The 114,642-nt window shown below is 65.8% G+C and carries 106 protein-coding genes, 1 tRNA gene and 1 riboswitch (1 of these 108 only partly in view); of the genes, 42 read left to right on the top strand and 65 right to left on the bottom strand.

The annotated features are described in order from the left end of the window. Together AC5RUM_RS05380 and rsmI are read right to left on the bottom strand one after the other, a co-directional pair. Positions 1–667: the beginning of an NAD-dependent succinate-semialdehyde dehydrogenase gene (locus tag AC5RUM_RS05380; protein WP_494033983.1), read on the bottom strand. Its footprint begins 833 nt before the window's first position; 667 of the gene's 1,500 nt are visible here — the first part of the coding sequence; it begins with the start codon at positions 665–667; its stop codon lies off the left edge, out of view. A 187-nt stretch (positions 668–854) separates the two neighbouring features. After that, on the bottom strand, positions 855–1,712 hold the full coding sequence (rsmI, locus tag AC5RUM_RS05375; protein WP_494034209.1) for a 16S rRNA (cytidine(1402)-2'-O)-methyltransferase: 858 nt from the start codon (positions 1,710–1,712) through the stop codon (positions 855–857). Between the two features lie 164 nt (positions 1,713–1,876). On the opposite strand from rsmI, the gene AC5RUM_RS05370 reads away from it, so the two are divergent. Next, a complete protein-coding gene (locus AC5RUM_RS05370) occupies positions 1,877–3,583 on the top strand; it encodes a dolichyl-phosphate-mannose--protein mannosyltransferase (protein ID WP_494033982.1) in 1,707 nt (568 codons plus the stop codon). Between the two features lie 72 nt (positions 3,584–3,655). Here the strand turns inward: AC5RUM_RS05370 and AC5RUM_RS05365 are convergent, their stop codons facing one another. The 5 genes from AC5RUM_RS05365 to AC5RUM_RS05345 all read right to left on the bottom strand — a co-directional run bounded on the left by AC5RUM_RS05365 (position 3,656) and on the right by AC5RUM_RS05345 (position 8,815). Further along, positions 3,656–4,894, bottom strand: coding sequence for a TIGR01906 family membrane protein (locus AC5RUM_RS05365; RefSeq protein WP_494033981.1), 1,239 nt, complete (start codon positions 4,892–4,894; stop codon positions 3,656–3,658). Positions 4,895–5,092: 198 nt separating this feature from the next. Next, positions 5,093–6,325 (bottom strand): L,D-transpeptidase, encoded by a 1,233-nt coding sequence (locus tag AC5RUM_RS05360; protein ID WP_494033980.1) that lies wholly within the window; start codon positions 6,323–6,325, stop codon positions 5,093–5,095. Positions 6,326–6,528: 203 nt separating this feature from the next. Continuing rightward, positions 6,529–8,016, bottom strand: coding sequence for an adenosylhomocysteinase (ahcY, locus tag AC5RUM_RS05355; protein WP_494033979.1), 1,488 nt, complete (start codon positions 8,014–8,016; stop codon positions 6,529–6,531). A 51-nt stretch (positions 8,017–8,067) separates the two neighbouring features. Continuing rightward, positions 8,068–8,349: a Trm112 family protein gene (locus tag AC5RUM_RS05350; RefSeq protein WP_494033978.1), complete on the bottom strand. Its 282-nt coding sequence runs from the start codon at positions 8,347–8,349 to the stop codon at positions 8,068–8,070. Between the two features lie 76 nt (positions 8,350–8,425). Then, on the bottom strand, positions 8,426–8,815 hold the full coding sequence (locus AC5RUM_RS05345; RefSeq protein WP_400578096.1) for a DUF3499 domain-containing protein: 390 nt from the start codon (positions 8,813–8,815) through the stop codon (positions 8,426–8,428). A 120-nt stretch (positions 8,816–8,935) separates the two neighbouring features. On the opposite strand from AC5RUM_RS05345, the gene AC5RUM_RS05340 reads away from it, so the two are divergent. Next, complete coding sequence (locus AC5RUM_RS05340) at positions 8,936–9,448, top strand: metallopeptidase family protein (RefSeq protein WP_494033977.1); 513 nt, start codon at positions 8,936–8,938, stop codon at positions 9,446–9,448. Between the two features lie 19 nt (positions 9,449–9,467). Here AC5RUM_RS05340 and AC5RUM_RS05335 read toward each other — a convergent pair whose 3' ends face one another. Genes AC5RUM_RS05335 through AC5RUM_RS05325 form a run of 3 tightly spaced genes read right to left on the bottom strand, consistent with a single transcriptional unit; the run spans position 9,468 to position 15,134 of the window. Beyond that, entirely contained in the window at positions 9,468–11,204 is a 1,737-nt protein-coding gene (locus AC5RUM_RS05335) for a DUF5719 family protein (RefSeq protein ID WP_494033976.1), read from the bottom strand. Continuing rightward, complete coding sequence (locus AC5RUM_RS05330) at positions 11,197–14,559, bottom strand: glycosyltransferase family 2 protein (RefSeq protein ID WP_494033975.1); 3,363 nt, start codon at positions 14,557–14,559, stop codon at positions 11,197–11,199. The genes AC5RUM_RS05335 and AC5RUM_RS05330 overlap by 8 nt, the downstream gene beginning before the upstream one ends. A 29-nt stretch (positions 14,560–14,588) precedes the next feature. After that, positions 14,589–15,134 (bottom strand): WhiB family transcriptional regulator, encoded by a 546-nt coding sequence (locus AC5RUM_RS05325; RefSeq protein ID WP_494033974.1) that lies wholly within the window; start codon positions 15,132–15,134, stop codon positions 14,589–14,591. Positions 15,135–15,629: 495 nt separating this feature from the next. Between AC5RUM_RS05325 and AC5RUM_RS05320 the strand changes: the two genes are divergently transcribed. After that, entirely contained in the window at positions 15,630–16,328 is a 699-nt protein-coding gene (locus AC5RUM_RS05320) for a TIGR03089 family protein (RefSeq protein ID WP_494033973.1), read from the top strand. A 21-nt stretch (positions 16,329–16,349) separates the two neighbouring features. Here AC5RUM_RS05320 and AC5RUM_RS05315 read toward each other — a convergent pair whose 3' ends face one another. Then, positions 16,350–16,916, bottom strand: coding sequence for a GtrA family protein (locus AC5RUM_RS05315; protein WP_494033972.1), 567 nt, complete (start codon positions 16,914–16,916; stop codon positions 16,350–16,352). A 244-nt stretch (positions 16,917–17,160) separates the two neighbouring features. Between AC5RUM_RS05315 and AC5RUM_RS05310 the strand changes: the two genes are divergently transcribed. Genes AC5RUM_RS05310 through AC5RUM_RS05290 form a run of 5 tightly spaced genes read left to right on the top strand, consistent with a single transcriptional unit; the run spans position 17,161 to position 22,798 of the window. Continuing rightward, positions 17,161–18,309 carry a 5-(carboxyamino)imidazole ribonucleotide synthase gene (locus AC5RUM_RS05310; RefSeq protein WP_494034208.1) on the top strand — a complete coding sequence of 383 codons (1,149 nt, stop codon included), beginning with the start codon at positions 17,161–17,163 and terminating at the stop codon, positions 18,307–18,309. Next, positions 18,306–18,887 carry a 5-(carboxyamino)imidazole ribonucleotide mutase gene (purE, locus tag AC5RUM_RS05305; RefSeq protein WP_494033971.1) on the top strand — a complete coding sequence of 194 codons (582 nt, stop codon included), beginning with the start codon at positions 18,306–18,308 and terminating at the stop codon, positions 18,885–18,887. Before AC5RUM_RS05310 ends, purE begins: the two co-directional genes overlap by 4 nt. 9 nt (positions 18,888–18,896) lie before the next feature. Beyond that, positions 18,897–20,522 carry an LCP family protein gene (locus AC5RUM_RS05300; protein WP_494033970.1) on the top strand — a complete coding sequence of 542 codons (1,626 nt, stop codon included), beginning with the start codon at positions 18,897–18,899 and terminating at the stop codon, positions 20,520–20,522. Positions 20,523–20,558: 36 nt separating this feature from the next. Beyond that, positions 20,559–21,809 (top strand): mannose-6-phosphate isomerase, class I, encoded by a 1,251-nt coding sequence (gene manA, locus AC5RUM_RS05295; RefSeq protein WP_494033969.1) that lies wholly within the window; start codon positions 20,559–20,561, stop codon positions 21,807–21,809. 5 nt (positions 21,810–21,814) lie between these two features. After that, positions 21,815–22,798: a lipid II:glycine glycyltransferase FemX gene (locus AC5RUM_RS05290; protein WP_494033968.1), complete on the top strand. Its 984-nt coding sequence runs from the start codon at positions 21,815–21,817 to the stop codon at positions 22,796–22,798. Between the two features lie 43 nt (positions 22,799–22,841). Here AC5RUM_RS05290 and AC5RUM_RS05285 read toward each other — a convergent pair whose 3' ends face one another. After that, positions 22,842–23,660: a putative endonuclease domain-containing protein gene (locus tag AC5RUM_RS05285; protein WP_494033967.1), complete on the bottom strand. Its 819-nt coding sequence runs from the start codon at positions 23,658–23,660 to the stop codon at positions 22,842–22,844. A 292-nt stretch (positions 23,661–23,952) separates the two neighbouring features. Then, positions 23,953–24,975: a class II fructose-bisphosphatase gene (gene glpX / locus AC5RUM_RS05280; protein ID WP_494033966.1), complete on the bottom strand. Its 1,023-nt coding sequence runs from the start codon at positions 24,973–24,975 to the stop codon at positions 23,953–23,955. A 194-nt stretch (positions 24,976–25,169) separates the two neighbouring features. Between glpX and AC5RUM_RS05275 the strand changes: the two genes are divergently transcribed. The 3 genes from AC5RUM_RS05275 (at position 25,170) to AC5RUM_RS05265 (ending at position 27,998) form a co-directional block, all read left to right on the top strand. After that, positions 25,170–25,865, top strand: coding sequence for a DUF4245 domain-containing protein (locus AC5RUM_RS05275; RefSeq protein WP_494033965.1), 696 nt, complete (start codon positions 25,170–25,172; stop codon positions 25,863–25,865). 9 nt (positions 25,866–25,874) lie between these two features. After that, positions 25,875–26,489, top strand: a complete 615-nt coding sequence (locus AC5RUM_RS05270; RefSeq protein ID WP_494033964.1) for a carbonic anhydrase — start codon at positions 25,875–25,877, stop codon at positions 26,487–26,489. A gap of 87 nt (positions 26,490–26,576) precedes the next feature. Continuing rightward, a complete protein-coding gene (locus AC5RUM_RS05265) occupies positions 26,577–27,998 on the top strand; it encodes a class II fumarate hydratase (RefSeq protein ID WP_400578119.1) in 1,422 nt (473 codons plus the stop codon). A 66-nt stretch (positions 27,999–28,064) separates the two neighbouring features. Here AC5RUM_RS05265 and AC5RUM_RS05260 read toward each other — a convergent pair whose 3' ends face one another. Together AC5RUM_RS05260 and AC5RUM_RS05255 are read right to left on the bottom strand one after the other, a co-directional pair. Next, on the bottom strand, positions 28,065–28,733 hold the full coding sequence (locus tag AC5RUM_RS05260; RefSeq protein ID WP_494033963.1) for a VWA domain-containing protein: 669 nt from the start codon (positions 28,731–28,733) through the stop codon (positions 28,065–28,067). Between the two features lie 169 nt (positions 28,734–28,902). Continuing rightward, positions 28,903–29,478 carry a prepilin peptidase gene (locus AC5RUM_RS05255; RefSeq protein WP_494033962.1) on the bottom strand — a complete coding sequence of 192 codons (576 nt, stop codon included), beginning with the start codon at positions 29,476–29,478 and terminating at the stop codon, positions 28,903–28,905. A gap of 58 nt (positions 29,479–29,536) precedes the next feature. Between AC5RUM_RS05255 and AC5RUM_RS05250 the strand changes: the two genes are divergently transcribed. Together AC5RUM_RS05250 and AC5RUM_RS05245 are read left to right on the top strand one after the other, a co-directional pair. Next, positions 29,537–30,373, top strand: a complete 837-nt coding sequence (locus AC5RUM_RS05250; RefSeq protein ID WP_494033961.1) for a hypothetical protein — start codon at positions 29,537–29,539, stop codon at positions 30,371–30,373. Positions 30,374–30,415: 42 nt separating this feature from the next. Then, on the top strand, positions 30,416–31,060 hold the full coding sequence (locus tag AC5RUM_RS05245; protein WP_494033960.1) for a GNAT family N-acetyltransferase: 645 nt from the start codon (positions 30,416–30,418) through the stop codon (positions 31,058–31,060). Between the two features lie 109 nt (positions 31,061–31,169). Here the strand turns inward: AC5RUM_RS05245 and phoH2 are convergent, their stop codons facing one another. Together phoH2 and AC5RUM_RS05235 are read right to left on the bottom strand one after the other, a co-directional pair. Next, a complete protein-coding gene (gene phoH2, locus AC5RUM_RS05240) occupies positions 31,170–32,606 on the bottom strand; it encodes an RNA 5'-3' helicase PhoH2 (protein WP_494033959.1) in 1,437 nt (478 codons plus the stop codon). 253 nt (positions 32,607–32,859) lie between these two features. Continuing rightward, positions 32,860–33,621 (bottom strand): isoprenyl transferase, encoded by a 762-nt coding sequence (locus AC5RUM_RS05235; RefSeq protein ID WP_494034207.1) that lies wholly within the window; start codon positions 33,619–33,621, stop codon positions 32,860–32,862. 243 nt (positions 33,622–33,864) lie between these two features. Here AC5RUM_RS05235 and trhA point away from each other — a divergent pair, with 243 nt between their 5' ends. Continuing rightward, positions 33,865–34,506, top strand: coding sequence for a PAQR family membrane homeostasis protein TrhA (gene trhA / locus AC5RUM_RS05230; RefSeq protein WP_494034206.1), 642 nt, complete (start codon positions 33,865–33,867; stop codon positions 34,504–34,506). Here trhA and AC5RUM_RS05225 read toward each other — a convergent pair. From AC5RUM_RS05225 to mca, 3 genes are all read right to left on the bottom strand, one after another. Continuing rightward, the gene (locus AC5RUM_RS05225; protein WP_494033958.1) at positions 34,503–36,644 is read right to left on the bottom strand and encodes a thioredoxin domain-containing protein; all 2,142 of its coding nucleotides are present in this window, start codon (positions 36,642–36,644) and stop codon (positions 34,503–34,505) included. The two genes, trhA and AC5RUM_RS05225, sit on opposite strands and share 4 nt — an antisense overlap. Continuing rightward, on the bottom strand, positions 36,622–36,969 hold the full coding sequence (locus tag AC5RUM_RS05220) for a hypothetical protein (protein ID WP_494033957.1): 348 nt from the start codon (positions 36,967–36,969) through the stop codon (positions 36,622–36,624). Before AC5RUM_RS05220 ends, AC5RUM_RS05225 begins: the two co-directional genes overlap by 23 nt. Positions 36,970–37,062: 93 nt before the next feature. Continuing rightward, on the bottom strand, positions 37,063–37,968 hold the full coding sequence (gene mca, locus AC5RUM_RS05215; protein ID WP_494033956.1) for a mycothiol conjugate amidase Mca: 906 nt from the start codon (positions 37,966–37,968) through the stop codon (positions 37,063–37,065). An 85-nt stretch (positions 37,969–38,053) separates the two neighbouring features. Here mca and AC5RUM_RS05210 point away from each other — a divergent pair, with 85 nt between their 5' ends. Together AC5RUM_RS05210 and greA are read left to right on the top strand one after the other, a co-directional pair. Continuing rightward, complete coding sequence (locus AC5RUM_RS05210; RefSeq protein WP_494033955.1) at positions 38,054–38,515, top strand: DUF4307 domain-containing protein; 462 nt, start codon at positions 38,054–38,056, stop codon at positions 38,513–38,515. A gap of 163 nt (positions 38,516–38,678) precedes the next feature. Next, the gene (gene greA / locus AC5RUM_RS05205; RefSeq protein WP_494033954.1) at positions 38,679–39,173 is read left to right on the top strand and encodes a transcription elongation factor GreA; all 495 of its coding nucleotides are present in this window, start codon (positions 38,679–38,681) and stop codon (positions 39,171–39,173) included. 88 nt (positions 39,174–39,261) lie between these two features. On the opposite strand, the gene AC5RUM_RS05200 is transcribed toward greA, so the two are convergent. From AC5RUM_RS05200 to AC5RUM_RS05185, 4 genes are all read right to left on the bottom strand, one after another. Beyond that, on the bottom strand, positions 39,262–39,873 hold the full coding sequence (locus AC5RUM_RS05200; RefSeq protein WP_494033953.1) for a rhomboid family intramembrane serine protease: 612 nt from the start codon (positions 39,871–39,873) through the stop codon (positions 39,262–39,264). Between the two features lie 9 nt (positions 39,874–39,882). Continuing rightward, positions 39,883–41,121 (bottom strand): threonine ammonia-lyase, encoded by a 1,239-nt coding sequence (gene ilvA, locus AC5RUM_RS05195; RefSeq protein WP_494033952.1) that lies wholly within the window; start codon positions 41,119–41,121, stop codon positions 39,883–39,885. Positions 41,122–41,124: 3 nt separating this feature from the next. Further along, a complete protein-coding gene (locus AC5RUM_RS05190) occupies positions 41,125–42,447 on the bottom strand; it encodes an AI-2E family transporter (protein ID WP_494033951.1) in 1,323 nt (440 codons plus the stop codon). A 70-nt stretch (positions 42,448–42,517) separates the two neighbouring features. Continuing rightward, complete coding sequence (locus AC5RUM_RS05185; protein WP_494033950.1) at positions 42,518–43,480, bottom strand: aldose 1-epimerase family protein; 963 nt, start codon at positions 43,478–43,480, stop codon at positions 42,518–42,520. Positions 43,481–43,630: 150 nt separating this feature from the next. Here AC5RUM_RS05185 and AC5RUM_RS05180 point away from each other — a divergent pair, with 150 nt between their 5' ends. From AC5RUM_RS05180 to AC5RUM_RS05165, 4 genes are read left to right on the top strand one after another with little or no spacing between them, the layout of a single operon-like run. Next, entirely contained in the window at positions 43,631–44,566 is a 936-nt protein-coding gene (locus AC5RUM_RS05180; protein ID WP_494033949.1) for a DeoR/GlpR family DNA-binding transcription regulator, read from the top strand. Beyond that, the gene (galT, locus tag AC5RUM_RS05175; RefSeq protein WP_494033948.1) at positions 44,563–45,726 is read left to right on the top strand and encodes a galactose-1-phosphate uridylyltransferase; all 1,164 of its coding nucleotides are present in this window, start codon (positions 44,563–44,565) and stop codon (positions 45,724–45,726) included. Before AC5RUM_RS05180 ends, galT begins: the two co-directional genes overlap by 4 nt. Continuing rightward, positions 45,723–46,880 (top strand): galactokinase, encoded by a 1,158-nt coding sequence (gene galK, locus AC5RUM_RS05170; protein WP_494033947.1) that lies wholly within the window; start codon positions 45,723–45,725, stop codon positions 46,878–46,880. The genes galT and galK overlap by 4 nt, the downstream gene beginning before the upstream one ends. 20 nt (positions 46,881–46,900) lie before the next feature. After that, positions 46,901–48,139 carry an acetyl-CoA C-acetyltransferase gene (locus tag AC5RUM_RS05165; RefSeq protein ID WP_494033946.1) on the top strand — a complete coding sequence of 413 codons (1,239 nt, stop codon included), beginning with the start codon at positions 46,901–46,903 and terminating at the stop codon, positions 48,137–48,139. 145 nt (positions 48,140–48,284) lie between these two features. Here the strand turns inward: AC5RUM_RS05165 and AC5RUM_RS05160 are convergent, their stop codons facing one another. Beyond that, on the bottom strand, positions 48,285–49,202 hold the full coding sequence (locus AC5RUM_RS05160; RefSeq protein ID WP_494033945.1) for a Bax inhibitor-1/YccA family protein: 918 nt from the start codon (positions 49,200–49,202) through the stop codon (positions 48,285–48,287). A gap of 503 nt (positions 49,203–49,705) precedes the next feature. Between AC5RUM_RS05160 and AC5RUM_RS05155 the strand changes: the two genes are divergently transcribed. From AC5RUM_RS05155 to AC5RUM_RS05140, 4 genes are all read left to right on the top strand, one after another. Continuing rightward, entirely contained in the window at positions 49,706–50,989 is a 1,284-nt protein-coding gene (locus AC5RUM_RS05155) for a branched-chain amino acid ABC transporter permease (RefSeq protein WP_494033944.1), read from the top strand. Between the two features lie 9 nt (positions 50,990–50,998). Next, positions 50,999–51,967, top strand: coding sequence for a branched-chain amino acid ABC transporter permease (locus AC5RUM_RS05150; protein WP_400578149.1), 969 nt, complete (start codon positions 50,999–51,001; stop codon positions 51,965–51,967). 101 nt (positions 51,968–52,068) lie between these two features. Then, positions 52,069–53,133, top strand: a complete 1,065-nt coding sequence (locus AC5RUM_RS05145) for an ABC transporter ATP-binding protein (protein WP_494034205.1) — start codon at positions 52,069–52,071, stop codon at positions 53,131–53,133. Beyond that, the gene (locus tag AC5RUM_RS05140) at positions 53,130–53,900 is read left to right on the top strand and encodes an ABC transporter ATP-binding protein (RefSeq protein ID WP_494033943.1); all 771 of its coding nucleotides are present in this window, start codon (positions 53,130–53,132) and stop codon (positions 53,898–53,900) included. The genes AC5RUM_RS05145 and AC5RUM_RS05140 overlap by 4 nt, the downstream gene beginning before the upstream one ends. Before the next feature lie 242 nt (positions 53,901–54,142). Here AC5RUM_RS05140 and AC5RUM_RS05135 read toward each other — a convergent pair whose 3' ends face one another. From AC5RUM_RS05135 to AC5RUM_RS05020, 24 genes are all read right to left on the bottom strand, one after another. Next, positions 54,143–55,489 (bottom strand): ABC transporter substrate-binding protein, encoded by a 1,347-nt coding sequence (locus tag AC5RUM_RS05135; protein WP_494033942.1) that lies wholly within the window; start codon positions 55,487–55,489, stop codon positions 54,143–54,145. 232 nt (positions 55,490–55,721) lie between these two features. Then, positions 55,722–55,795: transfer RNA gene (locus AC5RUM_RS05130), tRNA-Leu, on the bottom strand. 25 nt (positions 55,796–55,820) lie between these two features. Further along, a complete protein-coding gene (locus tag AC5RUM_RS05125; protein WP_494033941.1) occupies positions 55,821–56,798 on the bottom strand; it encodes an N-acetyltransferase in 978 nt (325 codons plus the stop codon). A 129-nt stretch (positions 56,799–56,927) separates the two neighbouring features. After that, positions 56,928–58,394: an NAD(P)/FAD-dependent oxidoreductase gene (locus AC5RUM_RS05120; RefSeq protein WP_494033940.1), complete on the bottom strand. Its 1,467-nt coding sequence runs from the start codon at positions 58,392–58,394 to the stop codon at positions 56,928–56,930. Positions 58,395–58,428: 34 nt separating this feature from the next. Further along, positions 58,429–59,829 (bottom strand): S8 family serine peptidase, encoded by a 1,401-nt coding sequence (locus AC5RUM_RS05115; protein ID WP_494033939.1) that lies wholly within the window; start codon positions 59,827–59,829, stop codon positions 58,429–58,431. 33 nt (positions 59,830–59,862) lie between these two features. Then, entirely contained in the window at positions 59,863–60,810 is a 948-nt protein-coding gene (locus tag AC5RUM_RS05110) for a Ppx/GppA phosphatase family protein (RefSeq protein ID WP_494033938.1), read from the bottom strand. After that, the gene (locus tag AC5RUM_RS05105; protein ID WP_494033937.1) at positions 60,807–61,472 is read right to left on the bottom strand and encodes a DUF501 domain-containing protein; all 666 of its coding nucleotides are present in this window, start codon (positions 61,470–61,472) and stop codon (positions 60,807–60,809) included. Before AC5RUM_RS05105 ends, AC5RUM_RS05110 begins: the two co-directional genes overlap by 4 nt. Before the next feature lie 73 nt (positions 61,473–61,545). Continuing rightward, positions 61,546–62,259 (bottom strand): FtsB family cell division protein, encoded by a 714-nt coding sequence (locus AC5RUM_RS05100; protein WP_494033936.1) that lies wholly within the window; start codon positions 62,257–62,259, stop codon positions 61,546–61,548. Positions 62,260–62,393: 134 nt separating this feature from the next. Further along, positions 62,394–63,674 carry a phosphopyruvate hydratase gene (eno, locus tag AC5RUM_RS05095; RefSeq protein ID WP_400578162.1) on the bottom strand — a complete coding sequence of 427 codons (1,281 nt, stop codon included), beginning with the start codon at positions 63,672–63,674 and terminating at the stop codon, positions 62,394–62,396. 122 nt (positions 63,675–63,796) lie between these two features. Beyond that, on the bottom strand, positions 63,797–64,414 hold the full coding sequence (locus tag AC5RUM_RS05090; RefSeq protein WP_494034204.1) for a MazG nucleotide pyrophosphohydrolase domain-containing protein: 618 nt from the start codon (positions 64,412–64,414) through the stop codon (positions 63,797–63,799). A gap of 67 nt (positions 64,415–64,481) precedes the next feature. Then, on the bottom strand, positions 64,482–65,627 hold the full coding sequence (locus tag AC5RUM_RS05085) for an adenosine deaminase (RefSeq protein ID WP_494033935.1): 1,146 nt from the start codon (positions 65,625–65,627) through the stop codon (positions 64,482–64,484). Positions 65,628–65,688: 61 nt separating this feature from the next. Continuing rightward, entirely contained in the window at positions 65,689–66,429 is a 741-nt protein-coding gene (locus AC5RUM_RS05080) for a DedA family protein (RefSeq protein WP_494033934.1), read from the bottom strand. Between the two features lie 101 nt (positions 66,430–66,530). Beyond that, the gene (locus AC5RUM_RS05075) at positions 66,531–67,148 is read right to left on the bottom strand and encodes a DedA family protein (protein WP_494033933.1); all 618 of its coding nucleotides are present in this window, start codon (positions 67,146–67,148) and stop codon (positions 66,531–66,533) included. A gap of 4 nt (positions 67,149–67,152) precedes the next feature. Then, positions 67,153–68,466: a thymidine phosphorylase gene (locus tag AC5RUM_RS05070; protein WP_494033932.1), complete on the bottom strand. Its 1,314-nt coding sequence runs from the start codon at positions 68,464–68,466 to the stop codon at positions 67,153–67,155. Further along, positions 68,463–68,900, bottom strand: coding sequence for a cytidine deaminase (locus AC5RUM_RS05065; RefSeq protein WP_494033931.1), 438 nt, complete (start codon positions 68,898–68,900; stop codon positions 68,463–68,465). The genes AC5RUM_RS05070 and AC5RUM_RS05065 overlap by 4 nt, the downstream gene beginning before the upstream one ends. A 5-nt stretch (positions 68,901–68,905) precedes the next feature. Further along, complete coding sequence (locus tag AC5RUM_RS05060) at positions 68,906–70,234, bottom strand: ABC transporter permease (RefSeq protein WP_494033930.1); 1,329 nt, start codon at positions 70,232–70,234, stop codon at positions 68,906–68,908. After that, complete coding sequence (locus tag AC5RUM_RS05055; RefSeq protein WP_494033929.1) at positions 70,231–71,640, bottom strand: ABC transporter permease; 1,410 nt, start codon at positions 71,638–71,640, stop codon at positions 70,231–70,233. Before AC5RUM_RS05055 ends, AC5RUM_RS05060 begins: the two co-directional genes overlap by 4 nt. After that, complete coding sequence (locus tag AC5RUM_RS05050) at positions 71,633–73,228, bottom strand: ABC transporter ATP-binding protein (RefSeq protein ID WP_494033928.1); 1,596 nt, start codon at positions 73,226–73,228, stop codon at positions 71,633–71,635. The genes AC5RUM_RS05055 and AC5RUM_RS05050 overlap by 8 nt, the downstream gene beginning before the upstream one ends. A 182-nt stretch (positions 73,229–73,410) precedes the next feature. After that, entirely contained in the window at positions 73,411–74,520 is a 1,110-nt protein-coding gene (locus tag AC5RUM_RS05045; RefSeq protein ID WP_494033927.1) for a BMP family lipoprotein, read from the bottom strand. A gap of 228 nt (positions 74,521–74,748) precedes the next feature. Beyond that, positions 74,749–75,777, bottom strand: a complete 1,029-nt coding sequence (locus AC5RUM_RS05040; protein WP_494033926.1) for an NADP-dependent oxidoreductase — start codon at positions 75,775–75,777, stop codon at positions 74,749–74,751. Then, the gene (locus AC5RUM_RS05035; protein ID WP_494033925.1) at positions 75,774–76,205 is read right to left on the bottom strand and encodes an organic hydroperoxide resistance protein; all 432 of its coding nucleotides are present in this window, start codon (positions 76,203–76,205) and stop codon (positions 75,774–75,776) included. Before AC5RUM_RS05035 ends, AC5RUM_RS05040 begins: the two co-directional genes overlap by 4 nt. An 84-nt stretch (positions 76,206–76,289) precedes the next feature. Further along, on the bottom strand, positions 76,290–76,724 hold the full coding sequence (locus AC5RUM_RS05030; protein WP_494033924.1) for a MarR family winged helix-turn-helix transcriptional regulator: 435 nt from the start codon (positions 76,722–76,724) through the stop codon (positions 76,290–76,292). Between the two features lie 136 nt (positions 76,725–76,860). Next, positions 76,861–78,084, bottom strand: coding sequence for an amidohydrolase (locus tag AC5RUM_RS05025; protein WP_400578180.1), 1,224 nt, complete (start codon positions 78,082–78,084; stop codon positions 76,861–76,863). A gap of 60 nt (positions 78,085–78,144) precedes the next feature. After that, positions 78,145–79,278 (bottom strand): mannose-1-phosphate guanylyltransferase, encoded by a 1,134-nt coding sequence (locus tag AC5RUM_RS05020; protein ID WP_494033923.1) that lies wholly within the window; start codon positions 79,276–79,278, stop codon positions 78,145–78,147. A 232-nt stretch (positions 79,279–79,510) separates the two neighbouring features. Here AC5RUM_RS05020 and sdhC point away from each other — a divergent pair, with 232 nt between their 5' ends. From sdhC to AC5RUM_RS04995, 5 genes are all read left to right on the top strand, one after another. Next, the gene (gene sdhC, locus AC5RUM_RS05015) at positions 79,511–79,891 is read left to right on the top strand and encodes a succinate dehydrogenase, cytochrome b556 subunit (protein ID WP_400479818.1); all 381 of its coding nucleotides are present in this window, start codon (positions 79,511–79,513) and stop codon (positions 79,889–79,891) included. A 3-nt stretch (positions 79,892–79,894) separates the two neighbouring features. After that, complete coding sequence (locus tag AC5RUM_RS05010; RefSeq protein ID WP_494033922.1) at positions 79,895–80,359, top strand: succinate dehydrogenase hydrophobic membrane anchor subunit; 465 nt, start codon at positions 79,895–79,897, stop codon at positions 80,357–80,359. A 102-nt stretch (positions 80,360–80,461) separates the two neighbouring features. Beyond that, positions 80,462–82,264 carry a succinate dehydrogenase flavoprotein subunit gene (gene sdhA / locus AC5RUM_RS05005; RefSeq protein WP_494033921.1) on the top strand — a complete coding sequence of 601 codons (1,803 nt, stop codon included), beginning with the start codon at positions 80,462–80,464 and terminating at the stop codon, positions 82,262–82,264. Between the two features lies 1 nt (position 82,265). Beyond that, entirely contained in the window at positions 82,266–83,048 is a 783-nt protein-coding gene (locus tag AC5RUM_RS05000) for a succinate dehydrogenase iron-sulfur subunit (protein ID WP_400578187.1), read from the top strand. A 104-nt stretch (positions 83,049–83,152) separates the two neighbouring features. Further along, positions 83,153–83,923, top strand: a complete 771-nt coding sequence (locus AC5RUM_RS04995) for an alpha/beta hydrolase family protein (RefSeq protein WP_494033920.1) — start codon at positions 83,153–83,155, stop codon at positions 83,921–83,923. On the opposite strand, the gene AC5RUM_RS04990 is transcribed toward AC5RUM_RS04995, so the two are convergent. From AC5RUM_RS04990 to glyA, 13 genes are all read right to left on the bottom strand, one after another. Beyond that, on the bottom strand, positions 83,880–84,947 hold the full coding sequence (locus AC5RUM_RS04990) for a YihY/virulence factor BrkB family protein (RefSeq protein WP_494034203.1): 1,068 nt from the start codon (positions 84,945–84,947) through the stop codon (positions 83,880–83,882). The two genes, AC5RUM_RS04995 and AC5RUM_RS04990, sit on opposite strands and share 44 nt — an antisense overlap. A gap of 37 nt (positions 84,948–84,984) precedes the next feature. Then, positions 84,985–85,593 (bottom strand): 2'-5' RNA ligase family protein, encoded by a 609-nt coding sequence (locus AC5RUM_RS04985; protein WP_494033919.1) that lies wholly within the window; start codon positions 85,591–85,593, stop codon positions 84,985–84,987. Between the two features lie 4 nt (positions 85,594–85,597). Continuing rightward, the gene (trpS, locus tag AC5RUM_RS04980) at positions 85,598–86,707 is read right to left on the bottom strand and encodes a tryptophan--tRNA ligase (protein ID WP_494033918.1); all 1,110 of its coding nucleotides are present in this window, start codon (positions 86,705–86,707) and stop codon (positions 85,598–85,600) included. 19 nt (positions 86,708–86,726) lie between these two features. Beyond that, positions 86,727–87,560, bottom strand: a complete 834-nt coding sequence (locus tag AC5RUM_RS04975; RefSeq protein ID WP_494033917.1) for an exodeoxyribonuclease III — start codon at positions 87,558–87,560, stop codon at positions 86,727–86,729. Positions 87,561–87,570: 10 nt separating this feature from the next. Then, positions 87,571–88,134, bottom strand: a complete 564-nt coding sequence (locus AC5RUM_RS04970) for a hypothetical protein (RefSeq protein WP_400578195.1) — start codon at positions 88,132–88,134, stop codon at positions 87,571–87,573. Positions 88,135–88,193: 59 nt separating this feature from the next. Next, the gene (locus AC5RUM_RS04965) at positions 88,194–89,027 is read right to left on the bottom strand and encodes an ABC transporter permease (RefSeq protein ID WP_494033916.1); all 834 of its coding nucleotides are present in this window, start codon (positions 89,025–89,027) and stop codon (positions 88,194–88,196) included. Next, a complete protein-coding gene (locus AC5RUM_RS04960) occupies positions 89,024–89,914 on the bottom strand; it encodes an ABC transporter permease (protein WP_494033915.1) in 891 nt (296 codons plus the stop codon). Before AC5RUM_RS04960 ends, AC5RUM_RS04965 begins: the two co-directional genes overlap by 4 nt. Continuing rightward, positions 89,907–90,860: an ABC transporter ATP-binding protein gene (locus AC5RUM_RS04955; protein WP_494034202.1), complete on the bottom strand. Its 954-nt coding sequence runs from the start codon at positions 90,858–90,860 to the stop codon at positions 89,907–89,909. The genes AC5RUM_RS04960 and AC5RUM_RS04955 overlap by 8 nt, the downstream gene beginning before the upstream one ends. Before the next feature lie 139 nt (positions 90,861–90,999). Then, entirely contained in the window at positions 91,000–91,299 is a 300-nt protein-coding gene (locus AC5RUM_RS04950; protein ID WP_494033914.1) for an SHOCT domain-containing protein, read from the bottom strand. Between the two features lie 210 nt (positions 91,300–91,509). After that, positions 91,510–92,175 (bottom strand): response regulator, encoded by a 666-nt coding sequence (locus AC5RUM_RS04945; protein ID WP_494033913.1) that lies wholly within the window; start codon positions 92,173–92,175, stop codon positions 91,510–91,512. Continuing rightward, complete coding sequence (locus tag AC5RUM_RS04940) at positions 92,172–93,419, bottom strand: sensor histidine kinase (protein ID WP_494033912.1); 1,248 nt, start codon at positions 93,417–93,419, stop codon at positions 92,172–92,174. Before AC5RUM_RS04940 ends, AC5RUM_RS04945 begins: the two co-directional genes overlap by 4 nt. A gap of 112 nt (positions 93,420–93,531) precedes the next feature. Beyond that, positions 93,532–94,434 carry a bifunctional methylenetetrahydrofolate dehydrogenase/methenyltetrahydrofolate cyclohydrolase gene (locus AC5RUM_RS04935; protein ID WP_494033911.1) on the bottom strand — a complete coding sequence of 301 codons (903 nt, stop codon included), beginning with the start codon at positions 94,432–94,434 and terminating at the stop codon, positions 93,532–93,534. Positions 94,435–94,437: 3 nt separating this feature from the next. Further along, a complete protein-coding gene (glyA, locus tag AC5RUM_RS04930) occupies positions 94,438–95,745 on the bottom strand; it encodes a serine hydroxymethyltransferase (protein WP_494033910.1) in 1,308 nt (435 codons plus the stop codon). 173 nt (positions 95,746–95,918) lie between these two features. Beyond that, a riboswitch (ZMP/ZTP riboswitch) is annotated at positions 95,919–96,004 on the bottom strand. Between the two features lie 42 nt (positions 96,005–96,046). Here glyA and purU point away from each other — a divergent pair. The 4 genes from purU to AC5RUM_RS04910 are packed head-to-tail and all read left to right on the top strand — an operon-like array spanning position 96,047 to position 98,610. Next, complete coding sequence (gene purU, locus AC5RUM_RS04925) at positions 96,047–96,907, top strand: formyltetrahydrofolate deformylase (RefSeq protein WP_494033909.1); 861 nt, start codon at positions 96,047–96,049, stop codon at positions 96,905–96,907. Positions 96,908–96,939: 32 nt separating this feature from the next. Further along, positions 96,940–97,638 carry a class I SAM-dependent methyltransferase gene (locus tag AC5RUM_RS04920; protein WP_494033908.1) on the top strand — a complete coding sequence of 233 codons (699 nt, stop codon included), beginning with the start codon at positions 96,940–96,942 and terminating at the stop codon, positions 97,636–97,638. Between the two features lie 55 nt (positions 97,639–97,693). After that, positions 97,694–98,053, top strand: a complete 360-nt coding sequence (locus AC5RUM_RS04915; RefSeq protein ID WP_494033907.1) for a class I SAM-dependent methyltransferase — start codon at positions 97,694–97,696, stop codon at positions 98,051–98,053. Positions 98,054–98,088: 35 nt separating this feature from the next. After that, the gene (locus AC5RUM_RS04910) at positions 98,089–98,610 is read left to right on the top strand and encodes a gamma carbonic anhydrase family protein (RefSeq protein WP_494033906.1); all 522 of its coding nucleotides are present in this window, start codon (positions 98,089–98,091) and stop codon (positions 98,608–98,610) included. 10 nt (positions 98,611–98,620) lie between these two features. Here the strand turns inward: AC5RUM_RS04910 and AC5RUM_RS04905 are convergent, their stop codons facing one another. Next, positions 98,621–100,363 carry a flavin monoamine oxidase family protein gene (locus AC5RUM_RS04905; RefSeq protein WP_494033905.1) on the bottom strand — a complete coding sequence of 581 codons (1,743 nt, stop codon included), beginning with the start codon at positions 100,361–100,363 and terminating at the stop codon, positions 98,621–98,623. Next, on the bottom strand, positions 100,360–101,901 hold the full coding sequence (locus AC5RUM_RS04900) for an amino acid permease (protein WP_494033904.1): 1,542 nt from the start codon (positions 101,899–101,901) through the stop codon (positions 100,360–100,362). Before AC5RUM_RS04900 ends, AC5RUM_RS04905 begins: the two co-directional genes overlap by 4 nt. A 101-nt stretch (positions 101,902–102,002) precedes the next feature. Between AC5RUM_RS04900 and alr the strand changes: the two genes are divergently transcribed. Then, positions 102,003–103,235: an alanine racemase gene (alr, locus tag AC5RUM_RS04895; RefSeq protein ID WP_494033903.1), complete on the top strand. Its 1,233-nt coding sequence runs from the start codon at positions 102,003–102,005 to the stop codon at positions 103,233–103,235. Further along, on the top strand, positions 103,225–104,859 hold the full coding sequence (locus tag AC5RUM_RS04890; protein WP_494033902.1) for a PucR family transcriptional regulator: 1,635 nt from the start codon (positions 103,225–103,227) through the stop codon (positions 104,857–104,859). The genes alr and AC5RUM_RS04890 overlap by 11 nt, the downstream gene beginning before the upstream one ends. A 20-nt stretch (positions 104,860–104,879) precedes the next feature. On the opposite strand, the gene AC5RUM_RS04885 is transcribed toward AC5RUM_RS04890, so the two are convergent. After that, on the bottom strand, positions 104,880–105,692 hold the full coding sequence (locus AC5RUM_RS04885; protein WP_494034201.1) for a nitrilase-related carbon-nitrogen hydrolase: 813 nt from the start codon (positions 105,690–105,692) through the stop codon (positions 104,880–104,882). A gap of 208 nt (positions 105,693–105,900) precedes the next feature. On the opposite strand from AC5RUM_RS04885, the gene AC5RUM_RS04880 reads away from it, so the two are divergent. The 7 genes from AC5RUM_RS04880 to AC5RUM_RS04850 all read left to right on the top strand — a co-directional run. Beyond that, positions 105,901–107,091, top strand: a complete 1,191-nt coding sequence (locus AC5RUM_RS04880; protein WP_494033901.1) for an ROK family transcriptional regulator — start codon at positions 105,901–105,903, stop codon at positions 107,089–107,091. Between the two features lie 130 nt (positions 107,092–107,221). Further along, entirely contained in the window at positions 107,222–108,781 is a 1,560-nt protein-coding gene (gene mmsA, locus AC5RUM_RS04875) for a multiple monosaccharide ABC transporter ATP-binding protein (RefSeq protein WP_494033900.1), read from the top strand. A 43-nt stretch (positions 108,782–108,824) separates the two neighbouring features. Beyond that, positions 108,825–110,102, top strand: a complete 1,278-nt coding sequence (gene mmsB / locus AC5RUM_RS04870) for a multiple monosaccharide ABC transporter permease (protein WP_494033899.1) — start codon at positions 108,825–108,827, stop codon at positions 110,100–110,102. Positions 110,103–110,156: 54 nt separating this feature from the next. Beyond that, the gene (locus AC5RUM_RS04865; protein ID WP_494033898.1) at positions 110,157–111,257 is read left to right on the top strand and encodes a substrate-binding domain-containing protein; all 1,101 of its coding nucleotides are present in this window, start codon (positions 110,157–110,159) and stop codon (positions 111,255–111,257) included. 150 nt (positions 111,258–111,407) lie between these two features. Continuing rightward, positions 111,408–112,478, top strand: coding sequence for a Gfo/Idh/MocA family protein (locus tag AC5RUM_RS04860; protein ID WP_494033897.1), 1,071 nt, complete (start codon positions 111,408–111,410; stop codon positions 112,476–112,478). Between the two features lie 492 nt (positions 112,479–112,970). Further along, entirely contained in the window at positions 112,971–113,708 is a 738-nt protein-coding gene (locus AC5RUM_RS04855) for a hypothetical protein (protein WP_494033896.1), read from the top strand. A gap of 90 nt (positions 113,709–113,798) precedes the next feature. Continuing rightward, positions 113,799–114,642 (top strand): hypothetical protein (locus AC5RUM_RS04850; protein ID WP_494033895.1); only part of this gene is annotated, 844 nt, incomplete at its 3' end.

Raw genomic sequence — 114,642 nt, 5'->3', positions numbered from 1 at the left:
TGGGGATGACGTTCAGGACGCCGGCGGGCAGACCCGCCTCCTGCATCACGGCGGCGAACAGCTGTGACGTCAGCGGAGTCAGGTTCGCGGACTTGAGGACCATGGTGCAGCCGGCGGCAACGCCGGGGGCGATCTTGCGCGTGGCCATCGCCAGCGGGAAGTTCCACGGGGTGATCAGCAGGCACGGGCCCACGGGCTTCTTAGTGACCAGCAGCCGCGACTTGCCGTCCGGGGAGACCGAGTAGCGGCCGAACGCGCGGACTGCCTCTTCGGAGAACCAGCGCAGGAACTCGGCACCGTAGGTGACCTCCCCGCGGGCCTCGGCCAGGGGCTTTCCCATTTCCAGGGTCATCAGCAGTGCGAAATCCTCGGCCCGCTCGGTCACGAGCTCAAAGGCCCGGCGCAGGATCTCGCCCCGCTCCCGCGGCGGGACCTTCGCCCAGGACTCCTGGGCGGCGGCAGCCGCGTCGAGGGCCGCCATCCCGTCCTCGGCTCCGGCGTCGGCAATGCTCAGCAGAACCTTGCCGGTGGAGGGGTCTTCGACGTCGAAGGTCTTGCCTGATGCCGCGGGGCGCCACTCGCCGTTGATCAGCAGGCCGGTGGGAACAGAAGCGAGCAGTTCGCTTTCGCGCTCTGCGGTTACGGCGGACTGTGTAGTAACAGACACGGTGACTCCCTCGTCAGCAATCGGATTGCGGGTTGGTGCAGCCGCCTGCAGTGGGTCGCCTGGGGCTGCTGTTTTCTTGGCTGGTTTAATGCCACGCTACTGCCCGCATCTCACCAGTGTCTACGCATCCGCGCACTACGCACAGCCCATATTGCTGTGCACATGCACAGCCTTGGATCCCGGTGGATCAGCGGGCCGCGAGCACCGCGGCATACAGCTCGCGCTTGCTGACCCGGACCTCTTCCGCCACCGCCGCCACTGCGTCCTTGAGCCGCAGTCCCTGCGAAACAAGCTCGTTGACGGCCTCCACGTTATCCTCCGGCGTTCCGGGCGCCTTCTCGGGGGCGCCGCCCACCACCACAGCGATCTCCCCACGGACTTCGTTGGCCTCGGCCCACTGCAACAGGTCCCGCAGCGTGCCGCGGAGAACTTCCTCATACGTCTTTGTCAGTTCGCGGCACACGGCCGCCTTGCGGTCCGGTCCGAACCGTTCGTGCAGTGCCCGCAGCATGGCCTCAAGACGGTGCGGCGCCTCGAAGAACACCATGGTGCGGCGCTCGGCGTCCAAATCGGCCAGCCGCGATGCGCGTTCACCGGCCTTGCGCGGAAGGAATCCCTCAAAGCAGAAGCGGTCGGTGGGAAGCCCGGACAGCGCCAAGGCGGTCAGGACAGCGGACGGGCCGGGAACGGCGGTCACCATGAGCCCCGCCGCAACGGCGCCCTCGACCAGCCTGAACCCGGGATCGGAGACCGCCGGCATGCCGGCGTCCGTGACCATGACGATGGTCTTGCCCGCTCGTACCTGGTCCAGCAGCTCGGCTGTCTTGATGGCCTCATTGTGCTCGTGATAGCTGATGATCCGGCCGCCCACACTAACCTCCAGGCTTTGCACGAGCCGATGCAGCCGCCTCGTGTCCTCGGCGGCCACGATGTCAGCCGTGGCCAGCAGCTCGATCAGCCGTGCAGACGCGTCGCCCACGTTGCCGATGGGCGTGGCCGCCAGCACGATCCTCCCGGGCCGGTTTCCGGGAACGTCCGAACCCACTGCCTGTTCGGAAGGGCCGGTCTGCGTGCTGTTCGGTTCATGGTCCACTCATCCAGCCTACTGCCGCCGGCGGTCACCGGGGCACTCGGCCGCAGGGGCGCCAGGAGGCAAATGGCGGAGGAACCCAGCAGGAGACACCCAACGGCGAAAGGTAGCATGGGCTCGTGACGCAGACCTCCGTTCGGCCTGACGCGGCCGGTTCCGCCAGTACACCGGCTTCCGCCGCCGAACCCGGAGGCCCCGGCCTGGAGGGCCACGGCTGGATCAGCCGCCCATCCGAAGCCTTCACTGCCGGGGAACTGACGCGGCGCCTGATCGGAGGCGTCCGTAGCTGGCGCGACTACCCGCCGTCGCTCAGGCTTTGGTTCTGGCTGGTGCCGGGGCTGACCGCTTTTGTGGGCGGGATCCTGCGGTTTGCCCGCCTGGAGGTGCCGGGGAGCCTGGTCTTCGACGAAACGTACTACGTCAAGGACGCCTACTCGTACCTCATCAGCGGCTACGAGCGGAGCTGGCCCGAGAAAGCGAACGACTCCTTCAACGCGGGAAATCCCGGGGTGCTGCTGGCGTCGCCCGAATATGTGGTCCACCCGCCCGTGGGCAAGTGGATGATTGCCGGCGGCATGTGGCTCTTCGGTCCGGACAACCCTCTGGGCTGGAGGTTTTCGGCGGCGTTGGCAGGCACGATATCCATTGCCCTCGTGGCCCTGATCGCCCAAAAGCTGTTTGGTTCCTTGATCCTGGGTGCCGCAGCAGGTCTCCTGCTCGCCGTCGACGGCCATCACCTCGTCATGTCCCGGACATCGCTGCTCGACATCTTCCTCATGTTCTGGATCCTGGCCGCATTCGGTGCGCTGCTGATGGACCGCGATGATGGCCGCCGGCGCCTGGCCGTTCGGCTGGCACGGCTCGCGGCCGATTCCCCAACAGGCCAGCCGTCTCACCTTCAGCTGCTGTCCGGGCCCTGGCTGGGGATCCGCTGGTGGCGCATCCTCGCAGGCGTCTGCCTGGGCCTTGCCGTCGGCACCAAGTGGTCGGCGCTCTTCTTCGTCGCCGGCTTCGGCCTTCTGACAGTGTTTTGGGATCTAAGCGCACGCCGTACCGCGGGCATCCGGGGCTGGATCAGCGCCGGCATCCTCAAGGACGGCATCGTGGCGTTTCTCAGCATCGTCCCCGTGGCGGCCGTGACGTACGTCGCCACCTGGGCAGGATGGTTCAGGTCAACGGATGCCTATTACCGGCAATGGGCCACGACGAATCCGAGTGTGGACTGGGGTTGGCTGCCGGACACTGTGCGCTCATTGGCCCACTACCACCTCGAGGCGTACAAGTTCCATCAGGGGCTGAGTTCCGAGCACCCGTACGAGGCCAGCGCGTGGAGCTGGCTGGTCATGGGCAGGCCAACATCCTTCTACTACGAATCCCCCAAGCAGGGCACCGCCGGCTGCGACGTCAGCAGCTGCACTTCAGCGGTCCTGTCCGTGGGGAACCCGCTGATCTGGTGGGGAGCCGCGATCTCCCTGGTGGTGCTGCTGTTCTGGTGGGCGGGGCGCAGGGACTGGCGTGCAGGCGCCGTATTGGCTGCGATGGGTTCCGGCTACCTCCCATGGTTCCTGTACCCGGAACGCACCATGTTCTTCTTCTACGCGGTGTCCTTCGAACCGTTCCTCGTCCTGGCGCTCGTGTATGGCCTGGGCCTGGTCCTGGGGCGCAGGACAGACCCCCTGTGGCGCCGGCGGTCAGGCCTGTACGGGATAGTCCTCTTTCTTGTGGGAGCTGTGCTGCTCTCCGCGTTCTTCTATCCGGTGTGGACCGCCGAGATCATCCCCTACCAGGACTGGCGTGTCAGGATGTGGATGCCTTCCTGGATCTGAGGCCCGGCAGCAGCCGTGGTTCCACGGTGTTCTACAGGGAGCCGTGTGGCCCAAGGTCAGGGGCTCGGAACCTCAAAGCCGGACGGGCCGGTCCTCGCCGACTTCGGCGCCGGACTCCGCTTCGACGCCGGACTCCGCTTCCGCGTCGCCGCCGGTGCGGGACTTCTTGGCTCGTTTCGGCAGGCCGCGGCGGCGCCGGGTGGGCCACGTCAGAATCAGGGTGACCATCGCAGTCAGGAGGACAAGCGCCGCGATGGCAATGCCCGCGTCGATCCAGAACTGCCCCGGGAACAACCGGATGAGCGTGTCTTCCAGGGCAAAGGTCCACGTACCGCTGGCGAAGAAGATCCGGTGGAACTCGGTAAAGAACTGTTCCCAGCCGAGCAGCGCCAGCCCGGCAAGCGCGGAGATCAGCGCGAGTGTCACGATGGAGCCGGCGAACAGGCCGCGCCTGACCCCGCCGGAGCTGCGGCGGCGCAGGTAGATGATGACGGCGATGCTCAGCAGGACCAGGAGTGCGCCTGCGCCGAAGGCGGACAGGATCACAAGCTTGACGTCGGCCATGTGGCTGACTTCGCCGTCCTGGAAGAGTTTCTCCCCGTTGCGGTTGACGAGCTCGCCCAGGTACCGCGGTCCTGACCAGTTGCTGAGGTAGTCCACGGCGTAGGATCCGTAGGTCATGCGGTCGTCGGAGTTGAAGCCGTAGCCGTCACCGGGGAAGCCCGGCCGGTGGTACTCGACCCAGAGGAAGAGCGGGCTGGTGACGGCGCGCACTGCCAGGACCAGGAGGATGACGGGGTAGAAAACGGCGAGTACAACCTGCATGAAGCGCGGCAGTACAGGCTTTGCGTTCGCCGCCTGCTCGCGCTCCGCGTTCCGGCGTTCTACGTCCTCGCGCGGCGGGCGGATCTGAAGGGCCGACGTCGGGAGCTGCTCACTGTAGTGGGCGCCCGGGGCAGCACCGGATGCCGGCGCGCCGGCGTCCGGCGGCAGGTCCGATGGACCGTTGGCGGCGGCGGCGGCCTCGGCGGCCTTGCGGTCGGCCCTGCTTCCGGCCTGGACCCGGCCGGCAGGTTCGCCGTCGGCTGGCTCCCCGATGCCCGGGCCCTGGTGTGCTGCGCTGTCATCCGCCGCTGAACGGTTGGCTGCGGCACCGTTGGAAGGGGCGTCCTCTGTGAAGCTGGTCGCGGGGGAAGCCGTCATCCACTCGAACGCCGGCTCATCGGAGTCGTGGGCAGGATCAAGCACCGGTTCGTCGGCTTCCCGCTGCGGATCGAGCCGTCTGGACGGGATCGAAGTATTGTCGTTCACTGCAGCTTCACTTCCGTAGGCGTCCGCGCTCCAGGCCGGTGCCAGGCAGCGCTGTATATCTCCTGAAGAGCCTACCGTCCGCTCCTCTGACACGGCGAGATGAAACCCGCGCTGCCGGAATCATGCGGCTATTTCGTTATAACCCGTGCGGGTTCCACAGCACTGACGCTGCGGTGTGCCGCAAATGGCGCGCGGCTGCTACCGCTTGGCGTACTGCGACCAGGGGATGTTCCAGTCGCCGTAGCCCTCCAGCGGTTCGACCGGCGGCGCACCGGTGTTCAGTGTCTGCACAACATCCCCGCTCTTCATGTTGTTGAAGAACCAGGCAGCATCGGCGGGAAGCAGGCCAACACAGCCGTGGGAGACGTTGTACTTGCCCACGGCGCCCCAGGCGGACTGCAGGGCTTGGTGAACGTAGACGCCGGAGGACGTCAGCCTGTTGGCATACTCAACCGTGAGCGGCGGGTAGTATCCCTTGTCCCCCGGTTTGAGGCCGATGCTTCCGGCGTTGAACTTGGAGCGGCGTTCCTGCTCCATGATCACCGCGTAGCCGGTGGGTGAGAGCCATTCGGCGTCCCCCAGGGTGACGGGGGCGGTCTTGACGAGCTTGCCGTCGAAATAGACCTTCATGGTCTTCGTCGTGTCATCCACCACGGCCAGACGCTGGGGTCCTACCTTGAACTGGACCTTGGCGTTGAAATTGCCGATCATGCTGTTGCCGAAATCGACGCCAAACAGCTTCATGTCCACAGTGACCTGGCTGTTGGAGGCCCAGAACTTCTCGGGACGGATGCGCACACGCTGGTCTGTGTACCAGTGCCACGCCACGGGCTGTTTCGAGGAGACTGAGATCTTTACGGCTTTCTCCACCGCCGCCTTGTTCGCCACGGGTTCGCTGAAGACGATCTCGATGGGCTGCCCGGAGCCGACCGTGGAGCCGTTCTCGGGGTAGACAGCGGCGTCGGCCTCGTTGGCGCTTTCGACGGTGGTGAACGTCTGCGCCTTCTTGGTCTCGCGGCCGGCTTCGTCAACGATCGTATAGCTGTAGTTGTAGACCGAGTTGAACAGGAGCGGATCCAGCGCGGTCCAGGTGCTACCGTCGGCGCTCATGCTGCCCTTGACCGGCGCGCCGCCCGCCGCCGGTGCCAGGACGACGTCCTTGAGCTTGCCGTTGACCGCCTTGACGGACGGTGCCACTGCGGGATTGACGCCTTTTGCGCCGTCGGTGGGGGTCACACCCAGCTCCACGGCCTTCACCACCGGGGCTGCAAGGCCGGGCTCATTGCGGACCGGCGTAGCGGCCTCGGACTCCGGAGCGGGGTTGGCCCATCCCGGCGCGGTGGCGACACCGAATCCGCCGGCGGCAACCGCCGTGCAAATCGCCGCGACCGCAAGGATCTTGCCGATCTTGCGGCTGCTCTTTTCCGTCATGACTGGTTCTCCATGTCCCCGCCGGGCCGCCAACAGGCGTCCGTCCGTGTGCCCAGCAGAAGCGCTGACCAGTCAATTTTATCGCACGCCTCGGCTGCCCCGGTCCGCGCGGCCCGGGGCAGGCCTCGCCGGGAGCCCATTTCCGGGCTCCCGGCGTGCGTTCGAGCCTAGTACCGCGTCCGGGGCTAGTACCGCGTTCGGGGCTAGTACCGGTAGTGCTCGGGCTTGTACGGCCCGGCCACATCCATGTCGAGGTAGTCAGCCTGGTCCTTGGACAGTTCGGTCAGTTCCACACCCAGGGCATCCAGGTGCAGGCGTGCCACTTTCTCGTCCAGGATCTTCGGCAGGACGTAGACCTGGTTGTCGTACTCCCGCTCGCCCTCGGGCTGGTCCTTCTTGGTGAACAGTTCGATCTGGGCAATCGTCTGGTTGGCGAAGGAGTTGCTCATGACGAAGGACGGGTGGCCCGTGGCGTTGCCAAGGTTCAGCAGCCGGCCCTCGGAGAGGACGATGATGGACCGCGGTCCGGAGCCGTCGGCGGCGTCGTCCTCGAAGACCCATTCGTGGACCTGCGGCTTGATCTCGACCTTGCGGATGCCGGGAACGCGGGCGAGGCCGGCCATGTCGATCTCGTTGTCGAAGTGGCCGATGTTGCCCACGATGGCCTTGTTCTTCATGCCGACCATGTGCTCGGCCATGATGACGTCCTTGTTGCCCGTGGTGGTGATGAAGATATCGCCCTGGGCGAGCACGGACTCAAGTTTCGCCACCTGGTAACCGTCCATGGCCGCCTGCAGCGCACAGATGGGGTCGATTTCGGTCACGATCACGCGGGCGCCCTGGCCGCGGAGCGCCTCGGCGGCACCCTTCCCGACGTCGCCATAGCCGCAGACCACCGCCACTTTTCCTCCGATGAGGACGTCAGTGGCCCGGTTGAGGCCGTCCGGCAGGGAGTGGCGGATCCCGTACTTGTTGTCGAACTTGCTCTTGGTCACGGAGTCGTTGACGTTGATGGCCGGGAAGAGGAGCTTACCCTGTTCCGCCAGCTGGTAGAGGCGGTGCACGCCCGTGGTGGTCTCTTCGCTGACGCCGTGGATTCCGGCGGCGAGGCGTGTCCACTTCTTCGGGTCCTCGGCCAGCGTCCGGCGCAGCAGGTCCAGCACGATGACGTGTTCCTCGGGGTCATTCTCCGCTGCAGCCGGAACGGCGCCGGCAGCCTCAAATTCGACTCCGCGGTGCACCAGCAGCGTGGCGTCGCCGCCGTCGTCGAGGATCATGTTGGGGCCAAGTTCCGGATTGGTATCCGCGCCCGGCCACGTAAGGATCTGCTCCGCCGTCCACCAGTATTCTTCGAGGGTTTCGCCCTTCCAGGCAAAGACGGGAACGCCCTGGGGATCTTCGACCGTTCCGGCGCCCACCACCACGGCGGCCGCGGCTTCATCCTGCGTGGAGAAGATGTTGCAGGACGCCCAGCGGACCTCTGCGCCGAGGGCTGTGAGGGTCTCGATGAGCACGGCCGTCTGCACCGTCATGTGCAGGGAGCCGGCGATGCGTGCGCCCTTCAGCGGCTGGCTGGGGCCGAATTCCTTGCGGAGCGACATGAGGCCCGGCATCTCGTGCTCGGCGAGGCGGATCTGATGGCGTCCGGCCTCCGCGAGGGAGATGTCGGCAACCTTGTAATCGAGGGTCATTGGAGTCCTTTGCTGTATCCGGCGTCTTGCCTTCTGCGGTGCGGGCTGGGTCTAGGCTGTTGAGGCGTCCGGAGTTGCCGGGCTGGAAGATTCCGTGCTGGACGTTTCCGGGCTGCCCAGACCGGCATCGTGCTGGTCTGACCGGGCGGCGTTCGCGGCTGCCAGCAGTTCAGGGGGAAGGAGCAGCGGAATTCCGTCCTCGATCGCATAGCGCAGCTTTTCGCCGCCGGCACCCGCGGCGGTGGACACCAGTTCCTCGCCCTCCTGCGTCAGGGCCGAGCCGGTGACGGGGCACCTCAGGACGGACAGCAGTTCAGGACTGATCTTTGGCATGATGGATGCTCCCTGGGTGGGCGAACGCGCGCCGTGGCGGACGGATTTGCAGCTTCCAGCCTACCGCCAGTTGGCCTCAGGACGGCTCGCGCAGGACTCGGAGATGGCCGCGGCGTGTGCCTTCCGTTCCGGCAGGCGCCTCAAGCGCGGCATGGGAGCCGCGCTGCCCCTGCTGCGTTGCTGATGCTGCGGGCCGGGCGGCGGCCTCGCGGACTGCGTCGGCGAGGGCGAGAAGGTCGTCGGGTCCGGGCTGCTGAGGCTGGGACGGCATGGCAAGGCGCAGGACTTCCCAGCCCCGCGGAACGGTGAGCGAGTCGGCATGCTGCTCGCAAAGGTCGTAGCAGTGCGGCTCGGCATATGTGGCCAGCGGTCCCAGCACGGCCGTTGAGTCGGCGTAGACGTACGTCAAAGTGGCCACCGCAGACTGGCGGCAGGCTGACCTGGAACATTGACGGATAGCACCCACGACATCAGAGACTACTCCGGATGGCGCAGGATTTCCGACAATGACGGCACCCGCGATCCGGCGGTGCGGCTCGGCGGGGATTATGTCGCGCAAATGATCCGGCGGGTCTAGAGTCTGTATATGCAGTCATCGCACCAAGATTCGGGTTTTACGGTCCGGTTGGCTGACCCCGAGGCTCCCCAGGATGCCGCTGGCTCGGCCGCCAGGCGGAGCTTTGCACAACGACGCCGCAACCGCCACGGACGCGGCCTTCGCGGGGAACTCATGTTGCCCACGCTTCCCGCGTACCGGACACGTTCGGACCGGTTCGACGAACTGGTCATGGACTCCGCGCAGCGGCTCCACGATATTTGGGGCAAGCCTCTCGACGGCGTGCGTTTTGCCGTGGAGGAAATCCCGCCAAACCTGGAGCAGCTGGTAGCGGACGGCTCGCCTCCGCCGATGGGCTGCTACACGCCCGCCACGGAGGATGAGGGGCCGATGATCACGCTGTACCGCCGCGTTGTCGAGCAGGGCTGCCCGGTCAAGGAGGAACTTCAGGACCTGGTGCATGACGTGGTGGTCGAGCATACCGCGGAGATGCTCGGCGTTGCACCGGAAACCCTCGACCCCGTCTACCGCCGGCGCTACTGACAGCCGCCGGGCAGCAGGCCTAGTACCCCAGCGTTACCGGGACTTTTTGCTGCCCCTCTGCGCCCGGCGTGATCGCGACGGTTGAGACGTCGTTCCTGCCGTCCCGTTCAAGGAGCACCGTGCCGTAGGCGGCGCCGCCCGCCGCCGAGACCACGTATCCGACCACGGACGACTTTTCGATCTGGTCCGGCACTTTCAGCGACGTGGTGGTTCCGCCGGCGATGTCCGCGGTGGCTGCCGGCCGGACCTTGCCGTCGGCAGTGATGGGTGTGTACGAGATGGTGGCACGGTCTGCAAGCGCCCCGAACACCAGGAAGCGTTCACCCTCGGCGGGGACCGGAACGACGTGCTGGCTGCCGAGCCTGCCGGTTGACGGCGCCCAGGAGAAGTCCGTACTTTCGGCGGCCTTCAGTCCGCGGGTGACGCGGGCGGCAGCCACGATTGTCACATCCGCGCTTGCGGAGACCGTGTACTGCCCTGCCGGGACTCCGGTTAGCGGAACCTCCGTCACGGCGCCGGCCTTGGCCGTGACCACACCGCCGCCGCCGGGCAGCGCCTTCTGCCCGCCGCGGCCGAAGAGCTTGACTTCCACCACGGCGTCCACGGGACCGGGGACGGTGATGTGCAGGGAGGGTGCGGCGTCGCCGAAGCCGCGGGTTCCGGTGAGATCCGCCAGGCCGTCAGCGTCCTGGATGTCCACGCCCGTCATGACCTGGAGGGCCGAGGGTGGCGTTCCCGGGGCAATAAAGTCAACTCCACCGGGGGTCAGGCCGCGAAGCGCGCTCTGCTGGATGAATGCACTCACGGGGCCGCCGGTGCTGCGGGCGTGGATACTCAGCCGTTCCTGGCCGGGGGCAAGGCCCGCGAGCACGATGGAGCGTGTTGTTCCCGGGCCAACCAGGAGTCCGCGGCTGCCGGGTGCCTTGATCTGGCCGTCCTTGCCGAAGAGTTCGAGGTTGACTGTGGCGGGAGTGGTTGAAGCGTTGGTCAGATGCAGGACACTGCTGCGGCCAACTGCCGTGTTGGCGCCTGTCAGCCAAAGGTCATTGAGCGGTGCCTGGCATGCTGCAGCGGCAGAGCCCTGCAGGTCGCCGTCCGTTGCGGAGTAGCTCATGACGCCGGCCGCAGCTGCCTGCCGGTTGCCGAGGGCGTCGGCGCTCAGGACGCTGACGTCCTTCACCCCATGTTGCGCGACGACGCCTGCCAGCTGGGATGAGGCGCCGGCCGGGGCCGATGCGGTGCCCGGATCCTTGGCAATACGGACCAGTTCGGAACCGTCCAGCGCTGAGAGCCTGCTGCCCGGAAGCAGGGCCCCCGCCGCGCCGACTACAGCTGCGGAGACCGCGCTCCTGGCCGTGGCGGATTCGGGACTGAACTGCGGGTCCGTTCCCACGGGGGTCCCTTCGAGCAGCTTCGCCGGTCCGGGGCACACGTCTTGGCTCATGCCCGCCGGGACGGGTGCCAGCGGAACCTCGAGTTCCTGGCCGCCGGATGGCTGCGGCGCGAACGATGCCGCCGCTACCAGCCCGCCCCCGGCGACAACGATCGCTGCGGCCGACAGCAGACCGGTCAAGGTTCCGCGGCGGCGTGCATCCCCACCGCCCCTGTTCATTACTGTGGACCCGTTCACCGCTGTGGACCCGGCCTTCTTTGCGGGTTTTGGCCGTGCGACCCGGCGGGCAGCGGATGCCGGGGGGAACGCGGGTGCGGACGCCGGCGCCGCCGGGGTGCTGCCGTCGTTCTCTTCCTTATGCATTCTGGTATTCCTTACGCAGCGAGCCTTCATCCCTGGACAGCCCGGTGTTGGGGCGCCGCGCGGGCATGGGAAGCGCCAGCAGGGCTGTCAGGCCGATCACAGTTGCCTGGACAATGCCGGTCCAGAGGGCCCACGGGTTCTCGTAGCGGACCGTGACGTGGCCGGCCTGCGGAGGCAGCGTAAAGGCCTGCGACCAGCCGGACGTGGTGGACGTCAGCTTTCGCCCGTCCAGCCAGGCCGTCCATCCCGGATCCGCGCGCTCCGTGAGGACCAACAGCCTTCCCTCGGGCCCCTTCGGCACGGCGGTATCCACGCCCGTCAGCCCGGAGGGAAGCAGGTTGGTGGTGTCGCCCTTGGCATCGACGATGCGGGCACGGTGCGCGACGTCGGCGGGCTGGAGGACCTGGTCGTTCAGCGGACTGACACGCCAGAGCCAGCCAGAGTCCGTCGGGCCAACGGCCACGAGACCCGGAACTGCGTCCATCCGGCTTGCGGTGAGCTGGGCCGCGGTGTCCGTGGACCGGAGGACCACGAATCCCACGCCCAGCCGCTCCAGCTCCGGCCGCGGGTCGACGCCATGGGCGGCGACCACCGTGGCGACAGTGGTGCGCAGGGCGGCCGTCACCTGATCATCCTCGCGCACGGATTCTTCACCCGGGAGGCCCCGGATATCGCGGGCCGAGGCGATGGCGGAGAGCGCATCAAGCGTTGTGCCCCCGCCCCTCATCAGCGAGGCAGAGTAGGTCTCGTTCGCGCCGATGCTGATCAGCAGGGTGCGCGTCTGCTCGGGCCCCTCGCCCCGGTCGATCGCTGTGGCCGGCAAGGTACGCGGATCAGTGGCAGCCACCATTCGGGGGGTACCGAGACCCGGCGATTCCTGCAGGGTCTGCGGGGTCTGCGGATCCTGCGGGGCCTGCGCGTCGGGCTGGACAACGTTCTGGGCAGTCCAGGCTGCGAGCCCGGCCAGAGGCCCTGCCAGCAGGAGAGCTGTGGCAAGCGCGGCCGTGACACGGGCAAGGGCACGCCCCCTGTTCCGCGATGGCGCCCCAGCGCTTGGAGCAGCAGTCCCGGCGAGGTCCAGCAGGCGTTCGCCGCCGATCAGTGCAGCGCCCAGGAGCGCGAAGATCGCGGCGGATACTGCGGCGCCAGGGAATGGCGCGACCAGCTCCTCGGTGCTGGCGCCGGTGGCCACGTGCCCGGCCAGCCAGCCGCCAGCGAGCGCGATGAGGGCGGCCACCCACAGGGCGCGGGCAACGAGGGCACGCCGGGAGGGAAGAAACAGCGCGGCCACGGCCAACCCCAGCAACGGAGCCCCGATCAGAAGGGCGAGCAGCAGAGCCCACGGCACAGGGCCGCCCGCGAAGGCGGCCAGCCCGGACAGCCCGCCGGCAACGTCAAAGCTGAGCGGCTGGCCTAGGACCTGCTGCCACAGCGGCGCGGCGTCGAAGCCCACGGGCAGCCCCGGATCCGCCAGCAGGGCGCGCGGGCGGTCCAGCGTCGACACGGCGACGGGGATGAAAAGCGCGGCACTCGGCAGGAGGGCCCACCACAGGGTGCGCCCCCTTCGCCTGAGCGCGAAGCCGGCAAGGATGATAACGACCGCGGCCGGCACCAGCAGCGCGGGTGCCGCAGCGGTGACCACGGCGAGCGCCAGCCCGGCGGCGGCTGCCGCCGTCCATGACGGGGTTCCGTTGACGCCCGGCTTCACCGGAGGCTTCTCCGCGAAACGCCCCTCAGGCAGTGCGGGCAGGGCAAAACGTCCGCGTCCGATGGCCGTCCCCGTGGCACGCAGCAGTGCCAGGACGAGGAGGGGCATCATGAGGTGGGCAAGGAGCGCTCCGATGCGCCCCTGGTTCAGTGCCACCTGGAGGGCGGGCGCTCCTGCCCATACGAGTGCTGCTGCCAGCCGGAGCCTGCGGCGGGACGTCAGCGCCCCGGCGGCGAACCAGGCGGCGAGGCCGGAGAGCGGCATGGCCAGGAGGAGCAGCCAGACAACAGCGCCGTTGGCGTTTCCGCCGCCCAGCAGGCCCAGGACCCAGAGGACATAACCGAACGGATCGCCATGGCCGGGAAGCCCTGCTCCCAGCCCGATCCACCAGTTGGACGCCCGGTGCCAAATATCCTCCAGGCTGGCGGAGACCGGCAGAAGTGCGCCGCCCGCCACAGCGTCGGCGCTGAAGAGGCCCGCCAGACCCGCGAAGGAAGCGACGCACGCAATCATCACTGCCGCGAGTGCTCCATTGCCCACCCAGCCCCGTTCGTTGGTGGAGAGGGCAGCAAAGTCATCGGTAGAGTCGCCGCTGGGCTGTTCCGCCAGGGCGTCGCTGCCGTTTTCCTCCGCCCGGGTGTCGTCCGCGCCGAGGGCCTCCATCAGCGATCGGCGGTGGCTCCAGACTTCACGGCGGTCAGTCTGGAGGGCATTGACCACTGAACGCCGGACACGGCGCGTTCGTGCCGCACTCCGCCGGCCCCGGTAGATGGCCGCCGGCCGGCCGAGCGCCGCCGCCGTTGCCAGGAGTTGGGAAAACCCATGGCCCGGGTCCTTGACGGCGATGCTGAACACCAGCTTGAAGATACTGCCCAGGATTGCTGCGACTGCATGCACCGGGACCAGCCACAGGGGTGCGTGCTTGAGCCGGAGGTGAACCTGTGCCCGCCGCGCAGCGGCGGCGTTGCCCAGGGCATGGGGCCGGTGGGACACGTGGAACATCCTGGCGCTGGGCACCACCACCACCCGGTTACCGGCGAGGCGGTTGCGCCAGCAGAAGTCGACGTCGTCCCCTGTTCCGGGAAGGGCGGGATCGAACCCCTTGAGAAGTTCCCAAACATCGCGCCTCACCAGCATGCCAGCCGAGTTGACGGCGAAGGTGTCAGAGCGACCGTCGTACTGGCCCTGGTCCAGCTCATCGGCCTCGATCAGGGTAAGGCGTTCTGCCCAGCGGCTCGTCGACAGGCCGACGTCGATGAGCCGGCGTTTCGCCTCCCAGTCCAGCTGCTTGCAGCCGGCCACCGTCACGGACGGGGCACGTTCAACGGCGTGCAGCAGCTCGGCCAGGGCTTCGGGTGCGGGCGCGGCGTCATCGTGCAGCAGCCAGATCCACTCCGAGGCTGCCTCCGGCGATTCCGGATTCCACGGCGCCAAGGCGGCAAGCCCGGCACTGACGGCAAAGCCCATTCCGGCTCTGCCGGCTCCGACGCCGGTGACGTTGCCCGGACCGAGCGCACGCTCAAGGAGGGCAGCGGAATTGTCATGCGACCCGGTATCAACCCCGATTGCCGCATCCGGCTGCCGGGTCTGGCCCGCCAGCGCCGCCAGGGTCCTGGGGAGATATTCACTGCCGTTGTGGGCGACCACAACGGCAGTGACATGTACTTCCTGAAGAATTAGACCGCTCGCTTCCTCAGCCGACGGCGCTCACGCTCGGAGAGGCCTCCCCAAATACCAAACCGCTCGTCATTCGCCAATGCATATTCAAGGCATTGCGACCGCACGTTGCAGGCTCCGCAAACTTTTTTGGCGTCCCTCGTGGAGCCGCCCTTTTCCGGGAAAAAAGCTTCCGGATCAGTCTGTGCGCACAATGCGTCCGTCTGCCAGCCGAGTTCGCCTTCGTCGTCAAAGTCGTCGGCGCGGGGAAGACCGATCCAGACCGGCTGCGCCAGGGTCCCCACCCCGGGTGCCCGGAGCTCCATGGGAGGATCATTGGGGTCCTCCTCGTCCTCCGGCCCCGCCCCCAGCAGTGCCTCGTGCTCCGCAAGGAAGGCTGTGGCCTGATCCTGCAAGGACGCGGTGGTGTCCAGGTTGTACCGCTCTGCGGCGTCCGGATCCGCCGGATCGACATACCAGTCGCTCGGCACCCCCCGTGACCGATACTTCGCCGTGGCCTGGCCGGCAACAACGGCTTCTTCCTGGATACGCTCAACTTGCCCCATGGCGCCCCTCCTGAATTGGTCAGCCTCTGCCCGGACACTCGAGACACTCGGTTTGCGTGCCGGAGACTTTGCGATGGCTTTCAATACCTAATTACACGTGTGTAACTAGGGGGAGTCAAGCTGCAGACGGGATAATAATCAGTTCCGGACCGAAACAGGCGCCGCGCCACGCCCGGGGAATTAAATACGACGACGCGCCCGCGGGGAGCGGGGAATTTGACAGCAAGCTTACGGTCCGGCCGCTGCCTGTGCAATTGCTGGGAAGACGGCAGATGTCGGCCTGTTAACGCAAATGACCTTACTAAATCGTGTGACTGACCTCATATCTCACTCCGCCGGGCAATCGACTGCTGTGGAGTGCAGTCCTGCCGGGCAGTGCAGACCTGGCGGGTGCAGACAGCCAGTGCAGCGGCCCGCATTCCGCATGGACACTGCATTCTGGATAGACACCGTATTCCGGGTGGACACTGTGGGGCCGCGTGGCAAGATGTAGCCATGAATATCCCGGCCACTGACCTGATGACGGCCCTGCGCTCGGGCCACTCCACTTCCCCGCGGCTGACCTGGTACGGACCGGACGGGGAACGCGTAGAGCTCTCCGGCCGCGTCCTGGACAACTGGGTGGCAAAAACAAGCAACCTGCTGCAGGACGAACTCGACGCGGCTCCCGGCATGCGCCTCCGGCTGGACCTGCCGGCCCACTGGAAATCCATCATCTGGGCGCTTGCAGGCTGGCAGCTGGGCATGGAAGTCGTCCTGGACAGCAATGACGCCGACCTGCTCGCGACCGCCGCCCCAGCGGAAGCGGAAGGAGACTTCGATGCCGTCGTTGCCGTACCGCTTCCGGCCCTTGCGATGAAATGGCCCGGCGACCTGCCGGCCGGCGTGATCGACTACGCGGCGGAAGTCCGGTCGCACGGCGACGTTTTTATGGCCCACAGCGACCCCGATCCGCAGCAACCCGCGCTGCGGAGTTCCAGCGGAGTCGCCGTGACGCACGCGGACCTGCTGGAAAGCTTCGCGGCCAGCCATGGCCCCAGTGCTCGGCTCCTGGTCCGCGCGGATGACGGATTGGAAGCGGCCCTGGCCAACGCTCTGGGCGTGTGGAACAACGACGGGTCGGTGATCCTGGTACACGGAGATGTGGAGCTTACGGACAAGCTGCTCACCGCGGAACGCGTCCACGGGGACTGACTGAAGCGGGCCCGTAGGGCCTTACTCCTGGCGGGCAGGAATCTCCGGATCCTTTGCTTCCCTCTCGGAACGGGACGCGGCCGACTTCGCGGCGTGGCGGTGGCCCTCGATGAGTTCGTGGTCGTGGGAGAACTCCGGCTCCTGGTCCAGTTCTTGGTTGAACACGAGGAACCGGTAGGCGAAGAAGCGGACGACTGTGGCAACCAAAATACCGAAGACACCGGCAGCGAAAAGCATGTTCTTGTCCGTGACGCCCAACGAATACTTCGCCAGGGCGGTAAACCCGGTGGAGATGCCGATGCCGATGCCGTTGATGAGCACGAACATCAGGAATTCACGCAGGACGTTGGCCTGGCGCCGGTGCCGGAACGTCCAGAGACGGTTGGCAATCCACGAAAACACGGTAGCGACCGAAGCGCCCACGAAGCGTGCCTTGGCCTCGCTGTCCGTCATGGGTCCATGCATGAGGTAGTACGTCAGCCCGTTGTCAATGACGAACGCCACACCGCCCACGGCACCGAATTTCGCCACCTCGCGCCAAAACAGCGAGGCGAGTCCCCGGATGCGCTCTGCAAGTGTGTTAATCATGACCCTCCGTGGCCGTGTGGATATTGGGGCCGATGGGCCAAGCTCCCATTTTAGCCCGGATTGCCCGTCGCGGCCCCAACGGGCGTGCGGATCGGAGCTGCTCCGCACCCTCCGCTGCCACCGAATTTGCTGACTTTAGCGGGCTTCATCGCCCCGAAGGCCGGTAACCGCGCTCCTTTTCTGTAGGCTGAGAGATGTGACTTTTCCAGTAATCGGCGTGGTTGGCGGCGGCCAGCTTGCGCGCATGATGGCCCCAGCCGCCACAGCATTAGGCTTCGAACTCCGCGTCCTGGCCGAAGGTGAAGACGTTTCAGCCGTCTCGGCCGTACCCAACGCCCCGGTCGGCGACTACAAGGATCTGGCTGCCCTCCTGGAGTTCTCCGAGGGCCTGGACGTGATGACCTTCGACCACGAGCACGTACCGGCAGATCACCTGCACGCCCTGATCGCAGCAGGGGTGAACGTCCAGCCCGGCCCCGATGCCCTCATCAACGCCCAGGACAAGCTCGTGATGCGTGCGGCCATCGACCGCCTCGAACTCCCGAACCCCGAATGGGCGTCGGTGGACGGCGTCGAGGACCTGGTGGCTTTCGGCGACAAGACCGGATGGCCCGTGGTGCTCAAGACGCCCCGGGGCGGGTACGACGGCAAGGGCGTCAGGATTGTCGCCTCGCCCGAGGAAGCCACACAGACTACCGATTGGTTCGAGGCCATGAGCCCCCTGCTGGCGGAGGCCAAGGTGGAGTTCAGCCGCGAGCTCTCGGCGCTGGTGGCACGCACGCCTGACGGCACATCCCGGGCATGGCCGGTGGTGCACACCATCCAGGTCGACGGCGTGTGCGATGAAGTCATTGCTCCGGCGCAGGACATTTCGCTGGAGGTCGCCGCGGCTGCCGAAGACGCAGCCCTGCGGATCGCCAACGAGCTGGGCGTCACCGGTGTCATGGCAGTCGAGCTGTTCGAAACACCGGGGTCGGGGGCCGGGTTCCTTATCAACGAACTGGCGATGCGCCCGCACAACACCGGCCACTGGACACAGGATGGATCGGTGACCAGTCAGTTTGAGCAGCACCTGCGGGCAGTCCTTAACCTGCCGCTGGGTGCCACCGACGTTCTCGGCACCGTGGTGGTGATGAAGAACTTCCTCGGCGGTGAAAACCAGGACCTGTTCTCCGCCTACCCGGCCGCCTTGGCCGCTGAACCCGCCGCAAAGGTCCACTGCTACGGGAAATCCGTCAGGCCGGGCAGGAAAATAGGCCACGTCAACCTGGTGGGGGCCAGCGTCGCGGACGTGGAGTCGCTGCGCGAACGCGCCACCGCAGTCGCCAACATCATCCGGGACGGCAGGATCCCGTCCAAGGCGGCACCAGGAAAAACCGAGGAGAACGTATGAACCCCGAATCCGCAGCCACTCCGGAGACGCCCTCCCCGCTCGTTGGCCTGGTGATGGGGTCCGATTCAGACTGGCCCGTCATGGAAGCGGCCGCTGACGCGCTTGCGGAGTTCGGCATCCCCTTCGAGGCGGATGTTGTCTCGGCCCACCGGATGCCCACCGAAATGATCCGGTACGGCCAGACCGCCCACGAGCGCGGCCTTCGCGTCATCATCGCCGGAGCTGGCGGCGCAGCCCACCTTCCGGGGATGCTGGCCTCGGTCACGCCGCTTCCCGTAATTGGTGTTCCGGTGCCGCTGAAGACCCTTGACGGCATGGATTCGCTGCTCTCCATCGTCCAGATGCCGGCCGGCGTCCCGGTGGCCACAGTCTCCATCGCCGGTGCCCGGAATGCAGGCCTGCTTGCCGTGCGGATGCTTGCCTCCGGCACGGACGACCTCGCGGTCCGCCTCCGCGCTGACCTCCTGGAGTTCGCACAGGAGCTCAATGACGTTGCCAGCCGGAAAGGCGCCAATCTCCGGCAGAAGGTGAACGAAGTCTTCTCCGACGCAAACGTGGCCCTCCGGAGCGGCCGCTAAGGAACACCAATGCCCAACACCGAACTGCCCTCCAACGGACTCCTGACCGACCCCGTCCGGTACCCGGCGAGTGCTCCTGAACCCGTCCGGACCAAGCGCGCTTTCCTGCTGATCCTGCTCACCCTGTTTGTGCCGGGGAGCGCCCAGATCGCCGCCGGTGACCGGAAGCTGGGCCGCATCGCCCTGCGGGTCACGCTCAGCGCGTGGGTGCTGGTGGTCCTGGCCTTGGTGTTGCTGCTCACCAACCGGACCCTGCTCATCAACATCATTACCAATCCGGTCGCCTCCCTGCTCATCGTGCTGGTACTGGCAGCGCTGTCAGTCGGCTGGGCTGTGTTGTTCATCAACACGCTGCGGCTCATCCGGCCTGTGCTGCTGCCCAAGCGCAGCCGGCCCGCCGTTGCCGTGGCACTGGCAGTGGCTCTGGTGCTCAGCAGCGGTTCGCTCGGCTACGCGGCGTACCTGCTCAACGTCAGCCGCAATGCGATCGGCAGCATTTTTGCCGGCGGCCCCGCCATCGATCCTGTGGACGGCCGCTACAACTTCCTCATGATGGGTGGCGACGCAGGCGCAGACCGCACCGGCCGGCGCCCCGACAGCCTGTCCGTCCTCAGCGTTGATGCCGAGACCGGCAAAACAGCCATCATCTCTATCCCCCGCAACCTGCAGAACGCTCGCTTCAGCGAGGACTCTCCAATGCGGCAGATCTACCCTGACGGCTACAACTGCGGCAACGACTGCCTCATCAACGCGATCAATACCGAGGTCACCAACGAACACAAGGACCTGTACCCGGACGCTGCAGATCCGGGCGCGCAGGCCACCCTGGAGGCGGTTTCGGGAACCCTCGGCATCACCGTCCAGGCGTACGTCCTGGTGGACATGGACGGCTTCGCCAAGCTCATTGATGCGATGGGCGGGATCCGCATCAAGGCCGGCGGCTGGGTGCCCATGAGCGGCAACATGATCGATGAGGCCAACGGCATCCACGGCATGCCGCTGGGATGGATCCCCGCAGGCGAACAAAAGCTCGATGGCTTCCGTGCGCTCTGGTACGGGCGGTCCAGGGAGTTCGTCGATGACTACGCCCGGATCCAGCGGCAGCAGTGCGTCCAGCAGGCCATGCTCAAGCAGCTGGATCCGGCAACGCTCCTGGCCAAATTCGAGGACATCGCCAACGCAGGAACCAAGGTAGTGGACTCCAACATCTCCTCGAGCCAGCTGGGCAGCTTCGTGGACTTGGCGATGAAAGCCAAGGGCAAGGAAATCAGCCGCCTCACCATTGGTCCGCCGGACTTCGACGCGTCCTTCTCCACGGTCCCGGACTTTGACGTCATCCATGACCGGGTCCGCAAACTCCTCAGCAGCCAGGGCTCCGAGCAGTCACCGGCCGCCGCCCCGGACGATGCCCTGCAGCCGCAGTACGCAGGCGGCGGCAGCGGGCTGACGGCAGCCGGGCCGGCTGTGCCGGCCACAACGCCGACGCCGCCGCCGTCGTCGGACTTCACACCGGTGACCACCACGCCCGCCGGGGAGCCCATCACCGAAGAGATGCTGAACCAGCTCAAGCGCGAGGGGAATGAGCAGGCCATCCGCGAACTCGTGGCCACCAACGGCCAGTGCGCTCCCCTGTGACAGACACCCTGCTTCAAGAGAGAAGGACACCCGGCTGTGTACGAAATCGATAACGTCCTCCGGCCGTACGCCTGGGGATCGACGACGGCGATCGCCGGTTTGCTGGACAGGCCGGAGTCGGGCGGCCCGGAGGCGGAGCTGTGGATCGGAGCCCACCCGGACTCCCCTTCCGTTGCCGCCCGCCCTGACGGAACGTCGGTGCCCCTGGATAAGCTGATCGCCGAGGACCCCGGCCATTTCCTGGGGGAAGCCTCGGTGGCGGCATTCGGGCCGCGCCTTCCGTTCCTCACGAAGGTCCTCGCCGCAGCGAAGCCGTTGTCGCTGCAGGTGCACCCCAGCCTTGAGCAGGCACGGGCCGGTTTCGACCGCGAGAACGGCCAGGGCATTCCCGCGGACGCCCCGCACCGCAACTACCGGGACGACAACCACAAGCCGGAAATGATCTTTGCGCTGACTCCGTTTGACGCGCTGTGCGGTTTCCGCGAGCCCGCGAAGTCCCGGGACGTTTTTCTCCACCTGGCCGGCTGCCTGGAGCTCTCGGGGTCCGGCGTCCCTTCCGTCCTGACCGAAGTGATCGATGACCTGTCCCAGGCGCCAGAGAGCAGCGCCCTGCGGTCGGCGTTTGAACGGCTGATCGCCGGCGGCGACGGTGTCGCCGAGGCAACGGCGAACGTGGTGGAGGCGTTGGCCTCCGGCGCGCCCCTGGCGCCGTACCAGCAGGAGCTCGCCACGGTTCTGAGCCTTAACAGCGAGTATCCCGGTGACCCTGGCGTGCTCATTTCCCTGCTGCTGAACCGGCTCTCCCTGGAACCCGGCGAAGCCGTGTACCTCCCCGCCGGCAACGTGCACGCCTACCTTCACGGCATGGGTGTGGAAGTCATGGCCTCCTCGGACAACGTGTTGCGCGGCGGCCTGACACCGAAGTTCGTAGACGTGCCGGAGTTGCTGAAGACCATCGTCTTCGAGTCGGTGGGCGTGCCCAGACTCCGCGCAGACGTTTCCGAACTCGGCCAGGAACTGTACCGGCCGCCCTTCCGGGAGTTCCAGCTGCAGCGGATCGAGCTACTTCCCGACGGCGGCCCCGTGCCACTGGCACAGTCGGGGGCAGCGGTGGTCATCGTGACTGCCGGCTCCGTCTACCTCGATTCACCCAAGGGTGACCTGCGGCTGGGCCGGGGCGGCAGCGCCTTCCTCCCGGCAGCCGATGCCCCCGTCAACGTCCACCCGGTGGCAGGTTCCACGGATACTGCCGTGGCCTTCGCCGTGACCACCGCACTGAAAGCCTGAGCGCCGTGGAGTACTTCCTGCAGACCCCGGCTTGGGCCGATTTCCAAAAGAGCCTTGGCCGCCGGGTCCATACGCGGTCCGGCCAGGGGTGGAGCTTCCTGGCCATCGAAGAAAAGAACCCGGCAGGCAAAGTCCTGTACGCGCCCTACGGTCCCGTCGCCGACTCGCTTGCTGCGTTTGACGCCGCGCTGGCCGTCCTCGTGGACATAGCGAAATCCTGCGGCGCCGTGTTGGTCCGGATCGAACCGGTGACGGCCGGGCTGGACCCGGAGACGGCGGCTGCCGCGCTGAAAGGCCGGGGAATGCAGCCCGCACCGGTCAACCAGCAGCCGGAGCTGAGCTGGATCGTGGACCTGGACCGCGACTTCAAGGACGTGCTGGCAGAAATGAAGCCGGTCAACCGGAACCTGTACCGGAACATCCACAAGAAGGGTGTGACGTTCCGCTCGACCCAGGATCCAGAAGACATCCGCATCCTCCTGAATTTCCTGCACATGACGGCACGGCGCAACGGCTTCAAGCCGCAAAGCGACGAATACCTGACCGAGGTGGCCTCCTCCCTGATGCCCGCCGGTGCCGCCACGCTGTTCGTCGCCGAACTCCACGGCGGACCCATCGCTGCGGCGCTGGCCTACGATTCCGCAGACACCCGTACGTATGCTCACGCCGCTATCGACGACACCCACAGGAAGCTCAGTGCCGGCATTCCCCTGCTGGTCACCATGATGGCCGACGCCAAGGACAAGGGGCTCAAGTACCTGGATCTCTGGGGTGTGGCCCCTGCCGGCCAGCCCGATCACAAGTGGGCTGGCTTCACGGCGTTCAAGAAGTCCTTCGGTGGCCGGGAAATCGCCTACCCGGGAACGTGGGACCTGCCGGTCAACAAACCCCGCTACGCGGCCTATCAGGCGGCACGCAGGCTCCGCGACGCCCTGCGCTCAGCCCTGAAACGCGTTAAGCGCTCCACCCCCGACCGCTCGGCCGCCTGAGCTGCCCCTCCCCCCGCTGAGCGCGAACTGGCAGCTAATGACGTCAAATCCGTGGTTTGTGGTCATTAGCTGCCAGTTCGCTCCCAAGGATTCGATGCGGAGGAGCCGCCGAGAAGAGCCCTGACCTTTTCGACGACGAACGGGCGGACCCCTTCCAGGTCGCCCTGTTGGACGCGGACTTCCCGCCAGCCCAGACCTTCGGTAGAGCCTGTCGTTTGATGTCGCGGCGGTACTGGTCAGAGTCACCGTGGTGGGCACCGTCATACTGAAGGGCGATCCGATGATCGGGATAGGCCGCATCAGGCCAGACCACCGGGTGGCCGAGCCCATTTCTCAGCACGACATTCAGTACAGGTTCGGGAAGTCCCGCCCGCACGAGCGCCAGCCGCATCATCGTTTCCGGCGGTGAATCCGCACCCACTCGGATCAGGTCCAGGGCGAGCCTCGCCTTCCTCACCCCGCGCATGCCAGGGTGCTGGCTTACGATTCGCTTCAGATCCCCAATCGTTGCGAGCGGCTGCCGCGGCAAGGGGAAATCCTCACTGTGCTCGACGACGATAGAGTCGCCGCCAGCCACGAGCTCATCGATGCTCAACAATGAGGCCAGGTCGAGCCAGGTCCTTGCCGGGGACGTGAGCCGAACGCCGTCGAACACCACCACTTCGCCGGGCTTGAAAGACAACTGGTGGCCCACCACATTCCGGCGGCGGGGCTGGCAACCGTCCGCCGGGCGGGCGATGTGGATGCGCCAGTCCTGATCCAGCCAGCTAGGTAGGCAAATGCAGCAGATCCGAGCGCTGGTCGAATGAGTAAGCACGCAAGCGGGATCAAGCCGAGAGTATGCGCGCACGTTGTCGGCCACGCTTCCCGTGCTGTGCAGCGCAAGCCTTATGCCGCGCGACGGTGTGAAAATGCCGTCCCGGCTGAGCTGCCTAGGGCTCAGGCCAAGGAGGTCTGCATCGGCGGCAAGAAATGATCCGTGCGGAATCTGGGGAGGCATTGGCGTCCGGGGCATGGTTCATTGTGGTCCCTGTCCAAGGGAGCGGAGGCGTTATCCACAGGCTGGCCCCGCCGCTTAAACGCGAACTGGCAGCTAATGCCCGCAAATCGTGGATTTGGGGTCATTTGCTGCCAGTTCGCGCGGGGCGGTGCGGCTAGCTCTTGCGCGCGTAGCCTTCCCACTTGCTGGCCTGGTGCTCGCCGTCCACGAAGCGGATGGTGCCGGACTTGGAGCGCATGACGATCGACTGCGTCAGCACCTTGTCCTTGTCGTAGCGCACACCCTTGAGGAGGTCGCCATCGGTGATGCCGGTGGCGGCGAAGTAGCAGTTGTCGCTCTTGACGAGGTCGTTCGTGGAGAGAACCCGCTCAAGGTCGTGGCCGGCGTCGATGGCCTTCTGCTTCTCATCGTCGCTCGTGGGCCACAGCCGGCCCTGGATCACGCCGCCGAGCGACTTGATGGCGCAAGCCGCAACGATGCCTTCCGGCGTTCCGCCGATGCCCATGAGCGCGTCCACGCCGGTGCCGGAGCGGGCTGCTGCGATGGCGCCAGCGACGTCGCCGTCCATGATGAACTTGGTGCGGGCGCCGGCTTCGCGGATTTCCTCGACCAGCGGGCGGTGGCGGTCGCGGTCAAGGATCATGACGTTCAGCTGGTTGACCTTGACGCCCTTGGCCTTGGCGATCAGGTGCAGGTTCTGCTTGACCGGCAGGCGCAGGTCCACCATGTCGGCGGCCTCGGGGCCCGTGACGAGCTTCTCCATGTAGAACACCGCGGACGGGTCGAACATGGAACCGCGTTCGGCCACGGCCAGGACTGCCAGGGCGTTGTTGATACCGAGTGCCGTCAGGCGGGTTCCATCGATGGGGTCCACAGCGACGTCGCACTCGGGACCGGTGCCGTCACCCACCTGTTCGCCATTGAACAGCATGGGGGCTTCGTCCTTTTCACCTTCACCGATGACCACGACGCCGTTGAAGTGGACGGTGTGCAGGAAGGACCGCATGGCGTCGACGGCGGCGCCGTCGGCCTTGTTCTTGTCGCCGAAGCCAACCCAGTGGCCACCGGCGATGGCCGCGGCTTCGGTCACCCGGACGAGTTCAAGGGCGAGGTTGCGGTCCGGCTCGTCGGTTCCGACGGCGAGCGACGGGGAAAGCGTTGAATACTTCTGGGTCATGGACGCTGGTGACACGTGAACCTCTTCTTCGAGTGGCGATCATTGGACCCGCAAATGCCAGATGGGGCAGGCGCGGTGATTCCTCTGCTACTGATCATAGTCGTGGCGGAGCGCCGAGGTCATAGGATGACCAACGTATGGACCAAATCCAAACCTCACTGCCGGAGCATGCGGAATGTGAGATCAGACCACCCATGGGCGACTATAGAAGGGTGAGTGAAACGCAGGACAAGTCCGCCCCCGACACCCCGGCAGCCGGCCACGGCTCCTCCCCTGACCCGGCCGCACAGCCGATCAAGCCGGTAATTCCCGCCGCTGCCGCCAAGCGGGCCAACGCGTCGGTCATTGGAATGATCATCGCCCTGGTGGTCAGCATTGCTGCCTTCCTGCCGATCGTCCTGATGAATCCCGCGCCGAAGTCCGACGGTTTCCGGCCTGACATCAACGTCAGTGCTGTCGCCGGCAACGCTGCAGATGTGGCGGGATTCACACCGGTCACGCCTCAGGTGGGCGACACATTCATGCCCAATTACGCCCGATGGGTAGCCGGCACCGGCACCGGGGTCCCCACCTGGGAAGTCGGCTACCTCACTCCCAAGGAGGCCTTCATCGGCCTGGTCCAGACGCGCAAGGCGAACCCGACCTGGCTGCTGCAGCAGACCAAGAATGCCCCGGTCACCGGCACCCGCAACGCCGGCGGCAAGGAATGGGAACTCCGGGACACCGGCAAGGGCGAGAGGAGCATGGTGCTGGCCTATCGCGGAACCACCGTTGTCCTCAGCGGTGAGGCCGAACTGGACGAGTTCGCGGTCCTGGCCGCCGCCGTCGTCAAATCCTTGGAAAGTAACCTTACTGTCACCGTTTCCCCCTCGCCGAGCCCCACACCGTAAGGTGGGGCCGTGACAACGTATCTGACCCCTGCCCTGGCCTGGCGCCGACTGCGCGAAGGCAACGACCGCTTCGTCAATGGCGAATCCTCACACCCCAACCAGGATTCGTCACGGCGCTCCTCGCTCGTGGAGAACCAGCATCCCTTCGCGGTGATCTTTGGCTGTTCCGACTCACGTCTTGCTGCCGAGATAATTTTCGACGTCGGCCTCGGCGACGTGTTCGTGGTACGGACCGCGGGCCAGGTTATCGACGACGCCGTCCTCGGCTCTCTGGAATACAGCATCGGCGTTCTCGGCGTGCCGCTGATCGTGGTGCTCGGCCACGACAGTTGCGGCGCGGTCAGCGCCACCAAGGCCGCCGTGGAAACCGGCCAGATGCCCGTGGGCTTCATCCGGGACCTCGTCGAACGCATCACACCGTCAGTCCTGACGTCCCTCCGCAACGAGCAAACGGAGGTCAATGACATGGTCGTGGAGCACGTCAAGCAGACCTCGCAGCGCCTGGTGGACAGCTCGCGTGTGATTTCCGACGCAATTGAAACGGGCCGAACCGCGGTCATCGGCCTCTCCTACAGCCTGGCCGAGGGCCACGCGGAGCTTGTTTCCGGAATCGGCGAGCTCTAAGCCTGCCGACGGCGGTCCCTTTCGGGACCGCTGTCGCAAGCAGTTCACGGTTTTCGATGCGGCCGCAGATCGCCCTAAGCTAGCCCCATGACTTCCACTGAAGAGTTCCGCATTGAACATGACACGATGGGCGAAGTCCGCGTCCCCGTGAACGCCCTGTACCGCGCACAGACGCAACGTGCAGTCGAGAACTTCCCGATCTCCGGAAAAACCCTTGAACGAGCCCACATCGAGGCCTTGGCGCGAGTAAAGAAGGCCGCTGCCCAGGCCAACGCAGAACTGGGCGTGCTCGACGGCGAGCTGGCCAAAGCGATCGCGGAGGCTGCCGACGAGGTGGCCACGGGCAAGTACGACGGCGACTTCCCCATCGACGTTTTCCAGACCGGCTCCGGCACGTCCTCGAACATGAACACGAACGAGGTCCTCGCCGAGCTGGCTACCCGCGCCCTGAAGGCCGCCGGCAGCGACAAGGTGGTGCACCCCAACGACCACGTCAACGCCTCGCAGTCCTCCAACGACGTGTTCCCCACCTCCGTGCACGTCGCTGCCACCTCGGCCCTGCTCAACGACCTCATCCCTGCGCTCGGCTACCTTGCCGAGTCCCTGGAGCGGAAGGCTGTTGAGTTCAAGGACGTTGTGAAGTCCGGCCGCACGCACCTCATGGACGCCACTCCGGTGACGCTGGGCCAGGAATTCGGCGGCTATGCCGCACAGGTCCGCTACGGCATTGAACGCATCAACGCCTCCCTCCCCCGCGTTGCCGAGGTCCCGCTCGGCGGCACCGCCGTAGGCACCGGCATCAACACGCCGGCAGGCTTCCCGGAGCGCGTCATCGAGCTGCTCGCCACCGACACCGGCCTGCCGCTGACCGAGGCCCGCGACCACTTCGAGGCCCAAGCCAACCGCGACGGCCTGATCGAGGCATCCAGCCAGCTGCGCAACATTGCGATCTCCTTCATGAAGATCAACAACGACCTCCGCTGGATGGGCTCCGGCCCCAACACCGGCCTCGGCGAAATCGCCATCCCGGACCTGCAGCCCGGCTCCTCGATCATGCCGGGCAAGGTCAACCCCGTCATCTGCGAGGCGTCCATCATGGTCTGCGCCCAGGTCATCGGCAATGACACCGCCATCGCCTGGTCCGGAACCAACGGCGCCTTCGAGCTGAACGTCGGCATCCCCGTCATGGCGGCCAACCTGCTCGAGTCCGTCCGCCTGCTGGCCAACACCAGCCGCGTCATGGCCGACAAGATGATCGACGGCATCACCGCCAACGTAGACCGTGCACGCTTCCTCGCCGAAGCCTCGCCGTCCATCGTGACGCCGCTGAACAAGTTCATCGGCTACGAGAACGCCGCCAAGATCGCCAAGAAGGCCGTGGCCGAAGGCCTCACCATCCGTGAGACCGTCGTTGCCATGGGCTTCCTGGAGCGCGGCGAGCTGACGGAAGAGCAGCTGGACACAGCCCTGGACGTCATGTCCATGACGCGCCCTCCGCACAAGGCGTAGATCCCAAAGAAGTACGACGGCGGCCGGTGCCTTCCAGTGGAAGGTGCCGGCCGGCGTCGTTCCCGGCTACCGGTCCTTCCGCGGCTCACCGGCGGCCCTGCGCTCTTCGGGCGTGTAGGCCGCCATGGCTGAGGCCTGGTCCATGGTGGCGCCCGACATCCTGGCCTCACGCAGCCTGCGCGTCTTGGCGGACTGCACGTTAAAGGCCTCGTCCACGTTGCCGGCGGCATAGGTCAGGGCGTCCTCAGCTTTGATCCCCAGGCCGCGGGCGGTCAGGACGGCATCCTGGTTCGCGCCGAGATAGGTGAACTGCCAGCCCCACTGTGCCTGCTGCCGTTCCACCATGGCCTTAACCATGGCCCCGTTAGCTTCCCGGGAGGCGTTCTCGTGCCCGTCCGTCAGCACGGCCACGAGCACCGTTCCCGGCCGCTCGTGATCCGGGAGCGCCGCCAGTTCTGCCCCCGCTTCGCCCATCAGACGAACCATGGCATCATGCAGGGCCGTGGAGCCCCTCGGCTGAAGCACGAGAGGCGGCACGTCCTGGATGTCCCGGGCCTCATAGACGCGCTCGTAGGTGTCGTCGAACTGTGCGAGGGACAGCCTGCACCGGCCTGCCACCGACCGCTGCTCCTTGATGAACGCCGCGAATCCGCCCACAGTGTCATCCGCGATGGCGCTCATGGACCCTGAGCGGTCCAGAAGCACGTAAATATGTGTGAGCCCCGCATCTGTCATGCTTCCCCGTTTCCGGCCCCGGCTACACCAGCGCCACCTGATGCCAGCAGATTTGCTGTACAGGAACAGGGTAAGGACGGTCACTGACAAAAAAGGGGAAGGTCCAAAATAGGGTACTTCGTACCTCAGTCTGGGGCTGAAGTACCCGGGGCTTAATTATGCGTCGCGCTCAGGCAGGGAGCACTGCCATCGCGGCGGCCGCGCCGGCGAGCATGAAGGGCCCGAAGGGAATGGCTGACTTGAGCGTTCCCCTCCGCGACAGGAGCAGGGCGATGCTCCACAGACCCCCGAGCAGGAACGCCGCGAAGGTGCCGGCGAAAACGTGCGCCCAGCCGAGGTACCCCAAATACATGCCAAGCACCCCGGCCAGCTTCACGTCGCCGAACCCCATCCCGGGCGGGTACACAAGCCGCAGGACAAAGTAGAACAGCCACAGCACCGCTCCACCGGCCACGATCCGGAGTGCGGGCACCCCGAACAGCTGCGCCGCGGCGTCAGGCGGCCCCCCGGCGCCCGGCACACCCCCGCTGCCTGGCACCGCCAGGACCAGGCTGATGACCGCCCCGAGCAGCAGTGCCCCCGCCACCGCGTAGGACGGGAAGACGATCCGGTTCGGCAGCAGGTGGTGGCGGACGTCGATCACCGTCAGCCGCACGGCCATCACCGCAAAATAGGCGCACGCTGCCAGCACCAGCCAAAAGGCGGGTGGCGCCGCGTCCCAGAGTTCGCCAAGTCGTTGGATCACTCTCGGATGCTACTGGATATGCCCGGTCTCCCGCTGGACCCGCGCGTAAACTGTGGATATGGGGACCTGGGACGCCAAGCACCGGCAGGAACACGGCGGGGCCTCGGCGCCCTCCGATTCCGCTGCGTCCTTCCGGAACCTCTGCCGCTCCTCCCCCTGGAAGTGGCAGTCCCTCCGGTTCGAATACCGTGAGACTCCCGAGGGCAGGACCGTCCCCGTGCGCGCCTGGCTGCGCCGCCCCGGTGCCCTTCGGCTCGAGACCACGGACGGGACCCTCATCCACAGCACCACCGGCATCAACGATTCGCGCGACAGCCTCTACATCAGTGCCAGCCGGAAGTCGTGGCTGCTGCCGGCGCACCTGGTCACCCCGGTTTACGACGACGGCGGGCTGGTCAGGCGCCGCCCGGAGGCTGCGTACGGCGAACCGTCGTTCGGGAACAGCCGCTTTGGCGCCGCCCTTGACCCGGTGGAGCTCGCGGGCAATGCGCCTGTTCCGCTGGAGTTCCCGCGGGCGAATGCCGTGGAACTGCTTGAGCCGGTGCGCGACGTGGACCACGAGGGACGTCCGGCGCGGGAAACGGTGGTGTCGCCGAACCCCGGCTACCGTCCGCTGGACCCGGAGAACCCCCTGTGCGGACCCGGCAGGACCCGGATCCGGATCGACGTGGGAACGGGGATCTGTGTGGCTGCTGAACCGCTCGACGACGGAACGGGCGGAAGCGACGGAACGGGCAGAAGCGGCGGAACGGGCGGAACGGAATTGCCCGGCCACTGGATCCGCATCCTTGGCGTCGACGAATACATGCTCGATGACCTCTTTGTGGCCGAGCCGGTGAACCTGACGGACGTCCGGGACCACATCCAGTGGCCACTGCGTCCCAACCCGGCCTGAGCGGGCGACAACGTCCCTCGCAATTACAGCTAGGCTTCCCTCATGACCCAGCTGACGTCTGTCTTTCCGCCGTTCGCCCTGAGGCTGGCCACTCCCCGGCTCGTGTTGCGCCCGCTCCGGGACGAGGACATTCCCGCCGCGGTTGAGGCGGCGGCCAGCGGCATTCACGAACGCGGCCGGAACCCCTTCAGCACACCCTGGGCCGAATCACCGCCCGACCAGCTGGGAGCAGGCATGGCCCGCTGGTACTGGCAGTGCCGGGCCAACAGCACGCCCGAGTCCTGGTCCCTGATCCTTGGCATCTGGCACGGCGAAACTTTCCTTGGCTGCCAGGACGTTGGAGCCAAGGATTTTGCCGTCCTCAGGACAGTGACTACCGGTTCCTGGCTGAGGAGGGACGCGCATGGCCGCGGCTTCGGCAAGGAGATGCGGGCCGCCGTCGCGCTTTATGCCTTCGACTGGCTCAAGGCCGACGTCGCGGAATCCGAAGCGGCGGAGTGGAACGCGGCCTCCCTCGGAGTTTCGCGCTCCCTCGGATACGAACTTAACGGTGTCACCCGCATGTCCTGGGGCGGCAAGGTGGAAACAGTCCAGCGGGTGCGCCTCATCCCGGAAGTTTTCAAGCGTCCCGACTGGCAACTGAAGGTAGAGGGCCACGAGCCGACCGCAAAGTTCCTGCGGATCTAGGAACGTCCGCAGACAGCCTTGGTTCCTCCAGGGCCAACCCGCGGCTGCGCCCGCAGCCATGGGAAGGCCGTGGCCCCGCAAACAGGCCACGGCCTTCCGTGTCTGGGTCTCAGGCCCCTTCCAGCAGCTCCGTAACGAGTGCCGCGATGGGCGAGCGCTCGGAGCGGGTGAGGGTGATGTGGCCGAAGAGCGGGTGGCCCTTCAGGGTCTCGACGACGGCGGCGACGCCGTCGTGCCGGCCGACCCGCAGGTTGTCCCGCTGGGCGACGTCGTGGGTGAGGACAATCTTGGAGTTCTGCCCGATGCGGCTCATGACGGTGAGCAGCACGTTCTTCTCCAGGGACTGCGCCTCGTCCACGATGACAAACGCGTCATGCAGGGAACGGCCGCGGATGTGGGTCAGCGGCATGACCTCCAGCATGCCGCGGTCCATGACTTCCTCCACGACTTCCTGGCTGACGAGGGCACCAAGCGTGTCGAAGACCGCCTGCGCCCACGGGTTCATCTTCTCGGATTCCGAGCCCGGCAGGTATCCCAGCTCCTGGCCGCCCACGGCGTAGAGCGGGCGGAAGACGATCACCTTGCGGTGCTCACGCCGCTCCAGCACCGCTTCCAGTCCAGCGCAGAGCGCCAAGGCTGACTTGCCCGTGCCCGCGCGGCCACCAATTGAGACGATGCCCACGGCCGGATCCATCAGCAGGTCGATGGCAAGCCGCTGTTCCGCGGACCGCCCGTGGAGCCCGAAGACATCCCGGTCCCCCTTCACAAGGCGGACCTGCTTGTCCGCGCCTACCCGTCCCAGCGCCGAACCCCTGTTGGACAGGAGCACGAGTCCGGTGTTGACCGGCATCTCGGCCGCAGCAGGGATGAACACCGGCTCATGACCGTAAAGCGTGGAAATCTCTTCCTCGTTGGCGTCGATTTCCGCGACCCCCGTCCAGCCCGAGTCCTTGACCAGCTCGTTGCGGTACTCATCCGCGAGCAGCCCCATGGCAGAGGCCTTGACCCGCATGGGCAGGTCCTTGGACACCACCGTGACGTTGCGGCCCTCGTTGGCCAGGTTCATGGCGACGGCGAGGATGCGGCTATCGTTGTCGGCGCCCCGGAATCCGGCCGGCAGGACTTCAGACGAAATGTGGTTCAGCTCCACCATGAGCGTGCCACCTGCATCGCCCAGCGGAATGGGCTTGTTCAGTCCGCCGTGCTGGATCCTGAGGTCGTCCAGGAGCCGCAGCGCACTCCGGGCAAAATAGCCCAGTTCGGGGTCGTGCCGCTTCCCCTCAAGCTCGGTGATCACGACGATGGGCACAATCACTTCATGCTCAGCGAAGCGCAGCAGGGCGCGGGGATCGGACAGCAACACCGAGGTATCAATGACAAACGTCGAGACGGCTGGCTGGGATTCTGAGGTCAGGCCGGAAACAGCAAGACCGGCTGCGGCGGATTTCGTTGCCGCACCGGTCTTTGGAATGCCTCGCTCGGCGCGAGTGGTAGCCTTCTCGCCCTCGTCCGTGATGACTTCGGGCAGTTGTTCAGAAATAGCCACATCGACTCCAGCCCCGGGGCACATGCCCGGAATCGTTATTGGTGAGGCGGCTCGGCCAAGAGGCCGGGCTCGGCCTCCCATACAACCGGTGCGAAAGTTCGCTCCATGTACTGGCCTCCCCGATCAGCCGGCGGTTTTGCCTGCTGATGCTCTTAACGTAAATCTCCCCCGACTAATTTCCAAAGGCCTGCAGCGGCGATTCCTGTTGCCGGCTTGTGAATTCGAGGTGAACGCGAGGACGGACTGCGCCGGGCTAAGCGCCGAAGCGGCGCTGCCGCCCGGCGTAATCACGGAGAGCCCGGAGAAAATCAACCTTCCGGAATGCAGGCCACAGCGCTTCACAGAAGTAGAACTCGCTGTAGGCGCTTTGCCACATCAGGAACCCTGACAACCGCTGCTCCCCGGAGGTCCTGATGACCAGGTCCGGATCAGGCTGGCCCCTGGTATAGAGAAAACGGGAGATGTCGTCCACGGACAGGGAGTCGGCCAGCTCACTGATGTCGGCCTTGCGCGCCACGGCGTCGTGCAGCAGTTCACGGACGGCGTCCACGATCTCCCGGCGGCCGCCATAGCCCACCGCCACGTTGACGTGGAGCTTTTCACGCACCGGAGTCCGGGCGGTGAGCGTGGTCAGCCGTTCCGCCAGGTAGTCCGGCAGGAGCTCGGGCGCGCCCATGGCATGCACGGAAATGTCAGCGTTCTCGTCGAGCCGGTCCAGGGTGTTCGCAATGATTCCCATGAGCAGGTCCAGTTCCTCACCGGAGCGGTTCATGTTGTCGGTGGAGAGCATGTAGAGGGTGACCACCCTGACCCCGAGCTCCTGGCACCAGCCCAGGAATTCGTGGATCTTGTCCGCACCGGCCTGGTGCCCTTGGCTCGTGGGGGCATTGAACTGCCGCGCCCAGCGGCGGTTGCCGTCAACCATCACACCGATGTGCCGGGGAATCCGGTCCGGCCCGAGGGAGCGGAGCAGTCTGCGCTCGTAGAAGCCATAGAGGAACCCGGGCAATTCCATCCGGAGATTCACCTGACTTCCTGGCTGTCTGACTGCTGTGCAAATCCTAGGCTACCGTCCGCGGGCGGAGGCGCGTGCACACGTCCTGCCGTAAACCTCACGGTCAGTCCGTCAAAATCCTGTTACCCGCAAGTAACTTACTGACTCGTAGGTTATTCTGGGGTGATGACGAGCAACACCGCCCCGGGCGGCCCGGGCACCCCGGAGCACCGGCCAAACCCGGTGGATGACACCGCCGTCCGCATCGCCGAACTGCTGATGATCAAGCCCAAATGGCGCGGGTGGATCCACACTGTCACTGCTCCCCTGGCCCTGGCCGCCGGCGTGGTGCTCGTGCTGCTGGCACCCACCCTGGACCGCAAGGTCACCTCGGCCATCTATGCCCTGACCGGGGTTTTGCTGTTCGGCGTCAGCGCGGTTTATCACCGCGGCAACTGGTCCCCGGGCGTGAGAATGGTTCTGAAGCGGCTCGACCACACCAACATCATGCTGGTCATCGCCGGCAGTTATACACCGCTGGCCTGGAGCCTGCTGGAGCGGCCTACCGCGGTGCTGCTGCTCTGGCTGATCTGGTCCGGGGCCATCCTGGGTGTGCTGTTCCGGCTCCTGTGGACCAACGCCCCGCGCTGGCTGTACGTGCCGATCTACGTTGCCTTGGGCTGCGGCTCGCTGTTCTACCTGCCCGACTTCTTCGCTGCCAGCGTGCCCTCGGCCCTCCTCATCTGCTTCGGGGGCGTCCTGTACATTGCCGGCGCCGTCTTTTATGCATTAAAAAAGCCGAACATCAGCTACGAGCACTTCGGCTTCCACGAACTGTTCCATGCGCTCACGGTGTTCGCCTTCGCCGCCCACTTCGCGGCGATTCTCATCGCCGTCCTGAGCTAAATCCCCGTCCGGCCAAGGCGCTCCTTAACCTCGGGCACGGAAGCCACCGGCCGCTCGCAAACCATGTCGCGGCACAGATACACGAGGGGAGCGCCGTCCGCCCCGGCCGTGCGGCCACGCAGCAGCGGCACGGTCCCGTCACCCGCCGCGCCATCGCCCACGGCGATAACCAGCCCCGGGCTGGGCGACCGCAACAGCGCCCCATGCAGAGCGTCCCTTGCCGGGCCAGGGCGCCCGACGACGGCGGCCTCCACCGGGCCCTCAGCCGCTGCCTGCGCGGTGGCCAGCAGCCAGCCTGCCACTCGCGGGGCCCGCTCAGCCAGCGGCGGCAGCAGCGAAAGGATGTTGCCTGCCATGGCCCGGTGCTCCGACGAGCCGGACAGGGCTGCGTAGCTCAGCAGGACCCCGGCGAATGCCGCCGCACCGCTGGGCGTGGCGCCGTCGAACGGGTCGAGGCCCGGCTGGCGGCCCTGGGCATTGAACACCTGGGCTGACTCGCCGGCGGTATCCGCCAGGCTGCCGTCCACGATGAACCGCCCACATGCCGCCAAAATGACTGACTCCGCCAGCCCATACCAGTGGGGATCCCCGGTGACCGCGAACAGCGCGAGAAACCCTTCGCCGCAGAAGGCGTAGTCCTCCAGGAGCCCGCCGATTCCACGTGCGGCGCCGGCGTGTGAAACGCGGACGAGTTCCCCCTCGGCGGCCTTCCAGTGAACCTTCTCCAGGTAGCCCGCGATCCGCACCGCCGCGTCCACCAGCCCGCGACGGTCCAGCACAGCACCGGCCTCAGCCAGAGCCGCCACGGCCATCCCGTTCCAGCCCGCCACCACCTTGTCGTCGCGTGCGGGCTGCGGCCGGGCAGCGCGGGCAGCAAGAAGGCGCGGCCGGACAGCGGCCCAGTGCGCGGCCTCCTCCGGGCTGAGGGCCCTGGCCGGGTGCAGCGGCGACCCGAGCTCGGAGACGGTTCCGTGTTCACCCACGTTCATGGTCCGGGCGACGGCGGCCCCGTCGTCACTGCCCAACAGGTTTTCGAGCTCGCCTGCCGTCCAGAGGTATGTGCCACCCTCGTGGTGCTCTCCGTTGGCCACCGAGTCGGCATCGAGCGAGGACGCCAGGGCCACCGCTGCGCCGTGCCCGCCGCTTGCCGGGAGCCCGAGGGATGCCAGCATCCATTCGGCCGTGCGAACGGCGACGTCGGCCGCTTCCGCCTCGGGAAAGCCGGGTGTTCCGCCCAGCCGGACCCAATGGACGTAGGCCCTCAGCAGTTGGGCATTGTCGTAGAGCATCTTTTCGAAATGTGGCACGGACCAGTCCCTGGTCACTGAATACCGTGCGAATCCGCCGTCGAGCTGGTCGAACAACGCCGACCGTGCCATGGCGGCCAACGTCCGTCCGGCCATGCCGCGGGCCTCACCTGCCGTGTCCGAGGCCACGGCCGCATGCCTCATCAGGAACTCAAGCACCGCCGACGGCGGGAACTTGGGGGCGGCGCCGAAGCCGCCGTCGTCGGGGTCCTCCGAGCGGCGCAGCGAGCGGACTGCTGCCGGAAGAAGCTCCGGATCGAGCAGTCCGGGCGGCGCGCTGAGGTTCACTACGGCAGAGAGCTGGGCGTGACCCATGTTCTGGGCGAGGGAACGGGCATTCTCCTCCACCGCGTCCCGGCGCTCCTCCCATGCGTCGTGTACCGCCTCCAGCACCTGCAGGAACGACGGCCGGCCGGGCATCGGCCGGGGAGGAAAGTATGTGCCGGCGTGGAACGCGAGTCCGTCCGGTGTCAGGAAAACGGACATGGGCCAGCCGCCCTCCCCGCTGATCGCCTGCGTGGCGGCCATGTAGACGGCGTCCACGTCCGGCCGCTCTTCCCGGTCCACCTTGATGGCGACGAAGTGCGCGTTCAGGTAGTCAGCGGTGGCCTGGTCTTCGAAGGATTCATGGGCCATGACGTGGCACCAGTGGCAGGCGGCGTAGCCGATGGACAGGAACACCGGAACGTTACGGGCTGCGGCGCGGGCGAAGGCCTGGTCCCCGAAGGGCTGCCAGTGCACCGGGTTGCCTGCGTGCTGCCGAAGGTACGCCGAGGGCTCTTCACCCAGGGCGTTGCGGTCGCCGGGTTCAGGCGTCTGTTCTGCCCGCATTGTCTGATTTGCCTGCATTGTCTGTTTTACCTGCAACATCCGCAATGTCAGCGTCATCCGCATCGTCTGCGATACCGGCGTTGTCGTCGCGGGCGACGTCCGCAGCTTCTGCCGCCGCCATCCGCTCCTCTTCCACCTGTGCACGGTAGCGCACGCGCCGGATGCGTCGCACCATGTCCACAATCAGCAGCGCCGTCAGCACCACGATAAACGCCGTCAGCAGGAAGCCGAGCAGGCCGGGGGTCACTTGGTCCTCGGATAGGCCCGGCCGCAGGGAAGGCGAGGGGGCCGGGGAGGATGCCAGGGCGATGAGCATGTGGTGCACAGTGGGAACTTTCTTGGTGGGCCGTGGCGCAGGTCGTCTGGCCGTCGCTCTAAGCCGCTATCTTCTACACGGGATAGAAACTGTCTGTTGTTTCTATCTTAGCCCTGCAAACAGGTCCTTTTCCGGGAGGTCGGCGGGCACCCGCGAATGGATCAGCGTGTAGTCCTCCCAGGGCCATGCCCGGCGCTGCATGTCGGATGAAACGGCGAAAAAGAACCCCAGTGGGTCCACCTGCGTACGGTGCGCGCGGAGGGCATCATCCCGGGTTTCGAAGTAATCCCCGCAGTCCACCTGCGTAGTTGTCTGGTGCGCGGGCGGCGGCGCCGTGTGCCCCTCGGCGTCGGCCTCAAGCCAGGCCGCGAGGCGTTCAGCGTACGGCGATTGGAGCCCTGCCTCTTCGAGGGCGAAATGCAGGGCACGGAAGCGTTCGGGGCTAAAGGCGCGGTCGTAGTAAAGCTTGCTCGGCGTCCAGGGCTCGCCGGTACCGGGGTACTTTTCGGGGTCCCCTGCAGCTTCGAACGCCTCCACCGCCACCCGGTGCGCCATGATGTGGTCCGGGTGCGGGTAGCCGCCCTTTTCGTCATAGCTGACAATGACGTGCGGCTTGAACTCCCTGACGAGGCGCACCAGCGGTGCCGCGGCACGGTGGAGCGGCTGCAGGGCGAACGACCCCGGCGGCAGCGGTGGGAGCGGATCCCCCTCAGGCAGCCCGGAGTCAACAAAGCCCAGCCAGCGCTGCTTCACTCCCAGGATGCGGGCGGCCTCGTTCATCTCCAGCCTGCGGGCCCCTGCCATGTCCCTCTTGGGGTGCGGCTCGCCTTCCATGGCAGGATTTTGGATGTCGCCGCGCGATCCGTCGGTGCAGGTCGCCACCATGACGTCTACCCCCGCCGCGGCATACATGGCCATCGTCGCGGCGCCCTTGCTGGATTCGTCATCCGGGTGGGCGTGCACGGCCAAGAGGCGGAGTGTAGGTGACGGACTCGTGGACGCTGTCATCTGGGACTGCTCCTCTTTCTACTGTTGCCGGGTGCAGTGCCGGGCACCGGATTTTTCCCCGGCGGATCGCCACTAAACTGGAATGGTGACTACCGAGGACAAGTCGGGCACTCCCCTGCCTGCAGACATTAGCCTAGCCAATCGCTATGGCGGTCCAAAGCGCAGGCTGTCCCGCAATGCCAAACGGGGTGCAGGGATTGCGGCCTTGGCGGCCGGCATCGGATTCCTGGCCTGGGTTTCGACGTCCTCGGCCATGTCCTCGGTCACATTCAAGGACATCGGCTACAGGACAGTCGACGCCACGCAAACGGAGGTGGACTTCCAGGTCTCCCGGGATCCGGGGACCGCCGTGAAGTGCGCGGTCAAGGCCCTTGACTCGAAGTTCGCCATCGTGGGCTGGAAAGTCGTGGACATCCCGACGGAGTCGGGACAGGGCGCAGCGACCGACGGCGGCCGCACCGTTGCCCTGCGCGAAGTTCTGCGGACTGAATCGCAGTCCGTCTCTGCCGTCGTGGACAGCTGCTGGGTCCCCGGCGCCGACCGGTAAAAATGTGACCCACGCCGCTCGCCCTTTGGGTTTAATCCACAGGATTGACTACAATGGACCAATACCTTTACCCCGCTGAGTTGGTTACTGAGTTCCACAAGTGGCCACCGTGGCGGGGTCTTTGCTTGTATGACCTGCTTGCTAACCACTAGAGGAGATGTCCGTGTCTACCACCAACAGCGCGCCTGCAGCTTGGCTTACCCAGGAAGCTTTTGACCGCCTGAAGGCAGAGCTGGACCACCTTTCCAGCGCCGGCCGGGCGGAAATCGTCCAGAAGATCGAAGCTGCGCGCCAAGAGGGGGACCTCAAGGAAAACGGTGGCTACCACGCCGCCAAGGAGGAGCAGGGCAAGATTGAGGCCCGCATCCGCCAGCTCACCCAGCTGCTCCGCGACGCCCATGTGGGCGAGGCTCCCGCAGATGACGGAATTGTTGAGCCCGGCATGATCGTTGTTGCCCGGATCGCTGGGGACGACGAGACGTTCCTGCTGGGTTCCCGTGAGATCGCCGGAGATTCCGACCTTGATGTCTTCAGCGAGAAGTCACCGCTCGGCGCGGCCATCATGGGCCACAAGGAGGGCGACACCCTGAGCTACACCGCCCCGAACGGCAAGGACATCACCGTCGAGATCCTGTCCGCCAAGCCGTACGTGGGCTAGCGGAAATTTACCTTTTGCGGATCCTGCCGCAACGCACGACGCCGGTCCTCCCCGAATTGCGGGAGGACCGGCGTCGCGCTTTAACGCGTTAGCCCCGGCGGGCTGAGTTACGGGCGCGCAGCACCACGGCCGCCACGACACCGCCGACGGCGCCGCCAAGGTGCGCCTGCCAGGAGACAAAGCCCGCCACGCTGGGAATCAGGCCGAACAGGATGCTGCCGTAGGCCATAAAGAGCACGACCGACAGCAGGATCTGCCACCAACTGCGGTTGAAGAAGCCGCGCACCAGGAGGAACGCAAAAAGCCCAAAGACCAGGCCGGACGCCCCCACCGTGATCCCGCGGTTGCCGATCAGCCAGACGGCAACCCCCGATCCCAGCCAGCTGCAGGCCATCGCGGTGAGGAAGACCCGCAGCCCCGACATGAAGACCAGGAACCCGAAAATAATCAGGGGCAGCGCGTTTGAAATGACGTGGTTCAGGTTGGCGTGCAGCAACGGAAACGTGAAGATGTCAAAGATGCCGTCCGCACTGCGGGGCCTGAGGCCGAACACCCGGTTCAGGCCATGCAGCAGCGCGGTGTTGACCAGCTCGAGCGCGAAGAGCAGCACCACGAACGAGCCCACCACCAGGAGCCCGCCCTTGGCCCGCGACGCCGGGGTGTCCCGCGCTGCCGGAGGTTCCCCTGGTGTTTCCAGCATCTTTAGCTCCTAGTGCACAACGATCGGCTGGAAGCCCTCGGCGCGCAGCGCGGCAAGGACCTGTTCTCCATGCTCGTGGCCCTTGGTCTCGAGGTTCACGGTGATGGAGACGTCTCCCATGCTGATGGAACCTCCCACCCGGGTGTGGTCAAGGCCCGTCACGTTGGCATCGTTCTCGGCGATGATCCGGGCAATGGTGGCGAGGGAACCGGGCCGGTCATCGAGCATCATCCGCACGGTCATGTACCGGCCTGCCGCTGAGAGGCCGCGCTGGATCACCTTGAGCATCAGCATGGGGTCGATGTTGCCTCCGGAGAGCACCACGGCAGTGGTACCCGGATTCTCGATCTTGCCGTCCATGAGGGCAGCCACACCTACGGCGCCGGCCGGCTCCACCACCATCTTGGCGCGTTCCAGCAGGAAGATCAGGGCACGTGCCAGGGAGTCCTCACTGACCGTGACCACGTCATCCACCAGTTCCCGGATGATGCTGAACGGAAGCTGGCCGGGCCGGCCCACGGCAATGCCGTCAGCCATGGTGGAAACCCTCTTCAGCGGCACCAGGGCGTCCGCCGCCAGCGACGGCGGGTAGGCGGCAGCGTTCTCGGCCTGCACGCCGATGATGCGGATCTCCCGGCCGAGCTCCTTGGCCCGTGCCTTGACTGCCACCGCCACGCCCGCCAGCAGGCCGCCGCCGCCGACCCCCATGAGGATGGTGTCGACGTCGGGCACCTGTTCGAGGATTTCCAGCCCGAGGGTTCCCTGGCCGGCCACGACGTCCACGTTGTCGAAGGGGTGGACGAAGACCGCGCCGGTGTCGTCAGAGTAGCGCTGCGCCTCGGCGAGTGCCTCGTCCACGTTATGCCCGTGCAGGATCACCTCGGCTCCATGGCTCCGGGTGGCGGCGAGCTTCGGAAGCGCGACGCCGAGCGGCATGTAAATCCGCGCCTTGATGCCCAGGCTCTTCGCGGCGACCGCCACGCCCTGCGCGTGGTTGCCCGCGGACGCCGCCACGACGCCGCGTTTCTTGTCCGCCTCGGAAAGACGTGCCATCCGGACGTAGGCGCCGCGGACCTTGAAGGAGCCGGCGCGCTGGAGGTTCTCGCACTTGAAGAAGACCTTGCCGCCCACCATCCCGCCCAACGCCCGGGATGATTCGACGGGCGTCCGGGTAATGATCCCGTCAAGCAGCTTCTGCGCCTCAAGGACATCGTCCAGCGTGACGGGAAGGCTTTCAGGGGTATTCACGAACTATTCTCCTTTGGGAAATTCAGCTTCGGAGCCCGGCGCAGACTGTCTGGCCGGAGCACCTGTTCCACGATCGGCGTCTTTGCCGTGGCCGGGACTCGCACCCGGCAACCGGACTTCCTTGATGGTGTTGTCCTGGTCTGCGCTGGCCGGACCTGCCACGACACCGCCGCGCGCGCCAGCCAGCACTTGATCATGTTCCCACGTTCTGCCTGCAATATACCGAATCGCCGAGTTTGCTACGGCCAGGATGGGCACCGAGAAGAGCGCTCCGGGGATCCCCGCGAGGTAGGAACCGGCCGCGACGGCGAGGATAACGGCCACGGGGTGCAGTGCCACGGCCTTGCCCATGACGAGCGGCTGCAGGATGTGGCTTTCCAGTTGCTGGACCAGGAGCACGATGCCCAGCATCACCAGGGCGTTGACGGGTCCGTTGGCAACAAGCGCCAGCAGCACGGCGATGGCGCCGGTCACCAGGGCGCCAACCACCGGAATGAAGGAGCCGATGAACACCAGCACAGCAAGGGGCAGCGCCAGCGGGACACCGATAATGGCCGCGCCCGCTCCGATGCCCACCGCATCAACGAAGGCCACGAACATCTGGATCCGCGCATAGCTGACCATCGAGGCCCAGCCGCGCCGGCCGGCACCGTCGGCGGGAATACGGGCACGCCGGGGCAGAAGCCGGACCAGGAAGGCCCAGATCCGGTCACCCTCGAGCAGGAAGAAGATCAGGATGAACAGGGCAAGGATCATCCCCGCGGCGAAGTGCCCCGCCGTGCTGCCGAAGGAAAGAGCCCCGCTGAGGATGCTGCTGCTGTTGTTTTGCAGCGCCGCCGTTCCCTCGCGGATGTACTGGTCAATCTGTGCTGCCGACAGGTGGAGGGGCCCCTCAACCAGCCAGGTCTGGACCTGCTGGACTCCGGCCAGGGCCTCGCTCCACAATGCCTGGAACCCCAGGGCCAACTGCCGCCCTACCAGCGCCAACGATGCCGCGATCACCCCGATAAAGGCAAGGATCGTGATGGCGACAGCTGCTCCGTTGGGAATCCGCTGCGAGCGCAGCCACTGCACCACGGGGCTGAGCAGGCCTGCGAGCAGGGCCGCGACCATGACCGGAATGATCAGGAAGCTGATCTTGCCGAGCAGCCATACCAGGGCGCCCACTATCAGCAGGATCAGCCCCAGCCGCCAGGACCACGCCGCAGCGATGCGGACACCGTAGGGAATGTCCTGCTCGAGTTCGCGTTCGGTCCGGGGCCGCGGGGGCGGAAGGATGGTTGTCCTGACCGGTTCTTCTGGTGTGGCGTCCTTGGCTGGCGTCATAGCCCCATAATTCCCTAGCTGTGCGGCTATGGGAAACGCAGCGTCGCAGCCGCGCTGGCGGCGCCGCAGATCAGGAAGCGCTGTCCACCGACGCGCTGATCCCCCAGGACATCGTGAATGACTCATTCGGCGCAAGCCAGCGGAGGCCGTGGCCGGAGTTGAACGCATTGGCCGGGCCGGTCATTGGCTCAAGGGCCACGGCCTTGGGCCTGCCCGGATACTTGCTGGACACGAAAACGTGGACGAAGGCGCAGCCGGCGTCCTGCCACAGGCTGACGCTGCGGCCGTCGGCCGCTGTCAGCGTGTGGCGGGCAATGCCGCCGTCGAAGTCCAGGTCCGTCAGGGACACATCGATGTCGAGCTCGCCCACCTTCCTTCCCTGCCGCAGGTCAGTGTCGCCGCTGACAGGCTCGGAGCTCCGTGGAATGAGCCTGTCGTCCGCTACGAGCCGCGTCCCGGCGTGAACGGTCAAGGTCAGCTCCTCGCTGGGAATCCCGCCCAGGCGAAGATAAGGGTGGGCTCCCAATACGAAGGGTGCGTCCGCACTCGAGTCGTTGACCAGCGTCTGGCGCACCACCAGGCCCAGATCCTCGGCCAGGGAATACTCCACCTGGTGCCTTACGAGGAACGGGTAGCCGTGCTGGGGGAAAACCGGGGCCTCCAGGGTCACCGAAAACTCAGACTCGGACACCAGGGCGTACCCGGCGTTGCGCAGCAGCCCGTGGCTCGCGTTGTTCTTTGGAACCTCAGTGATGTCCAGTTGCTGCTTCGTGCCATTGAGGTGCCAGACGCCGTCTTCCACCCGGTTTGCCCAGGGCGCCAGCGTAATGCCGTTGCCGCCTGGCGGGATATCGGCGTCTCCGTAGGACTCCGTCAGCTGGATACCGCCGCGGCTGTACCAGCGCAGGCCCGCGGCCAGCTCCGTCACGACCGCGAGTGCATCCCCCCGCCTCAGTTCGTACTGCCGCCCGGTGGCGAAACGCCTCCGTTCGGGCTGGTCAACGCTGGATTCAGAAAAGGCGCCGGAAGTCATGGAGATACCGTAACAGCGTGCGGGCGCTCCTGGACCTCCCTGGATTGTTCTATTTTGTTAGAAACTATTTGTTTTTGAGCGTTTTATGCCACAATGGTGGTGTAGATACCGGGCCATGGGCGTCCGAGACAGGTCAGAATGAGGAGGGCAATGCTCGCAGCGCAGCGCCAGCACCTGATCCTCCAGGAACTCGAAGCGCAGGGCACAGTCCGTGTTGCCGCCCTGTCCGCTTCCTTCGGCGTCTCGGAAATGACGGTACGGCGCGATATTGACGCGCTGCACGCCGACGGCCTGCTGCTCCGGGTTCACGGCGGTGCCACGCGCACGGGCACCTATGGTGCCGTCGAACCTGCGTTCCTCAGCAAGGCTGCCCAGGAAACAGAAGCCAAGCGTGCCATGGCCGCCGAAGCGCTGAAGCTGCTGCGGCCGGACATGACCCTGCTCATCTCGGGCGGCACCACAACCTACGAGTTCGCCCGTCTCCTCCCCCGCAACCTCGGCCTGACGGTGGCCACGAATTCCATCATGGTGGCCAACGCGCTGCCCGGCCCTGCGCCTTCAGGAACCGCCCGGCCGGCCACGGAGGACGGCGGAATCCGGACCCTGGTGCTGGGCGGCCAGCGGACACCCTCTGAAGCTCTGGTGGGCCCGGTCACGATGCATGCCATGGAACACCTGCACGCGGACCTCTGTTTCATGGGAGTCCATGGCATCGACCCGCAGGCAGGCATCACCTCGCCCAACCTCCTCGAAGCGGAGGTCAATGCAGCCATGATCGCGGCCTCGGGAACGCTGGTGGTACTGGCCGATGCCACCAAATACGGGCTGGTCGGACTGGCCGGAATCGCGCCTCTTTCGGCTGTTCACACGCTGGTCACCGACGCCCGGATCCGTACCGGGCGGGACGGCCCCGCGGCGGCACGCCTGCTCCGGGAAACCATCCGCGACGTCCGCATCGTACCGCTCTCCTCCTCCGCTGGACATCCCCCGCGGGGAGTGCCCCCCGAGCCTGCAGCAGGCTTCCCCGCCCAACCCCCGGCTGACCGGAACCTTCCGGTTACAGCGACCAAAGGACATGACACATGACCCAGATCACCAGCACCCATCTCGCCGACGGCCGGGAACTGCTCTATTTCGACGACGCCGGATCCGCCCGGCCGCGGTCAGTGGAGACGACGCCCGACCGCCGTGACCTCCCGGCCCGCGGTGAACCCGGCGAGGTCCGGTTCGACGCACTCACGGGGGAATGGGTTGCGGTGGCCGCCCACCGCCAGACCCGCACGCACCTCCCCCCGGCCGACCAGTGCCCGATCTGCCCCACCACCGATGCCAATCCCTCGGAAATCCCGGCGCCGGACTACGACGTCGTGGTGTTCGAGAACCGCTTTCCCTCCCTCGGGCCGGCCGTGGGCCCGGTCCCGGACCGCCCGGGCTGGGGCACCACGGGTCCCGCCTTCGGCAGGTGCGAGGTGGTCACCTTCACACCGCAGCACACCGGATCATTCAGCGGCCTCACCGAAACGCGCGCCCGGACCGTGGTGGAGGCCTGGGCGCACCGCACGGCAGCGCTCAGCGCACTGCCCGGCATCAAGCAGGTTTTCCCGTTCGAGAACCGGGGAGCGGACATCGGAGTTACGCTGCACCACCCGCACGGCCAGATCTACGCCTACCCGTACGTCACACCGCGCGCCGCCGTCATGGGGGCAGCCGCCCGCAAGTTCTACGACGCCGCCGACGGCACCCAGACACTGACCGGTTCCCTCCTCAAGGCAGAACGGGAGGACGGCAGCCGGATGGTCATGGAAAGCGACAGCTTCAGCGCCTACGTCCCGTTCGCCGCCCGCTGGCCCCTTGAAATCCATCTCGTGCCCCACCGCCAGGTCCCGGACCTGGCTGCCCTCAGCGGCGAGGAAAAGGACGAGCTGGCACACGTTTACCTCGACCTGCTCAAGCGCCTCGACGCCCTGTACCCGACGCCGACCCCCTACATCTCCGCGTGGCACCAGGCACCGGTCGATGACGTGCTCCGCCCGGCCAGCTACCTGCACCTGCAACTCACCTCACCGCGCCGCGCGGCCGACAAGCTAAAGTTCCTCGCAGGGTCCGAGGCGGCCATGGGGGCCTTCATCAACGACACCACTCCGGAGCTCGTGGCGGAACGGCTCCGCGCCGTCACCGTCCCTGCCTCACCGGCCGAACAACTCGCCCCGTCCGCCCCGGCACTGATCGAAGGAGCCCACGCATGACCGCCGCCGGCACCGCCCACCTGGCAGAACAGTTCAGCAGCGCCTTCGGCCGGGAACCGGACGGCGTCTGGCAGGCCCCCGGCCGGGTCAACCTGATCGGCGAGCACACCGACTACAACGAGGGCTTCGTGCTGCCGTTCGCGATCGATAAAACGGCGCGCATTGCCGTCGGAGTCCGCACTGACTCAACGGTCCGCCTCCTGTCCACCTACGGCGATCAGGGCATGACAACGGCAGATACGGGGCAGCTGGAGGCACAGTCCGCCAAGGGCTGGACCAAATACCCCCTCGGCGTGATGTGGTCGCTGCAGCAGCGCGGCATCGACGTTCCGGGCCTGGACCTGCTCCTGCATTCGAGCGTGCCCCTGGGCGCCGGGCTCTCCTCGTCCCATGCCATCGAGTGCGCTGTGATCTCCGCACTGAACGACATCACCGGCGCGGCCCTCAGCCCCGAGGACATGGTTCTGGCCACACAGCGCGCCGAGAACGACTTCGTCGGTGCGCCCACGGGCATCATGGACCAGTCCGCTTCGCTGCGCGGCTCGGCAGGCCACGCCGTGTTCCTGGACTGCCGCGACCAGAGCGTCGAACTGGTGCCGTTTGAGGCCGAAGCCGCGGGCCTGGTCATGCTGGTGATCGACACCAAGGTTTCCCATTCCCACGCCGACGGCGGGTACGCCTCGCGCCGCGCCTCCTGCGAACTGGCTGCTGAGGTGCTTGGCGTCAAGGCGCTGCGCGACGTCGCCCCGGGTGATCTTGAGGAAGCCGGCGGGCTCCTGGATGAGGTCACGTTCCGCAGGGTGCGCCACATAGTCACCGAGAACGACCGGGTGCTGCAGACTGTGGAGCTGCTGCGCCGGCAGGGGCCATCCTCGATCGGGCCGCTCCTGGACGCCAGCCATGTTTCCATGCGGGATGATTTCGAGATTTCCTGCCCCGAGCTGGACCTGGCAGTCGAAACATCCCGGGCCAACGGCGCCATCGGCGCGCGGATGACGGGCGGCGGCTTCGGCGGGGCCGCCATTGCCCTGACGCCGGTGGCAGCGGAGCGGCGGGTGCGGACCGCCGTCGAACAGGCCTTTGTCCGGGCGGGATTTACCGCACCGGACATCTTCACCGTCACCCCGGCGGCAGGGGCGATGCGGCTGGCGTAGCTCGGGCGTAGGCTGGGCCCATGCCGGAAGCAGTCATTGTTTCAACCGCCAGAAGCCCGATCGGCCGCGCCTTCAAAGGCTCCCTGAAGGACGAGCGCCCGGATGACATGGCAGCCGCCATGGTGGGCGCAGCGCTGGCCAAGCTGCCGTCCTTCGATCCGACAGGAAACAGCGGCCCCGGACTGGATGACATCTATCTGGGATGCGCCGAGCCCAGCGGCGAGGCCGGTTCGAACATGGCGCGGGTGGTCACCATCCTCGCCGGCCTGGACACGGTCCCAGCCTCCACCGTCAACCGGTTCTGCGCCTCAAGCCTGCAGACCGTCCGCATGGCCTTCCACGCGATCAAGGCGGGCGAGGGCCATGCCTTCGTGAGCGGCGGCGTCGAGGCGGTCTCCCGGTACCAGAACTGGGCAGGCGCGGGTGAAACGGACGCCGGCAACCACAACCCGCTGTTCACACCGGCGCGCCAGCGGACAGCGGCACGGGCCGAGTCCAACACGCCGTGGACGGACCCGCGGCTGGGCGGGCGGATGCCGGACATTTACATCGCCATGGGGCAGACGGCCGAGAACGTGGCCACGTCCTACGGCATCGGCCGTGAAGAGCAGGACTCCTGGGCTGTGCTGAGCCAGAACCGGGCAGAGGCTGCCATCGCCTCCGGATTCTATGCCAGGGAAATCACGCCTTATGAGCGGCGCGACGGCACCGTCGTGGACCGGGACGATTCGCCCAGGCCCGGAGTCACCCTCGACGCCGTCGGCGCCCTGCAGCCCGTTTTCCGCCGGGAGGGAACCGTCACGGCCGGCAACGCCTGCCCCCTCAACGACGGCGCGGCCGCCCTGGTCATCATGAGCGACTCCCGGGCACGGGAGCTGGGACTGGAGCCGCTGGCCCGCATCGTTTCGACCGGCGTCAGCGCACTCTCCCCCGAACTGATGGGCATGGGCCCGGTGGAATCCACGCGGCGTGCCCTGGCGGCCGCCGGACTGCAGATCGGCGACATCGACCTCGTGGAGCTTAACGAGGCCTTCGCCGTGCAGGTGGTTGCCAGCGCCCGCGAGCTGGGGATCGACTCAGGAAAGCTCAACATCCACGGCGGCGCCATTGCCCTGGGCCACCCCTTCGGCATGACCGGAGCCCGCATCACCACCACGCTGCTCAACGGCCTCCGCGAGACGGATGGAACCCTGGGCCTGGCGACGCTTTGCGTGGGCGGCGGACAGGGCATGGCCCTGGTGCTGGAACGGCTCAGCTGACTCCTGCCGGCGGCCCCGGCAGGGACATCGGTCGGGACATCCAGCGGGACATCCAGCGGGACGCAAAGAGGGCCCCGCGTGAAGCGGGACCCTCTTTGTCAGTCGGATTCAGTTGGAGCACGACGGCGTCTGCCGTCGTGTCGTTCTATTCTTCGCCGCGCAGGATGGACAGCAGGCGGATGATTTCCACGTACAGCCAGACCAGCGTGACGGTCAGGCCGAAGGCCGCCGTCCAGGAGAAGCGCTCGGGGGCACCCGCCCGGACACCTGCTTCGATGCTCGTGAAGTCCATGATCAGCGAGAACGCGGCCAGGCCGATGGCGAGGATGCCGATGAACACACCGAGCGGAATTCCGAAGATTTGAATGCTCGTGCTGAGGCCGAACGGGGACTGTACCGCGCCGGTCCAGACCATCACCATATTGACCAGGGCAAACACCGCGTAGCCGATCATGGCGATCATGAAGAAGCGCATCGCCTTGGGAGTGGCGCGCACCTTGCCGCTCCTAAAGAGCAGGAGGGTAACGGCGAATACGGAGAGCGTGCCGATAACGGCCTGCAGTCCGACACCCGGGAACATGCCGTCCAGGATGCGGGTCAGTCCGCCAAGGAACAGCCCTTCAAGGCCGGCATACGCCAGGATAAGTGCAGGTGACGGCTGCTTCTTGAACGTGTTGACGAGGGCAAGCACGAAGCCGCCCAGCGCGCCCACGATCATCAGCATGCTGGCAAGCGGCAGGCTCACGAACAGCGTGACGGCGGCACCGACCATCACGGCGCCGAGGCAGGCTGCTGTCTTGATGATGACGTCGTCATACGTCATCCGCCCGGTTTCGGCCGGCCCGGCGGCGGGCCGGTTGTACATCTGCTGGAGCTGGTCCTGCGTCATGTTCTGCTGGGCAGCCCAGCCTGGTGCGTCCATAACGGGGGCCTGGCCGTAGCCGCCCTGGCCGTACGGATTCTGGCCATACTGGTTCTGCCCGTACGCCTGCGGGACAGGCGGTGCCTGGGTGGCTCCACGGAAGTTCTTTCCGTTGAAGATCGGGTTTCCGCCAAGTGCCATTGCGGGTGTCCTCCATATAAGGGGTTGTGGGGATCTTTCCTTAGTTCAAACTATCAATTTCCACGCGCCAGCGGCAGGGAAAGTTCCGTCGGCGCCGGCGCCGACACGGAATTGTGATCAACTCCAGTCCGAAGCCGGCTCAGAGGCCGCTACAGGACTGTTTAGGAATACTGGCACACAACAAAAGTTTTCATTAGCCTAACTGAAACACAGGCCTTGACCGGCTTCACAGTTGTTATCTGATCGCTATACAGCGACCACCTTTGACGGCAAGGTTTGTACTGCCCGCGCTGTAACATGAGCGAAGTAGGGTGACACATATCACAAAGAGTCAACAGCATTACGGGAACCACGAGCATCGCATCGCACCACCAGCTGTCATCTTCTCCGTTCACAGTGGCTGCAAGGAAAGCAACCACGACCACCCCCATGTGGAGGTTTTCAATTTGAGACGCACACCGAGAGGCCTGCCGCGCAGGCGTCCGGCCGGACTGCTGAGGTTTATGGGGGCTATCGCCGCCAGTATCCTCGCTCTCCTGCTTGTCGCTGCACCAGCATCGCAGGCCGCCACCCCCTCTCCGACACCACCCACGTCGAACCAGCAGTTCCAGAACAGCATCAGCGGCTTCCTACGTGATGATGCGCGCGCCCCCATCGAAGGCGTGAAGATTACAGCCAAGAGCGGTGACTTCACCGGAACAGCAACCTCGGGTGCCAACGGGTCCTGGCGAATAGCGGTTCCAACCCAGGGAACCTACGAAATCGAACTCGATGAGTCCACCCTGCCGGAAGGCATCAAGCTCGCCGAGGGCCAGGCCAACCCGCGCAACGTGACCTTCAGCCAGACATCGAACCTTTCCGTGATTTTCGCGTTTGGCAAGGGCATCGTGGTCCAGCAGCAGGACTTCGGCCAGAACCTGCTTAACCGTCTGGTGGCTGGCCTGAGCTTCGGCCTCCTGCTCGCCCTCGCCTCCGTGGGACTGTCCCTGATCTTCGGCACTACAGGTCTCACCAACTTCGCGCACGGCGAGATGGTCACCCTTGGCGCTGTCCTGGTCTTTGCCTTTAGCGCAATGAACCTGCCGTTCTGGCTGGCCATCATCCTTTCCCTGTTGTGTGGCGGCCTGTGGGGGTATGCCCAAGACCGCGGCCTCTGGAAACCGCTGCGGAGCCGGGGAACCGGCCTCGTCCCGATGATGATCGTCAGCATCGGCCTCGCACTGGCGGTCCGGTACATCATCCAGTTCTACTTCGGAGGCGCCACCCAGCAGCTCCCGTTCGCGCAGAGCGCGGAGATACAGATCGGCCCGGTTTCGATCTCCCCCAACAATCTGTGGTCCCTGGTGATTAGCGCCATCGTCATCGCGCTGATCGGCATCGTGCTCCTCAAGACCCGGCTCGGCAAGGCCACCCGCGCGGTGGCGGACAACCCGGCGCTGGCAGCTGCTTCCGGAATCGATGTTGACGGCGTCATCCGGCTTGTCTGGATCGTGGGCGGCGTGCTTGCCTCCCTCGGCGGCATCCTGTGGGCCTACTACCGCCCCGGCGTCACCTTCGACATGGGCTCGCAGATCCTGCTGCTCATCTTTGCGGGCGTTACGCTCGGCGGCCTCGGCACCGTCTTCGGTGCCCTGATCGGATCCGTCATCGTCGGAATTTTCGTCGAACTGACCACCGTGTTCGGCCTTGCAGCCGACCTTAAGTACGTGGGAGCACTGTTCATCATGATTGTTGTCCTCTTGTTCCGGCCCCAGGGCATTTTGGGCCGTCGCGAGCGCGTGGGTTAGGAGACAGCCATGGACTTCGGATTCATACTTTCCAGCGCCGCGAGCGAGATCTTCAGCCCGACGACGGCGGCATACGCGCTGGCCTCGCTCGGCCTTGCGGTTCACTTCGGTTACTCGGGCCTGCTGAACTTCGGCCAGGCCGGCTTCATGGCAGTCGGTGCCTACGGCTTCGCCATCTCCACGCTGACGTTTGGTGTTCCCTTTTTTGTGGGCCTGCTGATCGCCGTCATCTGCTCCGTCTTGTTCGCGTTGGTGTTGGGTATCCCCACCCTCCGGCTGCGAGCCGACTACCTCGCCATTGTCACCATCGCTGCGGCGGAAATCGTCCGCTACGTGGTCACCACGAACCAGCTCACCGCTGTGACTGGATCAGCAAACGGACTGGCCGCCTTCGAAGGTGGGTTCTATGCCATGAACCCGTTCCCCGAAGGCTCCTACGTCGGGATGAACAACCGTGACTTCTTTATCCGGGTCGTGGGCTGGGGACTCGCCGTCATCTGCTGTCTTATCGTCTGGCTCCTCATGCGCAGCCCTTGGGGACGCGTTCTCAAGGGCATCCGCGAGGACGAGAACGCGGTGCGCTCACTAGGCAAGAACGTCTATGCCTACAAGATGCAGGCCCTCGTCATCGGAGGCATCCTCGGCGCATTGGCGGGGATGGTCTTCACGCTCCCCCGCGGCGCCGTCCAGCCCGCCAACTATGGCACGGAGCTGACGTTCTTCCTGTGGACCTGCCTGCTGCTGGGCGGCATGGCCACAGTACTGGGGCCTGTCATCGGCGCGATGATCTTCTGGGTGGTCCTGTCCCTGACACAGGGCATTCTCTACGGCCTGATCGAATCAGGCGCAGTGACCTGGCTTACCACCGTCCAGGCCGGGCAGTTGCGCTACATCCTGGTGGGCATCGCCCTGATGCTGCTAATGATCTTCAGGCCGCAGGGTGTCTTTGGTAACAAGAAGGAGCTGGCGTTCGCATGAGCCACGGCGCACATTCAATGAGCAACCCGGACCGCAACACCGCAAGTACCGTAAAAACGGCAAACACCAACGGCAACGACAGCGACGCCGGCACCAACTATATGACGGACAGCAACCCGATTGCCGTCGGAGAGAACACCCCCGGCTGCAAGAAGCGGGACCCGATCGTCGTCGCCGAAAACGTGACACGCAGCTTTGGGGGCATTAACGCCGTCGACGTCGACTATCTTGAGATCCCGCGTCACAAGATCACCGCCCTGATCGGCCCCAACGGGGCAGGCAAAACCACCCTCTTCAACCTGCTCACCGGCTTCGACACCCCGAATTCCGGCAAGTGGCAGTTCGAAGGGCAAAGCATCGCCGGCGTGTCTCCCTACAAGGTTGCACGCATGGGCATGGTCCGCACCTTCCAGCTCACCAAGATTATGGGCAAGCTGACGGTGATGGAGAACATGCGCCTGGGCGGCTCCGACCAGCCAGGCGAACGGCTGTCCAAGGCTCTGTTCAAAGGGATCTGGGGCGGCAGGGAAAAGGAAATCACCGCCCAGGCCAACGTCCTGCTTGAGAAGTTCAAGCTGGACGCAAAGAAAGACGACTACGCGGCATCGCTGTCCGGCGGCCAGCGCAAGCTGCTCGAGATGGCGCGTTCCCTCATGGTCCGGCCCAAACTGGTGATGCTCGATGAGCCGATGGCAGGTGTCAATCCTGCCCTCACGCAATCCCTGCTGGACCACATCAAGAACCTGAAGGCTGAGGGCATGACCGTCCTCTTCGTAGAACACGACATGAACATGGTCCGCCACATCGCTGACTGGGTCGTTGTCATGGCCGAGGGAAAGATCGTGGCTGAGGGACCTCCCGGGGAAGTCATGAAGAACCCCGCCGTGATTGACGCGTACCTGGGCGCCCACCACGATGTCGACCTTGGTGACACCGAAGGGATCAAGGAACTGGAAGCAGTGCTTGAAGCCGACGAGGAATCCATTGTGGGAACCGAGAACGCCGGCATCATCGCGGTTGAATCAGTGGTCCCGGACGTCCAGAAGGCCGACCTTAAGCAACCAGACCTTAGCCCGGAAGCCCTCCAGAAGCCGGGTGACGATGAGCCCAACTCCCCGCAGTCCGGATTGGCAGAACCTGGCCGCACAGACAAGGATAAAGAATGAGTGCCACGAGCGCAGCCCCATCGGCCCAAGAGGCATCGGCGGATGGCGCCGTAGTAAAGGTCACCAATCTGGTGGCGGGCTACCTCCCCGGCGTGAACATCCTCAATGGCTGCAGCATCGAGGCGCGCAAGGGTGAGCTGATCGGCATCATCGGACCCAACGGTGCCGGCAAGTCCACGCTGCTGAAGGCCATGTTCGGCCTGGTGAAAGTCCATTCAGGATCCGTGATTGTGCGCGGGAACGACATCACGGGGCTCAAGGCGAACAAGCTCGTCACCCAGGGCGTGGGCTTCGTGCCGCAGAACAACAACGTGTTCGCCACCCTCACCATCGAGGAGAACATGCAGATGGGCATGTTCCAGCGGCCCAAGGACTTCGCCAAGCGCTTCGACTTTGTCACCAGCCTGTTCCCCGAGCTCGGCAAACGCCGTGCCCAGCGTGCCGGCTCCCTGTCCGGCGGCGAGCGCCAGATGGTGGCGATGGGGCGTGCGCTGATGATGGAACCAGCCGTACTGCTGCTGGACGAACCGTCGGCAGGCCTCTCCCCGGTCAAGCAGGATGAGACCTTCCTGCGCGTCCACGAGATCAACCGGGCAGGCGTGTCCGTGATCATGGTGGAACAGAACGCCCGCCGCTGCCTGCAGATTTGCGACCGCGGCTACGTCCTGGACCAGGGCAAGGACGCGTACACGGGAACCGGCCGGGAACTCATGAAGGACCCGAAGGTCATCCAGCTGTACCTGGGAACGCTGGCCGACGAAGTCTAGGCCGCACACCCGAGAACCCAGAAGGGCCGTCACCGATCCGGTGGCGGCCTTTCTGCATGCCGTTTTGCAGGCCGTTCTGGGCGCTCCGCGGTGCCCTGCCGCGCGCTGCTGCGTGCCTGCGCATCAGGCTGCACCGCTGTGGCGCCGATGTGGTGCCGGTGCCCGGGGCACTTCCGTGCGCAGCAGAAGGGCCCCCGTCCTGCAGGACGGGGACCCTATCTTTCCAGCTGGAGAAAGCGGCTTTACAGCTTGCCGAATTCTTCCTTGGACGGCGCGTACTTGTTGTCGTCCTGGTACTCGTAGATTCCGATGAAGGCCTCGGTGGGGTCACCCTTGTCCGAGAAGGTCACCGGGCCGGACTGGCCGTCGTAGTCGATGTCCTGGCCGTTGCGGAGAAGCGTGACGCAGGACGCGAAGTCGTTGCACTTCTCGCCGGCTTCCGACACCGCCTTAAGCTGCTTGGCAATCTCGGTGCCCTTGGTGCTCTTGGCAGCCTCTGACGCCAGCGCGATCAGGTTGACTGCGTCGTAGGACTCACCCGCGTAGCTGTAGTCCTTCAGGGCCGGATCGATGGCGAGGAGCTTCTTCTTGAAGTCTTCCTTCGCGAAAGTGCCCGGGATGGTTCCCTGGGCGCCCTTCAGCGTTCCGGGCTTGAAGTCCTTGCTGTAGTCGGACGTGTTGCCGTCCACCATGAACAGCTGCGTGGGCTTGACGCCCTTGCCGGTCAGCAGCGGCACGATGCTCTTGGCCTGGTCAAAGGTGATGAGGGCAATGGCATCCGGCTTGGCGGCAATGACCTTGTCCACCTGGCTGCTGAACTGCGAGTCGCCCTCGTTGAAGAGTTCCTCGGCCACAACCTGGCCACCCGCTGCTTCAAAGGCTTCCTTGACGTTCTTCTGCAGGCCGGTGCCGTAGGCATCGTTCAGGACGATCATGCCGACGGTCTGTGCGCCACACGTTGCCATGTAGTTGCCCAGAACCTTGCCCTGCAGCACGTCGGACGGAGCCGTGCGCCAGTAGAGGTTCTTGTCCTCCCACGTGGTGAAGTCCGGCGAGGTGTTGGCGGGCGAGAACTGCACCACGCCGGCACCGGTGATCTGGTTGATCACCGTCTTGGACACACCGGAGGATGCCGCGCCGATGATGGCGCTGACGCCCTGGCCCAGCAGAGCCGTGGTGGACTGTGTTGCAATATCGGTCTTCGTGTCGCCGGAGTCGCGGTGGACCACCTGGACCGGCTTGCCCAGGACGCCGCCGGCGGCGTTGACTTCCTTGATGCCGAGATTCACACCGGCGATCTCGGGCGGGCCGAGGAACGCCAGCGACCCCGTTGTCGGCAGGAGCGATCCAATCTTCAGCGGCGTCGGCGTGGTGGTGGTCGACGGCGGCACGGAACCAGTCTTTGTTGCGGTGCTCGTGGCTCCGGCAGTGGCACTGGGCGCGGGGCAGGCGATGCCGCCTGCCCCGGCTGTGGTTTCCGTCGAGCCCGGAGTGGGGCTGCCGCCACAGGCCGTAGCCAGAAGGGCGACGCCGATGCTAAGCGCGGTTAGCTTAGCGACTCGGGGCGCCGCCTGGGGGAGTGAAATCATTTGAGAGTCTCCTCGATCGAAAGGTGCGAACGGCCTTTGATGCGATTGGTCAGGTGTTCCTGAGTTAGTTTTCAAGCTAGTGCAATTTGAGCGTGAACATAAGTGAGTAAGGTCACATCCTTATAACACTCGTTGCATATGGGACACCCGCGCCGAACGAGGAGAGAAAAGGGGAAAACAGCCAATTCCGGCCGTCAGCTCGCGGCCGGCCTGGTCCGGCCAGTCAACTGTGTACCCCAGGTGGGACTCGAACCCACAACACGCGGATTTTAAGTCCGCTGCCTCTGCCAATTGGGCTACTGGGGCGCCCGGTCAATGCTATCGCTTTCCGCTATCGCTTCCCGCCTTTGGCGGTACTTTCAATTGCGGAGAAGGGCTCGGCGTACCGGAAAGTCCCATGAACGCCGCCGGGCCACAGCGCAAGCGGCAGGAACTGGAAGGCGTCGCCCCAGAGCTTGTCGGGCGCCTCGATGCCCATCGAAGACGCCGGAACAAAGCCGAAGCGGGAATAGTAGTCCGTGCTGCCCAGCAGCGCGATGCCCCTCTCCCCCGCCGCGTTGGCCCGGATTACCGTTTCCCGCATCAGTGCCGAGCCGATGCCGTGGCGCTGCAGCCTGGGAGTGACTCCTATGGGTCCAAGGCCGAGCAGCTCAAGCCCGTCCGCCCAAGCGCGCGTGCTGATCGCGTGGCCTACGATTTCACCCTCGATTTCGGCGACGACACTGAGTTCCGGCAGATATTCGTCGCAGTCAAAGAGGCGGCGCAGGAGTTCCACCTCCACGGGTTCACCATCCACGGGCAGCCCGGTAACCGGTGACACAGAAAACGCCTCCGCCGTCAATGCGAGGATCGCCTCCCGGTCCTCGGGCTTCTCACTCCGCAGGCTCACCTCACGCGCTGGTTCCTGATCGGCTGCGTGCGCGGCAGTGAGCTCGGCCAGCACCTCAAGGGCACGGGCGGAATCACCCACCGGCACCAACAGGTGGTCGTGGTGGAAGCCCGCCAGCACATTGCAGCTGATCCTGGCGTCCGTGAGTGCCCTGCTCACGGCTGCCGTCAGGCCCACGGCCTCCAGCTCCGAGTGAACCTCGAGCGTGATCCAGGCGGCCACAAAGTCGTACTTCAGCCCCAGCGCATCCGCCTCGGCCCTGGGCAGCACCGCCGTCAGCCCTTCGGCCTCGCGCACTGCGGCCTCAATTCCCGAGGCAAGGGGCTTTCCGTGGGGCCAGAGCACGTACACGTACTCGCCGCTGCGGAGCACCGGATGCATGGTGGCCAGGAGCGTCTGGAGATTCGATTCACCGGTCATGCAGCCAGTCTAGACATCCTGACAGCAGCTAACCGGGACGCGGGGCGGAACCTGGGCGGACAACAGCAGCCCAAACAACGAAGCGGCCGCTCCCGGAAGGGAACGGCCGCCGTCGTCAGTTACTGCCTCTTACTTGGCTTTCGCCGCAACAGGATCCTTGGAACTCTTTTCGGCCGCGTCAGCGGGCTTCGGTTCCGGCGGTGCAACCGGAGCGGCAGCCGGCTTGGGCGCCGGGGTGGCAGCGGCCACGAAGGCGCCGCGCGGGTTGTCGAGGTCTTCCAGCTGCGTGGTGTCGCGACCCATGAAGAAGCTGAGGATCCAGCCGAAGATCACGCGGATCTTGCGCTCAACGGTGGGGATGGCCATGCCGTGGTAGCCGCGGTGTGCCAGCCACGCGAGGCCGCCCTTGAGTCCGATGCGGCCCAGGAGGTTAATGTTGGCAACACCCTTCCACTCGCCGAAGCCTGCCACTGCACCAAGGTTCTTGTGCTTGTAGTCGGTCAGCGGCTTTTCCCAGCGGGAAGCCCACAGGTTCTTGGCGAGCCGCTTGGCCTGGCGCAGCGCGTGCTGGGCGTTGGGGACGCAGGTGCCGTCCGGAAGGCCGCCACCGGTGAGGTCGGGCACGGCGGCGATGTCACCGGCTGCCCAGGCGTTCTCGATGATTCCTTCGTCGCCGGCGATGCGCAGGTCAGGAAGGACGCGGACACGACCGCGCGGCTCGAGCGGGAAGTCGGTGGAGCGGATCATCGGGTTTGCCTGCACGCCGGCAGTCCACACCAGTGTGTCCGACTCGAATTCCTGGGCCAGGGACTTGTCCGGCAGATTGATGAGCTTGAGCGAGCCCTCGGCGCTTTCAAGGGAGGTGTTCAGCAGCACCTCAATGCCGCGGCTGCGGAGGTGCTCCACAACCCAGACTGCCTGCTTCTCGGTGACCTCGGGCATGATGCGGCCCATGGCCTCGACGAGGACGAAGCGGACTTCCTCCTGCTTGACGCGGGGGTTGTTCTTGACGGCCGCGCGGGCGAGGTCTTCCATTTCAGTGATGCACTCGATGCCAGCGAAGCCGCCGCCGACAACCACGAAGGTCAGGGCGCGGGCGCGGGCAACGGGGTCCGTCATGGTGGAGCCGACCTCGATGCGCTCGAGGACCTTGTTGCGCAGCGCAACGGCCTCCTCGATGGTCTTCAGGCCGATGCCCTTGTCCGCCAGGCCCTTGATGGGGAACGTGCGGGTGATGGCACCCGCGGCCACCACGACGTCGAAGTAGGGCACCTCGAAGTTTTCGCCGCCGTCGGCCGGGGCAACCACGGCCGTGCGGTTGGCGTGGTCGATCGACGTGACCCGGCCCTGGATGAGCTCAGTCTGCTTGAGGTGCTGGCGGTGGGAGACCACGGCGTGGCGCGCCTCGATGTTGCCGCCGGCAACTTCGGGCAGGAACGGCTGGTAGGTCATGTAAGGCAGCGGATCGACGACGGTGACGATGCCACCGGCGTTCGCGATCTTCTTCTGCAGTTTGAGTGCTACGTACAGGCCGACGTACCCGCCGCCGACGACGAGTACCCGGGGACGGTCCTGGAGCTGAGGGGTGGTTGCCATGAATCCAGAATACAGTAGTTTGTGAAAATCTTCACTAACTGCCCGGACCGCCGGAATCCACCTTGTTCAGCACCCCGGTTTCGGGGTCCTCGGCGCTGTCGCCAGACGCCCGGTACGCGCGGCCCAGCTGTATGGCGCCGGCCGCGATGATAGCTATAAAGAGGCCGCCAAAACCGATGACGACGGCGGCAGGAAGCGCGCTGTCCAGCTGCGCCGGCGGATCCGCGACCGGTACCGTGGCCCGGGGCAGGGTGGGCTGCGCCGCCGCGGACTCGGCAGGACCAGCCGGCGGAGGCGTGGGGGTGGCGAAGTTGCCGCGGCGGTGGACACGGATCCAGTCCGAGATCGACCCGAGCGGGTTGACCTTGGTCTCCGCGACTTCGTCCTTCAGCGCGGCCTCGGCGTCCAGCACGCCGAAACCGTACAGCGGATCCTTACCGGGTGCCCCGGCGTCCTTAGCCGTGGAAACGATCCTGTTGATGACCTGCTCGGCGGTCATCTCCGGCCACCTGGAGCGGATGAGGGCTGCCACGCCGGAGACGATCGGTGTGGCTCCCGACGTGCCGGCCCATTCCGCGTAGCTTCCGCCGGGTAGCCCGCCGGCGAGCTTTTCAGCCGGTGCCGCCACGCCGATGCTGATGCCCTGCGATGAGGAGTCGACGCTGGCCTGCCCTTTGAGGTCCAGTCCGGCAACGGTGAGCACACCGGGGATGGTGGCGGGTGCACCCACCTGGACGTTGCCGCCGAGCCGGTTGCCGGCCGCGGCCACGATCACCACGTCTTTTTGCTCTGCGTACAGGAATGCCGCGTCCCAGGTCTGCGGCCACTCCGGGGACGTGCTGCCCAATGAAATGTTGATCACTTTGGCCCCGTTGTCCACCGCCCAGCGGACAGCCTCGGGAATCTGGTCCTGGTCGGTCTTGCCGCCGGGGTTCTCGGAGCCGAGCCATGTGGAGACCGCGAGGATCTGGGCTTCGGGGGCAACGCCGATGATGCCGTCGGACCTGGTCTTCGAAGCTGACGGTATCGGCGACGGCTTGGCGCTGGCCGTTGACTTCTTAGGCGGCGCTTCGTGGCCCCGTCCGGCCAGCATCGTGGCCACCAGCGTTCCGTGCTCCGGCTTGGCGCCGATGCTTTTCTGCCCGTCCGGTGTTCCCGCCCCCGAGACGTCATGGCCGCCGGCAATGGCGCCCTTGAGGTCCGGGTGGTTGCCGTCCACACCGCTGTCGATGACAGCGACCTTCACGTCGGCACCCTTGGAGATCTCCCAGGCTTTGGTGATGCCGGCTTCCTTGAGCCAGTATTCCTTGTCTCGCCAGGTGTCGGCCTGCGCTGCCGGGGCTGTTGCGATTGCTGCTGCAGCGACGCCGCCGGCCAGCGCCGCCGACAGCAGAGCCGAAACCGTCCGGCGGAACCGGGCTGTTGCTCTGGTCATTCACGATCCAATACTCGGTGGGCTGGTGCCTCGTTAGCTGACACTCAGGGCAATTCCGTCAAGAATATCGTGTTCGCTGGCCGTGGCCGTAATGACCTCTCCTGCGGTAAGCTCGCGCATCCTGGTCAGGATGCGCCGCCAGACCAGGGCACCGGCGCCGATTACGTCGACGCGGCCGGGGTGCATGTAGGGCAGCGCTGCCCGCTGCGCCCGGGTCATGGCGAGCAGGCTGCTGGCTGCCTCCTCGATGGCTCCAATGGACAGCTCGGCCCCGTGGATGGCGGCCGGCAGGTACTCCGGCAGCTTCAGCGCATGCGCCGTTATGGTGGTAACGGAACCTGCAACGCCGACGACGGCGGTGCTGCGTTCCAGCGGAACGTCCAGTCCCGCTTCGGCGATCGCGGCGTCGACGTCGGCCTCCGCGGCGGCGATCTGTTCAACGGTGGGGGGATCGCTTGTGAGGTGGCGTTCGGTCAGCCTGACGCAGCCGATGTCCACTGACTTCGCGGCGATCACGCCGTTCTGGTCTCCCAGGACGAATTCCGTGCTCCCGCCGCCCAGGTCCACCACGAGTACGCGGTCAGCATCGGACATCGGCAGCACGCTGCTGGCCCCCGCGAATGAGAGTGCCGCTTCCTCGTCGCCTGAAATCACTTCCGGCTCGACGCCTAGGAGGCCACGGATGCCGTCCACGAAGACCTGGCGGTTACGGGCATCACGGGTGGCGGACGTTGCCACGAAGCGGACTTTCTCAGCCCGGTACTCGCGGATCGTCTCGGCGTAGTCAGCGGCGGCCGCGAAGGTACGCTCCAGGGCTTCGGGAGCCAGCTCGCCCGTGGCGTCCACACCCTGGCCCAGCCGCACAACGCGCATTTCCCGCACGATGTCGGTGAGTTTTGTCGGGCCGTTGCCGCGGTCGATGTCGGCGATCAGCAAGCGGATGGAATTGGTCCCGCAGTCAATGGCTGCAACTCTGGTCATTCGCTGGTCTCCTTCCTGGACTTCCGGACCGGAGCCGGCCGCCCCACGATGGCCGGCAGGCCCTGGGGCCCGTGCCGGCTAAGATCCCTGGACGGGGCTTCGCCCTCGGTGTCCCACGCGCCGTCGCAGTAGCAGCGGTCGGCGGTCCACCACTCGCCGATGGCCGCGATGGCTTCGTCGCCGAGAGGATTCACTCCGTGGCCGGCAGCGAGCGAGTGCCCCACGAGCACATGAAGGCACTTGACCCGGGTGGGCATCCCACCGGCGGAGACGCCATCGATTTCGGGGACTTCGCCGATGCCGGACCGGCCCCCTATCTCGGCGCGGGCCAGCAGGTATGCCTCATGGGCGGAACGGTACGCCGCGGCCAGCGGTTCGTCCGCGGCGAGGCGGTCGTTCATCTCATTCATGAGACCGGCTGCCTCAAGCCGCGACACGGCGGACGTGATTACCGGATGCGTCAGGTAGAACGTAGTGGGGAACGGCGTCCCGTTGCTCAGCCGCGGAGCCGTGGCCGCCACGAGGGGGTTGCCGCACACGCAGCGCGCCGGGATCTCCACGACGTCACGGACCGGCCTGCCCAGCTGGCGGCTCAGCACCTCCAGGTCGCGTGCCGAGGGTCGTCGGGATTCCTCCGGCGCAGGTGCCGTGTTGTCGTCCACTGGCGCGGCCGTCCTTCCTGCCCGGATGTGGCTGTTCCAAAGGTGTCTGGGACAGTCCTGCGGCGGGCGCCGCTTAGTCTGTTGCCGAACGCCGGATGGACTCCCACAGGGAATCCACCCACGGCAGGTTGGCGGGGTCTTTTGCTGCTGCACCGGGCGGGCCGGCTGACTCGCCGGCCGGCAAGTCACTGCCGAACACCCAGTAGCCGGTCTCACCCGGCATAACCATGTTAATGCGGTCCCGCGCTTGCTGCTTGACGTAGTTCGGATCCTGCCAGCGTGAGACCTGCCTCTTGAGGTCGTCCTGGTCTGCCTTGCTGGCGGCAATGTCTGCTTCGAGGGCGGCGATTTCGGCGCGCTTGTCGATGAAGATCTTCACGGTGGGAGCCAGCATGATGGTGATGGCAATCATGACGACGGCCAGTGCCAGCATGCGCCCCGAAAACGCTTTGGCGGGGATGGGGTCGAGGTTTTCATCGGCTACCGAATCAGCTGACGCAGCGGATTTGCTGCCGTTCTTCCCTGGCTCCTTCGGGGAGCCGCTGCCGGACGCCGCTGCCTTCCCCACGGCAGCTGCGCTGGCCGCCGTTGCTGCGTTACCCGCTGCTGCCGTGCTGGCCACACCCTTTTCCCCGGCCGAGGTGTTCCTCGTGCCCGCTTCCCTGACCGCCCCGGCCGGCCGGTGGCCGCCGAAGTCCGCCTGGATGACATCTCCCCCGGCGGCATCTGTCTCGGGCTGCCGGGTGGCTGGGGTCACCCGGGGAACTTTGGGACGGCGGGTAGCCATGACACTCCTGTAAACGCTGGACTGATGCTTGCTTGGCCGCTGACGAGCAGCTGCCTCACCGGCAACGTCCTTAAAACAAAACCGGTGGCTACGGTCTTTCCACCATAGCCACCGGTCAGTTGTTATTCCGGCTATTAGGCCTTGAAACGCGGGAAGGCGCTGCGGCCGGCGTACCGTGCGGCGTCGTCGAGTTCCTCTTCGATGCGCAGCAGCTGGTTGTACTTGGCAACGCGCTCGGAGCGTGCCGGGGCACCGGTCTTGATCTGGCCGGCGTTGGTGGCGACGGAAATGTCGGCGATGGTGGTGTCCTCGGTCTCGCCGGAGCGGTGCGAGGTGATGGTGGTGTAGCCGGAGCGCTGTGCCAACGACACGGCGTCCAGGGTTTCGGTCAGCGAGCCAATCTGGTTGACCTTGACCAGCAGGGAGTTGGCCGTGGCGGCGTCGATGCCCTGCTGCAGGCGCTCGGGGTTGGTGACGAACAGGTCGTCGCCCACGAGCTGGACCTTGTCACCGATGGTGTCGGTGAGGATCTTCCAGCCCTCCCAGTCGTTCTCGTCCAGCGGGTCCTCGATGGACACCAGCGGGTAGTCGGCAACGAGCTCGGCGTAGTAGGCGCTCATCTCTGCGGAGCTAAGGGCCTTGCCTTCGAACTGGTAGGCGCCTTCCTTGTAGAACTCGGAGGAGGCGACGTCCAGTGCCAGGGCGATGTCCTTGCCCGGGGTGTAGCCGGCGTTGGTGATGGCTTCCTGGATGAGGTCCAGTGCCGCGCGGTTGGACGGCAGGTTCGGGGCGAAGCCACCCTCATCGCCAAGGCCCGTGGAGAGGCCCTTGGCCTGCAGTACCGACTTGAGGTTGTGGTAGACCTCAACACCCCAGCGCAGGCCTTCGGAGAAGGTCTCGGCGCCGATCGGGGCGATCATGAACTCCTGAATGTCGACGTCGGAGTCGGCGTGCGAGCCGCCGTTGAGGATGTTCATGAGCGGTACAGGCAGGACGTGGGCGTTCGGGCCACCCAGGTACTTGTACAGCGGCAGGTCAGCGGAGGCCGCGGCTGCGTTGGCGACGGCCAGGGAGACACCCAGGATGGCGTTCGCGCCGAGCTTGCCCTTGTTGGGGGTGCCGTCCAGGTCGATCATGGCCTGGTCGATGCTGCGCTGGTCAGTGGCGTCGAAGCCGGTCAGGGCCGGAGCGATCTGGTCGATGACGGCGTCAACGGCCTTCTGGACACCCTTGCCGAGGTAGCGTCCCTTGTCTCCGTCGCGGAGTTCGACAGCCTCGTGTTCGCCGGTGGAAGCACCGGAGGGGACTGCCGCGCGGCCGATCTGGCCGTCGGACAGCAGAACTTCAACTTCTACGGTCGGGTTGCCACGGGAATCGAGGATCTCGCGGGCGTGGATGGCATCGATAAGCGCCATGAATATGCTCCTTATGGTGAAGCGATTTACTGGGAAACTAGCGGAAAGACTCGACGTCCTCGTCAGGGACTAGCGTAGTCGAGAGTGGTGAACGTTACGGAAACCTATCCAGCACACGGACGTCATGATCCCGGCGGAACCTGATCCTGGTAGTGGCGGACGGCACCCCGGAGGGCCCGTTCGGCGTCGAAACCCTTACGGTGCGCAACCCCCACGAGGGCGAGGAGGAGCTCGCCGAGCTCCGCTTCGGTGGTGAAGGTTCCGGCAAGTTCAACCGGCGGACTGGCCGGCCCAACCGGCGCCTTGGCGTGCGCAGCGTGGGCCAGCCCTGCCCGGTCAGCCCGGTCCAGGGTCTTCTGCGCCCGGGCCAGGGCGGGCAGGGCTTCAGGGATGCCCTGAAAGTGGTTGGCCCGGTCGGGCTTTTCGGCCTTCTTGACGGCGTCCCACTTGAGCACAATCTCCTCGACGGTGGCCGGGAACGTGTCCTGCAGGGAGCCGTCCGGCCGGAACACGTGGGGATTGCGGCGGATCATCTTGGCGGTGATGCCCCTGACGACGTCGGTGAACGCGAAGGTGCCCCGCTCTTCGGCCAGCCGGGAGTGCAGCACGACCTGGAGCAGCACGTCCCCCAGCTCACCTTTCAGTTCCGCTTCATCCGCACCCGTCTCGATCGTCTCGGCGACCTCATAGGCCTCCTCGAGGAGGTACTCCACGAGCGAGGCGTGGGTGAGGGCGCCCATCCAGGGACAGTGCTCACGCAGAGCGGCGATCACCCGCAGCAGCTCCCCCACCCCGTCGGGCGAGTCCTTAGCCAAGGTTCGCGTAGGCGTCGTTGATGTACTCCACCAGGGCTTCCCTTTCCTCGAGCGGGAGGAAGGAGGCCTCGGCTGCGTTGAGAGTGAGTTCCAGCAAGTCATCGAGGTCGTAGTCGAAGGTCTCCACCAGGAGCTCGAACTCGTCGGTGAGGGTCACTCCGCTCATGAGGCGGTTGTCTGTGTTGATGGTCACGTTGAAGCCCAGCTGGTAGAGCATGTCCAGCGGGTGGCTCTCGATGCCTTCGCCGAATCCGGCCACAGCACCGGTCTGCAGGTTGGAGGAGGGGCAGATTTCGAGCGGGATGCCGCGGTCGCGGACCCAGCTGGAGAGGTTGCCGAGGGTCACCAGGCCGATATTGTCATCGTCTTCACCGGTGTCGTCGCTCTCGTCGAACTCCACCATGATGTCCTCGGCGATGCGGACGCCGTGGCCCAGGCGCAGGGCGCGGCCGTCCACCAGGGCGGACTGGATGCTGTCCAGGCCCGCAGCCTCTCCCGCGTGGACGGTGGCGGGGAAGTTGTTTTCAGCCAGGTAGGTGAAGGCATCGCGGAAGCGCGAGGGCAGGAAGCCGTCTTCGGCGCCTGCGATGTCAAAGCCGACGGCGCCCTTGTCGCGGTGGCGGACGGCGAGTTCCGCAATCTCGCGGCCACGCTCGGCGTGCCGCATGGCGGTGATGAGCTGGCCCACCTGGATTTCGCGGCCGCTTTCGGACACTGCGTCCACGCCTGCTTCGAGGCCTTCCTGGACGGCCTCCACCGCTTCATCCAGGGTCAGGCCCTTCTGGAGGTGCTGTTCCGGTGCCCAACGGACCTCTCCGTAGACCACGCCATCATCGGCGAGGTCTTCGACGAACTCCTTGGCCACACGGAACAAGCCTTCCTTCGTCTGCATCACAGCCACCGTGTGGTCGAAGGTCTCGAGGTAGCGCACGAGGGAGCCGGAGTTCGCGGACTCCCGGAACCACTCCCCCAGCGCGGCAGGATCCGTTGAGGGAAGGGTGTGGCCAGCAGCCTCCGCCAGCTCAATGATGGTGGCGGGGCGCAGGCCCCCGTCCAGATGGTCGTGAAGGGATACCTTGGGAAGGCTCTTCAGGTCGAAGTCAAGGGCAGGGGCGGCGTCAACGATTGGCTCAGTCACATGCCAACTCTAGGGTTGGAGGGCGTGCAACGCCAACGGCCCGGCCCTCAGCGGGCCTGTCTCAGCGGCCAGGTTCCGCATCGGCGGTAAGGGCAACAGGCAGCGCAGCGGTGAGGCGATCGGCGTCGGCAGCTTCGGAGACATTCCGGAGCGCCGCATCGGCTTCGGCGCTCTGCGGCTCCAGGACAACGTCGTTGCGTCCGAGCCGCTTGTGCCACCAGCGCAGCAGGTGGTCAATGACTATTCCCAGGATGACGGCGAAGACCACCGCGATGCCGGCTCCGAGCAGCGGATTGTGGTGCAGCAGTGGAAATGAGCTGGCCACAATGCCGATGCCGACGGAATATCCCACCCAGGTCACACACGCGAAGGCGTCCAGCAGGAAGAAGCGACGGCGCGGGAAGCCCGTGGTTCCGGCGACGTAATTGACCGCCACGCGACCCCACGGGATGTAGCGTGCCGTGAAAATCAGCACCGCACCGCGTTTCTCCAGTTCATAGCGTGCCCAGGCAAAGGCCTTCTGGACCTTCGGGCGGCGCATCCATTTCCAGCGGTTCAGGCCGATCTTCCGGCCAAGAAGGTACGCCATGTTGTCGCCGGCCATCGCACCCGCAAGTGCAGTCAGCCCCAGGATCCAGAGATTGGGCTCGCCGCTGTGCCGGGAGAAGGCCGCCAAAGCGACGATGAGCGTCTCGCTCGGCACGACCATGGCGAAGCCGTCAACGAAGAAAAACAAAAGCAAAACGGGATAAATCCACCATTGACCCGCTGCATGGAGCACGGCCTCATTTATAAACTCCACGCGGGTGTTGCTCCTCGACAATGACAAGAACTGAGAGTGACGTAAATCGCTCTTCAGTGTCGCATGGCGGGAGCATATCCGCTATGCCCCTTTCAGGAAAATCACTCTTCCGCTAATGGCTCGGGAATTCTTCCGCGCAGCTTGGTGATAACGATGTCCACGATGATGCCCAGCGCGATCGCGCAGACAATCGCGATTGCGGCCCCGAGCAGGTGGTTTTCCTCGAACCACTGGCCGAAAAACAACCCGATGGCCACCGAGTAGCTGGCCCACAGTGACGCGGACAGCACTGTCAGTCCGATGAAGCGGGTGCGGGAGTAGTGCGTGGCCCCGGCTGTCAGGTTGACCGCCACGCGGCCGATCGGCACGAACCGCGCCACGAGGATCAGCGACGCCGGCCGCTTCCGGAGTTCGCGCCCGGCCCACCGGAATGCCCGCTGCATGCGCGGTCCCCGCATCCAGTGCCAGCGCTGGATTCCCACGCCCCGGCCGATGAGGTAGGCGGTGTTGTCCCCGGTGAAGGCGCCCAGCGCCGCGATCGCCATGAGGAGCCATGGATTGGGGACGTCCGCCGTCGCCGCGACGGCGGCCAACCCCACCACGACGGATTCGCTCGGGATGGGCGGGAAGAACCCGTCAATGAAGCAGCAAGCCAGGACTATGAACAGGACCCAGGGCTGCCCCGCGGCCGCGAGGATGAAGTCGTTGATGGCCTGCACGGCGCTATGCGATGCGGTCGATGATGAGCTGCTGCCCCGGGCGCGACCCCTCCGGAGCAATCGTGAATGCTTCCTCGAGTGCTTCTTTGGCGCGGGCAAACTTCTCCGGGGTGTCCGTCAGCAGGGTCACGAGCGGCTCCCCCGCCCGCACAACCGCCCCCGGCTTCGCATGCAGGCGGACGCCGGCGCCTGCCTGCACCGTGTCCTCCTTCCGTGCGCGGCCTGCCCCGAGGCGCCAGGCCGCCACGCCCACAGCCAAAGCGTCCAGCTCCACGAGGACACCGTCGGCCGGAGCGTAGATGGTCTCCGACTCCTTCGCCACGGGCAGCTTCGCCCGCGGATCTCCGCCCTGGGCTGCAATCATCCGGTTCCAGACGTCCATCGCGCGGCCATCCTTGAGCGCGGCTGCAGGGTCGGCGCCGTTGACCCCGGCACACCCCAGCATCTCCTCTGCCAGCCGGACGGTCAGTTCGACGACGTCTTCCGGACCGCCGCCGGCCAGCACCTCCACAGACTCCTCCACCTCGATGGCGTTGCCCGCGGTCAGGCCAAGGGGCGTGTTCATGTCGGTCAGGAGGGCAACCGTGTTCACCCCCGCGTCCTTGCCCAGGGCCACCATGGTCTCTGCCAGTTCGCGGGCGCGGGCCTCGTCCTTCATGAAGGCCCCACTGCCCACCTTGACGTCGAGCACCAGGGAGCCGGTGCCTTCGGCGATCTTCTTGCTCATGATGGACGAAGCGATCAGCGGGATGGCTTCAACGGTTCCGGTGACGTCCCGGAGTGCATACAGCTTCTTGTCGGCGGGGGCCAGGCCCGCACCGGCGGCGCAAATGACTGCGCCGACGTCCTGAAGCTGGGCCAGGATTTCCTCGTTGCTCAATGCGGCTCGCCAGCCGGGGATTGACTCCAGCTTGTCCAGCGTTCCGCCCGTGTGCCCGAGCCCGCGGCCGGAGAGCTGGGGCACCGCCACTCCGAACACCGCCACAAGGGGCGCCAACGGAAGGGTGATCTTGTCCCCCACACCGCCGGTGGAGTGTTTGTCGCTCGTGGCCTTCACCCCCCCGTCGGGGCGCCGGAGGCTGGAGAAGTCCATCCGCTCACCCGAGGCGATCATGGCGGCGGTCCAGCCGGAAATCTCGGACCGGTCCATGCCATTGAGCAGGATGGCCATGTTCAGCGCGGCCATCTGCTCGTCGGCGATGACACCCCGCGTGTAGGCGTCGATGGTCCAGTCGATCTGTTCGGGGCTCAGGACACCCTTGTCACGTTTAGTTCGGATGACGTCGACGGCGTCAAACGGCTCGCTGTTCTGGGTCACCGGGTTTCCTCCAGGTGTTGGGGACCAAATGCGTCAGGCAGCACCTGGTCCATGGTTTTGATTCCGTGCGTGGTCATGAGTTCCATGCCGGGTGCCCGGAATTCGTACAGCAGTTGGCGGCAGCGCCCGCACGGCATGAGTACGTTGCCGCCCCCGTCGACGCAATAGAACGCCCGCAGGAGTCCGCCGCCGGTCATCCGGAGATTGCCCACCAGCGCGCACTCCGCGCACAGCGTCAGGCCGTAGCTGGCGTTTTCCACGTTACAGCCGCTCACGATCCGTCCGTCCGCGGTGAGCGCAGCCGCCCCCACCGGGAACTTCGAGTAGGGGGCGTAGGCGTTTCTCATGGCACTGACGGCAGCCGCCTTCAGGGCCGGCCAGTCGACGTCGGCCTGGCCGGCCGTCGCTCGCGGGGGCGCCGGAATTTCCTCCATGGCCGTCAGCCCTTGACGTACGGAATGCCGCTGGCTGCCGGCGGCCGCGACCTGCCGACGAGCCCCGCCACCGCCAGGACAGTCACCAGATAAGGCAGCATGGCCATGAACTGGCTGGGCACCGGGGTTCCGATGATGGTCACGATGCTTTGCAGGTTGTCCGCGAAACCGAACAGCAGCGCGGCGAAGAACGCACCGATGGGGTTCCAGCGCCCGAAGATCAGGGCAGCCAGCGCGATGAAGCCGCGCCCGCCGGAGATCTCCTTGGTGAAACTGTCGATCGCCACCAGCGTGAAGAAGGAGCCGCCGATCCCGGCAACGGCGCCGCCAAGCGTGACATTCCAGAAGCGTGTGGCGTTCACCTTGATGCCCATCGTGTCCGCGGCCTGCGGGTGCTCACCGATTGCGCGGACCCGCAGGCCCCATCTGGTCTTGTACAGACCGATCCACACCACGATCACCGCGATATACATGAGGTAGCCGACCGCGGACTGTTTGAACAGGATGGGCCCGAGCACCGGGATGCTGGACAGCACCGGGATGTCGATGATGGGCAGCCTGCCCGGGGAATTGAACGCTGCCTTGTCGGCCTGCATCACCGTGCTGAACAGGAAGCCCGTCAGGCCCGAGACCAGCACGTTCAGGACCACGCCCACGATGATCTGGTTGACAAGGTATTTGATGCTGAACAGGGCCAGGACCATGGAGACCACGGCGCCCGCCACCGCAGCCGCCAGCAGCCCGACGAAAGGATTCCTGGTCATCGTGGCCACCATGGCCGCCGTAAAGGCGCCTCCCAGCAGCTGGCCCTCAATGGCGATGTTGATAACACCCACCCGTTCGCACAGGACGCCCGAGAGCGAGCCGAACACGAGCGGCACCGCCAGTGTCACCGAACCGGCGATCAGGCCGGCGAGGGAGATGCTCGGCGTTCGGGCACCGCCAACGACCCAGATGAGGAAGGCGGCCACGAAGAGCACGATGAACGTGACGGGCAACCAGCGGGGCGCGGCCTGGTCCTTGGTCTTGAGGTAGACGGCGTAGGCTGCCAGGCCCAGCATCAGGACCGACAGGACGATGCCGCCCAGGAACCCCGGGACCTCCAGTGCCGGCAGCTGGAAGAAGTCCCCGCTGGAGGAGAGACCGAAACGTGCGGTCTGGTTGGGCCCCATGAGGCCGAAGAAGATCAGGGCCAGGACACCGAAAACGGTCAGCAGGACGGGGGTCTTCCAGGTGACCGGCTTCGCCGATCTTGCCGATTGGCGCCCGTCAGCGGGCTGCGGGGTTCCCGGCTCCCTTTTTCCCGGCCGGGGCGACGTTGCTGTCGTGCTCATGCTGCACCTCCGGTGGTTGCCGCCGCCTTGGACTTCGCTGCGGTTGGCTGCTTCTTGCGCCGCGGGTTCAGCCCGAAGACCGCCCGCACCAGCGGCGGAGCCGCTATGAACAGCACAATCAGCGACTGGACCACGAGCACGATGTCGATCGGCGTTCCGGTCTGGATCTGCATCTGCACTGCTCCGGCGCGGAAGGCGCCGAACAGCAGGCCGGCCGCAAAGGTTCCCCACGGCGTCGAACGTCCCAGCAGCGCCACGGTGATGGCGTCAAAACCGTAGGTGGCCGCGACGCCGTCCGTGAGGACCTTCTCCGTACCGGCAACCTGCGCCACTCCGGACAGGCCGGCCAGGCCGCCAGCGATGGCCATGGCCAGGACCGTCGAGCGGGACACGTTGATGCCTGCGGTCTGTGCCGCCTTCGGGTTGGCCCCGACAGCCCGGAACTCAAAGCCCACAGTGGAACGGTTGAGGAGCCACCACACGAAAACCGTGGTGGCGATGGCCAGCAGGAAGCCGAGGTGGAGCCGGTACTGGCTCCCGAGAATCTGCGGGTACACCGCGCTGGGGTCCAGGATCGGGGAAATCGGGTTGGACTCCCCCGGCCGCTGGAACGCCGGCGTGTTGAGCAGATACCTCAGCAGATACAGGGCGATGTAGTTGAACATGATGGTGAGGATGACCTCATGGGCTCCGGTCCGGGCCTTAAGGTAACCCACCAAGCCGCCCCAGAAGGCCCCGCCGATGATTCCGGCCACGAGGACCAGCAGCAGGTGCAGGCCCACGGGGAGGTGCAGGGCGAACCCCGCCCACGCTGCAAGAATGCCGGCCATGATGATCTGGCCCTGTGCACCGATGTTGAACAGTCCGGCCCGGAAGGCCAGGGCAACACCGAGGCCGGCGGTGATCAGCGGCGTGGCGATGGTGAGCGTTTCCAGCAGCGGGGCGAACTGCCCGCCGATTCCCGCACCGCTGGGGTTGAACACCGAGCCCTGGAACAGCGCCACGTAGGACCGCGTGGCCGCATTCCAGACCGCGGACAGGAAGTCGGTGGGGCGGGCCAGCAGGTACGTGGCTGTGGTACCCACCTGCTTGTCCGTGAACGCGATCAATAGTCCGCCGAGAATCAACGCGAGCAACACGGCAAGCACGGACACCATGCCGCTTCCGGTGAAGATCCTGCGCGCCAGGGTCTCCGGGCCGCCCGGAATCTTGCCGCTCTGGGCCGTTGCCGGCACCGCCGAGGGTTCCATGGCTCCGCCGGCCGTGTCCAGCGACACCACTGCTGCGGTTTCCTCGTCAGCCGGTTTCGGCACGTGGTGCTGGTCGGGGTGCTTGCCGTGGTGCTTGTCGCCACCGGGGCCTGCGGGGTTACTGCCGGGGTCTTGTGGCTGGTTCTGGTCAGTCAAGGTCGCCTCCTTCGGCGTGGGAGGGGGACACCGGTTCCTGCCTGCTGTGCGGAGCAGCGGGGTGATGGGTGGCATCAGCGTGAGCCTCGTCGGGTGAAAGCCCTGCCATCATGAGGCCCAGGACGTCGCGGCCCGTTCCGGCGGGCACGATGCCCACGAGTTTGCCCTTGTAGAGCACGGCGATGCGGTCGGCGAGTTCCATCACCTCGTCCAGTTCCGTGGAGACGATCATCACCGGGGTACCGGCGTCCCGTTCCGCCACGATGCGGCGGTGCAGGAACTCGATGGAGCCGACGTCGACACCGCGGGTGGGCTGCGAGGCAATGAACAGCCGCAGCGGCCGCGAGAGCTCCCGGGCCATCACCACTTTCTGCTGGTTGCCGCCAGAAAGCGTTCCGGCCGCCGCGGCTGCCGAGGGCGCGCGAACGTCAAATTCGCCGATCCTCGAGTTGGCGTTCTCCAGGACCTTGGCCGGGCTCATGCTGATGCCCTTGGCGAAGGGAGCCTTGTCGTAGAGGTCGAGCACCAGGTTTTCGGCTACCGAGAAGGTTCCCACCAGGCCGTCCACCTTGCGGTCTTCCGGGACAAAGCCGACGCCGGCGTGCAGCACTTCCTTGACGCTGCGGCCGAGGAGTTCCTTTCCGTCGAGCAGGATGGAGCCATGGACCCGCTCCTGCAGGCCCAGGATCGCCTCCGTGAGTTCGGTCTGGCCGTTGCCCTGGACGCCGGCGACGGCGAGGATTTCGCCCCGGGCGATGCTGAAGCTGATGCCGTCAACAGTGTGGTGGCCGTTCGGCGCGATGACGGTCAGGTCCTTGACCTCGAACGTGGTTTCCTGCGGCTTGGCCGGCGCCTTGTCCAGGGTGAGGCTCACCGCGCGGCCCACCATCATCGAAGCCAGCTCCGTGGTGGCGGTGCCGGGCTCGGCGGTGCCCACCACCTTGCCGCGGCGGATCACCGTGATGGTGTCCGAAATGGCTTTGACCTCGCGAAGCTTATGGGAAATGAAGACGATAGATGTGCCGCTCTGCTTGAGCTGGCGCATGATGTCCAGCAGTTCGTCGGTCTCCTGGGGCGTCAGCACCGCCGTCGGCTCATCCAGGATCAGTACTCTGGCGTCGCGCACGAGCGCCTTGATGATTTCCACGCGCTGCTGGACGCCCACCGGAAGGTCCTCCACGAGGGCGTCGGGGTCGACGTCGAATCCGTAACGGTCCGAGATCTCCCGGATCTTGCGGCGGGTGTCGTCAAGGTTCAGGAGCCCGCCCGCTTTGGTGGACTCGGCGCCGAGCGCTACGTTTTCCGCCACCGTGAACACTGGCACCAGCATGAAATGTTGGTGCACCATGCCGATGCCGGCCGCCATGGCATCTCCGGGGCCGCGGAAGCTCACTGGTTTGTCGTCGATGAGGATTTCACCGTCGGTGGGCTCGTACAGCCCGTAAAGGACATTCATCAGGGTGGATTTTCCGGCCCCGTTTTCGCCCAGCAGACTGTGGATCTGTCCGGGTTCAACAACCACGTCTATGTGATCATTGGCGAGCAGGGAGCCGAAGCGTTTGGTGATCCCCTTGAGTTCAAGTTTCAAAACTCTGACCAATCTCGTTGCGTCCGGAAGTGCAGGCCGGACGGGATATGTGGCTGCAGGACCAGCCTAGTGCCTGCAGTCATGGGTGGGCCGGACATCGCGCCATCAAAAGCGGCCCAACGAAAAGCGCCACCTCCCGTGCAGTCAATGACCATCCGGGCGGTGGCGCTTAGCGGAGGAAGTTACGCCTTGGGGCTGGCGGCGGACTCAACCTTCAGCTTGCCGTCGACGATGTCCTTTTTGATCTGGTCCAGCTCGGTCTTGATGTCGGCGGGAACAGCCGAATCAAGGTCGTGGAAGGGGGCCAGCTGGACACCCTCATTCGCGAGCGTGCCGACGTAGGGCTCATTGCTGAATTTGCCCTCCTTGTCTTCCTTGACGACAGTCTCCACGGCAGAGCCCATCTGCTTCATGACAGACGTAAGCATGATGTCCTTGTATTCCGGGGCGGTAAGGAAGCCGTCGGAGTCGACCCAGATGAGCTTGACGTCCTTGCCTGCGGCCTTGGCTTCCTTCAGCGCCGCACCGGCACCCTTGCCCACCGGTCCGGCAACGGGCATGACGATGTCTGCCCCCTGGTCCAGGAAGTTCTGGGTGAGCTGCTTACCCTTGTCCTGCTTTTCGAAGTCGCCGGTGAAGCTGCCGTCCTGCTTGGCCTTGTCCCAGCCGAGGAGCTTGACGTCCTTGCCCTTCTTCTCGTTGTAGTACTTCACGCCGTCGGCGTAGCCATCCATGAAGATGGTGACGGTGGGGATCTTGACGCCGCCGAACGTGGCAACAGTTCCGGTCCTCGAGGTGGCCGCGGCCAGGTAGCCGGCCATGAACGCAGCCTGCGCCGTGTCGTAGATGATGGGCTTGACGTTGGCAATCGGCTTTGGGTAGCCGAAGTCGATGATGGCGAAGTGGCTGTTCGGGTTGGCTTCGGCCTGCTTCTTGGTGGCGTCGCCGAGGAGGAAGCCCACAGTCACAGTGAGGTCGCAGCCCGCGGACACCATGGCGCGCAGATTCGGATCGTAGTCGTTGTTGGTCTTGGACTCGACCTGGCGGACCTGAATGCCAAGATCCTTCTCAGCCTTCTTGAGTCCCTCGTAGGACGACTGGTTGAACGACTGGTCGTCGAATCCGCCGGAGTCAGACACGATGCAGCCGCTGTAGTCACTGGCCGTGGCCGTGGGGCTGCCTGCTTCTGGTGCAGGGCCACATCCGGTCAGCAGCAGGGCCGCCGCCCCAACGGATGCCATGCCCGCCACTGAACCGCGCTTAAGTGAACCGCGCTTGATGTTTGCAAGCATTGAGTTCTTCAAATTTCCTCCAGGAAGAAAGAGAGGGGCGCCACGACGGAGAGTCAATGAGTGTCCGTTTCTAATGCTCCACACTGAAATTCTGTTTTCACTGATGGTTTCGCAGCACTGCGCTAAAGCGCCTTATGCAAGCCACTTTAGTGGCCTGCACCACGCCCGGATAACACTTCCATGGCGGAAACTGAAGATTGTTGAGAACTTGTTACCTACGAGTAGGTGCTAGATGCGGACCAGCATCTTTCCGGTGTTCGCACCGTCCAGCAGATCCATGAAAGCCTGCGGCGCGTTCGCGAGACCGTCCACCACGGTTTCGTCGTAGGAGACGGTGCCGTCGGCCAACCAGCCGGCCATGAGCTCTGCAAACTCGCCGGCGTACTGCCGGTAGCTGCTGACGAGAAATCCCCTCAGCGTAAGCTGCTTGCCGATCGCCAGGGCAAGGTTCCGCGGAGCGGGCGGCGGCTCCGTCGAGTTGTACTGCGCGATGGCGCCGCACATGGCCACGCGCCCGCCGACATTCAGCACGGACAACGCCGCCTCCAGATGCTCCCCGCCCACGTTGTCGAAGTAGACATCGATCCCGCGGTCACCCACGGCAGCTTTGAGCTGGTCCCGGACTGGAGCGTCGCGGTAGTTGAAGGCAGCGTCAAAGCCGAGCTCCAGGAGGCGTGCCACCTTCTCCGGAGAGCCGGCGCTGCCGATCACCCGGGATGCGCCCATGGCCTTGGCGATCTGCCCCACCAGCGATCCGACGGCCCCGGCAGCACCGGAGACAAACACCGCGTCGCCGCCTTTGAACCCGGCCACCTTCAACAGGCCGGCGTAGGCGGTGAGCCCGGTCATGCCCAGCGCGCCGAGGAAGGCTGACGCAGGTGCAAGGTCAGTTCGCGCGGGGGTGGATGCGCTGGCGTCTACCACCGCATACTCCCGCCAACCGAGATGATGAACGACGACGTCCCCCACCTTGCGGTCGGCGGCCCGCGACGCGATCACCTCACCCACCGCCCCGCCGTCGAGCGCTTTATCCAGCGCAAAGGGCGCTGAATAGGATTTGACGTCGTTCATCCGGCCGCGCATGTACGGATCTACCGAGATGAAGAGGTTTCGGACCAGCACCTGCCCGTCCCGGAGTTCCGGAAGCGGACTTTCGGCCAGCCGGAAGTTCTCCGGGGCCGGGCGGCCCACGGGACGCGATGCCAGCTGGATTTCGCGGGTTGCTGCGGGCAACGCCAGGGACTGGATGCCGCTCACGCTGCGAACTCCACGAGGGTCAGCGCCACATCCATGTTGCCGCGGGTCACGTTTGAGTAGGGGCAGATCCGGTGCGCCTTGGCCATGAGCGCCTCAGCGTCAGTCCGGTCCAGTGCCGGCAGGGCGATCTCGAGTTCGGCCGCAAGACCGTAGCCTTCACCGCCGTCGAGGGCACCGAAATGGATCTTCGCCGCCACGGCAGAGTCCGTGAGGTCGGCGCGCTCCTTGCGGCCCACCACCCGGAGGGCGGAATGGAAGCAGGCGGCGTAGCCGGCGGCGAACAGCTGTTCAGGGTTGGTGCCCTGGCCGCTTCCGCCGAGTTCCACGGGGCTGGCCAGGGTCACGTCCAGCTTCCCGTCCTTGGTGCGCGCGGAGCCGTCGCGGCCTTCGCCGGAAGCGAGGGCTTCGGCAGTGTAGAGAGTCTTCAAGATTGGTTCCGTTCTGATGGGTTCGGCAGTCCGCCTGGTGCGGTGTCGATGTCAATGGGGTCGGGATTAAGGCCCGACTGGGCGTCAATGCGAATCGTGCAGGGCGGCAGTCAGCTTGCCCAGGGTTTCACGGAGCTGGTCAAGCTCCCGGGGGCTCAGCCCGGCGGCGTCGGCGAGGCGCTCGGGAATGCCGGAAGACCTGCTGCTGAGGGCTGTTCCCTCCGCTGTCAGATGCACGGCCACCCGGCGCTCATCTTCTGCGGACCGGCGGCGTTCCACCAGGCCCATGGCTTCGAGCCGCTTGAGCAGGGGCGACAGGGTGCCGGAGTCGAGCCCCAGCTCCTCCCCCAGTTCCCGCACGCCGCGCGGTTCGTTTTCCCACAGCACCAGCATCACGAGGTACTGGGGGTAGGTCAGGCCAAGGTCATCCAGCAGCGGCCGGTACACGGCGGTTGCCGCCCGGGACGCTGCATAGAGCGCAAAGCACACCTGGCGGTCAAGGCGGGGAGCGTCGGTCATGACTGAAACGATAGCCCACAATTGAATTGTGCACAACTTACTTAAGGCAAAAAATAAGCGCGAGCTGGCAGCTAATGCCCTCAAAACGGGGATTTGAGGGCATTACCTGCCAGTTCGCGCCGGGTGGGGCCGGAGCCTAGGTGTCCGTTTGCGCGGCAGGGTCGAGGTCGCGGATGGTGCGGAGAGCCGCGGCGGTGAGCACCTGGATGCCGTAGCCGAGGGCGCGTTCGTCGACGATGTAGTCGCCGCGGTGGAGGTCGTACTCTTCTCCGCCCGGGGTCTTCGTGCCCAGGCGCATCATGGCACCGGGCAGCTCGGCGAGGAACCAGGCGAAGTCCTCTCCGCCCATCGACTGCGGGGTCAGGACCACTGCGCCTTCGCCGATCTCGGCCCGGGCCGCAGCCTCGATGAGGGCGGTCTCGTGCTCCGAGTTCACTACCGGGGGCACGCCGCGGGTGTGTTCCAGGTGCACGTCCACGCCGTAGTGCTCGGCCACCTGATGGACCACTTCGTCCAGGAGTTCGCCGGCGCTGTGCCAGGCGTCGCGGTCCAGGCAGCGCATGGTCCCGGACATGTAGCCGGTTCCCGGAATCGCGTTGGGCGCCGAACCGGCGTTGATCTGGCCCCAGACAACGGACACACCGCTGCGGACGTCCACGCGGCGGGAAAGCACTGCGGGCACATTCACCGCGATCTGGGCAAGGGCGAAGACGAGGTCCTCGGTTAGGTGCGGGCGCGAGGTGTGGCCGCCGCGACCACTGAGCTCGATCTTGATGGTGTCCGAGGCGGAGGTGATGGCGCCGATGCGGGTACCGATCTTTCCGACGTTGATCCGCGGGTCGCAGTGCAGCGCCAGGATGCGCGGCACGCCTTCCAGAACGCCCTGCTCGATGCACGAGTGCGCGCCGCCGGGCATCGTCTCCTCAGCGGGCTGGAAGATAATCCGGACCGTGGCGCCCAGCGGCGATTCCAGGTGCATGCGGTGCAGCACCAGGGCGATGCCCAGCATGGTCGTGGTGTGGACGTCGTGCCCGCAGGCGTGGGTCACACCGTGGTTCTTTGATGCGAAGGGCAGGCCCGTTTCTTCGATGATCGGCAGGGCGTCGATGTCGCCGCGCAGCGCGGTGGCGATGGGGCCTTCCCCGACGTCCACGGTGAGGCCGGTGCCGTCGAGACGGCGCGGTTCCAGTCCGGCCTCAAGCAGGCGCTCCACGAGTTTGTCCGTGGTCCGGAACTCCTTGAAGGACAGTTCGGGGTGCGCATGCAGGTCCCGGCGGAAATCGATCAGTTCCGGCAGGAGCGGCTCGAGCCACGGCCCCACCAGCGCGGTGGGCTCAGCTTCAGTAGTGTAATTGCGCACAGCACAACTCTAGCGAGGCGCGAAAGAATAACGGCATCGCCTTCGCCGCGTTACGGATTGCTAGAGAACGTCGGTGTCACCTTTGGCCTTGAGCGCGTCCACGGCCTGCTTCACCCGCTGGGAGTGCTGCTTGGTGGTGACCAGCAGCGCGTCCGGGGTGTCCACGATGACCACGTCCTTGATCCCGATCAGCGCGATGACACGCTTGGTGTCAGAAACCACCACGCCGCTGGCGTTTTCGGTGAAGACGCGCGCGCCCTCGCCAAGGACGGTGACCTCGTCGACTTCCCGGGCACTGTTGAGCCGTCCCACCGAGGCGAAGTCACCGACGTCGTCCCAGCGGAAGGTTCCGGGCACGACGGCGACATCGCCGGCTGCCGCCGCGGGCTCGGCCACTGCATAGTCGATGGCGATCTTGGGCAGGGTGGGCCATACGCGGGCAGTGACTTCGTCACGCTTCGGCGTGTCCCAGGCTTCGGCGATTTCCTGCAGGCCGCTAAACAGTTCGGGCTGGTTCGCCTCGAGGTGCTTGAGCATGAGGGAGACGGGCGCCACGAACATGCCGGCGTTCCAGACGTAGTCGCCGCTGTCCACGTACTGCTGGGCGACTTCCTCGTCCGGCTTTTCCACGAACTCCACCACTGCCTGCGCGCTCGGCGCGCCGGGGATGTGCAGGGAAGCGCCGGAGCGGATGTAGCCGAACCCCGTGGAGGGGTGGGTGGGCTTGATGCCGATCGTGACGATCTTGCCCGCCGCGGCCGTGTGGATCGCTTCCCGGACAGCGTCCTGGAAGACGTCATTGGGGCTGATCACGTGGTCGGCGGCAAAAGAGCCCATGATGATGTCCGGATCCCGCTGGTGCAGGATGGCTGCCGCGAGGCCGATGGCGGCGCCGGAATCCTTCGGCTCGCTTTCCAGCACGAGGTCGCCGTCCTCGACTTCGGGCAGCTGGCTGCAGACAGCCGCACGGTGGGCATTTCCGGTGACAACGAGGACCCGGTTGCCCGCCAGGGGCTCAAGCCGGTCATAGGTGGCACGCAGAAGCGTGCTCCCCGAGCCGGTGAGGTCGTGAAGGAATTTGGGAGCTGCTGCACGTGACAGAGGCCAGAGGCGGGTCCCCACCCCGCCGGCAGGAATCACAGCTATAAAACGGCTGAGCGGTGAATCCTGGCGTGTCACTTTGTCTTTACTCATCACGGGCTACTTTAGCTGACGACCCTCAAGGCGCGACCACGAACGGCCCGCACGACCCAAATACAGGACTCTAAATGTGGCCTTCGTCTCAAAAAAAGGGCTGGATAGCCTAAATTGAATAAGCTGTGAGCGAAGCCTAGATTTAGGCCTGAGCTACAAGTGCTCTCACAGCAGGCGTTCCCCCCGCATGGATCCCGTGCCAGCGCCGCTGTGTTGCAGGGAGGTTTATTCAGTGCCGACGAAACCAGCTGGCACCTTGTACCGCGGCCGTGAAGGCATGTGGTCCTGGGTAGGACACCGCATCACCGGTGTTGTGATCTTTTTCTTCTTGTTGGTCCACGTGCTGGACACCTCCCTTGTGAGGGTGTCGCCGGAGGCCTACACCGCGGTGATCGGTGCCTACAAGAACCCGCTGATGGCCCTGGGTGAAACGGGCCTTGTCGCAGCGATCGTATTCCACGCCTTCAACGGCCTGCGGATCATCGCCGTCGACTTCTGGAAGAAGGGCGCCAAGTACCAGCGCCAGATGCTCTGGGTTGTGCTCGGCCTCTGGATCGTCACGATGGTGGCCTTCTCCATCCGCCACCTGTCCCTCGCACTCGGAGGTCACTAAGCCATGACTGCAACACAGATTCAGTCCCCGCGCAGCGGCAAGATTGCCCCGGGGTACCGCCGGACCGGCAGTTCCCGTGGCAACTTCGAAATGCTGGCCTGGCTGTTCATGCGCCTCTCCGGCGTGGTGCTGGTTGTCCTGATCTTCGGCCACCTCTTCGTTAACCTCCTCGTGGGCGAAGGCATCCACGCCATCGACTTCGGCTTCGTTGCCGGCAAGTGGGCTGACCCGTTCTGGCAGTTCTGGGACCTGGCCATGCTCTGGCTGGCCATGCTGCACGGCACCAACGGCGTCCGCACCATCATCAATGACTACGCCGAGAAGGACTCCACCCGCTTCTGGCTGAAGATGGTCCTCTACACCGCCACCGCCGTCATCATCATCCTGGGCACCCTGGTGATCTTCACCTTCAACCCGTGCCCGGTCGTCGACGGCGTCCAGCTCCCCGGTGGCTTCTGCCCCGCGTAGCGGACCGCGGCTGCCCGCCCCCTCCGGCGGGCTTCTGTTTGCGGAGCAGGCCACAGCCCGCCCGTTGTTTTATTGCGAATTTTGAGAGAAAGAGCGTCTGGTATGCAGGTCCATAAGTACGACGTCGTCATCGTCGGTGCCGGTGGCGCCGGGATGCGCGCCGCGATCGAATCCGGTCAGCGTGCGCGAACAGCAGTACTGACCAAGCTCTACCCCACCCGCTCCCACACGGGTGCGGCCCAGGGCGGTATGTGTGCAGCCCTGGCCAACGTCGAAGAAGACAACTGGGAATGGCACACCTTCGACACCATCAAGGGCGGCGACTACCTGGTTGACCAGGACGCCGCCGAAGTCATGGCCAAAGAAGCCATCGACGCCGTGCTGGACCTCGAGAAGATGGGTCTGCCGTTCAACCGCACACCCGAGGGCCGGATCGACCAGCGCCGCTTCGGCGGCCACACCCGCGACCACGGCAAGGCTCCCGTCCGCCGGGCCTGCTACGCCGCCGACCGCACCGGGCACATGATCCTTCAGACGCTGTACCAAAACTGCGTCAAGCACAATGTCGAGTTCTACAACGAGTACTACGTCCTGGACCTGCTCACCGTCGAAGAGGACGCAGTGCGCGAGGACGGCACGCCGTACAAGCAGAAGCGCGTTGCCGGCGTCGTGTCCTACGACCTCGCCTCCGGCGAGCTGCACGTTTTCCAGGCCAAGTCCGTGGTGTTCGCCTCCGGCGGCGCCGGCAAGGTCTTCAAGACCACATCCAACGCCCACACCCTCACGGGGGACGGCATGGGTATCGCCTTCCGCCGCGGCATTCCGCTGGAGGACATGGAGTTCTTCCAGTTCCACCCGACCGGCCTTGCCGGGCTGGGCATCCTGCTTTCCGAGGCCGCACGAGGCGAAGGCGCCATCCTGCGAAACTCCGAAGGTGAGCGCTTCATGGAGCGCTATGCCCCGACCATCAAGGACCTTGCCCCCCGCGACATCGTGGCCCGCTCCATGGCCAACGAAGTCCGCGAAGGCCGCGGCTGCGGGCCGAACAAGGACTACGTCCTCCTCGACCTGACGCACCTTGAGCCTGCCCACATCGACGCCAAGCTGCCGGACATCACCGAGTTCGCCCGCACCTACCTTGGCGTGGAGCCGTACACGGAGCCGGTTCCGGTCTTCCCGACAGCCCACTACGCCATGGGCGGCATCCCCACGAACATCAACACCGAGGTCCTCCAGGACAACGACACCGTGGTTCCTGGCCTCTACGCCGCCGGTGAGGTGGCCTGCGTTTCGGTCCACGGCTCCAACCGCCTTGGCACCAACTCGCTGCTGGACATCAACGTCTTCGGCAAGCGTGCCGGCATCGCCGCCGCAGAGTACGCCAAGACGGCCGACTTCGTGGAGCTCCCGGAAGATCCGGAGGCCTACACGATTGAGCTTCTCAACATCGCCCGCAACGGCACCGGTGACGAGAAGGTGGCCCAGATCCGCAAGGAACTGCAGGACACCATGGACGCCAACATGCAGGTGTTCCGCACGGCTGACACGCTCAACCAGGTCCTCAGGGACATCGAGTCCTTCGAGGAGCGGTACACGCGCATCAACGTCCAGGACAAGGGCAAGCGCTTCAACCTTGACCTGCTGGAGGCCGTTGAGCTCGGGTTCCTGCTGGAACTGGCACGGGTCATGACGGTCGCGGCCCTGCACCGCGAGGAATCCCGCGGCGGCCACTTCCGCGAGGACTTCCCGGACCGCGACGACGAAAAATTCATGAAGCATTCCATGGCGTACAAAGAAGACCACGCACCGGCCGACGGTTCCGCGGAGGAGGCAATCGCCGGTGTTCGGCTTGCCACCAAGCCGGTTGTCTTTACGCGCTACGAGCCGATGGTGAGGAAGTACTAAAATGTCCGCTGAACTTGCTGAGCCAGCCTCCAAGATCGAACTGCCCGCGGGCGTCGGAGGCGGCGGGGAAATCCCCACGTTCGACATCACGCTCCGTGTGCGCCGCTACGACCCCGAGGTTTCCGCGGAAGCCCGCTGGGACGACTTCAAGCTGACCATGTACGGCACGGACCGTGTGCTGGACGCCCTGCACAAGATCAAGTGGGAAGTGGACGGCAGCGTCTCCTTCCGCCGGTCCTGCGCGCACGGTGTCTGCGGCTCCGACGCCATGCGGATCAACGGCCGCAACCGCCTTGCCTGCAAGACGCTGCTGAAGGACCTCGACACGTCCAAGCCCATCACGGTTGAACCCATCAAGGGCCTGCCGGTGGAAAAGGACCTGATCGTGGACATGGAGCCGTTCTTCCAGTCCTTCCGCGAAGTCATGCCGTTCCTGATCAACAAGGGCCACGAGCCCACCAAGGAACGCCTGCAGTCCGCGGAAGACCGTGAACGTTTCGATGACACCACCAAGTGCATCCTGTGTGCTGCGTGCACCTCATCCTGCCCGGTGTTCTGGACCGACGGCCAGTACTTCGGCCCGGCCGCCATCGTGAACGCCCACCGCTTCATCTTCGACTCCCGTGATGATGCCGGTGACATGCGCCTGGAAATCCTGAACGACAAGGAAGGCGTGTGGCGCTGCCGCACCACCTTCAACTGCTCCGAAGCATGCCCGCGCGGCATCCAGGTCACGCAGGCGATTGCCGAAGTCAAGCAGGCAATTCTCTCCCGCAAGATCTAGCACCCGTTTCGAACGGAAACAGCAGCCGACGGCGCCGCTCACCTGTCAGGTGTGTGGCGCCGTCGTCGTTTTACTCCAGACAGCCACTCACGAAAGGGGACGCGGTGTCCCGCTCCGAAAAAGTCAGTTTCGAAGGTTCCACCGGCGAATTGCTCTCCGGCATCATCGACGTGCCGGAAGGCCCGGTGAAGGGCTGGGGCGTGTTCTCGCACGGGTTCACCCTGGGCAAGGACAGCCCGTCCGCGTCCCGGATGTGCAAGGCGCTGGCGGATAACGGCGTGGGCATGCTGCGCTTCGACAACCTGGGGCTCGGGGATTCCGCGGGATTTTGGTCCGAGGGCTCGTTCAGCCACAAGGTGGCTGACACAGTCAAGGCGGCCGAGTTCATGCGGGCCGAGGGGAAGCCGATTTCCCTGCTGGTCGGGCACTCCTTCGGCGGCGCCGCCGTGCTCGCTGCAGCCTCTGAGATTCCGGAGCTCGACGCCGTTGCCACCGTCGCCGCCCCGTTTTCACCCAAGCACGTTGCCCATGTCTTCGACGCCGCCCTGGATAAAATCCTCAGCGAAGGCAGCGCGGAGGTTGATCTAGGCGGCAAGCGCGTGGAGATCCGCCGGCACTTCGTCGAAGATCTCGAGAACGCCGACCTCACCGACTGCATCAAGCGGCTGCACAAGCCCCTGATGGTGCTGCACTCCCCCACCGACAACACCGTGGGAATCGAGAATGCCAGCAGCATCTTCCAGACCGCCCGCCACCCGCGGAACTTCGTGTCCCTCGAAGGCAGCGACCACCTGTTGACCGGCAAGGGCCAGGCGGCCAGGGCCGCGAAGATTATCGCGGCGTGGGCCGATCAGTACCTCGACGCGGGGCGGTGACCCCCGCCGGGCGGGGACGTTCGACAGTGTGGTGATTCTCGACCGGCGTTTTCCCAGGCTGCACCTGCCGTGGTCCCCAGCCGGGGGTCTTCGCTGCCGGAGTCGCGGTCTTCAGATCCTCCTCGCGGATGGCAGACCAGGCCGCGGCTACGAGATATACCTGGCTCACCAGGTAAAACCAGATGAGCAGCCCGATGATGATGGCGAACGGGGCCAGGATGGGGTTGCGTCCCGCACCGGCCAACAGTTCGGTGCTGAAGACCTGGAGCACGGCCGTGCCCACCCCGGCGAGAATGGTTCCCTCGAGCAACGCCCGGCGGGACAGTTTCAGTTCCGCTGCCAGGCGGAACATAATCAGCGCTGTGACCCAGTTGAGCAGCAGCGGCACGGCAATCTTGACCACGCCTGCCACGGGACCGGCAACAGCCGGGTCGAGCGTGAGGAGCCCGATGAGCCAATTGGCGGCCGTTCCGAATACAAGGGACGCTCCGGAGCTGATCACCAGGGCAACGCCAAGCAGCAGCAACGTACCGGCATCGTGCAGTTTCAGAACCACAGGGTTGAGCTGCAGCGGAGCCAGCATCATGACACCGCGCAGACCGTCGCGAATACCGTTGATCCAGCGCAATGAGGTGATGATGGTGATGATGGCGGCGATTACCGCCGTCCACCCCAGCCCCTCGGGGTTCAGGAGGTCCCTGGGGTCAACCAGGCCCCGGCCGCCGTTAACCTTGAGCAGACCGGGCGCGCTTTCTGCCACTGTCGCAATGATGCGGTCGAGGAGTGCGGGCTGGCCGCGGAGCACGAGGCCTGCGATGGAGAACCCGGTTGCCAGCAGGCCAGTAATGGAAAAGAACATGTTGAAGCCGATGCCGGCGCTCATCAGCGGGCCGTGTTGGAGGTTGTAGTGCTGCCATGCGCGCATGGGCCGCAAAGCGTTCAGCCGAGCGAGCAACCACTGGAACATGGCCATGAGTTGGGGCACCGTGCCCTTGCCGGATCTGCGGGCCTTGCCCCACTCCACCTTCTTGCGGATGACCTCCAGCTTCAGGCGGGCATGCTCAGTGGGAAGTGGTGGCCCCGCCAGCTTCGGCTGCTCGGAGCTGCTCCCGTTCGTCGTCAGGTTCGGTACCAAAGTCAAGCTCTTCCCGTAGCTGCCAAATGCCGTCAGCATCGTGCTCGTAAAGTCCCATGCTAACCACGGGGAAGGTTGCTCTGTAGTCTTTCAGGACCGTTTCGGCCTCATCCAGGCTTTCCGGGGCAACGTCGTGCGCGACGGTCACGTGGGGGTGGTAGGCGAACGGCAGCTCGCGTTCCAAGGGGCCGGTCTGCAGTTTTTCGTGCAGCTCGACGCACTCCTCGAATCCTTCCTCCACGTTGATGAAGACCACCGGGGAAACCGGCCGGAACGAGCCGGTGCCGGCGATGGTGACCATGAATGGTGCTTGCGTTCGCGCCACTTCACGCACGTGGTTCCGTGCGGCCTCCCAGTCCTGGGTGGGTGTGGTGGTGACGAGGGTAATGTGCGCCGGAATGACCGTGGCCATGGGGTCCCCGAAGGACGCCCGCCACCGCTGCAGTTCCTCTGCGATTCCAGGCGGGAAGCCCAGAATGACCCCAAGGCTCATCCCGTCGCTGGCGTCGCTGTTGGCAGGCTTCGGAACGGGCATCGGCTTAGCGGGCTCCAGCGTATGGAAGGAAGCCGGTCTTGGCGTAGACGTCCTTGAGGGTGGCCGAGGCAATTTCGCGGGCCTTGTCCGCCCCGTGTGCCAGGAGTCGGTCCAGCTCTGCCGGGTCTGCGAGCAGTTCGTTGGCGCGGTTGCGGATAGGCGTCAGGCGCTCAGTCACGACTTCGGCCAGGTCCACTTTAAGGTGGCCGTACATTTTCCCTTCATAGGCCGCCACGAGCTGCTCCACGCTCTGGCCGGTGATGACCGAGTAGATGGTCAGCAGGTTGGAAACGCCCGGCTTGGTTTCGCGGTCGAAACGGATCTCGGTTTCGGCGTCGGTCACCGCGGACTTGATCCGCTTGGCCGTGACCTTGGGCTCGTCGAGCAGGTTGATCAGGCCGGCCGGCGATTCAGCAGACTTGGACATCTTGGAGGTGGGCTGCTGCAGATCGTAGATCTTGGCAGACTCCTTCTGGATGAAGGGCTTGGGTACAGTGAAGGTCTGGCCGAAGCGGGTGTTGAACCGGGTTGCGAGATCGCGGCTGAGCTCCACGTGCTGGCGCTGGTCCTCGCCGACGGGGACACCGTGCGGCTGGTACAGCAGGATGTCCGCGGCCTGCAGGATGGGGTAGGTAAACAGACCGACGCTGGCGTGGTCCGAGCCCTGCCTCAGTGCCTTGTCCTTGAACTGCGTCATGCGGGAGGCCTCGCCGAAGCCCGTGATGCAGTTCAGGATCCATGCCAGCTGCGCGTGCTCGGGCACCTGGGACTGGACGAACAGGGTGCACTTGTCCACGTCCACTCCGCCGGCGATGTACTGGGCGGCCGTGACGCGGGTGCGGTGCGCCAGTTCGGCCGGGTCCTGCGGAACGGTGATGGCGTGCAGGTCCGGGATGAAGAAGATGGCGTCGTACTCTTCCTGCATCCGCACCCAGTTGACGAGGGCGCCCAGATAGTTGCCGAGGTGCAGCGAGTCCGCGGAGGGCTGCATCCCCGACAGGATGCGGTGGCGGATTCCGGTGTCCTGCCCCGTCCCGGTCTCCTGCTGGAGGCTGGCGGCGGCATCAGGCTCTTCGGAGGCTGCGGAATCGGTCACGATGGGGGTGGAGGTCATTCTGTCGGAGGCCTTAAGACTAGAGCCGGTAGTCCACTACCAGCGGTGCATGGTCAGAGAAACGGGTGTCCCACGAGGGCGCCCGGTCCACGACCGCCGAAACAGCTGCGGCGGCGAGGGCGGGGGTGGCCATGTGGTAATCGATGCGCCAGCCAGAGTCGTTGTCAAAGGCCTGGCCGCGCTGGGACCACCAGGTGTAGGGGCCGTTGACGTTGCCCGCCAGGCCCCTGTGGACATCCTTCCAGCCGATTTCCTCGCCGAAGAAGCGGTCGAAGTAGGCGCGCTCCTCGGGCAGGAAGCCGGCACGTTTGACGTTGCCCTTCCAGTTCTTGATGTCCAGCTCGGTGTGGCCGACATTCAGGTCACCGGTGACCAGGGCATGGTCGCTGTGCTTGGACAGTTCGGGCAGGCGCGTGGTCATGACGTCCAGGAAACGGTACTTGTCCACCTGCTTGGGTGTCCCGACGTCACCGGAGTGCACGTAGGCGCTCACCACGGTGAGCTGTGAGGCATTGCCCGCAGCGTCCCGTACCCGGAAGTCCGCCTCCACCCAGCGGCCCGCGGTGGCGAAGTAGTCGTCACCGATGTGGGCGCGGGTAACGAGGGGCTCCTCGCGGGAAGCGATGGCGACGCCGGCGCGGCCCTTGGCCTCCGCCTCGGCGTGCAGGATGTGCCACCCGTCGCCCAGCAGCTTCCGGACAATCGCGTCCGGGGCACGGACTTCCTGCAGGGTGAGGATGTCCACCTCACGGTCCGCCAGCCACTCCGCCATGCCCTTCTTGTAGGCAGCCCGAAGGCCGTTGACGTTGACTGTTGCGATGCGAAGGTGGTCCTTCTTCAATGCCGAGCTCACCCGCTCCACTCTAGTCGATGATGGTTCCGGTCACCGGCTCACCCGAGCCGCCGGAGGACTTGATCATGTCCCTGGCGTTGGTAGCCGTAATTTCGATGGTCTCCAGGGCGCGGCGGATCGTGTCCTGGTCCGCGGCGGCACCCTTGGCCCGCTCCTGCTCGACGACCCGGACCTGCACCTGGACGATCTTGAAGGAGTGGTCGAGCTTCATGTCGCGGATTTCCTCGGCTTCGCCGCGTTCCCTCACCAGGCGAGTTCCGCCCTGGTCGGCTGAACCGCGGGACGGCGCACGGCCGGCTGCCGCGTTGAAGGCATTCTGTGCTTCGTTCAGCTTCGCTCCGGCCTTCTTGGCTGCCTTCTGGATGCTGAACACCACGAACGATGCCAGCAGGAGCCAGAACAGTGCGATGACGGCGACGACCCAGCCCACGACGTCGTTCTGGTTGGCCGCGAAGATGACGGCCACCAGGAAGGCCGTGATCAGGACGAGGAGGCCGGGACCGCTGATGCGGAACATGGAGAATCCGCCCCTGCCCGGCTGTGAGGAAGATTTGGAGCTGCCCAGAGATTGCATGGTGCCATTGTCTCAAACCTGCGGGCATGGTCAGGAATGCGTCCCCCGGAGGCGAACAGCTACTTCAGGAACAGGCTCCGGAGCCGGGCGGTGGTCAGCATCAGCCCCAGCACGATCATCACCAGGTAATAGCCGATGTGGATGGCTGTCGCCGGGGTGAAGGCTCCCGCACTGATCTGGCGCAGCAGCTCCACGCCGTGCCACAGAGGCATCGCCTGGATCAGCCACTGGATGTACTCCGGGTAGACGCTCAGCGGATAGAACGTGGCGCTGAACAGGAACATGGGCAGCATGATGAAGTTGATCCAGTCCATCTGCTGGAAGGTCTTCATGAAGCTCGTGATGCCCATGCCAAAGCTGGCGAAGCCGAAAGCGATGAGGACCGAGGCCGGGATCATGAGCAGCGCCCACGGCGTGGTGATGAGTCCCAGGAGGCCCATTACGGCCGTGAAGCCGGTGGCATACAGAAGCCCGCGCAGGAGGGCGAGGAAGATCTCCCCCGCCGCCACGTCCAGCGGGCCCAGTGACGTGTAGAGCATCCCCTGGTAGAGCTTGGCGAAGTTCATCTTGAAGAAGACGTTCCAGGTGGAGTCGTACACAGCGCCGTTCATGGCCGACACCGCCAGCAGGGCCGGCGCGATGTAGGCCGCATAGGTGATCTCCTGGCCGCCCGGCCCTTGGACCGTACCCACCACCGCGCCCATTCCGATGCCCATGGACAGCAGGAACAGCACAGGCTCGAAGAACCCGGACAGCATGACGAGCCAGTTGCTGCTCTTGGTGGCCATCAGCCCCCGGCCGATCACAGCCCTGGCGTTGCGCGAGTACAGCGGTCCGAAATGCCTGTTGCGTGCCTCCTCGGTGACACTGTGGCCCTGGGTCAGGACTGTCATTGCCCCATCCTCCTCACGAATTGGCGTTTGGTGAGCACCCAGCCGAACCAGGCGAGCCCCAGCAGGAAGGCGATGTGGATGATGGTCAGCACGGGGGATTCGTCGTAGCCGTAGCTCAGGACCCGGCCGAGTTCCGTCCCGTGCCAGATGGGCGAAATCCAGCCAACCCAGCGAACCACCAACGGCAGCGTGTCCAGCGGGAAGAACGTCCCCGAAAAGAGGAACAGCGGCATCACGATGAACCGCATGACCATGGCGAACTGGCCTTTGTCGTCCTTGATGGTGGCGGCGTATGCCATCAGCGGGAGCCCGAAGGCCAGTCCCGCCAAGGTGGCCACCAGGATGGAGATCCACCCCCAGCCGCTGGGCGAGGCACCGAACAGCGCCACGATCGCAAAGTAGATGACCGACTGGGCGAAGAAGCGCACCGTAACGGCAATGATCTGGCCGGCAGCGATCTGCTCGGGCGTCAGCGGTGAGGCATGTGGCCCGTAGTAGACCCGGCGCCATTTGAAGCCGTCCATCACCGGAAAGGTAAATTCGGTGGCCGCCGTCATGACGGCGGCCGAGATGAGCAGCGCCGGAGCGATGTACACGAGGTAGCTGACCCCGCCAAAGGCTCCCGCCGCGTTGGCTTCCACGAGTGTGGCCAGGCCAACGCCCATCGCGAACAGGTAGGCAGCCGGCTGGCCCACGCTGTACAGGAAGATGGACCAGCCGTAGCCCTTCATCACGCGCAGGACCTGCTCCGCGAAATAGAAGGCGCCCCACCGCCGCGCCCTGGCGGCAGAGACCTCCGGTGAGTGGGCACGCAAAGTTTGCCGCGCCGTCGGACGCCCTGGAACGTCCGTTGAAAGGCGGTCCTTTCCTGAAAGCGGCTCAGTCAACGAGGCTCCTGCCCGTGAGCCGGAGGAAGACATCCTCGAGCGAGGACCGGCGCACCAGCGAAGTAAGCGGGCGCAGGCCGCGGGCGGAGACTTCCTCCAGGGCCGCCTCGCCGTCCTGCGTGTAGATGAGGACACGGTCCGGGAGGGTCTCCAGCCGCTCGCCTATTCCTTCGAGCTCCCGGCCGATGCTGGCGTTCCGCTCCGAGCCGAAGCGCAGTTCCAGGACCTCGCGGGTGGAATAGCTGCGGATCAGGCTGGCCGGCGAGCCCTCCGCCATGATCCGGCCCTTGTCCACCACGATGAGGCGGTCGCAGAGCTGCTCTGCCTCGTCCATGTAGTGCGTGGTGAGGATCAGCGTGACGCCCTGTTCCTTGAGCCGGAACAGGCGGTCCCATAGGATGTGCCGTGCCTGCGGGTCAAGGCCCGTAGTGGGCTCGTCGAGCAGGAGGATGCGGGGCTCGTTGATGAGCGACCTCGCAATCGTGAGGCGCCGTTTCATGCCGCCAGACAACGCGTCAACCTTGGATTTAGCCTTGTCCGTGAGCTGCGCGAATTCGAGCAGTTCGTCCGCCTTGGGCCGCAGGTAGCTCATCGGCAGCCCGAAGTATCGCCCGTATACCAGCAGGTTGTCACGGACCCTGAGCTCTTCGTCCAGGTTGTCCTGCTGCGGCACAACCCCCAGGTGCGCACGGACTTCCGGACCGTGCTGTTCCGGGTCAAGGCCCATGATGGTCAGGCTGCCGGAGGTGCGCTGGGCCACGCCGCCGATCATCTTCATTGTCGTGGACTTGCCGGCGCCGTTGGGGCCCAGCAGCCCGAAGGACTCCCCCGCGGGAACGCTGAAGGATATGCCGTCGACGGCGGTGACGTCGCCATAGGTTTTGGTCAGGTTCTCAGCCGCGATGACGAACGGGCGCGGGACAGACCCGGATTCCTCACTGGACACAGGATTTTCGGACGTTTCTTCAGAAGAGTGGAGTTCGGGCACCCCATCACGCTAATACCCGTCGGGAGTCAAAGGAATAGCTCGGTCTCAAAAAATCCATTCGTTTTCCGAGTTCGCGGCTGAAGTCCGTGAGCCGGCGCTATTTACCCTCGCCGCGCAGGACCTGAAGCCGCTCGCGGTACTCTGACTCGTCAATCTCGCCCCGTGCGTAGCGCTCCCGCAGGACGCTTTCTCCGCCCCGGGCGGTTGCCCACTCGTGGTTCCGGCGCCAGGTGCGCCTGGCGAAGAAAATAAACAGGCCGATGACCAGGATCCAAAACAGCGGGAAGATCAGGAACCACGGCGAGAATCCGCCGCCGTCCCAGGGACCGTGTGCAGCGAGGCCAGCCGGCAACTCAGCGGCTGGCGCTGCCAGGGTGGTGGCAATTGAGGTAAGCATTTCAGTAATCCATCTCTCGGTTCAGGACCGTACGTGGTACAGGGCCGTATTTCGGCTCTGCAACGAGTCTTGCCGTTGGACGCCGACGGGGCGTCCGCCGCCGGGAGTCACCTTGGGCGGCCCGCCTACTCCCGCAGGATGCCTCCCCTTGCGCCGGCAAATCGGTCCGCGCCCGCAACCCGGGTCCTGCGCCGTCGGCCGGCTGCGTCGTCAGCCGGCCCAGCCCGGGCGCACCAGCCCCGATTCGTAGGCGAGCACCACGAGCTGCACCCGGTCCCTGACCAGCAGCTTGGTCATGATCCGGGAAACGTGTGTCTTGGCCGTGAGCGGCGTGATGAACAGCCGTTCGGCGATCTCGGCGTTGTTCAGGCCTTCACCCACAAGTTGCAGGACCTGGCGTTCGCGCTCCGTGACCTGGTCCAGCGAGACCGGCGGCTTCGCCGCCCGCGACTGCGTGGCCAGCTGGGCCATGATGCGGCGGGTGACCGACGGCGACAGCAGGGCGTCACCGTCGTGGACCACACGCACAGCCCGGAGCAGCTCCTCCGGTTCGGTGTCCTTGACCAGGAACCCGGCAGCCCCGGCGCGCACCGCCTCCGCGATGTATTCGTCCAGTTCAAAAGTGGTCAGGATGATGATCCGTGTGCCTGCCAGATCCTTCGCGGCCATGATCTGCCGCGTGGCCTCCAGCCCGTCCCCCTCGGGCATGCGGATGTCCATCAGCACCACGTCAGGATGCTCGCGGGCCGCCAGGCGCACGGCATCGCGGCCCGTCCCGCACTCAGCCACCACGGCCATGTCCGGTTCGGCGTTCAGCAGCGCGCGGAAGCCTGCGCGGATGAGGTTCTGGTCGTCGGCCAGCAGGACGCGGATCATGGCCGGCCCTTCCCCTCCGGCAGTGGCAGGGCGGGCACCGGCAGGATAGCCCGGACCCGCCAGCCCGGGTTCAGCGGCGCGAGCTCCAGCGTGCCGCCCACGGCCGCCGCCCGTTCCCGCATTCCCGTCACGCCGTTCCCTTCGGGCACTCCGGTGGCGCCAGCGCCGTCGTCGTCAATTGTCACGGCGAGCCGTTCGCTGCCGGTCTCCGTCGCAGACTCCTGAGCCTCAACGGCAAGGACGACGGCGGCCTTCCGCGCTCCGGCGTGCCGCAGCACATTTGTCAGGGACTCCTGGACGATCCGGTAGGCCGCTTCCTGCACCGCCTCCGGAAGGCGCCGCGAGACGTCCGGAGGCGGCTGGATCAGCGTCACGTCCAGGCCTACGTTCCGGGCGCTGTCCACGAGCCAGGCAATCCGGTTCAGCCGCGGCGGTGCCGGGCTGGGCGGCGTGAAGTCCACGGCGGCGGCGGGACTGAGCGGGTCAGGACTCGAACGGGCGGGACTCAAACGCGCAGGGTCCAGCGGCGCATCGTCGCGCAGGACGCCCAAGAGATGGCGGATCTCGGCCAGGGATTCCTTGCTCGCCGCCTTGATCGCCTCCAGTGCCGGACGGAACTGGTCCGGGTCCTTCTCCCCCAGGTGCAGCGCCACCGAGGCGCGGACGTTTATCAGGGACAGCGAATGCGCCACGACGTCGTGGATGTTCCGCGCGAGCGCGAGCCGGTACTCGTCCCGCGCGGCCTGCTCCCGCGCTTCCTGCTGACGGCGTCGTTCGGCCACCCGCTCGCCGCGCAGCCGGGCACCTTCCCCCAGCAGGACGAGGATAACCAACCACGATGTTCCGGCGAAGGCCCGGATCAGGGAGGCGTCATCCCCGCCCGTCAATGATCCCGCCACCAGCACGGCAGCGCAGACGCCGACCACGGTCCACGTCTGCCAGCGTTTACCGGCAGCAGCCGAGAACACGATGGCGAGCGCCAGGGACAGGAACACCGGGCCCCACGGATAGCCGAGCGCCAGATAGGCGGCAACGGCCAGGGCCGCCACCGGAAGCATGACCAGCGGGGCGCGCCGCCGCAGCGACAACGCGGAAGGCCCGAGCAGCAGCAAGGCGAAGGCGAGGGCATCCAGCGGCCGGTGGTCCGGCTGCCGGGCCGAAGCGAAGACGGTGCCGACAACCTGGAAGACTGCCGCCGCGATCACGATGAAGGCGGTGGGCGGTCCTCCGAAACGGCGCTGCATTATCCGAGCGTAGCCGCGGGCGCGCTGATCGTCGTCTGCTTAACGGCGTAGGGCGACTACTCCAGCAGGAGTAGTCGCCCTACGGTGGTGCTGTTAGGCGAGGCCTGAGAGGCTACGCGAGGCCTGCCTGGCGTTCGGCGCTTTCCACCACATTGGCCAGCAGCATGGCCCGGGTCATCGGGCCTACGCCGCCGGGGTTCGGGGACAGCCAGGCGGCGACGTCGGCAGCGTCGGGGTGCACGTCTCCGGTGACCACCGCCCTGCCGGTACCGTCGTCCACGCGGCTGACGCCGACGTCGAGCACTATGGCACCCGGCTTCAGGTCCTCCGCCTTGATCATGTGCGGCGAGCCCGCCGCGGCGATCACGACGTCGGCCTGCCGGAGTTCGGCGGCCAGGTCAACGGTGCCGGTGTGGGCCAGGACCACGGTGGCGTTGACGTCCTTGCGAGTGAGCAGGAGGCCCACCGGACGGCCGATCGTGACTCCGCGGCCCACCACGAGGACGCGCTTGCCCTTGAGGTCGATTCCGTGGCGGGTCAGCAGCTCCACGCAGCCCTTCGGTGTGCAGGGCAGCGGGGACTTCATGGGTCCGCTGATGTTGGCCACGAGCCGGCCCAGGTTCATCGGGTGCAGGCCGTCGGCGTCCTTGTCGGGATCCATGGCCTCCAGGATGACGTCCTGGTCGATGTGCTTGGGCAGCGGCAGCTGGACGATGTAGCCGGTGCACTCCGGGTTCCCGTTCAGCTCGCGGACCACGGCCAGGAGCTCGTCCTGGGTGGTTTCCTCGGGCAGGTCGCGGCGGATGGAGTTGATGCCCACCTCGGCGCAGTCCTTGTGCTTGCCGCCCACGTACCAGACACTGCCTGGATCGGAACCGACGAGGATGGTGCCCAGTCCCGGCGTGACACCCTTGGCCTTGAGTGCGGCCACGCGTTCGGTCAGCTCGGCCTTGATGGCAGCGGCGGTTGCCCTGCCGTCAAGGACCTGTGCGGTTTTGGTGGTGTCAGCGGCCATGGGTTACCACTGCTCGTGCTGCGGGTACAGCGGGAAGTCGGCGGCGAGCTTGTCCACACGTGCCTGCAGGGCTTCCACATCGGTGGCGGAGCCGGCCTTCAGCGCGGTGGCGATGATCTCGGCCACCTCGGTGAATTCCTGGGCACCAAAACCGCGGGTTGCCAGCGCCGGGGTGCCGATGCGCAGGCCGGAGGTGACCATCGGCGGGCGGGGGTCGAACGGCACGGCGTTGCGGTTGACGGTGATGCCCACGGAGTGCAGGAGGTCTTCGGCCTGCTGGCCGTCGAGTTGCGAGTTGCGCAGGTCCACCAGGACCAGGTGCACGTCGGTGCCGCCGGTCAGGACCGAGACGCCGGCCTCGGCGACGTCGGACTGGTTAAGGCGGTCGGCGATGATCTTGGCGCCCTCGAGGACGCGTTCCTGGCGCTCCTTGAACTCGGCGCTGCCGGCGATCTTGAAGGCCACGGCCTTTGCTGCGATGACGTGCATGAGCGGCCCGCCCTGCTGGCCGGGGAAGACGTTGGAGTTGAGCTTCTTGGCCCACTCTTGCTTGGCCAGGATCACACCGGAGCGCGGGCCGGCGAGGGTCTTGTGCACGGTGGAGGTGACGACGTCGGAGTGCGGCACCGGGCTCGGGTGCAGTCCTGCGGCTACGAGGCCGGCGAAGTGCGCCATGTCCGTCCACAGGAGCGCACCCACTTCATCGGCAATGGAGCGGAAGGCTGCGAAGTCGAGGTGGCGCGGGTACGCGGACCAGCCGGCGATGATGACCTGCGGCTTTTCGGCGATGGCCTGCTCGCGCAGCTTGTCCATGTCGATGCGGAAGTTGTCCTCTTCAACCTGGTAGGCAGCGACGTTGTAGAGCTTGCCGGAGAAGTTCAGCTTCATGCCGTGCGTCAGGTGGCCGCCGTGCGCCAGGGACAGGCCCAGGATCTTGTCGCCTGGGGTGATCATGGCAGAGAGTGCTGCAGCGTTGGCCTGCGCGCCGGAGTGCGGCTGGACGTTGGCGTATTCAGCACCGAACAGGTTCTTCACGCGGTCGATCGCGAGCTGCTCAGCGATGTCGACGTATTCGCAGCCGCCGTAGTAGCGGCGGCCCGGGTAGCCCTCGGCGTACTTGTTGGTCAGGACGGAGCCCTGGGCTTCCATCACGGCGCGCGGCGCGAAGTTTTCGGAGGCAATCATTTCCAGGGTGCCGCGCTGGCGGCCGAGCTCCTGGTCCAGGACTGCGGCGATCTCGGGGTCGAGTTCAGCCAGCGGCTGGTTGCTAACGGTGGCGGAAGTGCTGACGGAAGTCGGTGAAGTAGTCACGAAGAACTCCTGGCTAGGGATGGGCACTGCTAAGGTCAGGCTACCGGCTGGGGCGCAGCTCCGCCCCTGGATGACAGTTCCGGGCAGTCCCAAAACTCCTCCGTGCGGGGCGCCGCAGCGCACCCGGGAGACCGCGCACCTCAGGAAACGCAGTGCTCAACCGGCAAAACATGACCCTCGGCCCAGGCGTACGATCCGTGGTCTTCGTGATTGCCGCTCCCTGGTGGTTAGCCACCCAACGCCAGTTGCGACCCCACCAGACTACCAAAAGCCCGCCCTCGGCGCGGGTAGGCTGTTCTTCGTGATTGAAGACCAGCCCGCCAAAGCGTACGTGATTACCCTGTCCTGCCCGGACCGCCCCGGAATTGTCCATGCCGTGGCCGGCGCCCTGCTCGTAGCGGGCTGCAATATTACGGATTCCCAGCAGTACGGCAGCCAGTCCACCGGAACCTTTTTCATGCGTGTTGAGGCGACCACGTCCGCCGCCCGGGCCGAGGTCCAGGCTGCCCTGGAGCCAGTCGCTGAGGCCTTCGGCATGCAGTGGAGCCTGCATCCGGTGGGCCAGAAGGTCCGCACCCTGCTCATGGCCAGTAAATCCGCGCACTGCCTGAACGACCTGCTGTTCCTGCAGCGCTCCGGCACCCTGCCGATCGACGTTCCGGCCATCGTCTCCAACCACAATGACCTGGCCGGGCTCGCAGAGTTCTATGGAATCCCGTTCCACTACATTCCCGTGACGCCCGAGACCAAGGCCCAGGCCGAGGACCAGCTGCGGAAGATCATCGCCGAGGAAGGCATTGAGCTGACCGTACTGGCCCGCTACATGCAGATCATCTCGGACGATCTGTGCAGGGAGCTGACCGGCAAGGCCATCAACATCCACCACTCCTTCCTGCCGTCCTTCAAGGGTGCCAAGCCCTACCACCAGGCCCATGCACGCGGCGTGAAGCTGATCGGGGCCACCGCACACTACGTCACCGCAGCGCTGGATGAAGGCCCCATCATTGAGCAGGAAGTGATCCGCGTGGACCACGCCCGCACCCCGGAGCAGTTCGTGCAGATGGGCCGCGACGTTGAAGGCCGGACGCTCGCCCAGGCGGTGCAGTGGCACGCCGAGCACCGGGTGCTCCTGGACGGCAACCGGACCGTGGTTTTCAACTAACGTCCGCGGAAACAGGATCCGGGGAGCAGGACGTGGCGCTGGCCGGGGACGACCCCGCCCCGCAGGACAGCGGCGAGGACAGGCTGGCCGCGTTCTACAACCAGCGCGCGGTCCTGCACCCCGAGCATCCCCTGACGCCACAGCGTGCCGAGCAGCGGGAGCGATTCATCGCCCGGCTGAAGGCCGAGGGCCGGCACGCCCTGCTGGAAATCGGCACCGGTTCAGGGCTCGACGGGCTGAGGTTCGTCCAGGCGGGTATCCGCTACACCGGCATTGACCTGTCCGAAGAGCAGGTGCGGATCGCCACAGCCAAGGGCCTGAACGTCTCGGTTGCCAGCGTCCGGAACCTTCCCTTCGCCGACGGCGCGTTCCCTGCACTGTGGAGCATGAGCACGCTGCTGCACATCCCCAACCGGGACATCGACGACGTCGTCCGTGAACTCGTGCGGGTGGCCGCGCCGGGTGCGCCGATCGCCGTCGGCCTTTGGTCCGGGGAGGACGAAGAGGTGTTAAACCCCGAGGACCAGATCCGGCCGCCGCGCTTTTTCAGCCGCCGAAGTGACGCCGCGCTGCGGCAGATCTTCGGCCGGCACGGCGAGATTGAGGAATTTGTCACGTGGCCGGAAGGCACCGGCGCCGAGTCAGGTCCTGGCGCCGGCCACTGGACGCAGCATTACCAATTCCTGATCCTCCGGGCTCCGCGGCCCAACTCTGCTGCGGGCGCGGACTGACAGCAGCGGCCTGAGGTTCCCAGCGGCAGTGTTTTAACTGACACTGGATAACACGATGCCTCTGCTCACCGATACTGCGCTGGAGCCCTTCATCGCCCTGCTCAAGTCCCAGGGGCGGCACGCCGTCCTGGATGTGTGCTGCGGCCCTGGCGACGACGGCCTCAGGTTTGTCCAGGCCGGGATCCACTACACGGGCGTTGACCCCTACGACGGGAATGTCCGCTATGCCGTCGCCCGCCGCCTCAGCGTCTCGGTGGCGGAGCCCGCACGCCTGCCCTTCGCGGACAACACCTTCCCGGCCGTCTGGGCGGTCGAGTCACTGGCGGGCCTCACCGCGGACCAGGCTGACGACGTCGTGCGGGAGCTTGAGCGGGTGGCAGAACCGGGCGCGCCGATCGCCGTCGCGCTCCCCTGAGATCCGCCGTCACCGCTGTGTCTTAGGCTGGGGGCATGGCTCCCATCTTCCCTTTCGCCGGCGACACGCCGGACATCCACCCCTCCGTCTTCGTTGCGCCGACCGCGTCCATCATCGGACGCGCCTCGCTCGCCGAGGACGCCAGCGCGTTCTACGGCGTCTCCGTGCGGGCGGACACGGCCGCTATCACGGTCGGCACCGGCAGCAACCTGCAGGACAACGTGGTGCTGCACGCCGACCCGGGCTTCCCCTGCAGCGTCGGGGCGCGGGTCAGCGTCGGGCACAGCGCGGTGGTTCACGGCTGCACCGTTGAGGACGACTGCCTCATCGGAATGAGCGCCACCATCCTCAACGGTGCGGTGATCGGCGCCGGCTCGCTCGTGGCGGCCGGCGCCGTGGTGCTGGAAGGCACCGTGGTTCCGCCGCGCTCCCTCGTGGCCGGGGTCCCCGCCAAGGTGCGCCGGGAACTCACTGATGAGGAGTTCGACGGCGTGAAGCGCAACGCGGCACACTACCGTGACCTCGCGCAGGCGCACCGCGAGGTCCACGCGGGCTGACCGCTGACGGCTAGTCGAGGCTGATCGGCCCAAGTGCGTCGAGGACGTCGCCCGGGCCCGGATTCGCGGCGGACGATGAACCGCCGAGGTGGTTCACGACGCCCCAGACCGCGTTGAGTCCGGTCGTCACGGCACCCTCGGCCCAGCCCGCAGTGAACGAGATGTCGTCGCCGGCCAGGAAGATTCCGCGCTGCGCCTCCGGCAGCTTGTCCTGCTTGAAGTGGGTGAAAAGCCGCTGCTGGTAGCGGTAGTGCCCGGGCAGGTTCGCCTTGAACGCGCCCATGAAGTTGGGGTCCGCTTCCCACGAAACGGTGATGGGCTGTCCCACGATGTGGCTGGCAATGTCGACGGTCGGGTAGATCTGTTCCAGCGAGTGCAGCATCAGTTCAACCCGCTGGTCCGCGTCGAGCGCGAGCCATTTCAGCGCGTCGTCGTTCCAGGTGTAGGACAGCAGGATCACGGCGGGCTTGTCCGGGCCGTTGTCCAGCAGGTAGGTGGCGCGGTTCAGGCGGTCCGTCAGTGTCATGGACATGGTTTCGCGGCCAGTGGCGGGATCGATGTCCTTCCAGAACGGCCGGTCCACCATCACGAAGGTTTTGGATGACTGCATGTAGTGCGAGCGCTCGATCGCCGTCCACAGTTCGGCGGGGAACAGCGCCTCTTCGGTGTGGATGCGCGTGGACAGCAGCCACGACTGGCACGTGGTCACTACGGCCGGGTAAGCCGATTCGCGCCCCCACCGCTCGCGGATGCGCAGGTCGCCGTTCGCGTCGCGGCCGATCCGGTCCACGGCTCCCCGCGGGGAGCCGGAGTGCAGTGACGCCAGGGACGTCCCTTCCGGCCAGTGGGCCATGCCCGACGGCGTGTGGTGCCACAGTGCTTCGGGGAGCCGTTGCGCTCCCCCGGCAATAAGACGGTGCTGGTCGTCGGCGTCTGTATAGACGACGCGCAGGATTTCCAGGATGGAGTTGGGGAAGTCCGTGTCCCAGCCTCCTGTGCCGAAGCCCACCTGGCCGAACGCCTCGCGGTGGGCGAAGCCCGCCTTCCGGAACGACTCACTCGCGGCAATGAACCCGTAGAAGGTCTGCTCGTCCAGCAGCGGCAGGAGCTCGTTCCAGAGTTCCTTGATCCGGGCCGTGTCGCGGGCCCGGATGGCCTCCTGCATCTCGCTGAATTTGGCGCCGTCGTTGACAGCAGCCTTCCACGCCTCGGCCACCTCCCGGAAGAACGGCGGCAGGTCCGCCGCGGTGCTTGCGTAGTGCTTCTGCCCGGCAAGTTCGATCACGGTGCTGGAAGTGACAGGTGCCAATGGGTTGGGGAAGTCCTGGGTTTCGAGGCCCAGCAGGTCCACGTAGTGGTAGAACGCCTTGCCGGAGACAGGGAAGCGCATGCCGCCGAGGTCCGCCACAACGCCGGGAGCGGAGGGGAAGCCGGCAGTGCGCAGGCGGCCACCGATCTGGTCGGCCTCGTAGACCACCGGGCGCAGCCCCAGCTTCATGAGTTCATAGGCGGTGACCAGGCCGGAGAGGCCGGCGCCGACCACGGCCACTTCAGTGCCGTAGAGCTCTGGCGGTACCGCCCCCAGCCCGTCCGGGTGGGCAAGGTAATGGTCGTAGCTGAACGGGAAGTCCGGATTCAGCATGGTGATGGGTGCCTGGCCCAGCCTGTCGGCGACGGCCGTCGCGGCGCCGGACGGGGCGAAGGTGGCCGTGCTGGCCGGATCGGACGCCGGCAATTCGGTAGCGGTTGTCATGGAAGCTCTGCCTTCATGGTTTCAGGGTTTGACGGGGTGCTCGAAATTTCGCGGCGGGACAATTCACGGTATTCCTCGTGAGTCAGGGAAGCCACCCTTGAATTGCGGCGGCCATAGCCGAAGTACGCCGCGAGGCCCACCAACATCCAGATGCCGAAGGTCACCCAGGTGTCCGCCCCGAGGTTCGCCATCAGGTACGCACACATGAGCGCCCCGAGGATGGGGGTGAGCGGAAACAGCGGGACTGTGAAGGTCCGCTTGAGTTCGGGACGCACGCGGCGGAGGTAGATGACGGCAACGTTCACCAGCGCGAAGGCGAAAAGGGTGCCGATGCTCGTGGCGTCAGCCAGGGCGCCAAGCGGAACCAGGCCGGCCGTGACTGCCACGAGGATGCCCACAATCAGGGTGCCGGCAACCGGGGTGCCGGTCCTCGCGGAGACCCTGCCGAAGATCCTGGGAATGAGCCCGTCGCGGGCCATGGAGAGAAGGATGCGGGTCTGGCCGTAAAGGACAGTCAGCACGATGCTGGCGATGGCAAGGACTGCTCCGACGGCGAAGACCAGGGCGATCCACGGCTGCCCGGTGGTTTCCTCGAGGATCTTGACCAGTGCCGCTTCATTGCCGTCGAACCAGCCCCAGGGGCGGGCGCCGACCGCGGCCACGGCAACCAGGACGTAGATGGTGGTGACGATCAGCATGGAGAGCATGATGGCCCGAGGCAGGTCCCGCTTGGGGTTGCGTGCTTCCTCACCGGCTGTAGATGCCGCATCGAAGCCGATGTAGGAGAAGAAGACGCTGGAAGCGGCGGCTGAGACACCGGCTGCGCCCATGGGCAGGAGCGGCTCAAAGTTGCCGGCGCTGAAGGCGGTGAAGGCCACTGCGCAGAAGAAGACCAGGATTCCCACCTTGACCACGACGATGGCGGTATTAATCCAAGCGCTTTCCTTGGCGCCCCGAACCAGCAGGATCATGGCGAAGAGCACGATGATCATGGCCGGGATGTTCACGACGCCGCCATCTCCGGGCGGCTGGGTGATGGCATCGGGCAGGATCTGGCCGAAGACCGCCAGGGACTCGTTCACGTACTGGCCGGCGCCAACTGCCACGGCCGCGACCGACACGGCGTATTCGAGCACGAGGCACCAGCCACAGATCCAGGCCATGCCCTCGCCCAAAGTGGCGTAGCTGTAGGAATAGCTGGAGCCGGCCACGGGAACCAGGCCGGCCATTTCGGCGTACGACACTGCCGACAGCAGTGCGGCGAGTCCAGCGATGGCGAAGGAGATCCAGATGGCCGGCCCGGCCACCGGAACCGATTCCCCGAGGATCACCAGGATGCCGGTTCCCAGTGTCGCGCCGACGCTGATCATAGTCAGCTGGAAAACGCCGAAGCTACGGATCAGGCGGGTTCCGCCGTGGCCGGTTTCGGCTTCATGGACCATCTGTCCGATCGGCTTGCGGCGCAGCAGCTGCGCGGCCAGGCCTGGCCGGCCAGCCGGCGGTGCCGGCCGCTGTTCTGTGTAGGTGGGCACAGTCATCGTTGACGTCCGTTCGTGAGTAGTTGTCGTTTCCCCTCGCCCCAGCTTAGGTCTGTGAGCCACCTCTCACTATTGTGCAAAATGACCTATAGTGTTCTGGCATGAGACGTAATGCACAAGAGACCAGCACGCCTTCAGCGGTGCTTTCCGGCCGGGTCAGCGTTGATCTGGCTGCGATTTCCGACAATGTCGGTGCCCTCCGGGCACTCACCCCGGCACCGCATTTCATGGCGGTGGTGAAGGGCAACGCCTACGGCCACGGCCTTGTCGAGGTGGCGCAGGCTGCCCTCGCCGCCGGTGCCGACTGGCTAGGGACGGCACAGCTGACCGAGGCACTTGCGCTGCGCCGCGCAGGCATCACGGCGCCGGTTCTGTCCTGGCTGTACCTCGCCACAGCGTCCAGCGAGATCATCCGCGAAGCCGTGGAAAACGACGTCGACATGTCCTTGGGCAGTCCCGCCCAACTCGACGTCGTGGCCGGCATTGCCCGCTCGCTCGGACGGCCGGCCGCGGTCCACCTTGAGCTGGACAGCGGGCTGAGCCGCGGCGGCGCCCGCGCGGAAGACTGGCCTGGACTCGTGGCCGCCGCACGCACGGCCGAGCTCGAGGGAACGCTCACTGTCCGGGGTATCTGGACCCACCTGGCCTGGGCCGATGTCCCTGCCCACCCCGGGAACGCCGCAGCTGTGGAGGCCTTCGGGGAAGCCGTAGGGCAGGCCCGGGAAGCCGGGCTGGAACCGGAGCTGAGGCATGTGTCCAGCTCGGCAAACATCCTGGACCGCCCCGAATTTGCCTTCGACATGGTGCGGGCCGGGCTGGCCATCTATGGCCTGGCGCCCGCCGACCATCTTGACCCCGCGGATTTCGGGCTGCGTCCGGCGCTGACCGTCACTGCTCCCGTGGTGCTGGTGAAGAAGGTTCCGGCCGGCACCGGAGTGAGCTACGAGCACCAGGCCATCACCCACGAGGCAAGGTATCTGGGGCTGGTCCCCCTCGGCTATGCGGACGGCATCCCGAAGGGCATTTCGGGGCGCAGCATTGTCCAGCTCGGCGGCAGGCGGGTGCCCGTGATCGGCAAGGTGTGCATGGACCAGTTCATGGTGGACCTCGGCCCGGAAGCCGGCGGAGTTTCCGTCGGCGATACCGCCGTGCTGTTCGGTGATCCGGACACGGGGGCGGCGAGCGCCGACGAATGGGGCTCTGCCATCGGCAGCCACGGCGACGAAATCATCAACCGGATCGCGCCCCGTCTGCCCCGGACGTATGGCCTGCCCGAGTCCTATGAGTGCCCCGACTACCAGGACCCTGAAGACGGTGTGCCGCATGTCGCCTGACGCTGCCACCGGAACGGGAACCAGAGCCGGAACGGGAACAGGTGCGGAGCGGCTGAGCGCCGTCACCTTGGAGGAGTTCCTGGACAAGTTGCCGCCGGAGTTGACCATTCTTCACGACGGCGGCAACGGTTCCGGGCTGCTGCGCTGGGTGGAGCCCAGCGAGCTGGAGGACCCCACGCCGTACCTGCTCGACGGCGAGTTCCTCCTCACGGCGGGCCTGCCGTTCGTGGGTGAGGCAGGCAATGAGGCCCGGGTTGACGCCTACGTGCGGCGCCTGGTGGGAGCCCGTGTGGGAGCCCTGGGCTTCGGGCTGGAACCCTACTTCGATGCGGTGCCGGAAGCACTGGTCAAGGCCTGCGTCCGGCATAACCTGACACTGGTTGAGGTACCAGGCACTGTGCCGTTCGCTGCCATCGGGCTGGAGTTCTCGCAGCTGCTCGAATCGGATAACGCCAAAGTCTTCCGGCAGCTGGCGGACACCAACCGGCAGCTGATGCGCGCGGTCCTTTCCGCGCGGCCCGAGCATGAGCTCCTGGCCGCCCTGGTCCAGCGTGTCCCGGTATGGGCAGTGCTGGTCGGCGCGGACGGCAGGGTCCGCGCCCGGGCGGGCACCGGCGTCGAGCTTTCCGCCCTGCAGCAGATCCTCGAGCGGCTGCTCGGCGGCAGCGGCCCCCGCGTGGAAATGGATTCCTTCGACGTTCCCGGCTCTGCCCTGGTGTTCGGGCACCCGCTGCGCAGCACGCGCGACGCCAACCTCGGCGCCCTGATTCTCGGAACGGACCAGCCGCTGACCCCGTCGCAGAACAGCGTGGTCTCGTCCGCCGTCGGGCTGCTGGAGCTGCTGGTCCGGCAGCGGACCAGCGGATCCCTCGCGCCGAGCCAGCTGGCCACGGCACTGCTGCTGCATCCGGACAGCCTGGTCAGCGGCGGAACCCGGCACGTCAATGGGCTCAGGGACCTGCTGGCCCAAAGCACCTCCTCCACCCGGTCAGCGCTGCTGCGCGTGGTGCAGGGAATCAAGGCGGAGCAGGGCACGTGGCCCGCGGGCGACAGCCCCGTCCGGGAGTTGCTGCAGTGGCGGCGGCTGTTCGACACCAAACTCGTGGAGATCACGGACTACGGCTTCGCGGCAGTGACCCGGCTGAAGGTTGATGATGCACTCGTCAGCGAAGTCGAGAAGCTCGGCTGGCGCCTCGTCATCGGGGAGGCCACCGAACTGGCGGGCCTGGCCGCAGCGTATCAGCGGGTGACGTCCCTGCGGTCGCGGGTCCAGAACACCGGCAAGAGCGCGAGGGTGGACGACGTGTCATGGAGCGTGGCCGGCCTCCTCGGACGCGAGGCCGGCACCATGCTGGCGGGCAGGCTGCTGGAGCCGCTGCTGAACCAGGAACCGGAGCGCCGGGACGCGCAGCTGGCTGTCCTGCGATCGTGGCTGGGCGAAAACGGGAGCTGGGACGCCACTGCCAAGGTACTGGGGCTGCACCGCAACAGCGTTCGGCGCCAGATCAATGCCGTGGCGGAGCTGCTGGACGCCGACCTCAACCAGGCGCAAGTGCGGGCGGAGCTGTGGATCGCCCTGCAGTACGTGGACGAGCTGTTGTCGGCCGGCGGCGCTGCGGGCTGATGCCCGTCCTCCTGGAGCGGCTAATCCCGGCGCAGGCTGTCTTCCCAGGAACGGTAGACGGCGGGACGGCGCTCGGCAAGGTACGGCACGGCGTCCCTCGCGTCCCGGGCCGCCTCCGCGCTGACTTCGGCGAACAGTAGCTGCGGCCCCGGCCCGGCGGCGGCGAGCCGGGAGCCATCCGGCGCGGCTATCACGCTCCCGCCGAGGAATTCGCAGCCGTCCTCCGCCCCGGAGTGGTTGGCGTAGGCCACGGTCAGCTGGCTTTCCAGCGCCCTTGCCCGCAGCAGGATCTGGGGCACCTCTTCGAAGCCGTGGGCCAGCGCAGTGGGAACCAGGAGCAGTTCGGCGCCGCGCGCGGCGGCCGCCCGGGCGGTCTCGGGGAATTCCACGTCGTAGCAGATTGCCAGTGATGTCCTGATCCCGTCCAGCATGACGACGTCGGGGGCTGCTTCCGCGGGGCTGAAGGCCTTCCGCTCCTCTGGACCAAACAAATGCACTTTGGCGTAGCTGAGCAGCTCATCCCCCCTGCTGCTGGTGAGTGTGGCCGAGATGTGCCACCGCCCGTCGGCCGCGACGGCAGGGAGGCTGTATACGACGGCGATGTTGTGGCGCTTGGCGATGTCCGCCAAGGTCCGCCGGATTGCGGGAAGGTCGGCGGGGTCCAGTTCGGTTCGCACGCGCAGCGGGGCATAGCCCACCGGAAACAGCTCCGGAGTCAGCAAAACGCGTGCACCGGCGGCCGCAGCCTGACGCGCCGCCTCCTCGACCGCGCCGCAGTTGCGTTCCACATCTAAAACACTGGAATTCGCCTGCATCAGCGCCAGCAACACCATGATCACCTCGAGAGTTTGTGTCAACGTCAGCGGCTTCCGGACCGCCTTCCTCCTCAGCGTAGCCCGGGCTTCTGCTGTCCGGGACGGGCCATTTGCACCTTCCGTGGCGGGCTTCGGGACGTATTGTCCGCCCGCCACAACACCCGGACAATCGTGGCGCTGCGTTAACTTCTTGACTACAACGCGCTGGTGGTGCACTCTTCTAAGCATGCCCTCAACATCGCGCTCAACGAGGAGCCGAACCAAAAACCCGGGGTCACAGTCTGCCCTCCGGCACCTGAACCAGCAGCGGATCATCGAATGCCTGCTTAACGGCCCCTCCACCCAGGCGGAGCTCGCCCGGCAAACGGGCCTGTCCACCGCCACGGTTTCCAACATCGTCAAGATCATGCAGGACTCCGGCCTGGCGTCGACCGAACCGATCACCAGTTCGGGGCGGCGGGCCCTGAATGTCCGGCTGAACAGCAACGGCGCCGTGGCCGTGGGCATCGATTTTGGCCGCCGGCATCTGCGCGTCGTGCTGGCCACCCTGAGCTACCACATCATCGCCGAGGAATCCGTGCTCCTGCCTCTGGGCCACCATGCGGACGAGGGCATCGAGGCCGCCGTTGCGCTGTTGACCAAGCTGCTGGCCGCCAGCAGCGTGGAGCGCAGCGCCATCGTGGGGGCCGGCGTTGGGATTCCGGGTCCTATCGACCGGCGGACGGGCACGGTGGCGCAGGGCGCCATCCTGCCTGAATGGGTGGGTATCAACATCCTCCAGCACCTTGAAAACACGCTGCAGTTCCCCGTGTTCATCGACAACGACGCCAATCTTGGCGCCCTCTCGGAAGTCACTTGGGGGCCGCACAGCGGCATCAGCAACCTCATGTTCATGAAGATCGGATCGGGCATCGGCGCCGGGCTCATCCTCAATGGCGCGCCGTACTACGGGAACGTGGGCATCACCGGTGAAATCGGCCATGCCACCATCCACGAACACGGCCTGATCTGCCGCTGCGGGAACAGGGGTTGCCTCGAGACCATCGCGTCCACCACCACCATGATCGAGTTCCTGAGCCGGGGCAGGGACAAACCGATGACCCCGGAAGACATCGTCCATAAGGCCCTGGCCAGGGACTCGGCCACCTTGCGCGTGGTGGACGACGTCGGCCTGGCAGTGGGCCGCGCCCTGGGCAATGTTGCCAACCTGATCAACCCGGAGGTGATCGTCGTGGGCGGCCCCCTGGCCGGGCTCGGCGACATTCTGCTTGACCCTATCCGCAGGGGTTTGGTGCGGCACGCCGTTCCCGTCATCGGGGAAACCACGACCCTGACGATGTCCTCCTTGGGTGACCGTGCCGAGGCCTTGGGAGCCGCCGCCCTGGTCTTCCAGCATGCCGGAATCAGGCGCTCGTAGCTTTTCGTTACCTAGCCGTTGCGTTAAAGACTTGACGACAATGGCTGTGATCCAGTTTACTTTTTCATCAGACGGCCCCTGCGGTTTGCGGGGCGGACAACGTAGTCACGCATTGGAGGCGTAAGGGCATATGACGTCCGACAGCACGCACAGAGATCCCGTAATCCTCGAGATGCGCTCCATCACGAAGGAATTCCCCGGCGTTAAAGCATTGGCCGATGTGAATCTGCGGGTGAAGGCGGGAGAGATTCACGCAATCTGCGGAGAGAACGGCGCCGGCAAGTCCACCCTGATGAAGGTCCTCTCGGGCGTGTACCCGTACGGAACCTACACCGGCGACGTCGTATACCAGTCCCAGGTCCAGCAGTTCAAGGACATCCGGGCCAGCGAGCACGCCGGAATCGTGATCATCCACCAGGAGCTCGCCCTGATCCCGGAGCTCTCCATCACGGAGAACATCTTCCTGGGCAACGAACCGGTCAAACGCGGCGTGATCGACTGGGCCGAGGCCCGCACCAGGACCCGCGAGCTGCTCGCCCGGGTGGGGCTGCGCGAAGACCCGGATACCCCCATCAAGGAAATCGGCGTCGGCAAGCAGCAGCTCGTGGAGATCGCCAAGGCGCTGAGCAAGTCCGTGAAGCTCCTCATCCTCGACGAGCCCACCGCGGCGCTGAATGAGTCGGACTCCCAGCACCTGCTGGACCTGATGCTGGGCCTGAAGGGCCGCGGCATCACGTCCATCATCATTTCGCACAAGCTCAACGAGATCGAGCAGATCGCGGATTCCATCACGATCATCCGTGACGGCAAGTCCATCGAGACCCTTGATGTGAAGGCCGACGGCGTTGACGAGGACCGGATCATCAAGGGCATGGTGGGCCGGACGCTGGAGTCGCGCTTCCCGCATCACGAGCCCAAGATCGGCGAGGTCCTCTTCGAGGTCAAGAACTGGACCGTCGGGCACCCGCAGATCCAGGACCGGCTGGTCTGCAAGGGCTCCAACTTCTTCGTCCGCCGCGGCGAGATCGTGGGCTTCGCCGGGCTCATGGGCGCCGGCCGCACCGAACTGGCCCGCTCTGTGTTCGGCCGTTCCTACGGCCGGTACATCACCGGCAGCATCTACAAGGACGGCAAGGAACTCCAGCTCAAGAACGTCAAACAGGCCATCGATGCCGGCCTCGGCTACGTCACAGAGGACCGGAAGTCCCTCGGCCTGAACCTCTTGGACGATATCAAGACCACCACTGTCTCGGCTGCGCTGAACAAGATCAGCAGGCATTTCGTTGTGGATTCCAACAAGGAATTCACGGTGGCTGAGCAGTACCGCAAGTCCCTGCGCACCAAGACGCCGTCCGTGGAGGAAGGCGTGGCCAAGCTCTCCGGCGGCAATCAGCAGAAGGTGGTCCTGGCCAAGTGGATGTTCACGGACCCTGACCTGCTGATCCTGGACGAGCCCACCCGCGGCATCGATGTCGGGGCCAAGTACGAGATCTACGGCATCATCCAGCAGCTGGCCAATCAAGGCAAGGGGGTCATCGTCATCTCGTCCGAACTGCCTGAACTGCTGGGCCTCTCCGACCGCATCTACACCATCTTCGAAGGCGCCATCACAGGTGTCCTGAACAAAGACGAGGCCAGCCAGGAAAGCCTGATGAAGCTGATGACCTCCGCCCGAAAAGCCGCCGCCTGACCCTCTGGAATCCTCCAGAACCTTCCAGAACAAGGACTGACAAATGAACGCGCTCAAGAAGCTCTTTGGCGGCAACACCCGCCAATTCGGCATGATCTTCGCCTTGGTTGCACTGATCATCTTCTTCCAATTCGCCACCGACGGCCGCACGCTCACTCCAGGCAACGTCATCAACCTCTTCAACGGCAACTCCTACATCCTTATCCTGGCCATCGGCATGGTGCTGGTCATCATCGCCGGGCACATTGACCTGTCAGTCGGCTCCGTGGCGGCGTTCGTGGGCGTCACCGTTGCCCTGGCCATTCGGGACTGGGGAATACCTTGGTACGCGGGTATTCTGCTCGGCCTTGGCCTGGGAATCCTGATCGGCGCCTGGCAAGGGTTCTGGACGGCGTATGTAGGGATACCCGCATTCATCGTGACGCTTGCCGGCATGCTCCTGTTCCGCGGTTTCAACCAGTTCGTCGGCAAATCCAACACCATCCCGGTCCCCGCCGACTTCCAGTACATCGGCTCCGGCTATCTTCCGGAGGTCGGTCCGAACACCGGCTTCAACAACCTGACCCTGCTGCTTGGCCTGCTGGGCGTCGCGTTCGTGGTCTTCAGCGAACTCCGGGCCCGCCGCACGGCCAAAGCACTGGGTGCGGAAGTTGCCGAAGGCTGGGTGGTGGCCGTGAAGCTGATCCTCATCTGCGGTGCCATCCTGTACGCGACGTACTTGTTCGCCACGGGCCGCCCGGGAACGTCCTTCCCGATCCCCGGCCTCATCCTTGCCGTGCTGGTCCTGATCTACGGGTTCATCTCCTCCAAGACCGTCGTCGGCCGCCACGTCTACGCGGTCGGCGGCAACCGCCACGCAGCAGAGCTCTCCGGAGTCCAGTCCAAGAAGGTTAACTTCCTGGTCATGATGAACATGTCCATCCTGGCCGGCCTCGCCGGCATGATCTTCGTCGGCCGTTCCACCGCCTCCGGCCCGTTCGACGGCGTTGGCTGGGAACTCGATGCCATCGCAGCTGTGTTCATCGGCGGCGCGGCGGTGACTGGCGGCGTGGGCACGGTTATCGGTTCGATCGTCGGTGGCCTCGTGATGGCTGTGCTGAACAACGGCCTGCAGCTCCTCGGCGTCGGCGCAGACCTCACCCAGATCATCAAGGGCCTGGTCCTGCTGATCGCCGTTGCCTTCGACGTCTACAACAAGAGCCAGGGCAAGCGGTCCATCATCGGCATGCTGACCCAGAACTTCAACCGCCCCAGGGGCGGAACGCCGCTTCAGCCCGACGAAGTGACTTCGACCAAAGAAACCATCGCCCGGGAAGCCTGAGCACTGACCGCTCCCCGGACGCATTTCCCACCCCTATAGAAAGTGAACCAAGCAATGCGAATGATTGGTAAAGCAGGAAAGGCGGCAGCAGTCGCTGCCATTGCGGCACTGGCGCTGACAGCCTGCGGCCGTTCCGACACCGGCACAACGGGCGGTGGCACCGCAGGCGGCGAGGCTTTCCCCAAGGACTCCTCGATCGGCGTCGCACTCCCGCAGAAGACCAGTGAAAACTGGGTCCTGGCGGAAAAGCTGTTCAACGACGGGCTCAAGGAAACCGGCTTCAAGCCGGACGTCCAGTTCGCCAATGGCGGCGTTTCCGAACAGCAGAACCAGATCAGTGCCATGATCACCAAGGGAGCCAAGGTCATCATCGTCGGCGCCATCGACGGTGCCCAGCTTGGCACCCAGCTCAAGCAGGCCAAGGACGCCGGCGCGACCATCATCGCGTACGACCGCCTGCTGCTGAACACCAACGACGTGGACTACTACGTTGCCTACGACAACTTCAAGGTGGGCGAGCTGCAGGGCCAGGCACTCCTCGAAGGCATGCAGAAGAAGAAGCCGCAGGGCCCGTACAACATCGAGCTCTTCGCCGGCTCCCCTGACGACGCCAACGCGAAGGTCTTCTTCGACGGCGCCATGAGCGTGCTCCAGCCGAAGATCGACGACGGCACGCTCAAGGTGCTGTCCGGCCAAACATCGTTCGGACAGGCCGTTACGCAGGGCTGGAAGGCAGAAAACGCCCAGCGCCGCGCCGACACCCTGCTGACCGGCAGCTACGGCAGCGCTTCGCTGGACGGCGTGCTGTCCCCGAACGACACCCTGGCCCGCGCTGTCTTGACCGCCGTGAAGGGTGCGGGCAAGCCGCTGCCCGTCATCACCGGCCAGGACTCCGAGGTTGAGTCGGTCAAGTCCATCATGGCCGGGGAGCAGTACTCCACCATCAACAAGGACACGCGCAAGCTCGTTGAGCATGCGATCGTCATGGTCAAGGACATCCAGGCCGGCAAGACGCCTGAGATCAACGACGACAAGTCCTACAACAACAAGGTCAAGACCGTTCCGGCCTACCTGCTGGAGCCGGTCATCGTGACCCAGGAGAACGTCAAGACGGCCTACGTGGACGATCCGGTACTCGGACCGATCACCAAGTAGCCGCACTGACGGCGTAACGCCAAACGCTCCACCCAAGAGCCCCGGCTCCCCGCAAAAGGAGGGCCGGGGCTCTTGGCGTCCCACCCCACCCTCCCGCACTTCCTGCCGCCCAAACCCCAACCCTCCCGCACGCGGTGAGAGGATGGCGTCATGACTTCGCCCATCGCCACGCCGTGGCTTTTCAGCCAGTCCAACCAGGATCCCCGTGCCGCCACCGGCGCGGCGTTGCGCTGGGGAGTGATCGCCACCGGCAGAATCGCCTCGCTGGTATCCCGGGACTTGGCCCTGCTCGATGACGCCGAGCTCTATGCCGTCAGTTCGCGCCGGCAAGCGGCGGCGGACGCGTTTGCCGCGGAATTCGGCTTCGCCACGGCGTACGGTGACGACGGCGGCCAGCGGGGCTACCAGCGGCTCCTCGCCGACGACGCGGTGGACGTCGTGTACGTGGCCACGCCTCACGCCCAGCATCACCAGATGGTGCTCGCGGCCCTCAACGCGGGAAAGCACGTCCTGTGCGAAAAGGCTTTCACCATCAATGCCCGTGAGGCAGCCGAGCTCATAGCCGTTGCCCGCGAAAAGAACCTGTTCCTAATGGAGGCCGTGTGGAGCCGCTTCCTGCCGAGCATGCAGCGGGCGTTTGAAATCGCACGATCTGGCGAACTCGGCACCGTACAGTGGGTCACCGCGGATCTCGGCTTCCCGGCACCGTACTCCCCCACCGCGCGCCTATGGGCAGTCAAGGACGGCGGCGGGGCGCTCCTCGACCTCACCGTCTACCCCCTGCTGTGGGCTCTGGGCACGCTGGGATTCCCGCATGCCGTCAGTGCCACGGGCACACTTAATGACGACGGCGTGGACGCACAGAACGCCCTGACGCTGGAGTACCACCACGGGGCACAGGCACAACTGACCTCGTCTCTTCTCGCTTACGGCCCGCGCGCCGCCACCGTGGCCGGAAGCCTGGGCTACCTTCAAACGCTCGGCTCCATAAACAACCCCAAGCAGCTTGTTATTGGAATCGGCCGCGAACCGCTGCGCACAGAGCACTTCGACATAGCCGGCCTGGGCTACACCTACGAGCTTCGCGAGGTGACTCGGTGCGTCCAGCAGGGTTTGACGGAAAGCCCGGTCATGCCGCTGGAAGATTCGTTGAACACCATGCGGCTTTTCGACGGCGTCCGGGCGCAGCTGGGTGTCAGCTACCCAAATGATGCCCACTGACAGCGCTCTGCCCCGGCGCGGGACTGTCGATTCGATGGATTTTATTCGTTTGGCTCTGGACTCTGCCTTTCAAGGAGGCATACGCTGTAAAAGATCGTCAGAGTGTTCGCAGACCGGGGGGTGTCGAGCATGGCCAGCAGTGCGTTGTCGTGGTCCGCTCTGCGCCCCTTGCGTCCAGTGCTCCTTGCGGGCGCGGCAGCCGTGGCTTGGCTTTCCTTCACGGCGCCGGCCGCCGATGCCAGCACCCAGCAGGGGCAGGACTCCCTACTCAGCGGGATCTCTTCCGCGGTGACTTCGTCACTCAACAGTGAGTCCAAGGCTGCCCACGTCGCTCAAACGGCACAGAAATCCATTCATTCCATGGCCGAAGCGCCTGCCAGGCACACGCGTGCTGTGGCTGTTCCCGCACCCGGTTCAGCCACGATTCCACAGCCTGCGCCTGGGCCGGTACGTTCCGCTCCTGAAGCGGCGCCCCGCGCCATACCCTCGCTCGTGAGTGAGCTCGCTGCCCCGCTGCAGGCAGCCGCGCCCACCCTGGCCCCGGTCAAAGTGCTCCCGGCTGACACAGCGACGCTCCTCACTGCGCCCGTGACCACTTTGGCGGACACGGCAGTCAGCGGCATCGCGGAGAAGGTGGCAGGAACTGTTGTACGGCCGGTGACGGAAGCGGCACCTGCGTTGGAACCATACCTCGAATCCATTGCGGATGTCCTCGAAGGGGCGCCGCCGCTTGCGGCACCTGCCGTTACACCCGTTGTGGATGTCGTTCAGGCACTCACCCCGTCGCAGCAGTCCGACGGCGTTCTACCGTTCCCGGCAGTCCCGGGACCCGCTTCCCCGGAAAGCGCTGACGGTGCCCGTGTGTTCACTGCGCACTCCCCTGTCCCGGTTCCCGTGGCCGCAGGCATCTCCGGGCTAAGGCCCTTGTTCCACGCCGCTGCCTTCCATTCACTGGAACCCGTGGGAGCTGCCCAGTCTCCTCCCGGCATGTCCGCAGGAGGAGGGATGCCATCCGGTGGCGACGCGGACCCGGCGGCTGCCCCGCCCCCGACTCCGCCCGCTGGCTCCGGATCAGGCAACGGCCAGTCGCCCGGCGGGCCCTCAACGTCAGCCGCCTGGCTGACCAGTCCGTTCGACTTCCTTCCGCTCGCGGGCCGTGTGCCTGCTAGCGGTCCGCCTCAGCGCATCCCCTCACCGGTGGCTATGGACCCCGGTTCTTCGCCTGACTAGTTGGGCCTGCTCTGCCATTCCTTGTGCAGAAACATGGCCGATTTCGGGCCGCCTTGAGCGCCCGACAACAACTCTTCAGGAGACATCAAAATGCATCAGAACCTTCGCAGGGGCCTTCTGGGCACCCTCTTTGCCGGCGGGCTTTTAGCCCTCGGCGCCACCGCGGCTAACGCGGACACAACCGTCACCGGCACTGTTGCCGTCGGATCCGAGTCCGTTTCGGCGGACGTCAATGCTTCGACGTCGTTGGGCCTGCTGGGTGGTCCAACGACGTCGGGGGCTTCCCAAGTTGCGGCCGTCGCCGAGGTTAGTCTCGGCAACACCACAACCGGCACCGGCACCACAGGTACCGGCACCACCGCGGACGCTGTCGTTGACGCGAACCTCGGCAACGCTACAGGCGCGCCAGCGGGCAACGGCACGACCGCCGACGCTGTCGTTGACGTGAACCTCGGCAACGCCGCAGCCGCCCCAACAGGCACCGGCACTACCGCAGCCGCCCTCGTCGACGTCAACCTGGGCAACACCGGAACGGCAACGGGCAACGGCACGACCGCCGACGCCTTGGTCGACGTCGCAACGGGCAACGGCACCACCGCCGACGCTGTGGTCGACGTGAACCTCGGCAACGCTGCAGGCACCGGCACCACCGCAGACGCCCTCGTTGACGTGAACCTCGGCAACGCCGGAACGGCAACGGGCAACGGCACGACCGCCGACGCTGTCGTTGACGTGAACCTGGGCAACGCCACAGGCACCGGCACCACCGCCGACGCTGTCGTTGACGTGAATCTCGGCAACGCCACAGGCACCGGCACCACCGCCGACGCTGTCGTTGACGTGAATCTCGGCAACGCCACAGGCACCGGCACCACCGCCGACGCTGTCGTAGACGTGAATCTCGGCAACGCCACAGGCACCGGCACCACCGCCG

The sequence above is a fragment of the Arthrobacter sp. B2060 genome, from assembly GCF_059090445.1.
The sequence above is the reverse complement of the archived record's forward strand: the minus strand, read 5'-3'. Positions and strand labels throughout refer to the sequence as shown.

What these genes read in the sequence shown, in the direction of transcription:
- AC5RUM_RS04860 (WP_494033897.1), top strand. Translation starts at nt 111,408, where the DNA reads ATGACTTCGCCCATCGCCACGCCGTGGCTTTTCAGCCAGTCCAACCAG.
- glpX (WP_494033966.1), bottom strand. Translation starts at nt 24,975, where the DNA reads ATGACCCAGAAGTATTCAACGCTTTCCCCGTCGCTCGCCGTCGGAACC.
- AC5RUM_RS05265 (WP_400578119.1), top strand. Translation starts at nt 26,577, where the DNA reads ATGACTTCCACTGAAGAGTTCCGCATTGAACATGACACGATGGGCGAA.
- AC5RUM_RS05060 (WP_494033930.1), bottom strand. Translation starts at nt 70,234, where the DNA reads ATGAGCACGACAGCAACGTCGCCCCGGCCGGGAAAAAGGGAGCCGGGA.
- mmsB (WP_494033899.1), top strand. Translation starts at nt 108,825, where the DNA reads ATGAACGCGCTCAAGAAGCTCTTTGGCGGCAACACCCGCCAATTCGGC.
- AC5RUM_RS05190 (WP_494033951.1), bottom strand. Translation starts at nt 42,447, where the DNA reads ATGACGCCAGCCAAGGACGCCACACCAGAAGAACCGGTCAGGACAACC.
- AC5RUM_RS04965 (WP_494033916.1), bottom strand. Translation starts at nt 89,027, where the DNA reads ATGACAGTCCTGACCCAGGGCCACAGTGTCACCGAGGAGGCACGCAAC.
- AC5RUM_RS04890 (WP_494033902.1), top strand. Translation starts at nt 103,225, where the DNA reads ATGTCGCCTGACGCTGCCACCGGAACGGGAACCAGAGCCGGAACGGGA.
- AC5RUM_RS05160 (WP_494033945.1), bottom strand. Translation starts at nt 49,202, where the DNA reads ATGGCACTTGGCGGAAACCCGATCTTCAACGGAAAGAACTTCCGTGGA.
- AC5RUM_RS04910 (WP_494033906.1), top strand. Translation starts at nt 98,089, where the DNA reads ATGGCTCCCATCTTCCCTTTCGCCGGCGACACGCCGGACATCCACCCC.
- AC5RUM_RS05350 (WP_494033978.1), bottom strand. Translation starts at nt 8,349, where the DNA reads ATGCCAAAGATCAGTCCTGAACTGCTGTCCGTCCTGAGGTGCCCCGTC.
- AC5RUM_RS05200 (WP_494033953.1), bottom strand. Translation starts at nt 39,873, where the DNA reads ATGCTGGAAACACCAGGGGAACCTCCGGCAGCGCGGGACACCCCGGCG.
- AC5RUM_RS05045 (WP_494033927.1), bottom strand. Translation starts at nt 74,520, where the DNA reads ATGCTTGCAAACATCAAGCGCGGTTCACTTAAGCGCGGTTCAGTGGCG.
- AC5RUM_RS05260 (WP_494033963.1), bottom strand. Translation starts at nt 28,733, where the DNA reads ATGACAGATGCGGGGCTCACACATATTTACGTGCTTCTGGACCGCTCA.
- AC5RUM_RS05320 (WP_494033973.1), top strand. Translation starts at nt 15,630, where the DNA reads ATGAATATCCCGGCCACTGACCTGATGACGGCCCTGCGCTCGGGCCAC.
- alr (WP_494033903.1), top strand. Translation starts at nt 102,003, where the DNA reads ATGAGACGTAATGCACAAGAGACCAGCACGCCTTCAGCGGTGCTTTCC.
- AC5RUM_RS05010 (WP_494033922.1), top strand. Translation starts at nt 79,895, where the DNA reads ATGACTGCAACACAGATTCAGTCCCCGCGCAGCGGCAAGATTGCCCCG.
- AC5RUM_RS05120 (WP_494033940.1), bottom strand. Translation starts at nt 58,394, where the DNA reads ATGGCAACCACCCCTCAGCTCCAGGACCGTCCCCGGGTACTCGTCGTC.
- AC5RUM_RS05310 (WP_494034208.1), top strand. Translation starts at nt 17,161, where the DNA reads ATGATGGCCCCAGCCGCCACAGCATTAGGCTTCGAACTCCGCGTCCTG.
- trpS (WP_494033918.1), bottom strand. Translation starts at nt 86,707, where the DNA reads ATGACCTCCACCCCCATCGTGACCGATTCCGCAGCCTCCGAAGAGCCT.
- AC5RUM_RS04865 (WP_494033898.1), top strand. Translation starts at nt 110,157, where the DNA reads ATGCGAATGATTGGTAAAGCAGGAAAGGCGGCAGCAGTCGCTGCCATT.
- AC5RUM_RS05155 (WP_494033944.1), top strand. Translation starts at nt 49,706, where the DNA reads ATGGGGGCTATCGCCGCCAGTATCCTCGCTCTCCTGCTTGTCGCTGCA.
- AC5RUM_RS04885 (WP_494034201.1), bottom strand. Translation starts at nt 105,692, where the DNA reads ATGGTGTTGCTGGCGCTGATGCAGGCGAATTCCAGTGTTTTAGATGTG.
- AC5RUM_RS04935 (WP_494033911.1), bottom strand. Translation starts at nt 94,434, where the DNA reads ATGGCCGCTGACACCACCAAAACCGCACAGGTCCTTGACGGCAGGGCA.
- AC5RUM_RS05185 (WP_494033950.1), bottom strand. Translation starts at nt 43,480, where the DNA reads ATGACTTCCGGCGCCTTTTCTGAATCCAGCGTTGACCAGCCCGAACGG.
- AC5RUM_RS05300 (WP_494033970.1), top strand. Translation starts at nt 18,897, where the DNA reads ATGCCCAACACCGAACTGCCCTCCAACGGACTCCTGACCGACCCCGTC.
- AC5RUM_RS05180 (WP_494033949.1), top strand. Translation starts at nt 43,631, where the DNA reads ATGCTCGCAGCGCAGCGCCAGCACCTGATCCTCCAGGAACTCGAAGCG.
- mca (WP_494033956.1), bottom strand. Translation starts at nt 37,968, where the DNA reads ATGACAGCGTCCACGAGTCCGTCACCTACACTCCGCCTCTTGGCCGTG.
- AC5RUM_RS05225 (WP_494033958.1), bottom strand. Translation starts at nt 36,644, where the DNA reads ATGCGGGCAGAACAGACGCCTGAACCCGGCGACCGCAACGCCCTGGGT.
- AC5RUM_RS05115 (WP_494033939.1), bottom strand. Translation starts at nt 59,829, where the DNA reads ATGACCAGAGCAACAGCCCGGTTCCGCCGGACGGTTTCGGCTCTGCTG.
- AC5RUM_RS05000 (WP_400578187.1), top strand. Translation starts at nt 82,266, where the DNA reads ATGTCCGCTGAACTTGCTGAGCCAGCCTCCAAGATCGAACTGCCCGCG.
- galT (WP_494033948.1), top strand. Translation starts at nt 44,563, where the DNA reads ATGACCCAGATCACCAGCACCCATCTCGCCGACGGCCGGGAACTGCTC.
- AC5RUM_RS04945 (WP_494033913.1), bottom strand. Translation starts at nt 92,175, where the DNA reads ATGATCCGCGTCCTGCTGGCCGACGACCAGAACCTCATCCGCGCAGGC.
- AC5RUM_RS05250 (WP_494033961.1), top strand. Translation starts at nt 29,537, where the DNA reads ATGGGGACCTGGGACGCCAAGCACCGGCAGGAACACGGCGGGGCCTCG.
- AC5RUM_RS04900 (WP_494033904.1), bottom strand. Translation starts at nt 101,901, where the DNA reads ATGACTGTGCCCACCTACACAGAACAGCGGCCGGCACCGCCGGCTGGC.
- purE (WP_494033971.1), top strand. Translation starts at nt 18,306, where the DNA reads ATGAACCCCGAATCCGCAGCCACTCCGGAGACGCCCTCCCCGCTCGTT.
- AC5RUM_RS05065 (WP_494033931.1), bottom strand. Translation starts at nt 68,900, where the DNA reads ATGGAGGAAATTCCGGCGCCCCCGCGAGCGACGGCCGGCCAGGCCGAC.
- ahcY (WP_494033979.1), bottom strand. Translation starts at nt 8,016, where the DNA reads ATGACCCTCGATTACAAGGTTGCCGACATCTCCCTCGCGGAGGCCGGA.
- AC5RUM_RS05275 (WP_494033965.1), top strand. Translation starts at nt 25,170, where the DNA reads ATGGGCGACTATAGAAGGGTGAGTGAAACGCAGGACAAGTCCGCCCCC.
- AC5RUM_RS05125 (WP_494033941.1), bottom strand. Translation starts at nt 56,798, where the DNA reads ATGACCGGTGAATCGAATCTCCAGACGCTCCTGGCCACCATGCATCCG.
- AC5RUM_RS05110 (WP_494033938.1), bottom strand. Translation starts at nt 60,810, where the DNA reads ATGACCAGAGTTGCAGCCATTGACTGCGGGACCAATTCCATCCGCTTG.
- AC5RUM_RS04880 (WP_494033901.1), top strand. Translation starts at nt 105,901, where the DNA reads ATGCCCTCAACATCGCGCTCAACGAGGAGCCGAACCAAAAACCCGGGG.
- AC5RUM_RS05315 (WP_494033972.1), bottom strand. Translation starts at nt 16,916, where the DNA reads ATGATTAACACACTTGCAGAGCGCATCCGGGGACTCGCCTCGCTGTTT.
- AC5RUM_RS05150 (WP_400578149.1), top strand. Translation starts at nt 50,999, where the DNA reads ATGGACTTCGGATTCATACTTTCCAGCGCCGCGAGCGAGATCTTCAGC.
- AC5RUM_RS04940 (WP_494033912.1), bottom strand. Translation starts at nt 93,419, where the DNA reads ATGCAGCGCCGTTTCGGAGGACCGCCCACCGCCTTCATCGTGATCGCG.
- sdhA (WP_494033921.1), top strand. Translation starts at nt 80,462, where the DNA reads ATGCAGGTCCATAAGTACGACGTCGTCATCGTCGGTGCCGGTGGCGCC.
- AC5RUM_RS04970 (WP_400578195.1), bottom strand. Translation starts at nt 88,134, where the DNA reads ATGCAATCTCTGGGCAGCTCCAAATCTTCCTCACAGCCGGGCAGGGGC.
- AC5RUM_RS05360 (WP_494033980.1), bottom strand. Translation starts at nt 6,325, where the DNA reads ATGACGGAAAAGAGCAGCCGCAAGATCGGCAAGATCCTTGCGGTCGCG.
- AC5RUM_RS05020 (WP_494033923.1), bottom strand. Translation starts at nt 79,278, where the DNA reads ATGAGTAAAGACAAAGTGACACGCCAGGATTCACCGCTCAGCCGTTTT.
- AC5RUM_RS05100 (WP_494033936.1), bottom strand. Translation starts at nt 62,259, where the DNA reads ATGGCTACCCGCCGTCCCAAAGTTCCCCGGGTGACCCCAGCCACCCGG.
- eno (WP_400578162.1), bottom strand. Translation starts at nt 63,674, where the DNA reads ATGGCGCTTATCGATGCCATCCACGCCCGCGAGATCCTCGATTCCCGT.
- AC5RUM_RS05340 (WP_494033977.1), top strand. Translation starts at nt 8,936, where the DNA reads ATGCAGTCATCGCACCAAGATTCGGGTTTTACGGTCCGGTTGGCTGAC.
- AC5RUM_RS05135 (WP_494033942.1), bottom strand. Translation starts at nt 55,489, where the DNA reads ATGATTTCACTCCCCCAGGCGGCGCCCCGAGTCGCTAAGCTAACCGCG.
- AC5RUM_RS04905 (WP_494033905.1), bottom strand. Translation starts at nt 100,363, where the DNA reads ATGACAACCGCTACCGAATTGCCGGCGTCCGATCCGGCCAGCACGGCC.
- AC5RUM_RS05325 (WP_494033974.1), bottom strand. Translation starts at nt 15,134, where the DNA reads ATGGGGCAAGTTGAGCGTATCCAGGAAGAAGCCGTTGTTGCCGGCCAG.
- AC5RUM_RS05145 (WP_494034205.1), top strand. Translation starts at nt 52,069, where the DNA reads ATGACGGACAGCAACCCGATTGCCGTCGGAGAGAACACCCCCGGCTGC.
- AC5RUM_RS04915 (WP_494033907.1), top strand. Translation starts at nt 97,694, where the DNA reads ATGCCTCTGCTCACCGATACTGCGCTGGAGCCCTTCATCGCCCTGCTC.
- AC5RUM_RS05140 (WP_494033943.1), top strand. Translation starts at nt 53,130, where the DNA reads ATGAGTGCCACGAGCGCAGCCCCATCGGCCCAAGAGGCATCGGCGGAT.
- AC5RUM_RS05030 (WP_494033924.1), bottom strand. Translation starts at nt 76,724, where the DNA reads ATGACCGACGCTCCCCGCCTTGACCGCCAGGTGTGCTTTGCGCTCTAT.
- mmsA (WP_494033900.1), top strand. Translation starts at nt 107,222, where the DNA reads ATGACGTCCGACAGCACGCACAGAGATCCCGTAATCCTCGAGATGCGC.
- AC5RUM_RS05090 (WP_494034204.1), bottom strand. Translation starts at nt 64,414, where the DNA reads ATGGGCGCCCTCACCCACGCCTCGCTCGTGGAGTACCTCCTCGAGGAG.
- AC5RUM_RS04985 (WP_494033919.1), bottom strand. Translation starts at nt 85,593, where the DNA reads ATGCCCGTTCCGAAGCCTGCCAACAGCGACGCCAGCGACGGGATGAGC.
- galK (WP_494033947.1), top strand. Translation starts at nt 45,723, where the DNA reads ATGACCGCCGCCGGCACCGCCCACCTGGCAGAACAGTTCAGCAGCGCC.
- AC5RUM_RS05165 (WP_494033946.1), top strand. Translation starts at nt 46,901, where the DNA reads ATGCCGGAAGCAGTCATTGTTTCAACCGCCAGAAGCCCGATCGGCCGC.
- AC5RUM_RS04950 (WP_494033914.1), bottom strand. Translation starts at nt 91,299, where the DNA reads ATGCTTACCTCAATTGCCACCACCCTGGCAGCGCCAGCCGCTGAGTTG.
- AC5RUM_RS05235 (WP_494034207.1), bottom strand. Translation starts at nt 33,621, where the DNA reads ATGGAATTGCCCGGGTTCCTCTATGGCTTCTACGAGCGCAGACTGCTC.
- AC5RUM_RS05335 (WP_494033976.1), bottom strand. Translation starts at nt 11,204, where the DNA reads ATGCATAAGGAAGAGAACGACGGCAGCACCCCGGCGGCGCCGGCGTCC.
- AC5RUM_RS05245 (WP_494033960.1), top strand. Translation starts at nt 30,416, where the DNA reads ATGACCCAGCTGACGTCTGTCTTTCCGCCGTTCGCCCTGAGGCTGGCC.